Source organism: Paenibacillus sp. FSL F4-0236 (assembly GCF_038000135.1).
Lineage (GTDB): Bacteria > Bacillota > Bacilli > Paenibacillales > Paenibacillaceae > Paenibacillus_AQ.
This window is the reverse complement of sequence record NZ_JBBOBK010000001.1, coordinates 6,343,079-6,458,421: the sequence shown is the minus strand read 5'-3', so window position 1 is coordinate 6,458,421 and position 115,343 is coordinate 6,343,079. Positions and strand designations below refer to the sequence as shown.

At 45.1% G+C, this 115,343-nt stretch carries 104 protein-coding genes and 1 riboswitch (1 of these 105 cut by a window edge); of the genes, 29 read left to right on the top strand and 75 right to left on the bottom strand.

Features of this window, described 5'->3' with window-relative positions; genetic code table 11:
- Positions 1–1,230: the 3' portion of a PucR family transcriptional regulator gene (locus NSQ29_RS28840; RefSeq protein ID WP_042192658.1), read on the top strand. The gene continues 459 nt to the left of window position 1, outside the view; 1,230 of the gene's 1,689 nt are visible here — the last part of the coding sequence; the start codon falls outside the window, past its left edge; the stop codon is at positions 1,228–1,230.
- Here NSQ29_RS28840 and NSQ29_RS28835 read toward each other — a convergent pair.
- The 6 genes from NSQ29_RS28835 to NSQ29_RS28810 form a co-directional block, all read right to left on the bottom strand.
- Positions 1,205–2,563, bottom strand: a complete 1,359-nt coding sequence (locus NSQ29_RS28835) for an aspartate aminotransferase family protein (RefSeq protein ID WP_341126616.1) — start codon at positions 2,561–2,563, stop codon at positions 1,205–1,207. The genes NSQ29_RS28840 and NSQ29_RS28835 overlap by 26 nt on opposite strands.
- 31 nt (positions 2,564–2,594) lie before the next feature.
- Positions 2,595–4,058 (bottom strand): CoA-acylating methylmalonate-semialdehyde dehydrogenase, encoded by a 1,464-nt coding sequence (locus NSQ29_RS28830; RefSeq protein WP_341126615.1) that lies wholly within the window; start codon positions 4,056–4,058, stop codon positions 2,595–2,597.
- A gap of 104 nt (positions 4,059–4,162) precedes the next feature.
- Positions 4,163–5,263 (bottom strand): ABC transporter substrate-binding protein, encoded by a 1,101-nt coding sequence (locus tag NSQ29_RS28825; RefSeq protein ID WP_341126614.1) that lies wholly within the window; start codon positions 5,261–5,263, stop codon positions 4,163–4,165.
- Between the two features lie 242 nt (positions 5,264–5,505).
- Positions 5,506–6,423, bottom strand: a complete 918-nt coding sequence (locus NSQ29_RS28820) for an ABC transporter permease (RefSeq protein ID WP_081951232.1) — start codon at positions 6,421–6,423, stop codon at positions 5,506–5,508.
- Positions 6,423–7,235, bottom strand: coding sequence for an ABC transporter permease (locus NSQ29_RS28815; RefSeq protein ID WP_042192667.1), 813 nt, complete (start codon positions 7,233–7,235; stop codon positions 6,423–6,425). Before NSQ29_RS28815 ends, NSQ29_RS28820 begins: the two co-directional genes overlap by 1 nt.
- Positions 7,236–7,237: 2 nt before the next feature.
- A complete protein-coding gene (locus tag NSQ29_RS28810; RefSeq protein ID WP_042192669.1) occupies positions 7,238–8,020 on the bottom strand; it encodes an ABC transporter ATP-binding protein in 783 nt (260 codons plus the stop codon).
- 283 nt (positions 8,021–8,303) lie between these two features.
- Between NSQ29_RS28810 and NSQ29_RS28805 the strand changes: the two genes are divergently transcribed.
- Both NSQ29_RS28805 and NSQ29_RS28800 read left to right on the top strand, forming a co-directional pair.
- Positions 8,304–9,896 (top strand): histidine kinase N-terminal 7TM domain-containing diguanylate cyclase, encoded by a 1,593-nt coding sequence (locus NSQ29_RS28805; RefSeq protein WP_042192671.1) that lies wholly within the window; start codon positions 8,304–8,306, stop codon positions 9,894–9,896.
- Between the two features lie 138 nt (positions 9,897–10,034).
- Positions 10,035–11,507: an alpha-amylase gene (locus tag NSQ29_RS28800; protein ID WP_042194667.1), complete on the top strand. Its 1,473-nt coding sequence runs from the start codon at positions 10,035–10,037 to the stop codon at positions 11,505–11,507.
- A 549-nt stretch (positions 11,508–12,056) separates the two neighbouring features.
- Here NSQ29_RS28800 and mprF read toward each other — a convergent pair.
- From mprF to NSQ29_RS28765, 7 genes are all read right to left on the bottom strand, one after another.
- Positions 12,057–14,708, bottom strand: coding sequence for a bifunctional lysylphosphatidylglycerol flippase/synthetase MprF (mprF, locus tag NSQ29_RS28795; RefSeq protein WP_042192673.1), 2,652 nt, complete (start codon positions 14,706–14,708; stop codon positions 12,057–12,059).
- Positions 14,709–14,990: 282 nt separating this feature from the next.
- Entirely contained in the window at positions 14,991–15,341 is a 351-nt protein-coding gene (locus tag NSQ29_RS28790) for a FlxA-like family protein (protein WP_042192675.1), read from the bottom strand.
- 111 nt (positions 15,342–15,452) lie between these two features.
- Positions 15,453–16,685 carry a multidrug effflux MFS transporter gene (locus tag NSQ29_RS28785; protein ID WP_042192677.1) on the bottom strand — a complete coding sequence of 411 codons (1,233 nt, stop codon included), beginning with the start codon at positions 16,683–16,685 and terminating at the stop codon, positions 15,453–15,455.
- Between the two features lie 154 nt (positions 16,686–16,839).
- Positions 16,840–17,460 carry an alpha/beta hydrolase gene (locus tag NSQ29_RS28780; protein WP_042192679.1) on the bottom strand — a complete coding sequence of 207 codons (621 nt, stop codon included), beginning with the start codon at positions 17,458–17,460 and terminating at the stop codon, positions 16,840–16,842.
- Positions 17,457–18,407: a ring-cleaving dioxygenase gene (locus NSQ29_RS28775; RefSeq protein ID WP_042192681.1), complete on the bottom strand. Its 951-nt coding sequence runs from the start codon at positions 18,405–18,407 to the stop codon at positions 17,457–17,459. The genes NSQ29_RS28780 and NSQ29_RS28775 overlap by 4 nt, the downstream gene beginning before the upstream one ends.
- Positions 18,408–18,424: 17 nt before the next feature.
- Positions 18,425–18,826, bottom strand: a complete 402-nt coding sequence (locus NSQ29_RS28770) for a DoxX family protein (RefSeq protein WP_042192683.1) — start codon at positions 18,824–18,826, stop codon at positions 18,425–18,427.
- 141 nt (positions 18,827–18,967) lie between these two features.
- Complete coding sequence (locus tag NSQ29_RS28765; RefSeq protein WP_081393105.1) at positions 18,968–19,438, bottom strand: MarR family winged helix-turn-helix transcriptional regulator; 471 nt, start codon at positions 19,436–19,438, stop codon at positions 18,968–18,970.
- A 290-nt stretch (positions 19,439–19,728) separates the two neighbouring features.
- Between NSQ29_RS28765 and NSQ29_RS28760 the strand changes: the two genes are divergently transcribed.
- The 3 genes from NSQ29_RS28760 (at position 19,729) to NSQ29_RS28750 (ending at position 22,357) form a co-directional block, all read left to right on the top strand.
- Positions 19,729–20,391, top strand: coding sequence for a futalosine hydrolase (locus NSQ29_RS28760; RefSeq protein WP_341126613.1), 663 nt, complete (start codon positions 19,729–19,731; stop codon positions 20,389–20,391).
- Positions 20,391–21,242, top strand: a complete 852-nt coding sequence (locus NSQ29_RS28755; protein WP_042192692.1) for a 1,4-dihydroxy-6-naphthoate synthase — start codon at positions 20,391–20,393, stop codon at positions 21,240–21,242. Before NSQ29_RS28760 ends, NSQ29_RS28755 begins: the two co-directional genes overlap by 1 nt.
- Before the next feature lie 293 nt (positions 21,243–21,535).
- Positions 21,536–22,357, top strand: coding sequence for a class I SAM-dependent methyltransferase (locus NSQ29_RS28750; protein WP_341126612.1), 822 nt, complete (start codon positions 21,536–21,538; stop codon positions 22,355–22,357).
- Positions 22,358–22,426: 69 nt separating this feature from the next.
- Here the strand turns inward: NSQ29_RS28750 and NSQ29_RS28745 are convergent, their stop codons facing one another.
- From NSQ29_RS28745 to NSQ29_RS28715, 7 genes are all read right to left on the bottom strand, one after another.
- The gene (locus NSQ29_RS28745) at positions 22,427–23,407 is read right to left on the bottom strand and encodes an alpha/beta hydrolase (protein WP_042192697.1); all 981 of its coding nucleotides are present in this window, start codon (positions 23,405–23,407) and stop codon (positions 22,427–22,429) included.
- A gap of 223 nt (positions 23,408–23,630) precedes the next feature.
- Positions 23,631–24,998, bottom strand: a complete 1,368-nt coding sequence (locus NSQ29_RS28740) for a sensor histidine kinase (RefSeq protein ID WP_341126611.1) — start codon at positions 24,996–24,998, stop codon at positions 23,631–23,633.
- Positions 24,995–25,669 (bottom strand): response regulator transcription factor, encoded by a 675-nt coding sequence (locus NSQ29_RS28735; protein WP_340973343.1) that lies wholly within the window; start codon positions 25,667–25,669, stop codon positions 24,995–24,997. The genes NSQ29_RS28740 and NSQ29_RS28735 overlap by 4 nt, the downstream gene beginning before the upstream one ends.
- A gap of 209 nt (positions 25,670–25,878) precedes the next feature.
- On the bottom strand, positions 25,879–26,952 hold the full coding sequence (locus tag NSQ29_RS28730; protein WP_076284904.1) for an ABC transporter substrate-binding protein: 1,074 nt from the start codon (positions 26,950–26,952) through the stop codon (positions 25,879–25,881).
- The gene (locus NSQ29_RS28725; RefSeq protein WP_042131492.1) at positions 26,949–27,782 is read right to left on the bottom strand and encodes an ABC transporter permease; all 834 of its coding nucleotides are present in this window, start codon (positions 27,780–27,782) and stop codon (positions 26,949–26,951) included. Before NSQ29_RS28725 ends, NSQ29_RS28730 begins: the two co-directional genes overlap by 4 nt.
- Entirely contained in the window at positions 27,772–28,584 is an 813-nt protein-coding gene (locus tag NSQ29_RS28720; RefSeq protein WP_042192705.1) for an ABC transporter permease, read from the bottom strand. The genes NSQ29_RS28725 and NSQ29_RS28720 overlap by 11 nt, the downstream gene beginning before the upstream one ends.
- Complete coding sequence (locus NSQ29_RS28715; RefSeq protein WP_341126832.1) at positions 28,574–29,683, bottom strand: ABC transporter ATP-binding protein; 1,110 nt, start codon at positions 29,681–29,683, stop codon at positions 28,574–28,576. The genes NSQ29_RS28720 and NSQ29_RS28715 overlap by 11 nt, the downstream gene beginning before the upstream one ends.
- Before the next feature lie 307 nt (positions 29,684–29,990).
- On the opposite strand from NSQ29_RS28715, the gene NSQ29_RS28710 reads away from it, so the two are divergent.
- A complete protein-coding gene (locus tag NSQ29_RS28710) occupies positions 29,991–31,088 on the top strand; it encodes an FUSC family protein (protein ID WP_076297976.1) in 1,098 nt (365 codons plus the stop codon).
- A 114-nt stretch (positions 31,089–31,202) separates the two neighbouring features.
- On the opposite strand, the gene NSQ29_RS28705 is transcribed toward NSQ29_RS28710, so the two are convergent.
- On the bottom strand, positions 31,203–32,090 hold the full coding sequence (locus tag NSQ29_RS28705) for a DMT family transporter (protein ID WP_076284906.1): 888 nt from the start codon (positions 32,088–32,090) through the stop codon (positions 31,203–31,205).
- A gap of 96 nt (positions 32,091–32,186) precedes the next feature.
- Between NSQ29_RS28705 and NSQ29_RS28700 the strand changes: the two genes are divergently transcribed.
- Genes NSQ29_RS28700 through NSQ29_RS28690 form a run of 3 tightly spaced genes read left to right on the top strand, consistent with a single transcriptional unit; the run spans position 32,187 to position 35,484 of the window.
- Complete coding sequence (locus NSQ29_RS28700; RefSeq protein WP_341126610.1) at positions 32,187–33,083, top strand: LysR family transcriptional regulator; 897 nt, start codon at positions 32,187–32,189, stop codon at positions 33,081–33,083.
- Between the two features lie 2 nt (positions 33,084–33,085).
- Positions 33,086–34,060: an aldo/keto reductase gene (locus NSQ29_RS28695; protein ID WP_341126609.1), complete on the top strand. Its 975-nt coding sequence runs from the start codon at positions 33,086–33,088 to the stop codon at positions 34,058–34,060.
- Between the two features lie 32 nt (positions 34,061–34,092).
- A complete protein-coding gene (locus NSQ29_RS28690; RefSeq protein WP_341059226.1) occupies positions 34,093–35,484 on the top strand; it encodes an aldehyde dehydrogenase in 1,392 nt (463 codons plus the stop codon).
- Positions 35,485–35,554: 70 nt separating this feature from the next.
- On the opposite strand, the gene pgmB is transcribed toward NSQ29_RS28690, so the two are convergent.
- The 5 genes from pgmB to NSQ29_RS28665 all read right to left on the bottom strand — a co-directional run bounded on the left by pgmB (position 35,555) and on the right by NSQ29_RS28665 (position 43,723).
- On the bottom strand, positions 35,555–38,560 hold the full coding sequence (pgmB, locus tag NSQ29_RS28685; protein ID WP_341126608.1) for a beta-phosphoglucomutase: 3,006 nt from the start codon (positions 38,558–38,560) through the stop codon (positions 35,555–35,557).
- Between the two features lie 74 nt (positions 38,561–38,634).
- Complete coding sequence (locus NSQ29_RS28680) at positions 38,635–39,726, bottom strand: carbohydrate ABC transporter permease (protein ID WP_094868352.1); 1,092 nt, start codon at positions 39,724–39,726, stop codon at positions 38,635–38,637.
- Positions 39,726–40,814: a carbohydrate ABC transporter permease gene (locus NSQ29_RS28675; RefSeq protein WP_042194677.1), complete on the bottom strand. Its 1,089-nt coding sequence runs from the start codon at positions 40,812–40,814 to the stop codon at positions 39,726–39,728. The genes NSQ29_RS28680 and NSQ29_RS28675 overlap by 1 nt, the downstream gene beginning before the upstream one ends.
- A 148-nt stretch (positions 40,815–40,962) precedes the next feature.
- Complete coding sequence (locus NSQ29_RS28670; RefSeq protein ID WP_076285069.1) at positions 40,963–42,387, bottom strand: ABC transporter substrate-binding protein; 1,425 nt, start codon at positions 42,385–42,387, stop codon at positions 40,963–40,965.
- A gap of 331 nt (positions 42,388–42,718) precedes the next feature.
- Positions 42,719–43,723, bottom strand: coding sequence for a LacI family DNA-binding transcriptional regulator (locus NSQ29_RS28665; protein WP_076297981.1), 1,005 nt, complete (start codon positions 43,721–43,723; stop codon positions 42,719–42,721).
- Between the two features lie 255 nt (positions 43,724–43,978).
- Between NSQ29_RS28665 and NSQ29_RS28660 the strand changes: the two genes are divergently transcribed.
- From NSQ29_RS28660 to pepT, 4 genes are all read left to right on the top strand, one after another.
- Positions 43,979–44,992 (top strand): LLM class flavin-dependent oxidoreductase, encoded by a 1,014-nt coding sequence (locus NSQ29_RS28660; protein ID WP_339267762.1) that lies wholly within the window; start codon positions 43,979–43,981, stop codon positions 44,990–44,992.
- A gap of 475 nt (positions 44,993–45,467) precedes the next feature.
- Positions 45,468–46,439 (top strand): hypothetical protein, encoded by a 972-nt coding sequence (locus NSQ29_RS28655; RefSeq protein WP_341126607.1) that lies wholly within the window; start codon positions 45,468–45,470, stop codon positions 46,437–46,439.
- A 31-nt stretch (positions 46,440–46,470) separates the two neighbouring features.
- Positions 46,471–47,124, top strand: coding sequence for a sortase (locus tag NSQ29_RS28650; protein WP_341126606.1), 654 nt, complete (start codon positions 46,471–46,473; stop codon positions 47,122–47,124).
- 96 nt (positions 47,125–47,220) lie between these two features.
- On the top strand, positions 47,221–48,453 hold the full coding sequence (pepT, locus tag NSQ29_RS28645; protein WP_341126605.1) for a peptidase T: 1,233 nt from the start codon (positions 47,221–47,223) through the stop codon (positions 48,451–48,453).
- A gap of 95 nt (positions 48,454–48,548) precedes the next feature.
- Here the strand turns inward: pepT and NSQ29_RS28640 are convergent, their stop codons facing one another.
- From NSQ29_RS28640 to hxlA, 3 genes are all read right to left on the bottom strand, one after another.
- Positions 48,549–48,926, bottom strand: coding sequence for a winged helix-turn-helix transcriptional regulator (locus NSQ29_RS28640; protein ID WP_036682121.1), 378 nt, complete (start codon positions 48,924–48,926; stop codon positions 48,549–48,551).
- Positions 48,927–49,011: 85 nt separating this feature from the next.
- Positions 49,012–49,569, bottom strand: coding sequence for a 6-phospho-3-hexuloisomerase (gene hxlB, locus NSQ29_RS28635; protein ID WP_341126604.1), 558 nt, complete (start codon positions 49,567–49,569; stop codon positions 49,012–49,014).
- Between the two features lie 7 nt (positions 49,570–49,576).
- Positions 49,577–50,209, bottom strand: coding sequence for a 3-hexulose-6-phosphate synthase (gene hxlA, locus NSQ29_RS28630; protein WP_341126603.1), 633 nt, complete (start codon positions 50,207–50,209; stop codon positions 49,577–49,579).
- Between the two features lie 263 nt (positions 50,210–50,472).
- Between hxlA and NSQ29_RS28625 the strand changes: the two genes are divergently transcribed.
- The 3 genes from NSQ29_RS28625 to NSQ29_RS28615 all read left to right on the top strand — a co-directional run bounded on the left by NSQ29_RS28625 (position 50,473) and on the right by NSQ29_RS28615 (position 54,396).
- Positions 50,473–51,864, top strand: coding sequence for an MATE family efflux transporter (locus NSQ29_RS28625; RefSeq protein ID WP_341126602.1), 1,392 nt, complete (start codon positions 50,473–50,475; stop codon positions 51,862–51,864).
- Between the two features lie 146 nt (positions 51,865–52,010).
- The gene (locus NSQ29_RS28620; protein ID WP_341126601.1) at positions 52,011–53,687 is read left to right on the top strand and encodes a GAF domain-containing sensor histidine kinase; all 1,677 of its coding nucleotides are present in this window, start codon (positions 52,011–52,013) and stop codon (positions 53,685–53,687) included.
- Between the two features lie 16 nt (positions 53,688–53,703).
- The gene (locus NSQ29_RS28615; protein WP_340973362.1) at positions 53,704–54,396 is read left to right on the top strand and encodes a response regulator transcription factor; all 693 of its coding nucleotides are present in this window, start codon (positions 53,704–53,706) and stop codon (positions 54,394–54,396) included.
- A gap of 133 nt (positions 54,397–54,529) precedes the next feature.
- Here the strand turns inward: NSQ29_RS28615 and NSQ29_RS28610 are convergent, their stop codons facing one another.
- Positions 54,530–54,667 (bottom strand): hypothetical protein, encoded by a 138-nt coding sequence (locus NSQ29_RS28610; protein WP_341126839.1) that lies wholly within the window; start codon positions 54,665–54,667, stop codon positions 54,530–54,532.
- On the opposite strand from NSQ29_RS28610, the gene NSQ29_RS28605 reads away from it, so the two are divergent.
- The 3 genes from NSQ29_RS28605 to NSQ29_RS28595 are packed head-to-tail and all read left to right on the top strand — an operon-like array spanning position 54,602 to position 56,081.
- Positions 54,602–55,111, top strand: a complete 510-nt coding sequence (locus tag NSQ29_RS28605) for an NADPH-dependent FMN reductase (protein ID WP_341126831.1) — start codon at positions 54,602–54,604, stop codon at positions 55,109–55,111. The two genes, NSQ29_RS28610 and NSQ29_RS28605, sit on opposite strands and share 66 nt — an antisense overlap.
- Positions 55,108–55,575 carry a VOC family protein gene (locus tag NSQ29_RS28600; protein ID WP_340973365.1) on the top strand — a complete coding sequence of 156 codons (468 nt, stop codon included), beginning with the start codon at positions 55,108–55,110 and terminating at the stop codon, positions 55,573–55,575. The genes NSQ29_RS28605 and NSQ29_RS28600 overlap by 4 nt, the downstream gene beginning before the upstream one ends.
- A 44-nt stretch (positions 55,576–55,619) precedes the next feature.
- A complete protein-coding gene (locus tag NSQ29_RS28595; protein WP_340973367.1) occupies positions 55,620–56,081 on the top strand; it encodes a VOC family protein in 462 nt (153 codons plus the stop codon).
- Between the two features lie 104 nt (positions 56,082–56,185).
- Here NSQ29_RS28595 and NSQ29_RS28590 read toward each other — a convergent pair whose 3' ends face one another.
- The 3 genes from NSQ29_RS28590 to NSQ29_RS28580 form a co-directional block, all read right to left on the bottom strand.
- Positions 56,186–56,416 (bottom strand): cold-shock protein, encoded by a 231-nt coding sequence (locus NSQ29_RS28590; protein ID WP_042131520.1) that lies wholly within the window; start codon positions 56,414–56,416, stop codon positions 56,186–56,188.
- Positions 56,417–56,534: 118 nt separating this feature from the next.
- On the bottom strand, positions 56,535–56,735 hold the full coding sequence (locus NSQ29_RS28585) for a cold-shock protein (protein ID WP_019914790.1): 201 nt from the start codon (positions 56,733–56,735) through the stop codon (positions 56,535–56,537).
- A 257-nt stretch (positions 56,736–56,992) separates the two neighbouring features.
- Entirely contained in the window at positions 56,993–57,271 is a 279-nt protein-coding gene (locus NSQ29_RS28580; protein ID WP_042192741.1) for a hypothetical protein, read from the bottom strand.
- Between the two features lie 239 nt (positions 57,272–57,510).
- On the opposite strand from NSQ29_RS28580, the gene gdhA reads away from it, so the two are divergent.
- A complete protein-coding gene (gdhA, locus tag NSQ29_RS28575) occupies positions 57,511–58,896 on the top strand; it encodes an NADP-specific glutamate dehydrogenase (RefSeq protein WP_341126600.1) in 1,386 nt (461 codons plus the stop codon).
- Positions 58,897–58,982: 86 nt separating this feature from the next.
- Here gdhA and NSQ29_RS28570 read toward each other — a convergent pair whose 3' ends face one another.
- Complete coding sequence (locus tag NSQ29_RS28570) at positions 58,983–59,714, bottom strand: HAD family hydrolase (protein ID WP_341126599.1); 732 nt, start codon at positions 59,712–59,714, stop codon at positions 58,983–58,985.
- Between the two features lie 15 nt (positions 59,715–59,729).
- The gene (locus NSQ29_RS28565) at positions 59,730–62,297 is read right to left on the bottom strand and encodes a DUF2339 domain-containing protein (RefSeq protein WP_341126598.1); all 2,568 of its coding nucleotides are present in this window, start codon (positions 62,295–62,297) and stop codon (positions 59,730–59,732) included.
- Between the two features lie 159 nt (positions 62,298–62,456).
- On the opposite strand from NSQ29_RS28565, the gene NSQ29_RS28560 reads away from it, so the two are divergent.
- Positions 62,457–63,497 (top strand): copper amine oxidase N-terminal domain-containing protein, encoded by a 1,041-nt coding sequence (locus tag NSQ29_RS28560; protein ID WP_341126597.1) that lies wholly within the window; start codon positions 62,457–62,459, stop codon positions 63,495–63,497.
- Positions 63,498–63,605: 108 nt separating this feature from the next.
- On the opposite strand, the gene NSQ29_RS28555 is transcribed toward NSQ29_RS28560, so the two are convergent.
- From NSQ29_RS28555 to NSQ29_RS28435, 25 genes are all read right to left on the bottom strand, one after another.
- Positions 63,606–66,323, bottom strand: a complete 2,718-nt coding sequence (locus NSQ29_RS28555) for a CHASE3 domain-containing protein (RefSeq protein WP_341126596.1) — start codon at positions 66,321–66,323, stop codon at positions 63,606–63,608.
- Positions 66,324–66,575: 252 nt separating this feature from the next.
- Positions 66,576–67,283: a DNA alkylation repair protein gene (locus NSQ29_RS28550; RefSeq protein ID WP_341126830.1), complete on the bottom strand. Its 708-nt coding sequence runs from the start codon at positions 67,281–67,283 to the stop codon at positions 66,576–66,578.
- A gap of 17 nt (positions 67,284–67,300) precedes the next feature.
- Positions 67,301–68,875, bottom strand: coding sequence for a sensor domain-containing diguanylate cyclase (locus tag NSQ29_RS28545; RefSeq protein WP_341126595.1), 1,575 nt, complete (start codon positions 68,873–68,875; stop codon positions 67,301–67,303).
- A gap of 92 nt (positions 68,876–68,967) precedes the next feature.
- Positions 68,968–69,489, bottom strand: a complete 522-nt coding sequence (locus NSQ29_RS28540; protein WP_339267789.1) for a YcxB family protein — start codon at positions 69,487–69,489, stop codon at positions 68,968–68,970.
- A 132-nt stretch (positions 69,490–69,621) separates the two neighbouring features.
- Positions 69,622–69,870, bottom strand: a complete 249-nt coding sequence (locus NSQ29_RS28535) for a type B 50S ribosomal protein L31 (protein WP_042131530.1) — start codon at positions 69,868–69,870, stop codon at positions 69,622–69,624.
- Between the two features lie 207 nt (positions 69,871–70,077).
- Positions 70,078–70,932 carry a diguanylate cyclase domain-containing protein gene (locus NSQ29_RS28530; RefSeq protein ID WP_042192759.1) on the bottom strand — a complete coding sequence of 285 codons (855 nt, stop codon included), beginning with the start codon at positions 70,930–70,932 and terminating at the stop codon, positions 70,078–70,080.
- Positions 70,922–73,018, bottom strand: coding sequence for a cellulose biosynthesis cyclic di-GMP-binding regulatory protein BcsB (locus NSQ29_RS28525; RefSeq protein ID WP_341126594.1), 2,097 nt, complete (start codon positions 73,016–73,018; stop codon positions 70,922–70,924). The genes NSQ29_RS28530 and NSQ29_RS28525 overlap by 11 nt, the downstream gene beginning before the upstream one ends.
- 52 nt (positions 73,019–73,070) lie before the next feature.
- Positions 73,071–74,321, bottom strand: coding sequence for a glycosyltransferase family 2 protein (locus tag NSQ29_RS28520; RefSeq protein ID WP_042192761.1), 1,251 nt, complete (start codon positions 74,319–74,321; stop codon positions 73,071–73,073).
- Between the two features lie 28 nt (positions 74,322–74,349).
- Complete coding sequence (locus tag NSQ29_RS28515) at positions 74,350–75,906, bottom strand: hypothetical protein (protein ID WP_341126593.1); 1,557 nt, start codon at positions 75,904–75,906, stop codon at positions 74,350–74,352.
- Positions 75,903–77,453, bottom strand: coding sequence for a glycan biosynthesis hexose transferase WsfD (gene wsfD, locus NSQ29_RS28510; RefSeq protein WP_341126592.1), 1,551 nt, complete (start codon positions 77,451–77,453; stop codon positions 75,903–75,905). The genes NSQ29_RS28515 and wsfD overlap by 4 nt, the downstream gene beginning before the upstream one ends.
- Positions 77,454–77,484: 31 nt before the next feature.
- Positions 77,485–78,624 carry a glycosyl hydrolase family 8 gene (locus NSQ29_RS28505; RefSeq protein WP_340973390.1) on the bottom strand — a complete coding sequence of 380 codons (1,140 nt, stop codon included), beginning with the start codon at positions 78,622–78,624 and terminating at the stop codon, positions 77,485–77,487.
- Positions 78,625–78,797: 173 nt separating this feature from the next.
- Complete coding sequence (locus NSQ29_RS28500; protein WP_341126591.1) at positions 78,798–80,846, bottom strand: catalase; 2,049 nt, start codon at positions 80,844–80,846, stop codon at positions 78,798–78,800.
- A gap of 138 nt (positions 80,847–80,984) precedes the next feature.
- A complete protein-coding gene (locus NSQ29_RS28495; protein WP_339267802.1) occupies positions 80,985–81,998 on the bottom strand; it encodes an ion channel in 1,014 nt (337 codons plus the stop codon).
- Positions 81,999–82,121: 123 nt separating this feature from the next.
- Positions 82,122–82,514, bottom strand: a complete 393-nt coding sequence (locus tag NSQ29_RS28490) for a DUF350 domain-containing protein (RefSeq protein WP_042192771.1) — start codon at positions 82,512–82,514, stop codon at positions 82,122–82,124.
- Positions 82,511–83,104: a hypothetical protein gene (locus NSQ29_RS28485; RefSeq protein ID WP_179085796.1), complete on the bottom strand. Its 594-nt coding sequence runs from the start codon at positions 83,102–83,104 to the stop codon at positions 82,511–82,513. The genes NSQ29_RS28490 and NSQ29_RS28485 overlap by 4 nt, the downstream gene beginning before the upstream one ends.
- Before the next feature lie 39 nt (positions 83,105–83,143).
- Positions 83,144–84,346, bottom strand: a complete 1,203-nt coding sequence (locus NSQ29_RS28480; RefSeq protein WP_340973394.1) for a glutathionylspermidine synthase family protein — start codon at positions 84,344–84,346, stop codon at positions 83,144–83,146.
- On the bottom strand, positions 84,343–85,029 hold the full coding sequence (locus NSQ29_RS28475; RefSeq protein WP_042192777.1) for a hypothetical protein: 687 nt from the start codon (positions 85,027–85,029) through the stop codon (positions 84,343–84,345). Before NSQ29_RS28475 ends, NSQ29_RS28480 begins: the two co-directional genes overlap by 4 nt.
- Positions 85,030–85,056: 27 nt before the next feature.
- On the bottom strand, positions 85,057–85,260 hold the full coding sequence (locus tag NSQ29_RS28470) for a hypothetical protein (RefSeq protein ID WP_445253162.1): 204 nt from the start codon (positions 85,258–85,260) through the stop codon (positions 85,057–85,059).
- Between the two features lie 79 nt (positions 85,261–85,339).
- The gene (locus NSQ29_RS28465; RefSeq protein ID WP_256716183.1) at positions 85,340–86,695 is read right to left on the bottom strand and encodes an MFS transporter; all 1,356 of its coding nucleotides are present in this window, start codon (positions 86,693–86,695) and stop codon (positions 85,340–85,342) included.
- An 86-nt stretch (positions 86,696–86,781) separates the two neighbouring features.
- Complete coding sequence (locus tag NSQ29_RS28460) at positions 86,782–87,816, bottom strand: CdaR family transcriptional regulator (protein WP_340973397.1); 1,035 nt, start codon at positions 87,814–87,816, stop codon at positions 86,782–86,784.
- Positions 87,817–87,966: 150 nt separating this feature from the next.
- Positions 87,967–89,115 (bottom strand): glycerate kinase family protein, encoded by a 1,149-nt coding sequence (locus tag NSQ29_RS28455; protein WP_341126590.1) that lies wholly within the window; start codon positions 89,113–89,115, stop codon positions 87,967–87,969.
- Positions 89,116–89,148: 33 nt separating this feature from the next.
- Positions 89,149–90,447 carry a GntP family permease gene (locus NSQ29_RS28450; RefSeq protein WP_042192785.1) on the bottom strand — a complete coding sequence of 433 codons (1,299 nt, stop codon included), beginning with the start codon at positions 90,445–90,447 and terminating at the stop codon, positions 89,149–89,151.
- A gap of 213 nt (positions 90,448–90,660) precedes the next feature.
- Complete coding sequence (locus NSQ29_RS28445) at positions 90,661–91,980, bottom strand: nucleobase:cation symporter-2 family protein (protein ID WP_076121591.1); 1,320 nt, start codon at positions 91,978–91,980, stop codon at positions 90,661–90,663.
- Positions 91,974–92,588 (bottom strand): xanthine phosphoribosyltransferase, encoded by a 615-nt coding sequence (locus NSQ29_RS28440; protein WP_076284939.1) that lies wholly within the window; start codon positions 92,586–92,588, stop codon positions 91,974–91,976. The genes NSQ29_RS28445 and NSQ29_RS28440 overlap by 7 nt, the downstream gene beginning before the upstream one ends.
- A gap of 171 nt (positions 92,589–92,759) precedes the next feature.
- A riboswitch (purine riboswitch) is annotated at positions 92,760–92,863 on the bottom strand.
- 116 nt (positions 92,864–92,979) lie between these two features.
- Positions 92,980–93,927 carry a sugar-binding transcriptional regulator gene (locus NSQ29_RS28435; protein WP_341126589.1) on the bottom strand — a complete coding sequence of 316 codons (948 nt, stop codon included), beginning with the start codon at positions 93,925–93,927 and terminating at the stop codon, positions 92,980–92,982.
- Positions 93,928–94,069: 142 nt separating this feature from the next.
- Between NSQ29_RS28435 and rpiA the strand changes: the two genes are divergently transcribed.
- The 4 genes from rpiA to NSQ29_RS28415 all read left to right on the top strand — a co-directional run bounded on the left by rpiA (position 94,070) and on the right by NSQ29_RS28415 (position 98,084).
- Entirely contained in the window at positions 94,070–94,738 is a 669-nt protein-coding gene (rpiA, locus tag NSQ29_RS28430; RefSeq protein ID WP_341126829.1) for a ribose 5-phosphate isomerase A, read from the top strand.
- Between the two features lie 33 nt (positions 94,739–94,771).
- Positions 94,772–95,740 (top strand): Gfo/Idh/MocA family protein, encoded by a 969-nt coding sequence (locus tag NSQ29_RS28425; protein ID WP_339267815.1) that lies wholly within the window; start codon positions 94,772–94,774, stop codon positions 95,738–95,740.
- 235 nt (positions 95,741–95,975) lie between these two features.
- Positions 95,976–97,184, top strand: coding sequence for an MFS transporter (locus NSQ29_RS28420; protein WP_076284942.1), 1,209 nt, complete (start codon positions 95,976–95,978; stop codon positions 97,182–97,184).
- Between the two features lie 57 nt (positions 97,185–97,241).
- Positions 97,242–98,084, top strand: a complete 843-nt coding sequence (locus NSQ29_RS28415; RefSeq protein WP_339243952.1) for an aldo/keto reductase — start codon at positions 97,242–97,244, stop codon at positions 98,082–98,084.
- A 76-nt stretch (positions 98,085–98,160) separates the two neighbouring features.
- Here the strand turns inward: NSQ29_RS28415 and NSQ29_RS28410 are convergent, their stop codons facing one another.
- From NSQ29_RS28410 to rlmN, 4 genes are all read right to left on the bottom strand, one after another.
- Positions 98,161–99,090, bottom strand: a complete 930-nt coding sequence (locus NSQ29_RS28410) for an AEC family transporter (protein WP_042192800.1) — start codon at positions 99,088–99,090, stop codon at positions 98,161–98,163.
- A 151-nt stretch (positions 99,091–99,241) separates the two neighbouring features.
- Positions 99,242–99,721 (bottom strand): transcription elongation factor GreA, encoded by a 480-nt coding sequence (gene greA, locus NSQ29_RS28405; protein ID WP_042131553.1) that lies wholly within the window; start codon positions 99,719–99,721, stop codon positions 99,242–99,244.
- Between the two features lie 217 nt (positions 99,722–99,938).
- Entirely contained in the window at positions 99,939–100,226 is a 288-nt protein-coding gene (locus NSQ29_RS28400; RefSeq protein ID WP_042192802.1) for a DUF6509 family protein, read from the bottom strand.
- A 77-nt stretch (positions 100,227–100,303) separates the two neighbouring features.
- On the bottom strand, positions 100,304–101,374 hold the full coding sequence (gene rlmN / locus NSQ29_RS28395) for a 23S rRNA (adenine(2503)-C(2))-methyltransferase RlmN (protein WP_042192804.1): 1,071 nt from the start codon (positions 101,372–101,374) through the stop codon (positions 100,304–100,306).
- 156 nt (positions 101,375–101,530) lie between these two features.
- Between rlmN and NSQ29_RS28390 the strand changes: the two genes are divergently transcribed.
- The gene (locus NSQ29_RS28390; protein ID WP_341126588.1) at positions 101,531–102,592 is read left to right on the top strand and encodes an endonuclease/exonuclease/phosphatase family protein; all 1,062 of its coding nucleotides are present in this window, start codon (positions 101,531–101,533) and stop codon (positions 102,590–102,592) included.
- 23 nt (positions 102,593–102,615) lie between these two features.
- On the opposite strand, the gene NSQ29_RS28385 is transcribed toward NSQ29_RS28390, so the two are convergent.
- The 6 genes from NSQ29_RS28385 to NSQ29_RS28360 all read right to left on the bottom strand — a co-directional run bounded on the left by NSQ29_RS28385 (position 102,616) and on the right by NSQ29_RS28360 (position 107,678).
- Positions 102,616–103,905 carry a polysaccharide deacetylase family protein gene (locus NSQ29_RS28385; RefSeq protein ID WP_341126587.1) on the bottom strand — a complete coding sequence of 430 codons (1,290 nt, stop codon included), beginning with the start codon at positions 103,903–103,905 and terminating at the stop codon, positions 102,616–102,618.
- 11 nt (positions 103,906–103,916) lie between these two features.
- Positions 103,917–104,639 (bottom strand): hypothetical protein, encoded by a 723-nt coding sequence (locus NSQ29_RS28380; RefSeq protein ID WP_042192810.1) that lies wholly within the window; start codon positions 104,637–104,639, stop codon positions 103,917–103,919.
- Positions 104,640–104,816: 177 nt separating this feature from the next.
- On the bottom strand, positions 104,817–105,479 hold the full coding sequence (locus NSQ29_RS28375) for a glycosyltransferase (RefSeq protein WP_143759242.1): 663 nt from the start codon (positions 105,477–105,479) through the stop codon (positions 104,817–104,819).
- A gap of 129 nt (positions 105,480–105,608) precedes the next feature.
- A complete protein-coding gene (locus tag NSQ29_RS28370) occupies positions 105,609–105,965 on the bottom strand; it encodes a nucleotide excision repair endonuclease (protein ID WP_042192814.1) in 357 nt (118 codons plus the stop codon).
- Positions 105,966–106,050: 85 nt separating this feature from the next.
- The gene (locus NSQ29_RS28365) at positions 106,051–107,025 is read right to left on the bottom strand and encodes an NAD-dependent epimerase/dehydratase family protein (RefSeq protein WP_341126586.1); all 975 of its coding nucleotides are present in this window, start codon (positions 107,023–107,025) and stop codon (positions 106,051–106,053) included.
- A gap of 98 nt (positions 107,026–107,123) precedes the next feature.
- Positions 107,124–107,678, bottom strand: coding sequence for a TetR/AcrR family transcriptional regulator (locus NSQ29_RS28360; RefSeq protein WP_445253238.1), 555 nt, complete (start codon positions 107,676–107,678; stop codon positions 107,124–107,126).
- Positions 107,679–107,991: 313 nt separating this feature from the next.
- Between NSQ29_RS28360 and NSQ29_RS28355 the strand changes: the two genes are divergently transcribed.
- Positions 107,992–109,482, top strand: coding sequence for a peptide MFS transporter (locus NSQ29_RS28355; RefSeq protein ID WP_339267836.1), 1,491 nt, complete (start codon positions 107,992–107,994; stop codon positions 109,480–109,482).
- Between the two features lie 63 nt (positions 109,483–109,545).
- On the opposite strand, the gene NSQ29_RS28350 is transcribed toward NSQ29_RS28355, so the two are convergent.
- Positions 109,546–110,961: a hypothetical protein gene (locus NSQ29_RS28350; protein ID WP_076284948.1), complete on the bottom strand. Its 1,416-nt coding sequence runs from the start codon at positions 110,959–110,961 to the stop codon at positions 109,546–109,548.
- 508 nt (positions 110,962–111,469) lie between these two features.
- Positions 111,470–112,222, bottom strand: coding sequence for an SDR family NAD(P)-dependent oxidoreductase (locus NSQ29_RS28345; protein ID WP_076284950.1), 753 nt, complete (start codon positions 112,220–112,222; stop codon positions 111,470–111,472).
- Between the two features lie 188 nt (positions 112,223–112,410).
- On the opposite strand from NSQ29_RS28345, the gene NSQ29_RS28340 reads away from it, so the two are divergent.
- Positions 112,411–113,052, top strand: a complete 642-nt coding sequence (locus NSQ29_RS28340; RefSeq protein ID WP_081382675.1) for a TetR/AcrR family transcriptional regulator — start codon at positions 112,411–112,413, stop codon at positions 113,050–113,052.
- A gap of 58 nt (positions 113,053–113,110) precedes the next feature.
- On the opposite strand, the gene NSQ29_RS28335 is transcribed toward NSQ29_RS28340, so the two are convergent.
- The 3 genes from NSQ29_RS28335 to NSQ29_RS31650 form a co-directional block, all read right to left on the bottom strand.
- Complete coding sequence (locus tag NSQ29_RS28335; protein WP_076285075.1) at positions 113,111–114,223, bottom strand: nitric oxide synthase oxygenase; 1,113 nt, start codon at positions 114,221–114,223, stop codon at positions 113,111–113,113.
- 148 nt (positions 114,224–114,371) lie between these two features.
- Positions 114,372–114,650, bottom strand: a complete 279-nt coding sequence (locus tag NSQ29_RS28330; RefSeq protein WP_076284951.1) for a hypothetical protein — start codon at positions 114,648–114,650, stop codon at positions 114,372–114,374.
- A 78-nt stretch (positions 114,651–114,728) separates the two neighbouring features.
- Positions 114,729–115,172: a methyl-accepting chemotaxis protein gene (locus NSQ29_RS31650; protein WP_445739202.1), complete on the bottom strand. Its 444-nt coding sequence runs from the start codon at positions 115,170–115,172 to the stop codon at positions 114,729–114,731.
- Between the last annotated feature and the right edge of the window lie 171 nt (positions 115,173–115,343).

The following is a 115,343-nucleotide window of genomic DNA, read 5'->3' as shown; positions in this document are numbered from 1 at the left end:
ACCTCACAAGGAACAGTGAAGGTACTGCAATTATTATGTAAAAGCACCCGCACACAAATCGTCTATATGCAGCTGCAAGGCAAACCCTTATTCTTCCCGGCACTTCCGCCCGATGAGCAAACTCCCCTGCTGAATTTCTTCACCACCTTCGGTGACGAGATGGAAGGCATTCAACCAGACATCGCCCCTTACACCCGAGAATATGGACAGAAGACGATTGCAATCAAGCCTGTAGGTGCGCTGGATCAGACCTGGGCTTACATTTTGATGGTATGCAATCACAAACCACAGGAATTCGACTGTCTGCTGCTGGATTCCGCCTCGCTGTCCATTGCTCAAGAGCTACTGCGTACCCGATATATGGAGGAGCGTAAGCTTTTTTCAGAAAATCTATGGGTCGATGAGCTGATCAATGGTCGTATAGAGGATGACAATCGCTTAAAAGGCTTGATCGGTTCCAATTTCAACATGGTCAACGAACTCCCTTACCGTGTATGCCTTATCGAAATCAAGAACCCTAGAGACGTAAAATGGAACAGCTCAGAGAACGAATGGGAATCAATCACCTTCCACCTTTCGCTCATCCTGCGTTCCATTTTCGAGAAATATTCTTTACGTCCGCTGATCACACTCAAGAACAATCGCCTCACCGTCATCGCACTCGACATTCAATCGAAAATGCCTGGAAAAATGCGGCTTCAGCAAGCACTTGAGGCCCTGCAGAACATCCGCTCCGATGAGAAGCTCAAGGATTTGCAGCTCGTCATTGGAGTCAGCAAATCGCATAAGCGCCTAAAACAGGCCTATTCCGGTTATCAAGAAGCTTTGCAAGCTTTGTCTCTATACTCTTGTTATCAGAAGTCACTGCTCTTCTATGAAGAGCTGGGTGTATTCCAGTTGCTGTTGAGCTTAAATGACGGAAAAACGTTGCAGAACTTCATTCGCAGTTATCTCGGCCCGCTAATCGACCACGACCAAACCAAAGGCAGCGAGCTGCTGCTTACCCTTCGTGTTTATCTGGATCATGATGGTTCCAAACAAATTGCCGCTCAAAACTTATTCATTGTCAGACAGTCCCTTTATTATCGTCTGGACAAAATAACAGAGCTACTGGGTGAAGACTTCATGCAGCCAGAGAATCGGATCTCCATTCAAGTCGCCCTGCGCGCTTACCAATTTCTATATCCAGACAAAATCACTTTGCCTATTCCCCGTTCAGCACAGATTTAAAAGTATCGATAATAAATTCTATATCTTCATCCGTGGAGGATAACGGCGGGGCGAAGGTAAGCACATTGTTGAACCCAGCTACGGTATCGCCATTTTTGCCGATGATAAGCCCCTTGGACTTACATTCGGCAATAATCCCTTTCACAATACTCAGATCAACTGGCTTTTTGCTAACCTTATCTTCAACCAGCTCGATGCCTGTCACTAAACCAAAGCTGCGAACATCACCCACAAGCTTGTGATCAAGCAGCTCAGTAAATTCTGTATTTATTCTTTTACCTAAAAGATCCGCACGTTCCACCAGCTTCTCCTGCTCGATAATCTCCAGATTACGCAGCGCCAGCGCACAAGAAGCAGGATTGCCACCAAAAGTATTCACATGGCGGAAATAGCCATAATCATCGCTATTGTCCTTAAATACCTTATAGATATCCTTACGAACAGCAGTCGCGGATAAAGGAAGATAAGCGCTAGTCAGTCCCTTAGCCATCGTTACGATGTCAGGCTTCACATTAAAGTTGTGATGACCAAACTTACGTCCAGAACGTCCGAATCCACAAATCACCTCATCCATAATGAGCAACACACCGTGCTTACGGCAGATTTCCTGCACCCGATCCAAATAAACCTGATGCGGTACAATGACCCCACCACCCGTAATTACAGGCTCCATAATCACCGCAGCTACCGTCTCCACGCCTTCCCAGATGATCATATCCTCTATGGACTGTGCACACTGGAGGTTGAATTCTTCTACAGTCATCCCGGCCGGGCGGCGATAGCTGTCCGGGGGAGCCACATGCAGAAAACCACCCGCCAACGGTTCATATTTATATTTGCGTTGGGCCTGGCCCGTTGCAGATAATGCCCCAAGTGAACTGCCATGGTACCCACGATAACGGGCAATGAATTTATGGCGATAATGCTGGCCGATTTGCTGCTGGTACTGGCGGGCCATTTTGAAAGCAGCCTCATTGGCTTCCGATCCGCTATTGGAAAAGAAGATCACGTACTCGTCTCCGAGCCATTCATTCAGCTTCTCCGCCAGCGCAATCGCCGGGAGATGACTTTGTGTCAGAGGAAAATAAGGCAGGGTCAGCAACTGATTGTAAGCAGCTTCCGCCAGCTCCTTGCGCCCGTATCCCACATTTACACACCACAGGCCAGACATCCCATCCAAAAATCGATTGCCTTGTATATCCGTGATCCACGACCCACTTGCCGAGGCGGCAATCATAGGCGGATTTTTTTCACTATAAGGTGTAATGCTGTGCCATAAATATTTCCGATCCTTGCTCACCGCAAGCTCACTATCATTCCCCAGACTCTGCATAACATCTTCTCCTCTCAGCAGCTCATTTTCTCTAATAACGGGCAGTGATCATCTTTTTACGCGTATAGAATTCCACCCCATCACGGCCATTGGCATGCAGGTCTCCATAGAATGATTTCTTATAACCCGAGAAGGGGAAAAAGGCCATGGGCGCAGGCACACCCAGATTCACACCCAACATCCCTGCATCAATCTCTTCCCGGAACTCGCGGATCGCTTTAGCGCTATCTGTGTAAATGCACGCCCCATTCGCGAATGGAGACTGATTCGTTACCGCAATCGCTTCGCTTAAACTCTTCACACGGATCACAGACAACACCGGTGCAAAAATCTCATCCTTCCAGAGGGTCATTCCCGGCTGTACATGATCAAATATCGTCGGTCCGATAAAATAACCCACACCGCCCACAGCAGCATCTTTCCGCCCATCTCTCACTAACTCGGCTTGTTCAGCTTCACCAGTCTCAATGTAATAAAGAGTCCGATCCTTATTCGACTGGCGAATTACTGGACCCAAAAACACCCCGTCATCAGCACCATTACCAATCTTAAGCTCATCTGCAGCCGCAGCCAGACGACTCACTAGCTCGTCAGCAATATCCTCATGAACCACTACAACCGAGCAAGCCATACACCGCTCACCCGCTGAGCCAAACGCAGCGGCAATTATATTCTTCACCGCATTATCCAGCTCCGCATCAGGTAACACAATCGAGTGATTCTTAGCGCCTGCCAATGCCTGAACCCGCTTCCCCTGCGCCGTCCCCGCCTTATATACATATTCCGCAACCGGCTGCGAACCGACGAACGAAATCGCCTTCACTTCATCATGCTCCAGCAGCCCGTTCACCACCTCATGCGCTCCATGAACCACATTCAGCACACCTGGTGGAAAGCCCGCTTCAGCAAATAATTCAGCTAACCGATTGACCAGCAGAGGCGTACGCTCAGAAGGCTTCAGCACAAAAGTATTCCCGCAAGCAATGGCGAGTGGAAACATCCAGCAAGGAACCATCATCGGAAAATTAAACGGGGCAATCCCCCCGATAACCCCCAATGGATAGCGGTACATCCCGGATTCAATTCCGGTAGCAATATCCGGAAGCTGGCTGCCCATCATCAACGTGGGGATGCCTGCGGCAAATTCCACACACTCAATTCCACGCTGCACCTCACCTTGCGCCTCTTCCAGACTTTTGCCATTCTCCAGCGTAATCAGCAGGGCCAGCTCATGCCAATGCTTTACCAGCAGCTGTTGATATTGAAAAAAGTAGCGGGCGCGACGCGGCACAGCGACCCTTTTCCACGCTTGAAATGCCACAGCAGCCGCTTCTACCGCCGCACTCAGCTCTTCCTTACTGGAAATGGGCACATAAGCAATCACTTTACCCGTCGCCGGATTATATACCTCTTCATCTCGCCCGGACGACGATTCTACCCAAGCTCCATTCACATAATTCTTAACTCTTTCAGCCTGCGTTACTAGGAGAGACATAGCTCGCACCTCTTTCTCTGTTTCAGATGCACTGATGGACTGCTGATTATAATAGATGACCGCCAGATCAGGCGGCCATCCACTATAACATTAAGCTCAGTTGGTTATTTTGCTGCCATTTCTACGATTTCGTTCGTATAAGCCTCATCTACCTTAGCAGGCTCTTTAATAACACCGAACTTTTGCGAAATATCAGCCGTTTGCTGGAACGCCGCTGCATCGGTATATCCCATCTTCGCACTATCAAAGCCCTCAGGCAGAATCAGCTTGGCAACCTCGGTCATCATCGTCAATTGATGCTCCTTAGTAGTACTGCCGTCTTCTGCTTGCTTCATTACACTATCCACCGCAGCCGCAGGATCAGCAATTGCATCTTTCCAGCCCTTCAGGGAGGCACGTACAAACTTTGCCGCAGTCTCCTTGTTCTCCGCAAGCCATTCCTTATTAGCGAACAGATTATCCTCTAGCATCGCTACGCCTTCTGTATTCATATCGATGACATTCAGATCCTCAGCCTTAACACCTGACTCCAGCACTACTTGGTACTCGTTGTAAGTCATCGCTGAGGCCGCATCGATCTGATCGCCCAAGAACTGATCCATCGTGAACCCTTGCTTCGTAAAACTTAGATCCTTATTCGGATCGAACTTATATTTATCGAATAACGCTAATAGTTCAAACTCGTTGCCGCCCATCCAATTGCCGACTTTTTTACCCTTAAGATCAGCGGCTGAGTTGATGCCCGCCGATTTTTTGGAGACCAGGACCAATCCGCTCTTTTGATAGATTTGCGCGATCTGCACCAGCGGCATTCCCTCTTCAAGACTCGGCAGCAAGCTGGCTACCCAACCCACACCGATATCTGCGGAGCCACCTGCTACTTGCTGTTCCGGAACAATATCCGGACCTCCCGGCAAAATCTCTACATTCAATCCTTCTTCCTTGTAATATCCTTTATCCTGCGCCACAAAATATCCAGCAAATTGTGCCTGTGGCACCCATTTTAATTGCAGCTTCACTGTAACTGGATCAGCCGCTGGTTCAGCCGTAGCACTTGCCTCAGGAGCTGTAGAAGCTTCAGGGGCAGTCGTAGCTTCGGCTGCCGAGTTATTATTGTTGCCCCCGCAACCCGCCATTAAAGAAACACTTAACATCATCACGATCGCCAACAAACCACCACGAAATTTGCGTTTTTTCCCATTCATCAATCGAACTCCCCCTATCGTAATTTAAGTTTGTAACAAGCGTAAACGCCTTCGTCGTCCTTATAAGGATGATAAGCGTTTAAGCGAGAAATATAAGGATGATGTATAGTGTGAAACTTATAAATCCTTATATTTCAAGCAGCACAGTATGGACAATCATCGTGGTGCGTTGTATGCATACAGCCGTGGGCGGTTTCTCTTTTCCCTTCCCACTAGGACCGGATGTAATGATGTTATAGAGCTCATTTACGTTGCGAAGGATGCCACTTGATGAACACTTTCTCAAGCCGCTCAACCACTAGGTAGAAGAGCACGCCGGCAATTGCAGCCAGCACAATACAGGACCAGCCCAGTGGCATTTTGGCAACTTTAATGGAATTGGAGAGCAGGTACCCAAGCCCTTTTGAGGAGAAAAAGAATTCCCCAACAATGGCGCCAATCATACTCGCCGTCGCGTTGATCTTCAGTGCTGTAAATACATAGGGTAAGCTATTGCGAATCCGCAGATAACGAAACACTGCCGGTTTACCTGCCGCATAGGAATGCATCAGATCCAGCGCCAATGGATCGATCGCCGCCATGCCTTTATAGGCGTTGATCGCCATCGCAGCCATTGTAGTTGCCGTTACTATGGCAATCCGCGAGCCTATCCCATCCCCGAACCACAGATTCATAATGGGCGCGAGGGCGACGATGGGCACAGCATTTAGAGCAGCAACCAAAGTTAAACTTCCACTTCCCCAGCGCGGCCAAGCTGTAGCAGCTAAAGCGATCAGAAATCCGATAGCAGAACCAACCAACATTCCCAGCACAGCCTCAGTAAGGGTGTATCCGGTATAGGATAGCAACATGCTGAAATTATCCCTCATGGTCGTGGCAATTGCTGTGGGCAACGGCAGCTGATATTTCTTCAGATCAAAGATCTTATGAAAGAATTCGAACTCCCATAGCCCAAGAAACAACACCCCCGCCAATACAGGCAGCAGCACCCCTGCGCTAAATATCCTCTTCAGCATTCGTGAGCCGCCTCGACTCGCGGTAGCTTCCGCAGGTTTTGGAACGGCTACAGCATTCTTTTGTGTAGCCGTTAGCGCCGGCTGAGCCATTTCTTTACCACTAGAGCCCATAAATGAAGCCTCCCGAACGGAGTTGGTTTCCATTAGCGGCTACCTCCTTTCGGTCGAAATTCAGGCTGCCACGGCGCCACCAAACGTTCTATCAGACTGATCAACCAGTAACTTACAATCCCCAACAAAGCGCCGACAATCACCGTAGACCAGAACATGTAGGTATGAGAGCTGCCGTAGTAGAGATTACGCAGCATGATTACGCCAATCCCGTGCTGCGCACCCATGAGCTCTACCAGGATAGCACCAGTCACTGCGAGCGGAGCAGCAATCTTAAGCCCTCCGAACAAACCCGGCAGGGCCGCTGGAAATCTGAGTTTCCAATAGACTGCCCACGGCTTCGCTGCGTAAGAATGCATTAATTCCAGCGCGGAAGGATCCACACTTCGCAAGCCACGCAGCATATTGAGAGCCACTGGGAAGAATGTAATATAACCCGAAATAATAATCCGTGAAGTCTGCTCATCTCTCACAATCCCATAAATGATCGGCGCCAGCCCCAGGATCGGAATCATCTGCGAGGCGATAGCGTAAGGAAAAGTTAACCGTTCTATCGTCTTCGACAAGCTCATTAGCACCGCCAGCGAAGCACCAGCCACCGCACCAATCAGGAAGCCAACACCAGCATTGCCAAAGGTGGCAGCCCCCTCCTTCAGAAGCGTGCCACTATACTTCCACAGCGTGGATAGCACCTCATGAACGTAGGGCAACTTGGACTGAGCTAACGGTGTCTCCACTACATGGAGCAGCATCCAGGAGGTTCCTTCCCAAACTAGCAGCAAACCAAATATCCAGACAAACAACGGCAGCAGGCGACCCCGTACAAAGATACTGCCCCCTTTCATCCCTACACCCCTTCAAAACTGTCGCGAATACTTGCGATCAGTTCGAAAAACTCTGGGCTGTTTCTCATTTCCGCCGTTCGCGGACGTGGCAGAGGAATTTCAACCACAGCGGATAAGCGACCTGGATGCGGGGAAAGAACAAACACCCGGTCAGAGAGGAATATCGACTCAGGAATACTATGTGTTACGAAGACAATCGTGTTCTGCACCTTGCTCCAGACAGATAACAGTTCTTCGTTCAGACGCTCACGTGTAAACTCATCCAGTGCAGAGAACGGTTCATCCATCAGTAGAATTTCCGGCTCCATCGATAGCGCTCTGGCAATCGCTACTCTTTGCTGCATCCCCCCACTAAGCTGCCAAGAGTATTTATCCGCGAAGCTCTGCAAGCCCACTAGATCAAGAAGCTCCAGCGCCCTCTCTTCACGGATCGACTTTTTAACTCCCATCAGTTCCAGCGGCAATGTGATGTTATGCTTCACCTTCCGCCAGTCATACAGCACAGGACTTTGAAAAACAATGCCATATTTCTGCGCCAGCCTTGCCTCTTTAGCACTTTTTCCAGCGACTACAATGTTCCCGCCCGTTGGCGCGATGAGATCGGCCATCAGTCTCAAAAGCGTTGTTTTGCCACATCCTGAAGGTCCGAGCAGTGAGACGAACTCCCCCTTTGCAATATCAAGACTCACCTGATGCAGTGCAAGCACTTCCGCAGCTTCTGCCCTATAGCGCATTTCAACATTTTCCAGCTGAATTTCAGGAATATTTGTCGCGAGTAATGACATCCTCAGCCCCCCCTTATCAAAATAAGCTATGCAATTAATGTTAATTAATCTGACTCACTAGAGAGTGTGTCGAGTTAAAATCTTCTGTTGTGTAGTATTAACTAACATGTTACACGCTGCTCACTGGACTCTCATTAGACAATTAGTAAAATAGCTCCCGCTAAATCACGTCATTTTGTCTAGGGGGACATTTATTCAAGTTTCAAATGAAGTGATTTTTAAATATTTGTAGATTTGTGGTAATATTTATCCATATCTTTCCTCAGTAGGAGACAATAGACCCATGGGATCTGTAATTTCGAATTATATTGTTATTGTGGCTATATCTGGTGTCCTGAGCGTTTTACTAGCCCTTTTCGCCTACTATAAAAAAACGGATTTCTTAGGAATTAGAGCCTTTGTTATAAGCTCCTTCACTTCCGCGATTTATACCTTCGGCTTCGCACTAGAACTGTCGGGGAAAACACTGGAGGAAATGAGTTTTTGGATTAAAGTAGAGTACCTGGGGATGCCTTTTATAGCGCCCGCCAGCCTTATTATGGTGATGCATTTCGTAGGGCTGGAGAGTCTAATTAAAAAGGGCATGCGAGCAGCGCTATATATAATACCGTTCATCACAACACTGATGGTGTGGACCAATGATTACCACCACCTCTTCTATAAATCCATTTATTTGCGAGACAATACGCCCTCCCCACTCGTTGATGTAGTGATGGGACCTTGGTATATCGTTCACGGCAGCTTTACTTTTGGCTGTCTACTGGCAGCTATCTGCCTTATGTTATGGCAGTGGAACCGGATGAAACGGGTATACCGGAGACAAATCGTTACCATTCTAATTGGACTAAGCCTTCCAACGTTAGGCTCTTTTTTATATTTAATGGGCCTGACTCCCTACGGGATGGATCCCGTTCCCATCATTATGAGTATCACTTCCACCCTATATATCTGGGCTATCCTATCAAGAGGTATGCTAACAGCTGCGCCTATCGCCCGTGAGAATCTGTTCGAAAGCATGCGAGATGGGGTGCTTGTCACCGATCGTTCGGACATGCTCGTCGATTACAATCGCGCAGCCGCGGATATGATAGAAGGACTTAATTCCTCGGCGATTGGTAAACCGCTGGCTCAACTGTTTCTTAATGCCGGCAAAGATGCCTTGTCCTATGTTATGGATACAGAGCCACTGCAACGCGAAGAACGGGAAGTTGCTTGGATCAAAGGAGACGAGATTTGTTACTACCAAATTCGGTCCTCTCCCGTACAGAAACAAGGGGGATACTTAGCAGGACAAATGATCATGCTGATTGACGTAACTGAACGAATACTGCTTCAAGATAAGCTGCGTCAATTGGCTACGATGGATAGTCTGACGGGGATTTATAACCGTACCTATTTTTTGGAGCTGAGCCGAGGGCTTCTTGTTCAGGCCGCGAGCAATCGGAGTTCACTATCGATTATTTTGCTGGATGTAGACTTCTTCAAAAGCATTAATGATCGATTCGGACATCAATATGGAGATCAAGCCCTTCAGCACATTGTCGAGGTATGCAACAGACATATCCGGGAGGGTGACATCTTCGGACGTTATGGCGGTGAGGAATTTGTGATCTGTTTGCCAGATACGTCGCTGAAGCAAGCCGCACAACTCTGTGAAACTATCCGCGCAGATATTGAACAAAGTGTCTTATATACGCTCATCGGGTCCATTAACGTGACTGCCAGCTTCGGAGTAGTAGAAGCCCTAAGTCCTAAAGCCACTCTAGAAGAGCTACTGTCAGAGGCTGACCATGCTCTGTACAGTTCCAAACGAAACGGACGCAATGCTGTCCACCTCTCCCAGAGATCAGAAATTACACTTTTCAAGCCTATATAAATCGCATCTTTGTCCCTCCCAGCGCATTCATCAGCCTGCCTTATTTTTCATAGTCTGTTTTTACGTTTAATAAGAGTTATCTGAAAATCTAATCAGAGTGTAGAAAAAATTCGCTTTATGGATATGGAGGCGCAAGAAATAATGAGGAACCATACAATGATGCAATTTTTTGAATGGCATGTCGCTGCGGATGGGAAACACTGGGATCGCCTGAAAGAAACAGCTTCCGCACTAAAAGCCGTAGGCATTGATTCTGTTTGGGTACCTCCTGTGACAAAGGCCGTCTCCGCCGACGATACAGGCTATGGCGTGTATGATCTATACGATCTGGGCGAATATGACCAAAAAGGTACGGTACGCACCAAATATGGCACCAAACAAGCACTGATTGAAGCCATTTCGGAATGTCAAAAAAACGGCATTGCCGTGTACGTTGATTTGGTCATGAATCACAAAGCAGGAGCGGATGAAAAGGAAGTCTTCCAGGTGATCGAGGTCGACCCTAATGACCGGATGAAAGAAATCTCCAAGCCTTTCGAGATTGAGGGCTGGACGAAATTCACCTTCCCCGGCCGCGGTGATGAACACTCTTCCTTTAAATGGAATCACAATCATTTTAACGGCACTGACTTCGACGCCAAGTCGGGGCGAACAGGTGTATTCCGTATCGCAGGCGAGAATAAAACATGGAACCAGAATGTTGATGACGAGTTCGGCAACTACGATTATCTAATGTTCGCAAATATTGATTACAGTCATCCAGAAGTCAAAAAAGAAATGATCCAATGGGGAAAATGGCTGGTGGACACGCTCCACTGCAGCGGCTTTCGCTTAGATGCCATCAAGCATATCAACCATGAGTTTGTGAAACAATTCGCGGTAGAAATGTTTAATAAATGTGAGAAGGATTTCTATATCGTGGGTGAGTTCTGGAATTCGGATTTAGAATCCTGCCGACAATTTCTAAATACCGTCGACTATAAGATCGATCTCTTCGATGTCTCCCTTCACTACAAGCTGCATTCAGCTTCCTTGGGGGGTAGAAACTTTGATTTAACCAAAATCCTCGACGACACACTGGTGCAGACCCATCCTACCAATGCTGTAACGTTCGTTGACAATCATGATTCTCAACCCCATGAAGCTCTGGAATCTTGGGTAGATGATTGGTTTAAGCAAAGTGCTTATGCACTTATCCTACTGCGACGCGACGGATATCCTGTGGTCTTTTATGGAGATTATTATGGGATCGAGGGACCTACACCTGTCGCAGGCAAAAAAGAGGCGATTGACCCGCTGCTATATACCCGCTATCACAAAGCCTATGGTGAGCAGAAGGATTATTTCGATCATCCCAACACGATTGGCTGGACACGACTCGGCGTGAAAGACATCGAACGCTCCGGCTGTGCGGTTGTGATTAGTAACGGTGAGAACGGTCAGAAAAGAATGTTCGTAGGGGAACAACGCGCGGGTGAAGCATGGGTAGATTTCACTCATAATCACAAGGCGACTATAACGATTGAAAAAGATGGCTGGGCGACCTTCCCGGTCAACGGTGGCAGCGTATCTGTCTGGGCTCTGCCTGATGAAAAAGCCGACGAAAAATAAGGGTTATGTTACTCAAAATAGATGAGGCTGCTCTCGAAAGTAGTGAATGCTGCTTACGGGGCAGCTTCATCTATTTTATGGAATAGTCCAAGTAAAGATCTCACTTAACCATTAAACCTTTTCAGATTGGGTAATGATGGCAGACGATGATGAGGATATGCATGCGGGAATGTGCGGTAGACGTTTTTGCGGTGGGCAGAGTGGGTTTAACACTAATTAGGGAAAAGCTCCCTAAAAATATTCGATATTCGCTTATAATCAACGAAATTAGGGAAAAGCTCCCTGAAAATTAGGGTAATGCCTTGATTTCCCACCAAATCAGATGAATTTTAGGGATATTTTCCCTAATTATAAATCTAATGACCGATAATCTTAGAATTTCAGGGAGAAATTCCCTACTTGTTGTATTGGTGTTTCACTCAAACCATCATTTCAAACTTCAATTAACCTTCAACGCAAAAAAGGGTCGTACCCAAGTAGCTAAAACTACTTTGAGACGGTCCCCTTTTCTTTAGCTCCAATGTACGCAGACTTCACGCACGTCTCACTCTACTCCTCCGCCCTAGGATGGCGGGATACTAACCTCACCAGATCGAGTGTTAAGATCGGCAATGCTATAGAAGCCGGATAAGCCAAATAACGCGGTTCCCACTCCGGGCTGAATTTTTCTTTATAGCGGCGAAGTCCGACAAAGCCGTACCAATGCCCCCCTCTTTTAAATACGAGATGAGCCAGCTTCTCCTCTTTCAAGGCCCCAGCATTCTCACCCACACTGGACAGCGGGGCATTACCTAGATTGAATCGATGATATCCCTTAGATTTCGCCCATTCTAGCAAACGAACAAATAAATAATCCATCGTTCCGTTTGGCACATTCTTTCGATGGCGCATCAAATCAATCGATAAGGTCATACCCTGATCATACCCATTTGCAATAGAAGCAAATGCCAGTATCGTCCCTTGGGCATTCCTCAGGAGCACGATTGGAGCCAGCTGTAGATAGGCCTCGTTAAACCAACCCAGCGAATACCCTTTTTCGGTGCGCCCATTCAACCATTCGTTCGAAACGGATCGCAGCTCTCGTAGCAATTCTTCAGCGTGCGGTGCTTCTACAACTTCGAAGGCATAGCCTTCCCGTTCAAAACGGTTGCATACGCTTCGCAAATCACTGTTCTTTTTGCCACTGAGCGTAAAGGTATCGAGCGTTACTAATGCCTCTTCCCCCAGCTTAAAAAAGCGATATCCCTGTTCATGATAGATCGATAAGAAATCAGGTGTGGCCTGATAAAAAACTACGACCAGACCGTACTTATCTGCAGCTTGTCTAAATTCACTGATTGCCTCATTCATGAGACTTCTCTCTCCCAATGGATCACCAAGGACTACAAGCTTATCCCTAACCCTAGCGAAAGCGAGCAACACCTTGCCTTCTTGCGCCCAGAAGAAGCTTTTATCACCCAAAAACAGCATATGAGTTAGGGCATTGCCTTGAACTTCACCTAGGAAGTTTTTCAGCCTTGCCATATCAAAATTTCCGAATAACTCCTCCGGTTTACGATGGGGTCTAAGGGTGATCAGCAAAGTAAGAATGATCCAAGAGAAAGCTAGTCCCCCTACGGCTGTAAAAGCAACATGACTATGCCGCTGTAGCCACTCTGGCTCTACACCGGGCGGGAGATGCTTTAGAAATCCACGATGGACATGGCTGCCCAATAGATAATAGCTTAGGGCAATTACTGAAGTAAGCGCAAGCCACCAAATCGTACTCTGTCTGCTTACGGGAGCACTGATCCGGTAGAACCGAGATCTGGAGATCCACAGAATGAGTGCAACTAGGAGCAGAAACAGCGCCTCTTCATAATCAAAGCCTTTAGCCACCGCAAACACCGACCCGGAAAATAATAAAATGCTGGTCCAGATGTACGCGCTACGAACCCGTAATGTAATGCCTCTCGACAACAAAATGAGCATAAAGCCAATAAGTACAGATAAATGATGTGAGAGCTGCATGATCGAGAATGACAATATTTCCTCTGTAATCTTCAGTCTGTACAACAATCCGGGCGTAGCTGTTGATAGTAAGAGAATAAGCCCGCTAGCTAGTACAAGCTTGCCTAGAGCCCACACACCAAGATCGCTCAGAAAGGTATACTGACCCGGCCAACCCCAAATCCTCTGCCAAATGTTAAGAGCGGGTTCGAACCCTGGAGCTGAACGATCTTGACCCTTTTTTCCCTGCAGACCAAATTCCAGTGCCGCCAGCACCAATCCGATCAGCCATGGAATGAGATAATAGAACAATCTAAAAATAACAAGCACTGCCATGGCCTGATCACTTTTAAATCCAAGCTGCGTAAGACCCAACAATGCAATAAGGTCAAAAGCACCGATACCACCAGGCGCCATACTCAAGATGCCTGCGATGGCAGCAATCGTAAAGATGCCGAATATGACTGGAAAGTGTACCTCGTGCAAAAGATGACTACTGATTGTCCAAAACGTTACGCCAGCAAAACTCCATTCCAGAAAGGAGGCACCCACAGAGGCAACTACTGTAAGCCAGGGTGTTCTACCTTGTCCCCGGTTAATCCACTTTGCATAAAGAGCAGAGCGCTGTACAAACACAAAAAACGGCAAATAAAGCGCCATCCCCCATACCGCAAATACTAACCAATGATGCTCTTCCAGCAATGCCGTTGCCGGGAGTAAACCAAAAATATTTGCCCAAGAAAGTAAAGATAATCCGGTAATCATGAGTGGTGATAAAAATACGATTGCCGGCGTTAGGACGGAAGTTGACACTCCGCTTTTTTTGTACATCAACGTCCTTAAACCCACTCCAGCCAGACCTGCAAAACCAATTAAATTATTAAATGTATTAGCTATCCAAGCATAACGGAAGGTGTCCCACAGCCCTACTTTCAAACGAAAATGTGCTCGTATCAAATAATCATAAGCACTCATTACAGCTACTGCGAGAAGTGCAAATCCGATCATTTGCAAAACGGCAGATGTAGGCACTCTTCTTAGCTCACGCATAATAAGTCCTAAATGAACCTGCTTCAGCTCATGCTGCCCCTCCCAATACACCAGCGCTATGATAGCTACTGGAAAGAGAGCTCTCACCGCCCGAATCCGATAGATGGATAAGAACAGCCTTACAATTTTGAATCTTTCTAATGTTTGTTGTTTTGATTGCATTAGGCCACCTACCCTTACCGCCGACACACGTTGTGCTAGACAATTTTTACAACCATTTCATTATAACAATTATTGGAATAAAAAACCCATGATAATCAACACCTACTACATTAGACTGCCAGCACAGCCCTAATCCCTGCAATAGTTAAAGAATGTTAATGAAATTCTATTTAGCTAAAGAACATTGAGACTGTAGTTTACACATAAAATTGCACAACAAAAAGGACATCCCTCACGGCAAAGGATGTCCTCTCTGTTATGTAGCACGGGTTTAACTAGCGTTTATACTCGAATATCAAATCTGCCTTTACTATCCGTTGTTGCGGTAGCAATCTCTTGCGGACTTGCTGCAGCAAGCGTATTGTTCGCAGGTTTGGCAGGTGCCTCTACAACACTGCTTGCGGAGGAAGCACTGCTCTGAGACTTCTGCGAGATTTGTGCCTCGATAGTCTTAATCTGTTGCTCAATTTGCTTCGTTTTCGTTTCCTTGGTCTTGTCATCGTCTGAGCTGGCATTAATCTTGTCCAGTTCTGCTTCCAGTTTCGCTTTTTGTTTCTCAAGCGTACTGGTATCTGTAGTGCTAGATGTCGAGGTAGTATACGATGTGGAACCTGAGACTGCCGATATACTCATGGTTATCCCTCCCTTCCTTACCTCCAATATAATCCTTTTGCAAGTAAGGAACGTTAAGACCCGCTGAAAGTTTGCTGAAAGTACTACTTGCCAGGTTACAATGATAGACTGCTAGGAGCTTGCTTTTCCTCGTCTAACAAGCAGCACATAAGATAGAATCGAGAGAATTCCTGTACATGCCATCACAATCGCCATCGGAAGTGCAGACTCAACGCCCCCAAGACCCACAAGTGGCGCTACACAGCTACCCAGCAATAGGGGGATTAATCCGATTAATGCCGAGGCACTGCCTGCAGTTTCACCTTGATCTTGCATCGCCAGTGAGAAGCTGGTCGCTCCGACAATCCCTACACTGGAGACAACCGCAAATAGACAGATCAGAATAGGGATCAGTCCTCCTCCTACCAGAACCGTCAGCAGTAGCAAGATGCCCCCCATCGTACATAGCAATAGTCCACTAAGTAACAACTTAGTCTCACTTACCTTTCCAGCAAGTCTACCGGCTATTTGGCCAGTAATAATAATCCCGATCCCATTCACTGCAAAGATCAGACTATAAACCTGCGGGGTAACCGCAAAAATATTTTGCAATACAAAAGAAGAACCTGAGATATACGCGAACATTGATGCCGTAACGAAACCTTGAGACAAGGCATAACCCATAAACTTACGATTGCCCAGCAATACCCGGAAGGTAAGCAGTGTACCCTTCAGTCCACTCTTAGAGCGTCGCTCCTTCGGCAGCGTTTCCGGCAAGCGCAATAGAATAGTTAAACAAAAAATAATTCCGGCAGCAAATAATACGAGGAATATCCCTTGCCATGTAGTCACCCTTAACAGCTGGCCCCCAATAACTGGAGCTAATATCGGTCCGAGACCATTCACAATCATCAATAGTGAGAAGAACTTCGTGAGTTCAGAGCCACTATATAAATCACGAACAGCCGCTCTAGAGACAACCACCCCCACTGAACCAGCAAGACCTTGAATAAACCGCAAAACGATCAGCAGTCCAATCGAAGGACTAAAAGCACATAGCACTGAGGAAACGGCGTAGATGAACATACCTATAAGCAGCGGACCGCGGCGGCCATATACATCACTCAGAGGTCCAGCGACCAACTGACCTGAAGCAAGCCCCAGCAAAAAGAAGGTCAGACTAAGCTGCACTAAAGCAGCGGTCGTACCGAAATCCGCGACAAGCGTAGGCAGTGCCGGCAAATACATATCAATCGACAACGGGCCGATTGTTGTAATGGAGCCGAGAATCACAGCCAGCTGTAATCTCTGCTTCCGTGAGGGTCCATCTGCGGCAAGCTTATTACCATTTTGAATTCCAATCATAATCCTTACTTCAACCTTTCTAAAGCAACCCTTGGGCCTTTTTTTGTATTCTTCATACTAACGTAAAGGAAGTGGATTGATCAATCCTTTTATGGAGGGTTATAGGTGCCTGTATAACAAGAATAACCGCCATTCGGCGGTTATTCTGATTGTTTTATGCATTTGTAGATGTGCTGCGCATTTGCAACCAATCTCTAGCGGCTTCAGCCTCAGCAACACTCAGGCGATGACCTTGGTTGCCCCAGTGTGTTGTAACCTCTGCGCCTGCCTTCTGTAAAATAATGTCCAAATCCTCAGTCTCCGAAGAAGCGATAAGTGGATCATTTGTGCCTGCACCAATGAAGATAGATACTCCTTCCAGCGAAGGAAGCGTAATATTCCGAAGCGGTACCATCGGATGCAGTAGAATTGCAGCGCGGAAAACATCCTTATAATGGAACAGCAGGCTACCCGCAATGTTCGCACCATTAGAGTAACCCACGGCTACCAGATTGTTGGCATCGAAACCGTATTGTGCTGCGGCTTCATCCAGAAACTGCTTGATCTCGTGAGTACGGAAGATTAGATCTGCTTCATCGAATACCCCTTCGGCTAACCGTCGGAAGAACCGCGGCATACCATTCTCCAGTACATTCCCTCTGATGCCTAGCACCGATGAATCAGGAGATAACAACCCGGCAAGCGGCAGCAAGTCCTGCTCATTGCCTCCAGTACCGTGAAATAATACAAGCGTGGGTTTCGTTACATCTTTACCTTTATGGAATACATGAATCATCCCTGCTTCACCTCAATTTCTCTTATTTGAAAAGGACTTAAATTTTCTTCGATAGCCGCACGATGCGGTTCATACCAAGATGGCAGCATCAGCTTTTCACCCAGCGCATCCACCGCTTCATCACGAGCAAAGCCCGGAGGGTCCGTAGCAATCTCGAACAGGATTCCACCTCTTTCACGGAAATAAATCGCATTAAAGTATTGGCGGTCTTGAACCGGTGTCGGATGATGCCCATGATTCTGCACTTGAAGCCCCCATTCCTGCTGCTCAGCGTCATCTTGTGCACGCCAAGCGATATGGTGAACGGTGCCTGTACCTCCTGCTCCTTGCGGAACCGGTGTTGTCTTCAGATCAATAATATTACCCAAATCGCCAGTAGTTCTATATCGACTATACCCGTCTCCATCAGCGATATGCTTCATTCCCATTGTATGGACAAGCGTTTCTGCAGTTTGCGACGGATTGTTGCTGTAGAGCACAGCGCCGCCGAACCCTTTGATAGCATGCCCCGTGGGAACTCCCCCGAAAGACCACTTGCTAAGCGGTCCTTCCTCACGTTCCACGAGTTCAATGCGCAAACCGTCATAATCAGCAAAGGATAGATAAGATTCTGAGATTCTATGCTTAAGAGTAACCGGAATTTGATATGCCGCAAGACGCTGTTCCCAGAAGATCAGAGAGCCTACTGGTACTGCGTAAGTTGTTACGCCAACTTGCCCACTCCCAATTCTGCCTTTACGCCCGGTAGGTGAAGGAAAAAAGGTAATAATCGTTCCCGGAGCACCTACTTCATTCCCAAAATATAAATGATAAACTTCCGGAGCGTCAAAATTAATCGTCTTCTTCACAAGCCGTAGTCCTAAAATACCGGCGTAGAAGTCAACGTTACGCTGAGCATCTCCAACAAAAGCGGTAATATGATGGATTCCTGCAGTTTGAAGTGTCATAATGATAAACCCCCTTCTTAGTTAAAAATCAATGCATCCAGAGAAATCGAACCTGGCCCTGTAAGTGCTATACCTGCAGCGACTACCAGTACCGTAAGCGGAAACTCAATTCCGTTCGAAGTAGACCAGAAGCCATTTGGAGCGTGAACCTTAATGATAGCCCCCAGCATAGTGGCAACAATCAACACCGCTGCAACAGGCGTCAGAAGGCCTGCCGCGAACATGAATCCGCCTACCAGCTCCATTAGTCCTGCTAATACCGCCATAGTAACCCCCGGTTTAATACCGATGGATTCCATCCAGCCACCTGTACCCTTCGGGCCGTAACCACCAAACCATCCAAACAACTTTTGGGCACCATGCCCTATAAACGCAATCCCGATCACTAATCTCATCAATAATATTCCTACACTTATCATTGTTAATCCACTCCAATTTTCTTTGATTTAATTATCTTAACATTAAGATATATGATAAAATTTTTTGTCTTACAGCGGTAAGAAGCAGCGAGCTGCTTCCGACCTTACAGAAGCGCCCTACATAACGATCTTCCAGCGCTCCTACACACCTTTGCCTAGCTTCTTCAGTAATTCAATCGCCTGACCCTTCTCATCCTTATCCAGTCCACGCATCAAATCATGAATCGAAGCCACATGACGCGGGAAAATCTTATCGAACAGCTCACGCCCTGCATCCGTAATCTCCGCATAGGTCACGCGTCTGTCCTCACTACACGGCACACGTTTCAGCAGACCTTTCTTCTCCAGCTTGTCGATATTATAGGTGATGCTTCCACTCGTAACGAGAATCTTCTCCCCGATCTGTTGTAGTGGAATACGGGTCCGGTGATACAGCACCTCAAGCACCATGAACTCGGCAGATGCCAGCCCATAACTCTTCATATCCTTCACAGCTTGATCCATCAAGCTTCTGTAAGCCTTAGATAATACAACAAATAACTTTAAAGAAGACGCCTGATCCATCTCCGTAGTATTCTCTGTATTACGAACATTCTCTTCGGTATTACTCATCATGCCCACCTCCAGTTTGACAGCGATGTTGTTCAATATAAAGTAAATGTCTTTACATTAAATATCTTTAAGTTAAGATAACTATACTTCCTCACACTACCTTTGTCAACCTCGCCACTCCAAAAAGATAACATAAGGTGCTTAACGAGCTGCTAATGTTCTTTCTACGACTTTTTAGGAGCGTGATGAAAATCACTCTAAGTTTGACCTGACCCTTAAAACGGCGTATTCTTGTCTTTACGAATGACTATTTAGTAAGCGATTTCACATCTCTCAAAGGAGGCAACCTGATGGTGGAGGAACAAGCTGGTGCGCGGCGCGTGCTGATCGTAACAGCCGTAGCCGCAGAGCGGGACGCGGTCCTGCGCGGCCTAAAAGGCAGCGACAGGTTCCATGTGATTGCTGCCGGCGCAGGTACGGCAGCAGCGGCGGCGGGAACCGCCGCGGCACTCGCAGCCGGATCTTACGGCTGCGTAATCAGCGCCGGGATCGGCGGCGGATTCCCGGGGGTGGCACCTTTAGGCTCGCTGGTCGTTGCCAGCGAGATGATTGCCGCCGACCTCGGGGCCGAGACGCCGGAGGGCTTCCGCAGCGCTGCCGAGCTTGGCTTCGGCAGCGTGTCCGTGCCGGCTGACCGCGGCACGGTACAGGCAGTTTCGGCCGCGCTGGCAGCGGCCGGACTGACCGTAAGCACGGGGACCGTGCTTACGGTCTCGACGGCGACCGGCACCGCGGAGACGGCCGCCGCCCTCATCGCGCGGCATCCTGGTGCCGTCGCGGAAGCGATGGAAGGCCACGGAGTTGCCGTGGCCGCTGAGGCGCTGGGGCTCCCGGTACTGGAGCTCCGCGCCATTTCGAACCCGGTCGGTCCACGCGACCGGGCCGCCTGGAAGATCGGCGATGCAATGGAAGCATTAACGGCGGCAGCCGCTATACTATTGGAGGTGCTGTAATGACAACTGAGCTTAATATCGCTTTTTCCCCTTGCCCTAACGATACCTTTGTATTCCATGCCTGGGCACACGGGCTTGTCCCGAATGCACCACAACTTAATGTAACCTATGCCGACATTGATATTACCAACACGCTTGCTGCTAATGGAGAGGGACCTGAAGTCCTTAAAATCTCCTATGCCGCTCTACCTTGGGTTCTTGAGCGCTACAAATTGCTGCCATGCGGCGGCGCACTGGGTCGTGGCTGCGGGCCGTTGCTTCTTACAGCAAGTGGCCCAACCGCGATTAAACGTCCCGAGAAGCTAGCTGGACGCCGAATTGCCGTACCTAGCGAACGTTCTACCGCTTATCTGCTCTTCAGATTATGGGCAGCACAGCATATAACGGGAGGCATTGGCGAAATCGTCGTCATGCCTTTCGATGAGATCATGCCTGCCGTACGCGATGGACATATCGACGCTGGACTGGTAATTCACGAAGCCCGTTTTACTTACGCATCTTATGGTCTTAATATGCTGACTGACTTGGGCAGCTGGTGGGAAAGCGATACCGGACTGCCGATTCCACTCGGCGCGATCATTGCTCGCCGCGATCTGGATGCCGATGCCATCACTGGCTGGATTCGCAGCTCTCTACAATATGCGTGGGATCATCCTACCGATTCTAGAGACTATGTGCTTAGCCACGCTCAAGAGCTGGCTCCAGAAGTGGCTAAATCACACATTGATCTCTATGTGAACGACTTCTCGATGAATCTAGGCGATGACGGCTACGCTGCAATCACCTCCTTACTAAATCGTGCTGCAGCAGAAGGACTTGTACCTGCCATCGATCCTGCATTACTTCGGTAGCATTTGCTAGACGTTCTTAGCGCACTTTAAAACTAGACATAACCCACAATCCCCGGTACACCATAAGGTGTTCTCCGGGGATTTTTGTTTGAAATATAAGAAAGTATAAGTTTCACACCATACTTTATGTCTTATATTTCTCGCTTAAACACTTACCGTCCTTATAAGGACGCCGAAGGCATTTATGCTTGTTCTGAGTAACATTTCCCGCGATTGCTTCGATCCATTATTTGGCATGGCGAAGTGATGGCTATACAATAGACCTATAAATAGGTTCTATGAAGGAGGATCACATGATACCTGAAAACAATAGCAAACAAAACATCGATCGATTTCTCGGCTTTCAAGAGGACTATGACCGTTACCGTCCTGAAGCTCCTGGCATGATCATCAAGCTGCTGACCGACTACTTAGGCAGCACACCTTCAGTCGTCGCAGATATAGGCTGCGGCACGGGCTTGTCTACTTTTCTGTGGAAGGATGTCGCGGACAACGTAATTGGCATCGAACCGAATCCAGATATGCTGGGAAAAGCAATCGATAAATTAAGCCGGATAGAAGATCCTCAATCCATTACTTTTGTACAAGGTTATTCTAACCAGCTTCCACTTGCAGCGGACAGCGTAGACATAGTGACCTGCTCACAGTCATTCCACTGGATGGATCCTGAAAGCACACTTCGAGAAATCTCCCGGGTCTTGAGAACAGGTGGTGTCTTCGCTGCCTACGATTGCGACTGGCCTCTCCCCCTTCAACAGAAGGTAGAAGAGCGTTACAACCAACTGATCTCCAAATCCGAGGAACTGCTCGCCTCACTCTTACCTGATGCTGAGAGAGCACATAAATGGGACAAAGAAGGGCATTTGTCACGGATTCAGGCTAGTGGAGCTTTCTCTTTTGCAAGAGAGATCGTATTTCATAATCTTGAGTCCTGCGATGCACAGCGCTATGTTGGACTCGCTCTAAGCCAAGGGGGTATAAGAACCGTTCTGAAGCAAGACGCTACCCTACTCAATCAGGACATTGCAGATTTCAGCGCTGCAGTTGAAGACCATTTTCAAGGACGCACCTTAGAGGTACTGATCAGCTACCGAATGAGAATTGGCATCAAATAATTTCCGCCCTTAAGCGCAAAGAACGCCCCGATTTTCCTTATAGGAGGAAAGTCGGAGCGTTTTCTTATTTTATTTGACTTCTTCCATGAACAAATTTAGGTTCTCAACGATTTCCTTAGATCTGGAATGGTGTAAATAATGTCCGCCTTCGAATGTCATCACTTTTCCATGCACAGATTCCTTAACTTGCCCTTCATGCAGAGGAATCCAATCTTTCACGGTTGTATTATTCGCTTGTATAAAGAATATAATGGGAAGGTTCTTGTCGAATTTCAACCCTCTGGCTGCGACAAAGTTAGGATATATATGTTCCATTTCATTTAAGGTAGTGGAATTATTCATATTTTTGAGCGATATCAATTTCATTTGTTTTTTGGTCTCATCATCAAATGGCAGTCCATCATAAGGGTCACCGCTTAATTGTAATCCCAATCTAATGATACCTGAGTCTTTGAGCAGCTTTAATTTTTTTATCGGGAATTTAACATCCATACCGCCTTGCTCAGGAACACTACTATCAACCCCTACAAATGCACTCACTTCGTTTGGATATTTCTTCGCATATTCCAATCCGTAAATACCTCCAATGGAGTGACCCATTAGAATATATTGGTCAATGTTTAGATTCTGTACGGCTTCATGAACCTCACTTATGATATTCGCTGTAGTTCGTTCCTTATCGGTCTCATCACTTAATCCATACCCAAACGGCTCAACCGCGACCACTTTGTAAAATGGTGATAACTCATCAATCAACGGCTTAAAATCAAGTGCTGGCGCTCCAGTTCCAAAGCCCGGGATAAGTACAATAGTCTGCTTCCCTTGTCCTTGGATCAAAACATTCATACTTTTTCCGTCAACAGGAACTAACTGACCATATTGATGTATTTTTTTCTGATCAGATTTGTTGCTAATCACATTAACTGTATAAACAACAGCTAGAAAAAGCACGATCAAAATCACTATTGCTCCTAATATTTTAAGCAACAAGTTACGTACTTTATGCTTTTTCTTTTCATTCCCCGTTTTTATTACCTCTGTTTGTGTCACCCTCATCTTCTCCTGTCCTAATCTATTTATTATGTCGCCTTAACGTTTCGCTAATGAGATCTTAACCAACGATGATGTACTCCTCATGACCACAATATGAACTAAATATGAATAGGCAAAAAAAAATACTACGGCAGCGCAAGCAAGAAATCTTACCTGTGCTACCGTAGTATGAACAATGAGGCGCGCGTTCAACCCCTCGCAAAATATCCTTGAACGATAATTATTCTGTCGGCACTATAATTGGTAAGGTGACGATGAAGGTCGTTCCTTGGCTAGGTTCGCTTTCCACTCGGATATCCCCTTTATGAAGCGATACGATCTGTTTAACAATGGCTAGTCCCATCCCGCTACCGCCATACTTGCGACTGTGAGAACGATCAGCTTTAAAGAAGCGTTCAAATATACGTTCTTGGTCCTCGGGAGAAATACCAATGCCAGTGTCGGATATTCGGACGATTACATTGTCCAAATCATGTTTGATGCTGACGTTAATCACACTGTCATCCTTGGAGAACTTGATGCTATTTCCAAGGAGATTCGTCCACACCTGACTTAACAGATCATGGTCTGCCCATACGATTACTGATTTCAAATCAAGTTCAAAACTAATGTTGCGTGCCGACCATTGGGGCTGTATCGCCACGATTACACGTCTGATCTGTTCGTCAAGACTGAACGTGATAAGCCGCAGTTGTTGGGATTGCGATTCAAGCAAGCTCAGCTTTAACAAACTATCGCTCATCTTGGACATCCGCTCCGCTTCAGCAATAATAATGTCGAGATAACGATTCCGTTCATCCTCTGTGAGGGCTACTTTCTTGAGCGCAATAGCATAACCAGATATCGAGGTAAGCGGAGACTGAACCTCATGCGACACATTCGTTACGAACTCCCTACGCATTTGCTCAAGGTGCTGCAGATCGTGCATCATTTCCTCGAAGCTATTAGCCAAGGTACCTAGCTCACCCATCTGCTTAATATTCAATTCGACATTAAAATCCCCAGTTGCTATACGCCTAGTTGCCTTTGTAAGCCTTTTGATCGGTCTCACTAAGAACATAGAAGCGACCAGTATCAATACGCTTCCCGTTATTAACGAATACGCCAAAAAATTAAATAGCAGATTCCTCGTAGAAGACAAAGTAGGAGGCACAATCGGCTCCACAAACATCGCCTTCGTTCCCATTTCAGTTTTCAAAGGTAGTCCTAAGAGGTTGGAAGAACCTATACTCGGTTTAACTTGAACAGCTTCACCAGCCAATACTTTCTTCAGTTGCTCCCTAGTCACGGTAACAGGGCTCTCTCCATTAAGCACTCCGTAAGACTGGTACTGACCGTTCTCATCGTAAATTCGAATATGGTAGGAATCAAGCTGCTTCATTCCACTTATAAGAACATCCGCTTCACGTGATGGTAAGGTTTCGTATATCCGGGCGATGTCCTGACCAAAGCGAAGTAAGGGAATTCGCAGGTTTTCGTTTAATTTATCTTGAAATACCCAGGTTGTCACAAATAGAGAAATCAGTGTGCCTCCGATCACGGAGACTAGAAAGGTCAGAACAACACGTGTATATAACGATTTGATCATTCATATACCTCAAGCCGGTAGCCAAGTCCACGGACCGTCTCAATGCGAAAATCAGATGTAGACGCGAACCGTTCGCGCAGACGTTTGATATGCACATCTATCGTTCGATCGTCTCCAGCGTAATCAATCCCCCAAATCTGATCGATTAACTGCTCGCGCGTATAGACTTGTCCGGGTGTTCCAGCGAGCTTATACAGCAATTCGAACTCCTTGAGTGGCAACGTGAATGACTCTGTTCCTCTCATCACCTTATAGGTTTGCCGATCAAGGACGACGTTGCCGAACTGGATCGTCTGAGTGGAACCAATCTTGTATCGCTTCAATAAGGATCTAACACGAACCGTCAACTCCAGCGGATCGAATGGCTTCGTCAAATAATCGTCTGTCCCCAGTTCGAAGCCCTTCACCTTCTCCCAGGTTTCACCTCTCGCAGTTAGCATAAGTAAGGGAAGATCCGGATTGGCTTTTCGGAGCTCTTTACATAACGTCCACCCATCCATAATCGGCATCATGATATCGAGTACAACAAGATCAACCTGCTTTGAGGCGTAAACGGCTAACGCTTCTTTGCCGTCTGCAGCTTCGGCTGTATCAAATCCGTCGTTACGTAGAAATAAACAGACGAGTTCGCGAATGTTCGCGTCGTCGTCAGCAACTAGTATAGTAGGCATTCGTACCCTCTTTTCCTGTTATCCATCCTAGCCATTATACTACAATATACTTCCAGCCAAGAAGGAACGCCTTCGGCATCATTTAAAGGGTGATGATCGTTTCACGAAAGCGCAAAACTTATACTTTCTTATCTTTCAAAAAAGAGCGTCTAACACGGTAATCCGCATGTAGACGCTCTTGAAGTCGTTTGACTTTACCTCCAAACGACTTACTTTTTATTCATCTTAAACTTCAGGAAGAGCTCATTGTAATGAGCAAGCATCCGTTTGCCAAGATTATCATACACCTCAAGCCGATCCGTAATCTCAGCAGGCGGGTAGAAACGGGTATCCTCGGAAGTTTCCTTCGGAAGTAGCTCCAGCGCAGGGATGTTAGGTGTGGAATAACCTACGTATTCTGCATTCTTAGCCGCTACATCTGGGCGAAGCATGAAGTTAATGAACTTATGAGCTCCATCCACATTATCCGCAGTTCGTGGAATGACCATGTTATCAAACCACTTGTTCGAGCCTTCCTCAGGCACTACATAATCCAATTTATCATTCTCATCCATGATCTCAGAAGCATCACCGGACCACACAATCCCAACAGCAGCCTCTTCATTGGCAAGCAGCATCTTGATCTCATCTCCGACAATCGCCTTAACGTTAGGAGACAGCCTATTCAGCTTGGTCAGCGCTTCTTGCAGGTGAGCCTCATCCCGATCATTAACGGAATAGTGCAGGCTGTTCAAAGCCATACCCATCACTTCACGTGCTCCATCCACCAAGAAAATGTTGTTCTTCAGCCTGCTGTCCCAGAGGGAATCCCAGCTGGTGAAATCCATCCCTTTGGTCATCTCCGGATTGAAGATAATTCCGACGGTTCCCCAGAAGTAAGGCACGGAATACTTGTTGCCAGGATCGAAGGAAAGGTCCATAAACCGCGGATCAATATTCTTTAGATTCGGAACCTTGCTATGATCCAGCGGTATGAGCAAATTTTCTTCTTTCATCTTAGCAATGGCGTAATCCGAAGGAATTACGACATCAAAAGTAGTTCCACCCTGCTCCACTTTAGTTAGCATAGCTTCATTAGAGTCAAAAGTTTGGTAAATGACCGTTAATCCGGTCTCTTTTTCAAATTCCTTCAACAGATCAGGATCGACATAGTCGCCCCAGTTATAGATAGTCAGTGTATTCCCTCCGGAATAGCCCTCTCTCGAGTTCATCCAAGAGCCCAAGTACATTAGAGCGAATGCCGTGATCATGATCGCCAAAAAAGCATTTACCAGCTGTTTCATCTAGGCACCCCCGCTTCCGCCACTGGCTCCGCCACAGCTTCCGAGGTATTCTGACGGTTCTTCTTAAGGGTCAGGAAGTAATAACCGACAACGAGCAGTATCGTGAACAGGAAGATCAGTGTCGATAGCGCATTAATGGATAACGACACCCCTTGCCGAGCTCTGGAATAAATCTCAACCGATAGCGTCGAATAACCATTACCCGTTACGAAGAACGTAACTGCAAAGTCATCCAGTGAATACGTAAGTGCCATGAAGAATCCACTAAAGATCCCCGGTTTGATAATCGGCAGAATAACCTTAGTCAGAACATCCTTGCGGCTTGCGCCGAGGTCACGTGCGGCATCCGTCAGTGAAGGACTCATATCCTGTAAATGCGGCAGAATCATCAACACGGCAATCGGTACACTGAACGCGACATGCGAAAGCAGGACGGACACGAAGCCAAGCTTGATGCCTGCAATGGTGAACAGGATCAGGAACGATGCACCGATAATGACATCCGGACTAACGATCAACACGTTGTTCAGAGATAACAAGGTGTTTTTAGCACGGCGGTTCTGTACACTCTTAATGGCCAGTGCACCAATAATAGCGATAAGCGTGGCGATAGCCGAGGACAGAAGCGCGATTACAAGCGTGTTGATCATGATGATAATCAGACGGGTATCCTGAAGGACCTCACGGTAGTAATCCAGCGTAAAGCCCTCGAACTTGTGCATCGTCCCCCCGCTGTTGAACGAATAGTACATCAGATAGAAGATTGGCGCATACAGAACAGCGAACACTAGCACTAGGTACAGATTGGAGAACCCGTTTTTATTTCTCATTCCGCACCCCTTTCCGCGATCCGCCGGTAATAATCATGAACAGCGCCATAATAGCAATCAGAAACACTGCAACCGTGGAGCCCATGCCCCAGTCCTGTGTGACCAGAAAATGCTGCTCAATCGCAGTACCGAGTGTAATGACCCTGTTGCCTGCAATCAGACGAGTAATCATAAACAGGGACAGCGCTGGTATGAATACCGCCATACATCCGGAACGTACACCCGAAATGGTCAATGGAAAAATAACCCGCCGGAACGTCGTCCAGCCTGAAGCACCCAGATCACGTGCCGCATCCAGCAAGGATAAATTAAGATCCTCCAAAGCGCTGTAGATCGGCAAGATCATGAATGGGATGAAGATATACACAGATACAAATACAAAGCTGAAGCCCGTAAACAAAATTTGCTGTTCTCCGATTCCAAGCAGATCAAAGAAATTGTTGATTGGTCCGAACGTACCAAATATGCCGATAAAAGCGTAAGTTTTTAGCAGCAAATTAATCCATGTTGGTAAAATTATCAGCAATAACCATAGCTGCTTATGCTTCGTTCTCGTCAACAGATATGCCGCCGGATAGGCGACCAGCAAAGAGAATGCTGTAATCAAAAACGCATACCAGAATGAGGTCAGCGTCATTTTTAAGTACACAGGTGTAAAGAAGTTCACGTAGTTATCTAGCGTAAGATGCCCATCCAGATCAAATAGAGAATAATAGATGACAAGCAGCACTGGTGCGATTACAAACAAAGCGATCCACAGGTAATAAGGGATGAGATAATACGATCTGCCCTTATTCTTCATGACTCTCCACCTCGCCGTAAGCTTCCAGACGTTTGTCGAACTCTTCCTCCGTTTCACCAAAACGCATAACATGAATCGCTTCCGGATCAAAATAAAGGCCAATTTCACTACCTACCGTCGCCTTACGTGTAGAATGCACAAGCCATTCATGTCCGGATTCATCATAACAACTGATTTCATAGTGGACACCCCGGAACAACTGGGAATCCACTCGCACACGTAGCTTACCCTGTTCCAGCGTTGAAATTTCCAAATCCTCGGGGCGTATAACAATCTCCACAGATTCGTTTGGTTTAAGACCAGCATCAAAACATTCAAAGCGGCGCCCGTTAAACTCCACCAGATAGTCTTCAATCATAACACCCGGAACAATGTTGGACTCGCCAATAAAATCAGCCACGAAACGGTTAATTGGCTCATCATAGATATCGTTAGGTGTTCCGCTTTGTTCGATTTTTCCTTTGTTCATGACAAAAATCCAGTCGGACATCGCGAGTGCCTCTTCCTGGTCATGTGTAACAAAAATAAAGGTAATGCCAAGTCGTTGCTGCATTTCACGCAGTATGTACTGCATCTCTGTTCGCAGCTTCAGATCGAGCGCAGATAGCGGCTCGTCCAACAAAAGAACCTGCGGCTCATTCACAATCGCACGAGCAATGGCCACGCGCTGACGTTGACCACCAGACATTTCGTTAATGGCACGCTGATCGTAGCCCACAAGGTTAACGAAACTTAGCGCTTCCTGCACCTTCTTCGTGATGACGTCTTTCTTAAGCTTCTTAATGCGCAGTCCGAAAGCCACATTCTCGAATACGTTCAGGTGTGGAAACAATGCGTAATCCTGAAATACCGTATTGACCTGCCGCTCATTGGCTGGAATGTGGTTGATCACTTTACCGTTTAAATAGATAGAACCGCTTGTTGGCTCTGCGAACCCAGCGATCAATCGTAGAATAGTCGTTTTACCACAGCCTGATGGACCAAGTAGTGTATAGAACTTGCCGCGCTCTATCTCAAAGCTGACTCCTTTTAACACCGGATCTTCGTCGTCATATTGCTTGGTAACCTCTTCAAATGAAATAATGGTGCCTTCCTGAATAGCTATAGCTAACAACCTCCCTGCCTAAAGTATCACAATACTATTTTACCCGCATCTCGCGGAGAACAATCGAATGGGCATGCTCAGCGCTAATAAGCGACAATTCCTCCTCTCATTCGACACTCCAATAGATATAGCATATTAGATTGTACCATTATATGCGATAGCTTACATGGATAAGGAATGCGTAAACTTAACAACTTTGTAAAATATCCAGTCCTCCAGGCCTTTTTTAAGGTGTTATAATGAAAACGAACTGAAAGACCAGACAGTTTTTTCATTTTTTTCCGAAAGAAGATGAATGATAATGAACGAGGGGTTACAAGACCGCCTTGAAAAATATGGTTTCTCACTTTACATGATACGAATTACGCTGGCCGCTTCACTTTCATGGGTCGCCGTACACAGCATATATGGTAGCCAATATTTATACTTTGCACCCCTTGCGGCTATCCTCATCACCCAAGCCAGTGTTAAAGCATCGCTAGAAAAAGGAATCTACCGCCTGATCGGCATTATTCTTGGCGGGATCGTTAGCCTAATTGTTGGCCAGTTTTTTGATGTAGGCGGGCTTTCTATCCTGCTCATTCTACTCATCGGGATTGGCATCGCTACGGCCTGTAAGATGAACATTCAAGCTGTCTCACAGGTGGGTGTTACTTCCGTTCTAGCTCTTACCTTTTACCAGAATGACTACGTGCTTTGGAGAATAGGGGAAACATTTATTGGTGTGCTGATTGCCCTTGTCATCAATATGATTATCGTGCCGCCGAACAGGTTCGTCAAGGTAAAAGCATTGGCATTCGAAGGAAGTCTTCTACTTGCGGATGCATTAAAAGATCTCGTAGGCGTAAGACGTGATTCTCCGAAAGATAATTTGCTGGAGGAAGCAGGTAAACTCCTGTCGAATAGCAGCCGGGAACAGAAAGAAATGTTCTATACCCTCACACATTATCAGTGCCGGGGTGAACTGAAGGGACTCATACAGGCTACCTCACATCTAAAAAGCATTCATTCCTACGTCAAAGAAATCGCCGACGATATTCGTCTTCTGCCAGCGCATCACGCCTCTTCGGACTGGATGAAGGATGTGCTGGAATCAACCGCAGATTGCATTGCTCTTTATGGAACCAGAACGTTATCAGACGCGGAATGCCAACGTTCTCTTGCCGATTGTATAGAGCGTGCTCGAGACCTGCAACTGGCAAGTTTCTCTGAACTACAAGGGAATTGTTCGCTATCAAGCATTCGTGATCTTGGTGCGGTCTTCAGTCACTTAAACCGGGTGTTGGAGGAAGTAGAGCGGGCTAAATCTGCTACTTATGTTGTAGCCACTCGGCCCTCAACAGCTGAAGTCGCACGCGCTTTACGTTTTATTAAAAAGGGACTCTCCCAGAAGCTATAAGCTTCGGGAGTGTCCCTTTTGTTCAAATATAAGGATGCCGAAGGCGTTTATGCTTGCCTATTCATCAATATGCCCTCATACGTCCCTGATTACTACAATCACCACATAAATTAACTAAACCGACTGCTTTGCGGCACGCCCGATCCTCACGTTCACCAGAACGATGCTGCTAACAATAAGCAGTAGACCAATCACAAGATTCAAAGTAATCTGCTCATTTAAAAAGACTACACTAGTACCTATCGAGATCAGTGGAATCAAAAAAGTGAATGATCCGACCTTCCCTGCCTCTCCCTCGTTAATCAGCTTGAAATAGATCAGCCAGCCTAAAGCGATCACAAAGACTGCAATAAACAGCGTATCGGCTATAAACGTTCCACTCCAGGTGATATCCGACCACTTCTCTGTAGCAGATCCCGAAAGTAGCAAAATGATACCACCGATCGTTATTTGCATAGCGGTCATCCATAGCATATCCACGCGCACAGCATTTCTTTTCATATATACCGTTCCTAATGCCCAGCTCAAAGCACTGGCTAAAGCAAGCACAATTCCCCATATAGAGATGCTTCCGTTAAGTCCTCCAATACTGAGGGAGCCAACTCCGATGAACCCTAGCAACAGACCTGCCATTTTGAGCCCGTACATACTCTCTCCTAACCACAGCCATGAAAAAATGCCCAGCAATACCGGCTGCAGAAATACAATGGACGAGAATAATCCTGCGGGTACATACTGCAAGCCAATTGTCTGAAATCCATAATAAAACACGATACTTAATATAGCCGAGGTCAGATAGATCGGCCATAGCTGCTTGAAGCGAAGCTCCTTCATCTTAGGAAGTGCAATTAGAATCAGAATGAATCCGCCGATGACGGTTCGGATACCTGCAAATAATAAGGGTGGAGCGTAGTCTAAGGCGATTTTCGATATAGGCCAATTTATGCCCCATACAATCACCAAAAATATAAGAAGGATGATGCTTTTCTTCTGCTGATTCATGTATTCACTCCTTGGTGTAGATTCATCACAAATGATACAATAATTAAGAATATAAATGAAATGAATAATACTCATAAGGGGCATATCATATTTGTTATGAACAATACTCAGATTCGTTTGTTCGTCAAAATCGCGGAGAGCGGTAGTTTTACCAAGGCTGGTGTAGAACTGAATATGACTCAACCTGCTGTCAGTCGAGCAATTTCCTCTCTAGAAGCCGAACTGGATGTAAAGCTATTACTTCGAGATCGACGGAACGGTCTAATGCTTACTGACATCGGCAAGCGTATCCTTGTTATTTTTCGTGAAATTCTAATGGGCTTTGATAAGGTCAATCAGGAGATTTCCGCCGAGAGGGGACTTGAGAAGGGAAGCATTCGAATTGGGGCTTTTCCTGTGGCTTCTGCCTATTTTTTACCGAAGATTATTAGCTCTATCACTGAAAGATATCCGAATATCACGATTAGCCTGCAGGAGGGCTCTATCGCCGAAGTCAGAGAATGGCTGGAATCCAAAGAAATTGATGTTGGCTTATTACTCGCTCCTTGCGAGGCGTTCGAAACCATCCCACTATATAGAGAAAAGCTGTACGCCGTAATTAGAGATGACCATTCTTTGCGTAAACGGTCTGTCATAGGTGTGAGAGAGTTAGCGGGTGAGCCTATGCTGATCTGTAAAGCAGGTTATGAACCACCGGTGGTAGATTTATTCCGCAGAAGCAGCAGCTATCTGAATGTGAAATATGTGGTTAATAACTATGCAACAGCTCTTAATATGGTTCAAGAGGGGCTGGCTGTGGGTGTGATGTCTGAGTTATCTTTGTTATCTTTACCTCCAAATGTAGTAACCCGTGAACTGCAGCCTGACGCCTACAGAGATATACATATCGCAGTCAGCTCGCTTACCGACACTTCCATTGCTGTAAAGATGTTCATCGACACAGCTCTGGATCTTTTTACTAAGCCTAAAAAAATGGATGATGAGGAGTGCTGAGAATGAACTTTAAAAGACTTGGAAATAGCGGATTGCAAGTATCCGCATTGGGACTGGGAACGAACGCTTTTGGCAAAAGAGCAGATCAACAAACCTCCATTCAGATTATACATGCTGCGCTGGATCACGGAATTAACTTTATAGATACGGCTAATATTTACGCTGGCTCCGAATCCGAACGTATTATCGGCCTTGCCTTGGAGGGTAGAAGACATGAGACTGTTCTCGCCACTAAAGCAGGCTTAGTTAAGCATGACGGACCTAACGGAAGCGGCTCCTCGAGGCACCATTTGATGCAGGAATTAGAAGATAGTCTTCGCCGCCTTAAAACGGACTATGTCGATCTATACCAGATTCACACCTTTGATCCCTATACACCACTTGAAGAGACGTTACGGACCTTGGACGATATGGTATCTTCGGGAAAAGTGCGCTACATCGGGGCTTCCAACTATACAGCATGGCAATTAATGAAGGCGATTGGGATTAGTGAGGCACGGAGCTTCGCCAAATATATTTCAATTCAGTGTAGCTATTCCTTAGCAGATCGGACCCCGGAGAATGAGCTTCTCTCCCTTTGTCTTGATCAAGGTGTAGGGATTATTCCTTATTTTCCACTAGCGGGCGGAATTCTCACAGGCAAATATAATTCAAGCGGTTCCGCCCCTTCAGGTTCCAGAGCAGATACCGATCCTAATTTCAAAAGATTCCTTAATCATGAACGGATCGAACTTGGGATCAAGGTGGGGAAGATAGCTGAAGAACTGGGAACCTCTTCTACCGCACTTTCCTTAGCTTGGCTCATGAATCGTCCTGCCGTCTCGACAGTTATTGTTGGGGCTACACGCGTGGAGCAGCTGGAACAGAATTTGCATAGTACCTCCATTCAGCTTAACGAAGAAACAGTGAGCAAGCTGGATGAGGCAAGTGATGCCTTCCGCTTTGGCGAGCCTTTCGCCTTTTATCGGCTCCCATAGTCTGAACTACTATAATGAAGGAGGGGAGTATTATGACAACACATACAACGGCTAGTATTCAAGCGATGCTTGAAGAGCATAAGGACTTTTTTAATCGTGGCGCAACTAAAGAGGTTGCCTTTCGGCTTAGTCAGCTACAGAAACTTAAAGACAGTATTAAACGATACGAGAGTCGTATTATCACTGCCTTACAACAGGATTTAGGAAAAAGTGAGTTCGAGGCTTATGCCACAGAAATCGGCTTCACCTTGGACAGCCTAGGTTACATGATGAAACATCTCAGACGTTGGGCGAAGCCCGTAAAGGTTAGATCACCACTGCACTTATTTCCTGCGAAGAGTTATATCTTAAGTGAACCTTACGGTACCGCGCTCATTATAGGTCCTTTTAATTATCCATTTCAGTTGCTGATCGAACCGCTTATAGGCGCCATTGCCGCTGGAAACTGCGCTGTCCTCAAGCCATCGGAGAGCACACCAGCCATTACGGCTGTTATAGAGCAGCTCATTCAGGAGACCTTCGAACCCCAGTATATTCGCGTAGTTCAGGGGGAGAAAGAGACCACCAATCTGCTGATCCATGCCAAGTTTGATTATATTTTCTTCACGGGCAGTGTTCCGGTCGGCAAAATCGTGATGGAAGCCGCTGCGAAGAATCTAGTGCCTGTAACCTTGGAGCTTGGCGGGAAAAGTCCGGTCATTGTCGACACATCAGCCAATCTTGATGTTGCAGCGAAGCGAATCGTATGGGGAAAATTATTAAATGCCGGTCAAACCTGTATCGCCCCCGATTATTTGCTCGTTCATAAGGACATTGCTAATGAATTGATCACCAAAATCAAACATCAGATTACTGAATTCTACGGTCAAAATGCGCAGCCGAATACAGATTATGGCCGGATCGTAAATGAGCGCCAGCTGCAAAGACTCGCCAGTCTCATTGAACGGGATCGGGAAAAGGTGGTTATGGGCGGAACCGTCATTTCAGAAGAACGTTATATTGAACCTACACTAATCTATCCTGCGGCTTGGACTGACGCTTCTATGGAAGATGAGATCTTCGGTCCGATCCTACCCATATTGGAATATCATCAATTGGATGAAGCTATCCGGAGTATTAACGAGCACCCAAAACCACTTGCACTTTATCTATTCACAGAGGATAAAAATGTTGAACAAGAGGTGCTTTCCCGAGTCTCTTTCGGAGGAGGCTGCATCAATGATACGATCTCGCATGTGGCGAATGCTAGCTTGCCATTTGGTGGGGTAGGCAACTCTGGAATCGGCGGTTATCACGGGAAGCACAGCTTTGAAGTCTTTTCCCACCGCAAAAGCATCGTTAAGAGAGGCACACGAATCGACCTTGGGATTGTGTACCCACCCTATGGGAATAAGATCAAGCTAGTGCGTAAAGTATTGAAGTAGACAAAACAACAAGCCTCCCATGACCGGGAGGCTTGTTGCTTATTAAGCTTATCGGGAGAAATACTTTTCACTACTCAAACAGCTGTACCAATTTCTCTACATGCAACTCCGCGGTAGAAGGGAACCATAGCTCAGCACTCTCTTTCAAGGATGGACTTCCGGCTCCAACGGACCTCATACCAGCGGCTTTGATGGCAGCTATCCCCTCCGCTGTATCCTCGATAGCTACGCAGCAGTCAGGTGATATGCCCAGCATCTCGGTAACCTGTAAATAAATTTCCGGATCTGGCTTGCCCATACGGATGTTTTTAGGGTCAGCAATCGCCTGAAACAAGCGCCCGATCTTCAATCGTTCAAGAATCAGCATCGCATTCTCATTAACGGAAGCCAGCCCGACAGGGATTCGCCTTTTCTTCAAATCGGTCAGAAGACTATGGATACCCGGGTGCAAATCATCCGGTGTCATTTGTTGAATCAGCTGTTTATACTTTTCGTTCTTTTTGTTGCAGAGCATTCCTTTTACCGGTTGGGGTAAATTCAGACCGCTTCCCTCCAGTAGAATCTCTAAACATTCCATTCGACTATGGCCCTTCAGACGTACATGCTTCTCTCTATCAAAAGAAATCGCCAGCTCATCGGCTAAGGCTTTCCAGGCCAGATAATGATACTCACTAGAATCGGTAATAATCCCGTCCAGCTCGAAAATAACAGCTTCAAGCTGCTTCACATTTGAAAGGGTCACCGGCTTCTTTACAGTTAACTGCACAAGGCTCCCTTTATGTAGAATTTCAATCTCTTCACCTGTCAGTAGTGTATAAATCACTACCTTACTATCAACATAAATATCCAATAAGTGCCCACCACTTGTTATTTTAAACCGATAGCTGTCCCATTGTGCTGGCAAGGCAGGATTAAAGGACAGCATACCGCCACATAAGCGCATCCCACCAAACCCATTCACAATCGACAGCCAAGATCCTGCCATAGCAGCAGTATGCAGCCCGTCCTTCACATTGCGGTTAATATCATCTAAATCCATCCGTACCGTGCGGTCAAAATAGGCGTACGCCCCCGTTAAATCACCAATCTCAGCAGAAATAATACTGTGAATGCACGGTGACAAAGAAGAATCATGTGTCGTTAGCGGCTCATAGTAATTGTAATTGCGGATCTTGTCCGCCAAGCTGAACTGATCACCTAACAGAAACATGGCCATCACCAGATCTGCCTGTTTGAGCACCTGATGGCGGTAAATCACCAACGGATGGTAATGAAGCAGAAGTGGATATTTATCCGGTGGCGTATGTTCAAAGTCCCACTTCTTCTTAGTCAGAAACGTATCATCCTGAGCATAGATGCCAAGCTCCTCATCAAAAGGGACATACATTTTTTCTGCGGCGACCAGCCAATCACCAGGCTCTTCCTCAGTCAGACCAATCTTGCCCTTCAGACGTTCAAAATGCTCCGGATACTGCTTTCCTAACAGTCTGGCTATCTCATATGCATAATAGAGTTGATCCCGCACCATAAGATTAGTGTATGCATTATTGTTAACGATAGCTGTATACTCATCGGGACCCGTTACTGCGTCAATACAGAACGCACCCTCCCTAGCCGGATTAAAATGACCCAGATCCACCCAAAAGCGGGAGGTCTCGAATATCATTTCCGCCCCCTCCAGGACCAGAAACTCATAATCGCCAGTTGCCCGTACATACTGTTTAATGGCATAGGCAATGTCCGCGTTAATATGCATTTGTGCCGTTCCTGCCGGAAAATAGGAAGAGTTCTCAGCCCCATCTATGGTGCGCCAAGGATACAGTGCTCCCTTCTGAGACATGACTGCTGCCCGTTCCCGTGCCTTATCTAACGTAGCATAACGAAACTCGAGTAGCTTCCGGCTAATCTCCGGCTGTGTAAATGTAAAGAAGGGTATCATATACATCTCGGTATCCCAGAAATAGTGACCTTCGTACCCTTCACCTGTCAGGCCCTTGGCCCCGATGTTCGTAACCCCGTCACGTCCTACGGATTGCAGCAATTGAAAAGCATTAAACCGGATACCCTGTTGAAGCGCAAGATCGCCCTGAATCTCCACATCGGTATGTGCCCAGAATTGATCCAGAAAAGCCCGTTGTTCATGAACTAGCGCTTCAAACCCACAGTTCTCCGCCAAGTGTTGCACTTCTAAGCACCTGCCTAACAGCTCGTCTTCTGCATAATCCTTAGAAGTGTGATACGAAATGTACTTGGTCAGGGAGATCCTTTCCCCCATTATCACTGGAACAACCCATTGCATGGACAATCGCTGATCTTCTAGCTGCACGAGCCTTTCATATCCAGCGCTACATTTCAGACTGTGGCTTATCCCTGTTAAAAGAGAAAACCCGGTATGCCGCGTCCTCTGCTTCATCCACAAAAAGGACTGCTCGAGCTCATGCCCGGTTTCGACTAGCAGCAAATTGGGTTCCTTACTCCCTGATCCCAGCCGGGGGTCATCCGTGACCTCCGGCCTTTGGATCTCACCATCGATCGATGAAGTAAACGTTAGGGTTCCCTCAAAATTCAATGCCTTGACCTCATAATCTATGGCCGCTAAATGTTTATGCTGCATGGCCACCATCCGACGAATGTTCAGCTGTACCCTGTGTCCGGCAGGAGATTCCCATTCTACCTGCCGATGCAAGATCCCATTTCGCATATCCAGCTTCCGTTCATAACGGTGCACTTGCCCACTGTTCAACTGAAAGGTATGACCTTCAATGCTGAGTTCAATAATCTTGGCTTCCGTCACGTTCAGCATAGCTTGGTTGCGGGAAGGATACCCATAAGCTCCCTCTGGATACACAATAGGCTCGGAATCAAAAAATCCATTCAAGTAGTTCCCTATTACAGATGAGCCCGAGTGGCCATGGTAACCTTCCTCGAAATTACCGCGCATGCCAATGTATCCATTACCCAGAGCAAATACACTTTCGCTTCTTTGATTGTTCTCTTCATCATAAGTCTCCTCATCAAGACTCCACTCCCGGTAAGGATACACCGCAGCCGGATGTACGTATGGTTTCATCTTCATCTCTCTATGCTCCTCCTGACACAGTTTTGTTCAATTAGCTATACTTTATCCTTATAATTCCTGCAATGTTCAAGTCAACCTTTTATTGATCCACCCATAAGCCCTCTGACGAAATACTTTTGCAGCAGGAAAAAAATCGCGAGCGGCATCAGCATGGAGATAAATGCAGCCGAGGTGAGTAAATGCCAGTCGTTGCCTCGTGAGCCTACTAAGTCGGCGATCTTCATCGACATGACCTGCACTGACGGTTGATTGCCGATAAAAATCAGCGAGACTAAATAGTCATTCCACACCCATAGGAATTGAAAGATTCCGATAGAAGCCAGTGCAGGCACAGATAACGGTAGAATCAGCCTACTGAAAATAGTGAAATGGCTCGCCCCATCCATAAAAGCTGACTCAAACAAATCCTTAGGAAGCTGACTGATAAAGTTATACATAAAGTAGGTAACCAGCGGTAATCCAAAGGCCGTATGCGCCAGCCAAATGCCCAAGTAACTTCCGTTCAGTCCAAGAGCCGTATAATCTTTAAGCACTGGAATAAGTGCCACTTGTATTGGAATAACGAGCATAGCGATAATGATGACAAAAAGTGTGCGGCGTCCAGGAAAACGTAGCCAAGCAAAAGCATAGGCGGCAAAAGAAGCGATCAACACCGGAATGACCGTCGCCGGAACAGCAATCGTCAGTGTATTCCAGAAGGCTTGCGACAATCCGGTACCCTTTTGCACCGTTTCACTGCCATCGGCTTGCTTGAGCTTGTATTCCTTGCCCGAGAGCACGTTATTGTAGTTATCCAATGTGAGATCCGGTGTCATTTTCCAGCCTTGTTCCTGTTGATTTATGGTACGCGCTCTGCGGTTCTCCCACATCAAACGACTGCCATCGGCCTTAACGCCTGCCTTCAGCTGCTCATCGGTATAGGTTTTACCGTTTACCTCGATCGGCTCCCGCAGATCCACATCCTTCGATAGCTGAAGGGTCTCTCCAGCCTTCCACTCCTGATGGGGGAAAGCTTTCCACCATCCAGTCTGCAGAATATCGGCAGCCGGACGGAAGGAGGAAATGAACAGCCCAAGGGTCGGAAGCAACCAAATGAAACAAATCACACCCAGCACGATATTAACAATCGTCTTGCTGCCTTTTCTCTTCTTTTTCCCGGCCATTAGAATCCCCCTTGCTTACGGAACTGACGTAGATTGATTATGATCACAGGCAACACCGCGATCAGCAGAACAATAGCCAGCGTGGAGCCGTAACCGAAATTCCGGTACATAAAGAATTGGCGGTAAAACTGTGTAGCCACTACCTCTGTATCGTATTGACCTCCTGTCATCACCATGACGACGTCAAATATTTTCAATGTAAAGACGATAATGGTCGTTGTCACAGTCAGAATGGTTGCTGAAATGTAGGGGATCATGATTCCAAAGAAGATCTTCACCTCATTAGCACCATCCACTCGCGCAGCTTCCAATATGTCATCAGGAACTCCCTTAATAGCTGCCGAGAATATCACCATCGCAAATCCGGTCTGCATCCAGATCAGAATGATGATGAGGAAAAAGTTATTCCACGGCTGAAGCATACTCGTCCATGCCTGTGGTTCTCCCCCAAAATAAGTAACGATGGCGTTCAAAAGTCCAATTTGTTCATCGCCGGGTTGATAGTAATATACAAACTTCCAAATAACGCCTGCGGCTACAAAAGAAATAGCCATCGGCATAAAAATGATCGATTTAGCTAGCTTCTCATAGCTGCTTCTGTCGGCAAGAATTGCAATCAAGAGCCCAAAAGCTACACATGCCAGTGTACCAACGAATACCCAAAGTAAGTTGTTACGCAGTGCCGTCGCCATTAGATGGTCGCTAAAGATCGCTGCATAGTTGCTGAGACCCACAAATTTCTCTGAAGAAGCATTGAAAAAGCTTAAATACAGCGTCCGCAGCGCAGGCAGCACCAATAGCCACCCCAATATAATCACTGCCGGACCAATAAAAATATAAGGCAATACCTTTCGGCGTACGTAATCAGGATATTGCTCGACTGCCCAGGTAAGTGTGTAATAGATCAGATAAACACCCAGAACCCCCCATAGAACAGCCAGAACCGCCGTTAGTAGCGGGTTTAGCGTGGAATCCCGAAAGAATAAAAAGATCGAGCCATTAACAACAACATTGGCTATTAATACTAAAAGAGACAGCAATACCGCCCTAAGGCTTACCGTCTGCTTGGCTTTCAATTGTGGCTTCATTTGTGGTTGTGGTTGTGGTTGTAGTTGTGATTGTCCACCCATATTAGCTCCAGCTCCTCCTATACTCGCGCTTTGGAAAACAAAAAGAGGGGCAGAGAACCTTCAAATCTCGCTGCCCCTCTTTTAACTGTGTGCTTTCAATATTAGGTTAATTGTTCCAGCCAGACTGGATTTGTTCCAACGCCTGATCCAGCGTCGCAGTACCACTTACGTAGTCGGTCATGCCCTTCCAGAAGGTACCTGCGCCCACTTTGCCCGGCATCAGGTCAGAGCCATCAAAGCGCAGCGTGGAGGCATCCTGAACCAGCTTCGCCATCCGGCGATCGGATTCTGAGGTATACCAGTCCAGGGAAGCATCATTCATTGGAGCAATTACGCCGCCCGATTGCACCCAGCTCTTAATGGATTCTCCTGTAGTAAAGAATTCCATAACTGCACGAACTTCAGGACGATCGTTGAACATCGCGTAAATATCGCCAGCAACTAGTACTGGTTTACCATATTGAGGGTCAATAGGCGGCAGGTAGAACCAATCATAATCTACATCAACCTTTGCGGTTTCAGGGAAGAAGCTTGTAATAAAGTTGCCGAGCATATTAAACCATGCTTTAGGAGGATTATTGAACATTGGTGCTGGGGCATCCCCGAACGATGTCGTCACGATGGATTTTGCACCACCATAGACATAATCCTTGTTGAGCCAAATTTTGGACATGGTTTCAACTGCATTCTTCACTTCTGGAGAGGTAAATGGCAGCTCACCTTTTACCCATTTATCGTAGTTCTCAGGTGTAGTTGTGCGCAGCATTATATTTTCTACCCAGTCTGTTGCCGGCCAGCCTGTTGCAGCACCACTCTCGATTCCAATAGCCCAAGCAGGATCACCGTCTTTCGCAATTTGTTCCGTCAGAGCCATCATCTCATCCCATGTCTCAGGAACCTTGTAGCCTGCTTCATCAAATTGCTTTTTTGGATACCAGACCAAGCTCTTTACGTTACTGCGGTTCCAGATCCCCGCCATGATCTTGCCGTCTTTCCCGTCCATATTAGACATATCAAGCCAGCTCTTGTTGTAATTAGCCGTCAATTTGGCTTGATCCAGCACGTTAGTTAAATCGATAACCTTGCCAGTCTTAGCAATCGAGGCTAGCAGTCCCGGCTGCGGGAAATCAGCGATATCCGGAGCATTTCCACCGTCTACTCGAATGTTTATCGTAGCTTCGAACTCTTTTGAGCCCTCGTATTGAATATCAATTCCTGTCTTCTCTTCAAACTCTTTAATACTATTCTCAAATTTCACTTGGTCAGCATCTACGAAGGGGCCGAACATCGTTACTTTAGTTCCTTTATAGTCGCCCTTCATGGCTAGCTCTAGCGGAGATCCCGATGGCTCGGTGCTAGGAGCAGTTGTAGCTTTCTCAGTGTTATCTGCTGTTGGGCTGGTAGTCGCCGCAGGTGGATCTGTAGGCGCTGCATTGTTGTTATTGCCTCCGCCGCATGCGCTCAGCATCATAGTGAAGGATAAACACAGTACTAAAGCCAATGACTTTTTACGTCCTGAGGTTTTCTTCATCTTTTGTACATCCCCTTTAATGGTTTTAGAGATTGCTTCTGACTCAATCATCCGGTACCCTGGCATGTATAAGCAGCTTGTAGCAGATCACCTCCTTGCAAAGCTTTTCAGAATCTAAGGATCTATACTAAAAAAGAATCCAATCACAAATTCCAATTAATTGTAGCGCTTACATTTGTTATAGTATCACATAAAGTAAGCGTTTCCAATCTGTATTTGAAGTGTTTTGGTAAAATTTTTTTTATTGTCTAAGCAAATATTCAAATGTTGCTTAAGACGAGCGCTGAATTCTGAAAAGCTTTTCAAAGGGTGGTACAGAAGTGAACTACCCCTATTTTTCTCGTGTAGATTCCCGCACAATCAGCTTATGCTCCATCTTCTCATTCAATACCTGCACTTCACCTGTTGTAAGCAATTCATGCAGCTTCTCGGCCGCACGATACCCTAACTCGTAAATTGGCTGTGCAATCGTAGTTAGCTTCGGGATGAACATACCCGACATCCTTAGATTATCAAACCCAATCACGGATACCTGACCCGGAACAAGAATATTACGATCCTTTAGATAAGAAATCGTCCCCATCGCGAATTCATCAGCCACACAGAAAACAGCAGTTAGTTCAGGGTAATCTGTAAATAGTTCATGCGCAGCTTGATAAGCATGTTCAAACCGGTGACTGGCATATTTACTCTTCACAATATTCTGCTGTAACCCTGACTCTGTTAGTGCTCTTACAAACCCTTCATAGCGTGGTGGTCCTGATACCGAATTATCATGGTTAAAACCAATCATACCAATATCTTTATGACCTAAATCAATCAGGAACTTCACCGCATCATAGGCAGCCGCTTCATCATCCACCTCCACACTTGGAATGTCGAACTCATCGGAATGCGAGGACACTAACACAAATGGAATTCTACAACCGACCAATTTGTCATGATACTCAGGGTAAAGAAAATCACTGGCGAATACAATTCCATCCACCTGCTTCTCATGGAAGTTATCAATATAGGACAGTAGTCGTTCTTTGTCGCGGTCCGTATTGCAGATCATTAGACTATACCCAAGCTTGATACAAGCATCCTGCATCCCCCGAATCACCCCTGCGAAATACAGGTTCTCAATATCCGGAATAAGCAGGCCCAGTGTAAAGGACTTCTTGTAAATCAAACCACGTGCAAATGAATTAGGTTGATACCGCAATCGTTCTACAGCCTCCATCACTCGATTCCGTTTGCTCTCCACTACCGAATTCGGTGCATTCATAACACGTGACACTGTGCTAATCGACACCTCGGCCATTCTGGCAACATCTCTTATGGTTGGCTTCATAATGATAACTTCCTTTTTTAGGGAACTTTTCGATGTGATTATAGCAAGCCCGATTGGAAATAACAATAGAATTTTTGAAGCGCTTACATCATTTTATAAAATTCATCTTTCCTCCTCTTTCTTCACTCGGAAGATAAACAACTTACTTAAAGTGTGTATATAGTTTTATTACATGGTATACTATCCGAGTAGCGATATTCGTAGCTACAAATACTGCTCTATGAGCATAGAGCATTTATTATAGGAGGGATAACATTGAAACAACCTCGTGACATTCGATTCTCCGTACTGGACCTAGCTTCTATTGTGGAAGGAGGGACCGCGGCAGACTCTTTTCATAACTCTCTAGATTTAGCTCGGAACGCTGAGAAGTGGGGCTATCATCGGTATTGGTTCGCTGAACATCATAATATGATCGGAGTTGCCAGCTCTGCTACCTCACTCTTGATCGGACATATTGCTGGTGGCACCCAAAGTATACGTGTTGGCTCTGGTGGCATTATGCTATCCAACCACGCACCACTTGTTATTGCCGAACAGTTCGGGACTCTCGAATCTCTATATCCGGGACGGATCGATCTTGGACTGGGCAGAGCACCCGGATCTGATCAACCAGCTTCCCGTGCGCTGCGTCGCGGGCTCGGAAGCGATGGCAGTGAATTCCCTGAGCAGCTAAGTGAGCTAAGAGCTTACTTCGACCCTGCAGGAGCAGGATCGCGCCCAGCTGGAGTACGCGCGGTTCCTGGGGAAGGCTTAAATGTTCCCATCTGGCTCTTAGGCTCCAGCGGCTTTAGTGCTGAGCTAGCAGCCAAGCTAGGGTTGCCTTTTGCCTTTGCCAGCCATTTTGCACCTGAGTATTTACTTCAGGCGCTGCACATATACCACAGTAATTTCCGTCCATCAGAAGTACTAGACAAACCTTATGTTATGGTCGGACTAGGGGTTACAGCAGCCGATACTGTAGATGAGGCAAGAAAGCTAGCTACCTCGCAGCAGCAGCAGTTCCTCAATATCATCCGCGGGCGTACAGGCAAGTTACAACCACCCGTTGAGAGTATGGATGGGCTATGGACGGTACAAGAAAAAGCAATCATGCTCGATAAGCAGCGTTATTCTTTCTCTGGCGATAAAGCAGCGATTAAAGAACGACTTCAAGACATTCTGAAAGAGACACAAGCAGATGAATTGATTATCTCCGCAGGGATTTATGATCATGAAGCTCGTCTTCGTTCCTATGAAATTGTAGCTGAGGCTATGAAAGAACTGTAAGATTGCAGTCTTAACAAGGCAGGACGTTATCTGAGTATCGGGAATTCTCCCGTTTCAGATATGCGTCTTGCCTTTTTTGTTTTGTTTTCGAAACCGTTCTTAATAAAACACTACTAAGATAGTAAAAAACATAAAAATAAAGAGATATAGAGAGAAATCAACAGATAAACAGACCATATACTTATTATTTAATCAAATATGATCTAATTAGTTGTAATACATCATTTTTCTTTGGATATCATTTTGATTATACTTTATATATTCGCTATAACGAACGATTTGTATTTTGGCTATGCCCTCTTTCTCCGTTCATTCAGAAAGATTCCGCCCACAAATGAAAGAGTGGTACTTCACAATACCACTTATTTCGACAATGTAGAATGGAATAATCGTTTAAAACGGAGGATTTTGCCGGAAGCCCGCAGATTTTGTTTTTCAACAGCTACAATGGGCTCAGGAGAAAGGAGCAAAGAAAGTGAAGAAGAAATACCATTCGGTCTTCATAGCTGCTTACGTTCTGATTATTCTGGCAGGAGTAATATGGCACGCTGGAGGGGTAAGCGCTCAGGATACCATTAAGCTTACTGTGAATTCTCATACCACGAGCACAGCCACCATGAACAATATGAAGCCCGGTGACGAAATGAGCTCAGAGTACACGATTATTAATGATGGCACAGAAGGCTTTGATTACTTCGTGGACTTTAAATTCATCTCTGGAGACGTAGAGTTGTACAATATTCTCCAAATGACACTCGAAAAAGAGGGAGTAATCATCTATTCGGGAGTGATGAGTGAGGCTGCTGGCAGAGTAACCATCGGTTCACTTGCTGGAGGAGAGAAGAGTGTAATTCAAATGGATGTAACCTTCCCATGGGAAGCCGGCAACGAATATCAAGGGAAGGCCACGACCGTAGCTTTTGAATTCTCCGCTTCCGGAGAACCAGGTCCAACCACCGAGCCTACTTCAACGCCAACGCCAACAGCGACGGTTTCACCTACACCTGATCCATCACCTGCAGCAACGGCAACAGCAACAACTGAACCTACTACAACACCTACTGAAACACCAGCAGCTACACCTGAAGCTTCACCGTCACCTACGGTTGCACCAACAGCAACAGCAACACCATCGCCTACACCTACGGCTTCACCGCCTGCAGTCGATGAAATAAGCGTTACTGAAGAACCGATTCCAATGGGCGGAAGCAGTAATGAGCCTACACCTGCAGCGTCACCAGGTGCTGGTAGTCAAACCACCAGTGCAACACCTCAGCCAAGCGATGAGGTAGCCTTACCTGACGGCGACATTCCTTTGGGAGCACCAGAGGCAGGCAACGAGCTTCCAAATACCGCCGAGCCTTGGTATAACTTAATTCTGGCCAGCTTAGCTATTGCGGTACTCAGCGTGATCATCATGCGCAGATTGAAATCGAAGAAAGAATAACATTTAGTAATATAAGTCTGGAGGAGAGAGTATGAAGAAGCGTAATGGTGTCTTATTAACCGTGAAGCTAATCTTCATACTCTCTTTAGTTGTGCTGATTTATTCGATCGTCCAAGTCGTCAAAGCACCCATCGAGGCCAAGCAGGCCCTAAATGATTGGGCAAAAAAGAGGGAGGAAGCTATCGCCCGCCCCCTTCCAAATGAAGAGAACCCTCTCCCCAAGGGAATGGTCAGTTCTCCAAAAGAACAACCATCTTCTTCTCCCTCCTATAAAGAGGGTGAAGTGATTGGAGAAATCCGCTTCCCCACCTTAAATAAGAAGGTGGCTATTGTGGAGGGTACGGAAAGCCCTGAATTAAAAAAAGGAGCTGGACACTATATAGGTAGCGCAGCCATCGGCGCCATCGGTAATAGCGTGCTTGCTGGACACCGTGATACCGTATTCCGCAATCTAGGAGAACTTGTCGCAGGAGATCTGATCGAACTGGAAAGCATGGACGGTACGTTCACCTATGAAGTGACAGGCAGCACGATTGTAGATGGGAATGAACGCGGCGCAATAAAACCAAGCGATAAGGCTATTCTTACCTTGATCACCTGTTATCCTTTTTCATACGTGGGATCAGCACCAGACCGGTATTTACTTACAGCGAAGCTAGTGAAGCAAGAAATATCGCCTCATTAAAGCTAATCTTAACTCTTAATCTTCCTCCTCAGGGATGAGACCGGATATGGAAAGTGATACTATATAGATACAACAGTAATGAGGAGATGACCCACAGTGAAAAAAGAGGTTATAGAACGGTTTATTTCGTATGCCCAAATGGATACCCAATCGAACGAGGATAATGAAACTTGTCCGTCCACTCCGGGGCAGATGGTGCTGGCCCACAAGCTGGTCGAAGAGCTCAAGGAGATCGGCATGGATGAAGTGCAGGTGGACGAGCATGGGTATGTCATGGCTACACTCCCAGCCAATACGGAGAAGGATGTTCCGACCATTGGTTTTTTGGCGCATCTCGATACAGCAACTGATTTCACAGGAACAAATGTAAAGCCACAGATCGTGGAGAACTACGATGGCAAAGATATTCTTTTGAACAAAGAATTAAATGTTGTATTGTCTAAAGCGAGCTTCCCAGAGCTGGCAGAATATAAAGGCCATACATTAATTACAACCGATGGTACCACCCTGCTTGGCGCAGACAATAAAGCCGGTATTGCCGAGATTATGACAGCTATGAATCACCTTCTTCAGCATCCTGAAATCAAACATGGCAAGATTAGAGTTGCCTTTACACCGGACGAAGAAATTGGCCGCGGACCTCATAAATTTGACGTAGCTGCTTTTAATGCTTCCTATGCTTACACTGTGGACGGAGGCCCACTCGGTGAACTAGAGTATGAAAGCTTTAATGCTGCATCAGCCAAAATCTCGGTTTACGGCGTCAATGTACATCCTGGTACTGCCAAAGGAAAAATGATTCATTCCGCAAAAATCGCTATGGCGCTCCATCTTAGACTCCCTTCTGAGGAAGCTCCAGAATTCACAGACGGTTATGATGGCTTCTACCACCTTAGCTCCATAGAAGGCACACCGGAATTCAGCAAGCTTCAATATATCATTCGTGACTTCGACCGCGAGAAATTCGAGGCACGTAAAGCCTTTCTTTCTGCCATCGTAGATGAATTCAAGAGCATCCATGGTGAAGAGAACATCGTGCTTGAAATGAAAGACCAATATTACAACATGCGCGAAAAAATCGAACCGGTGCGTCATATTGTCGATATTGCCCATGAGGCGATGGAGAATCTGAACATCACACCGATCATCCGCCCGATTCGCGGGGGAACAGATGGCTCACAGCTTTCCTACATGGGTTTACCTACACCTAATATTTTCACGGGGGGCGAAAATTTCCACGGTAAATTCGAATACGCCTCTGCTGACAACATGGAAAAAGCGGTAAACGTAATCGTCGAGATCGCCAAGCTGTTCGAACAAAAAGCTTAAATCGTAATTCACGTCACTCCATATTGAATACAAAAAATCCCTGAAAAGGTCGATTCAGACCTCTCAGGGATTATTAATGTTCAAAGTCTATTCGATTAGCATCTTTCTTCCGGCGGCGTGTCTTTCCAGATCACATTTTCCCCGTAATTCTTACCCCAATCATACATCAATCGAAGGACGGGAAGCAGGCTCTGTCCATATGAAGTCAGAGAATACTCTACTTTTGGAGGAACCTCGGCATAAACTTTCCGAAGAACCAACTGATCTTCTTCAAGCTCTCGAAGCTGATTGGTCAACATTTTCTGCGTGATATGAGGAATTAGCTTCTTCAGCTCACTGAACCGCTTTGTCCCTTCAAGCCCAAGATGCCACAGGATTATCAGCTTCCATTTGCCTCCAATCACCGCAAGCGTCAGTTCCTTCTCGCAGTTAATTTCCTTCAAGTTGATGCGATCTTTAATCTCGGTTGCCATAACTAAAGCGCCCCCTCTCTCCTGTTGTCATACTAACACAAAAACGAATAACCTCCTTACTAGGAAGGCATTCGTTTCTGTACTCTCACTCTAAATTAGCATGCTTGCCGAACATCTGCTTAGTCGTCTGCCCCGTCTTCTCCATCATCCGCAGAATCACTGCATCGCAAAAGACTAACATCGTCTGTTCGAATAAAGAAGCCATTGGCTGAATCGTGCTGTAGCCTCCGCTGGTCTGATCTTTTGTAGATCCCGGCAGCTTCACTACATAGCTCGCTAAACGTCCGACGGTCGAGTCTGGCGCAATCGTAACGGCAATAACCTCTGCACCTACTCCTTTGGCCTTCTCTGCCATAGAGATCAGCCCCTTCGTCTCTCCTGAACCCGAACCGAGCACAAGCACATCACCAGGCTCAATACCCGGGGTTACCGTTTCTCCCACGACGTACGCTTCTTTACCGACATGCATGAGTCGCATTGCAAAAGCACGTCCCATCAATCCTGATCTACCAGCCCCGGCCACAAATATCTTATTCGACTGAAGAAGCAGTTCAGCCATTCGTTCAGCCTCTTGCTGATCAAGCTGAGAAATGGAGCGCTGAAGCTCCTCTATAATTTGCTGCGCATATTTCAATGTGTCCATTGTAATCTTAAGCCTGTTTAACTAGACGTTTCATCTCTGCCGCTGTGGCCTTTTGATCAGCCTCACCCGTAATGCCTCCGCCAACGATAACAAGATCAGGATTCGCTGCAATAACTTCCGGAAGCGTACTTAGCTTGATACCCCCAGCGATAGCGGTTTTAGCCTGTTTAACCACACTTTTAATTGCATTCAAATCTGCAAAAGAATTTTTTCCTTCCGCCTGATGGTCATATCCAGAGTGTACGCAGACATAGTCTACGCCAAGTGCGTCTACTTCAGCCGCTCTTGACTTAATATCTTTTACATTGATCAGGTCAACCAGAATCTGTCTATTCGTCTTCTTAGCTTCCTCCACCGCACCCCGAATGGTAGCATCATCAGATACACCAAGCACAGTAACGATATCAGCACCAGCTTCTGCCGCCTTCATCACTTCATATCCACCAGCATCCATGATTTTCAAATCAGCCAATACTGTCAAAGCAGGAAAAGCTTCCTTTATTGCTTTCACCGCATGCAAGCCTTCATTAATAACGATAGGTGTTCCAATTTCAACGATATCTATATATTCAGCAACCTCTGAGACAATCTCTTTCGCTCCCGCAATATCCACTAGATCCAATGCTAATTGCAATTTCATATTTATTTGCACTCCTTGTTAATATATTTTAGTAAGTCATGTACAAATTGTAGATCCTTACATCCTTTAAGGGAAGTAGGCACTTTATTGTGATGTAGTTACCTGGAGGATACTAATGTGCTGCTGCCAGCTTTATCTTTGCAGACATTAACAACCTTTTGTCATATTTTTGTAAAAGTACTGCATTTTCATGAAAGCTGTGCTAACATTACAGTTTGTTTATGGAATAACAGCAATTTAATCATGATGTAAGAAGGTGTACAATGAAGCACAATAATCACCAAGAATTTAACCTTGTAAAACTAACTTGGCCGATATTCCTGGAACTGTTCCTATTTATGCTCATGGGCAGTGTGGATACTTTTATGATCAGCTCCGTATCGGACGATGCCGTATCGGGTGTTGGCGCAGCGAATCAGATTATCGCGATGGCTATTTTAGTTCTCAGTGTAATTGGTAACGGCGCAGCGATTGTAGTCTCCCAATACCTCGGTTCCAAAAAACCTCTGGAAGCCGCTCAAGTGACCGGTAATGCCATTACTCTAAACCTGTTAGTAGGAATTATCCTAAGTACGTTTTTACTGATATTCGGAGGAACTTTACTAACTGCCCTGAATGTAAAAGGGGATATTCTCGTTTACGCTAAATCCTATATTCATATTGTCGGAGGCGGTATTTTTCTCCAAGCATTAATCAATGCTCTGGCGACCACAATCCGTACGCACGGTTTCACTAAACAGACGATGGTCGTATCCTTGCTGATGAACATCATTCACGTGGTGGGTAACTACTTACTCATCTATGGTCATTTTGGACTTCCAGCGTTAGGTGTCGAAGGTGCAGCTATCTCAACGGTTGTCAGTCGGTTTATCTGTCTTATTATTTTCTTCTTATTGCTCTACAGAGTGATGGAGGTACGGGTAAAGTTAACCTACTACATTCATCTTTCCAAAAAATATGTGCAGCAAATTCTCAAAATCGGCATCCCGTCCGCGTTTGAATCGATTATTTATCAATCTTGTCAGCTCGTATTCACGCTGTATATTACCTATCTGGGCGCCGAGGCTATGGCCACTCGTCAATACGCGCTCAACATTTCCAATTATATTTATTTATTCAGTGTAGCCGTCTCCATGGGAACCTCCATTATCGTAGGACATCTGGTGGGAGCTAGGCGCCCCAAGGAGGCCTATACGCGTGTATTCACCAGTGTGAAGTGGGCACTTCTGGTCACAGTAGTAATAGATGCTCTTGTGATCGTCTTCCGGGTACCGCTATTCGGCCTCTTCACAGACAACGAGAACATTATTCTGATGGGGGCTCAGGTTATACTGCTTAGTTTCTTCCTAGAGACCGGGCGCACAACTAATTTGGTCATCATTAACTCACTACGCGCCTCGGGCGATGCGAAGTTCCCAGTATATATGGGACTGATCTCCATGGTCTGCATGAGCTTACCCCTTGGCTATTTTCTGGTATTCCAGCTTAACCTAGGATTAGCCGGTGTGTGGATTGCCACTGCGGCTGATGAGTGGACAAGAGCTGTCATTATGTATTTCCGCTGGAAGAGTCGAGCTTGGGAGAAACATGGACTGATTCAGCACGATGATGTAGAACACAGCGCGCCTTCCACTACCCCTGCAGCTGTAAATTAACGAATTTATTTAGGTGGTTCTCTAAGGTCATACCAGATCTTAAGAGTCCACCTTTTTTGTCGCTTCATGATTACAAAATTTTAGAATGAATGAAGCATTCTACGTTACAATAGATAGAACGTAATTAATCTAAAGGGGAGAACCTCATGTCGGAAGAAACCGGGATCCACGAGTTATTGACGCTCAAGACGATTGCGGAGACCTTAAACAGTTCCAATGAGCTCAAACCGATGCTCGATACAGTTATGGGCAAGCTGTTAGATCTAACAGGAAATACGGCAGGCTGGATCTTCCTGAGCGAAGAGAATATGGAGTATGAATTCGCCGCAGATCGGGGTTTACCGCCAGCGCTGCAGCGGGACAATAAACAGCCGATGCAGTGTGGAAGCTGCTGGTGCTTAGACCGCCTATGGGACGGACGGCTAGAGCATGCTGTTAACATTCTAAACTGCAAGCGGCTGAGTAATGCCAGGCAAAATAACTGGGGTGATACATTAGGGATCACCCACCACGCCACTATCCCACTGCATTCAGGCGATCGCTACCTAGGACTTATGAATGTAGCTGCACCGGGCAAAGCACATTACCCCGACAGTGAGCTGGCTCTGCTACAATCCGTGGCCCTGCAAATTGGCAGTGCCATTGAACGCATGCAGTTATATAGCACCGAGCAGCGCCGTGCCAATCTGTACGCCAAATTAGGGGAGTTCAGCGCTGCTTTGAATATAACGGCTAGTGAATGCATCTCCCCAAGCATTCTTGTGGAGAAAACCACCGCCCTGATTGGCCAATATTTCGATTGGCCTTTTGCAGCGATTATTGGACAACACGCGGGCAAATTCGAAGTACATGCAGCCGCTCATGCAGCTAATATAACACCTGAATTAGCCCCTTTTGAGCTCTCTTATTCCTTTAAGAATCGTCTAAGGGATATTGCAAAAGGACAGCGCTTCGCAACATTAACCTCTGACGAAGAACAGGAAATTACGAACTCATGCTGTTCCGGACAGCCTGTTACAGAGCGAGTTGTAATGCTTGCCGTCCCCTTTCGGCAGATTACTGCACATGGTTCAGCCATTCTACTCATCACCTCGCCTAAAGCACTCGCCTCCGCAACCGCAGATGGAGAAGTACTCGAAGCGATTGCCGAGCATATTTCAGCTACACTGGAAAGTGTACAGCTCGGAGAGAAGCGCCGCGAAATCGCGCGTCTGGACGAGCGGAATCGACTGGCCCGTGACCTCCACGACTCGGTGAACCAGATTCTGTTCTCCCTCTCGATGACGGCCAAAGGTGTAGAAAGCATGCTGCAGCAAGAGCACATCTCCCATCCGGCTGCTGAGGCTGTCCGCGATATTCAAGAGCTCTCTCAATCTGCACTCAAAGAAATGCGTGCTTTAATCATGCAGCTTCGTCCTGCAGGACTGGAAGCCGGGTTATTGACCGCGCTGCAGGCTCATGGTCAGCAACTAGGGCTGTTGATACAGACAGAGCGCAGCGGTGTACTCGAACTTCCCCGCAATGTGGAAGAAGGACTGCTGCGCATTGGTCAAGAAGCACTTAATAATGTACGTAAGCACTCCGGAGCTTCTAAAGCTGAAGTATCTCTACATTTAAACGCTACCGAGGTGATACTGAGCATTGCCGATCAGGGCAAGGGCGGTGCCAAACGGCGCTGTAACATAGACACCAATGAATCTCTCGGCCTGCATATTATGAAGGAAAGAGCTGAGGCGCTCTACGGCCATATTCATATTTACAGTGAGGAGCACCAAGGCACAACGATTGAGGTAACCATCCCTTTGCCCCTCCAATCCACATGAAGTCGGGTGATCACAAATGACAATAGGTTTATTACTGGTTGACGATCATGCAATGGTTCGTCGAGGGCTACAAGTGTTTCTCTCGACACAACCGGACATCAAGGTTATCGGAGAAGCATCGAACGGCCGCGAGGCACTAGAGAGAACGGCTGAGCTCCATCCGGATATCATATTAATGGATTTGCACATGCCCGTTATGGATGGCATCGAGACGGCTAAACAGCTACGGATCTCCCATCCACAGGTCAAAATCATTGTGTTGACCTCCTTTTCAGATCAGGATCATGTACTCCCTGCTATCCGCGTAGGGATCAAAGGATATTTGCTAAAAGACATAGAACCAGAAGCGCTGGTAGTCGCCATCCGTAAGGTACAAAGTGGTCAAGTTGAGCTGCATTCCGCAGCTGCCAGCCAACTGATGGATCTAATGGCAGCTTCTACACCAGAACAACTGAATGTTAGCAACTCAGATCTGAATGGATCCAGTACTACATCGGTTACAATCACCGGATCTGAGCTTCTTACTCCGCGAGAGCAGGAAGTGTTAGACCTCATTGCACTAGGTATGAGCAACAAAGAGATTGCCAGTAAGCTGGTCATCACCGAGAAGACTGTTAAGACACATGTCAGTCATGTACTGGGAAAGCTGAACTTATCGGATCGGACTCAAGCTGCCATTTTTGCATTGAAAAGCGGCTACAACTCATAGCGCCACAGCTCATCTACAACTATAGTCTTAGACGCTCAGCACAATTGCTGAGCGTTTTTATTATGCAGGTTCATTCCATGTGCTGACGTCAACAAATGTCGATTCAGCTATCATTGGTTTATAGCAATCGACCTTATAGGAGTGGATACAGATGAAAGTCATGATCCTGACAGGCAGCAATCGAAAAGAAGCGACCAGCACAAAGTTGGCAGAGCATGCCGCACATTTTATTAATCAGCAAGGCGAACAAGTCACCCTGTTTAATCTCCATAAACGCCCACTGCCCTTTTATTCACCAGATGAGTCTTACGCGGAGCATGAGCATCTAAGCGCCCTCCATCAAGAGATGCTAACTGCGAACGCAATCATCCTGATTACCCCGGAATACCACGGTTCCATGAGCGGCGTGATGAAAAATGCTCTCGACCATCTAGGCCAGACGCACTTCAACGGCAAAGTGGTATTGTCTGCTAGCTCTGCAGGTGGAGCTGTAGGTGTAAGCTCATTGCTTCAATTGCAGGCGGTTGTACGCAATCTACATGGGATTAATACGCCAGACTGGATCTCCATCGGCGGGATGCAGCGCAAGCGGTTCGAGATTGAATACGACGGGTACGAGGGCGGTCAAGAAATTGAAGATCGCATTCGCCTAGTCTTAGAATCATTCCTAAATTTAGCCCGCAAAATCAATAGCCCGGCAGGTGCCGCCCTATGATCAAAGGACTGTTTGAAACCCATCTGAACGTGACTAACCTTGAACAATCTGCTCATTTCTATGAACATGTTCTGGGACTACCCTTAGCACATTCGGAGAATACTGAAGGCCGCAAGCGGCGATTTTACTGGATTGGAGAAGATCGTAATCAGGCCATGCTGGGGATTTGGGAGAAGGCACCTTCCGAGGTTGTGCGTCAGCACTTTGCTTTTCAAGTAACGCTTGAGGATTTGAAGCAGTCAGTATCCTGCCTAAAGGCCAAGGGGATTGAAGCCTCCAACTTCCTCGATGATGATAAGGGACAATTGTATGTATTTGGCTGGATGCCAGCCGTATCCGTGTATTTCAGTGATCCAGATGGTCATTCCTTAGAGTTCCTATCTGTACTGCCTGATCCGCCCAGGCCTGAGCTAGGAATGATACCTTGGAAAGAATGGGAACTAATACATGGAAGAACCTGGTAGTTATTGAAAGAATTCAGGCTAATCCTGCACGAGGAGACGAGAATATGATAAAAGGACTATACGAAGCACATTTACCTGTAAGTAATCTTGAGGTATCTATCGAATTTTATGAGAAATTGGGATTAAAAATGGCCTGGCGGGATGAGGAAACTGCATTCTTCTGGATGGAGGAAGGTCGGAGTTGGATCGGCATTTGGCAAGGAAAGGAAGTAGCAACGCCATACCACCCATCTTTACGGCATATTGCCTTCCGCGTAACTTATGAGGATCTGAAGCAATCACTGCAATGGCTGGAATCCATTGGGGTAGAGGCTGTTCCGTTCCGTAATCGAACTTCCGTTGAGCCTTTTATTCGAGCTTATCAAGGGAATGCTTCTGTGTACTTCAACGACCCGGACGGCAACAGCCTGGAATTGATGTGCCATGTAGAGGTTCCTGAACATTTGAAGCATCTCTCAGAGAATATCATCTTAACCGAGTGGGAGAAATTGCTCGACCATAAATAAAAATACTCAATCAAAAAACAGCTGCCCACCATCAAGGGTCCAGCTGTTTGAGTATGTTAGCTGCTTCTATTTAACCATCTCTAGCATGGTTTTAGTAAAGGCTGTTACTTAATCGTGATGCCTTTCTTCATAGCCTTCATATCTGAATTCGTGTTCACAAGCATTGGTAGTATCTTCATACTTCTCGTCATGGGAGAGTTACATTGCCAGCAGGTAGGTACGTACTGAAATGCAAAGTTATCGCGCATCCAACCGGTGCAACCTTCCTTGGTACAAGACCAAATGGCTGTGTCTTCCTGCGGAAGATCCTCCAGTGCTTTTTTACGAAAATACATAAGTACCCCTCCTTGGATCGAATCGAGACGATTTCGCCACCCTATTAGGGGCAGATTCATAAGATGAAAAATAAAAAAGCTGCCCTCAACTTGTGTTAAGGGCAGCCTAATTTTCGAATTACAGTTTTACAACGTTTTCGGCTTGTGGTCCACGAGCGCCTTGAGTTACGTTGAACTCAACGCGTTGGCCTTCGTCCAAAGATTTAAATCCGTCGCCTGTGATTGCGGAGAAGTGTACGAATACGTCGCTTCCACCTTCAACCTCGATAAAACCAAATCCTTTGTCTGCATTAAACCATTTAACTGTACCTGTTTGCATGATATTACCTCCAATATTTTATTTAACACATGTCCTTTTATTCCTACGTAGTGTACGAACAAATAAAAATTCACACATTGGAAAAGGACTCATACGCACAAATGATAACCTTTTACAATATGTGAATTAAGGGTTAAATTTATGATTAACTTCATTGTACCACACTAAATCATTGAATGCAATGTAAATGCCTACTTTTTTCATTCCGGCTCAATATCCTCTATATTAAAGGCTTTAGAGCCGGAAATGTGCACGGGTTAATCGATGTATCCTGCCAACCCTTTATCCATTAAGTAATCCATCTCCGCATCAAGAATCGTCTCCACTGTGATTTCATCCAGCTTCACATCACGCTGGCCAACAACATAATCAACCAGATCATCATTGTCGATGTCTACCTCGCCTTTGGCATTAGCCTTGGCGTTATTGATAAAGGTCTGTTCATGCTTCAATACTAAACGAATTAATTTAGGATCTACTTTGGTTTTGGCAGATAATACGGTTACTAATTCCTGCTCGTTTAATTTGTCACTCATTTTTCAAATTTCATCTCCCTACAATTATTACATCTCCATTGTAGCATATTTCACGCTTTAACGCGTCATTACGCGAAGTATACCGCGGTTTGTTCACACTTTTCTTGCTATCACAGGCTCTGCAACATTCCACTTCAGGTAAGTTATTTAATAAAAACAGTTGTGAGGAACATTGACTTGTGCCAAAATATAAAAAAAGTGTTGGACCAAATTGAATACTAGAAAAGGCGGTTGAATTCATGAGCTCTGTATCTTCCCAGCAATTAGACACAAACAGCAACAAGGCACATCGTTATATCGAAGACGTATACGCACAGGTTGTTGCGCGTAATCCTTTCGAGCCCGAATTCCATCAGGCTGTAAAGGAAATCCTTGAATCTTTGCTTCCAATCCTGGCTGCTGAACCTAAGTATCAGGAAAATGCCATTCTGGAAAGATTGGTTGAGCCAGAACGTTTGATTATGTTCCGTGTTCCTTGGACAGATGATCAAGGCAAGGTCAGAGTTAACCGTGGATATCGTGTACAGTTCAGCAGTGCCATTGGACCTTACAAAGGTGGACTTCGCTTTCACCCTTCCGTTAATGCTAGTATTATCAAATTCCTCGGCTTCGAGCAAATCTTCAAAAACGCTCTTACCGGCCAACACATCGGCGGAGGTAAAGGCGGATCCGACTTTGATCCTAAAGGAAAATCCGAAGGCGAAATCATGCGTTTTGCACAAAGCTTCATGACTGAATTGCAAAATTACATCGGTCCTGACCAAGACGTTCCTGCAGGAGATATCGGTGTAGGTGGTCGTGAGATTGGTTACATGTACGGACAATACAAGCGGATCCGCGGAGGATATCCGGCTGGCGTATTGACTGGTAAAGGTATTGGTTACGGTGGAAGTCAGGCTCGGACAGAAGCTACTGGTTACGGTACAGTTTATTTCGTAAACGAGATGCTGAAAGCAAAAGGCCTTTCCTTTGAAGGAAGTCGCGTTGTTGTTTCCGGTTCTGGTAACGTAGCGATCTATGCGATTGAAAAAGCTGTACAGCTAGGTGCAACAGTCGTAGCTTGTAGTGACTCCGCTGGATATATCTATGACGAAAACGGCATTAACCTCGAAACTGTCCGCCGCCTGAAAGAAGTCGAAAGAAAACGGATTAGTGAATATGTGAATGAACACCCTAACACTGTGTATACCGAAGATTCCACGCAAATTTGGACTATTCCTTGTGATATCGCCCTTCCGAGTGCTACTCAGAATGAGATTGATGAAGCTATGGCTTTGAAACTGATTGAGAATGGTGTTAAAGCAGTAGGCGAAGGCGCCAACATGCCATCCACCCTTGAAGCTATTCACCAGTTCCAACAAGCTGGCGTGCTATTCGCGCCTGCCAAAGCTGCTAATGCTGGCGGCGTAGCTGTATCTGCGCTTGAAATGGCCCAAAACAGCATGCGTATGTCCTGGAGCTTTGAAGAAGTTGATACGAAGCTGCATGAGATCATGGTTTCCATCTATCAACAGTCTGTAGATGCATCCGAGCAGTATGGACAGTCCGGCAACCTCGTTGCAGGAGCGAACATCGCTGGATTCAAGAAAGTAGCCGATGCTATGTTGGCTGAAGGCGTAATCTAATCAAGCATAAACAAACGGCGTTGTGATCATACGAAGTCCCCGTAACCGGTGAGTAAGAAGCCGGGGACGGGGACTTTTTAATTCAACTATGAGTTCCAACCTGGGATTTGCCGCAAACCACCATCCCATATAGAATACGTACTCTTCACAACCATATCGGACGGTGAAGAAGCCGTGTGAATGTAACAGGAATCAATCCCTGCCTTCAGAGCCCCCTCAATATCCGTACGAGGATCATTTCCAATCATAATGGCTGAGCTCAAATCCGCTCCATACCTTTCAACTAAATAGCGATAAAATAGCGGATCAGGCTTGCTCACCCCTGCTTCCGAAGAGATCGCAATGCCATCAAATAGATGTATGATTCCGAGCATAGTTAACTCTGCCTCAATAAATGTCTTCTGCCCGTTGGAGAGCAAGAATACTTTTCTGCCACGTTCTCTTAACGTTTGTAGAATTTCAGTCACACCCTCATATAGAGAGATATGGACCATCGATAACGTCCGTAGCCACCTCACGGTTTCATATAACCACGCTTGATCCGGTTCTCCACCTAATTGACGGGCCACAGACCGAAACACTTCCTCCATTACGAAATCCGGATACTCGCAGCTCCGTGCGGCTTCACCAAGTTGAAGATCCCGCTCCCGCAAAAACCGTTCTTGCAGTTCACCACCTGATAGAGAGAGTCCCTGATATCCGAAATGGAGAGCTAACCTTTCCCATACCTCAGATTGCTCCTCATCTGTCTCAATATCAATCAGTGTACCGTACAGATCGAAAATATAAGTCTGATACATCCCCGTCTTCCTTCCCATGATTCACATTGTAAGTTACCCCTTAGTCACATTCTCCGTCGCTGCCTGCCCCTCCTCCATTTTGTTTGACACCTTTTGATAGAGATAGGAGATCCCGAGCAGGCAAATCCCAAAGCTGGCATAAGCGATAATTTTACTTCCGGTATTCAGTAGTCCCAGATCGTATAGCAGCAGCTTACCTGTCGCCAGAAGCGTTAATCCAAGGCCGAAGCGCCGGATATACACATATCTTTTGCGGAAGCCGTACATGATGAACAGAACTGCTATCAACAGATACACAAGACTAAATATTAATCCCGCATCGCTTAATTGCAGCTGTACCCCTAGAAAAGCGGTGATGATTCCGAGTAGATACACTCCCATGAAAACAGGATAGATCTCCATACTTTTATACTCACGTTTGAGCAAGGTAATCAGCAGATCACGTCCACTAAACCACACGAAAATATTGAAGATAATAAGTACACCCAGTGCGATATAATCAGCCCCGGTATTACGTGCAAGCTCATTCTGCAGGCTTGGCAAGCCTACTGTAATCACCAAACAAATAGCGTAGCCGATCCCAAAGAGAAGTCTCACAAAATACTTAACAATCGTGTCATAAAGCACCTTCACCTTTGGCAATACATAGGCCAGAACAATAGTTAACAGAGCGGACAGCAGCAAATTATAGAAGGTTCTATGCGAGAAATCCTCCGGTACAGCCAGACGATACAGTCTTCTCGATTCATACAAACCATAGATCCAGAAATTCAATAATGCCGCGTATTTAAACCACAGGGCTAAGGTAATTTCGTAAGGCTCACTGCGCTGTAGGACATCCTTTCGATTATGCTGAACGGCGTACCATACGGCAATGATCAGCATGCCTGCAGTAATGAAGACATATTTTAGCGGAAAATAGACGTCTGCGGAATTCAACCATTCATTGGCTATACTGAGCTGCAATGGTACATTTAATCCGAAGAACACCGCAAGGCAAAGCGTTAAAATCCCCCAGCCTGCCCTTTCCATCCCTTTAAACCGATTCAGATTACCAAACAAGGTAAGCACAACGCCTTCAACCAACCAGCCAATGGACCACCAAGCCGCTCCAAATTGGAACGGAATCATCAGAATACCAAAGGTCAGCGAAGTAGCGTAGAACAGCAGCATGCTTTCTTTTTCTTGTGGCATCAGTTTTTCAAGCCCTCGTCCAAGCCCTAGATACAGCAGACAGAAGAGCAGCGCCAGCGCACCATTGTAATCCTTGAGCCCTGCATCCAGAAATAGAAGATACAAGGTAAGACAGCTAATAAATGTGTTGCATCCCAGTAGAGAGAAATCCCACCAAGACAACTTGGAGCGATACTTGAACGGGTACCATAACGTAATGCCCAAATACATCGCAAAAGTCAGCACCGCATAAATCATATTCATTCCGTTGCTATCCGATAACGCTATTAATATCAGCATGGAGGGTGTATTAAATAAGTAGCTGATGTAATTGACCACGTTCCAGCGTTTGCGGAAGGAAATTAGTAGAATGAATAAATTCAGAAGAAATAAGTAGCCCATTGCCACATAAACTGCGTTGCCTGAAAGCCCGAAAGCCCCAAGATAAGAATATAGTGGCAGGTACCCTCCGATTAAGCCCAAAGCACAAATACTTCGTGATTCATACCTTAAAGACAGGAGCACCGCAGTCAAAGTGACGAGCACGGATAAGGACAGCCCTACATAAATACTGATAATATCCAGTAAAAAATAGCTATAGAAAATAGAGCCGTACAGCACTGAAATCCCGCCGCCAAGTAGCCCTAAAGCGAACGTCCCTTTTCCTTTCCGGTATAGCCACTCCCCGCCCCCTAACATCAGTAAACCCAGTAGGAAAAAGGCGCCTCCCTTCATATAACCGGTGAACCAATTGGAATAGGAGTATCTGAATGCTGCTCCCACGGCCAAGATCAGCAACAAGATCCCAAGCTTGTTAATCCAGCCTAGTCCAATTTTCATTTCGATCTGATTTTGTTTTCTTCGACGCTCCAATACTTCTTCACTGATCTCTTCTGAGGCAAAATCATGTAATCCGTTATCCATTCTGGAGTTCAGAGCAATTTCGGATTCCCTCAGTCTTTGTCGCTGCGCTAGTACACGCTCATTTAACTCCGCCGACAACGCTCCAAGTCGACTGGATAACTCCGCTTTATCCTCACCGAGCTGCCTCGCGGCTGTTTGGTACAGCTGCTGAATATGACGCTTTGTGTCCATCTCAAAAGCCGTCAGCCGGTCCGTATGGGCAAGGCTTTTAGAGGCAAAATAAGTCTGCAGCTTCTGTCTGGACAGACTAAGAATGCCAAGCTTCTCATCTAAAATCTGTTCCGTTAGCGTAACTTTTAGCTCTGTATTCTCTTCTTGAAGCTTCCCTACCTGAGTCTTTAACTCCACTAAAGCAAGCTTATGTTTCTCATATTGCTTCTTTAAGTGTTCATTCTCGTTGACCAGATCGTGACTTTCATATTCCGCAATCAGAGCTTCATATTCCTTAATAAGCCCGTCCTGCTGGACCTTCATGAATCTAAGTCGATCTTTGAATGACTCCATAGCGCCTCCTAATGTGAGCGATTGTTAATATTTCCATTTTACTACAAACGGAAGGATCTCTTACTCTTTTTTTATGCAAAAAACTGCAACATATTTGAGGGATGTCCCGTCTAGATAATAACAACACTAACAAATGAACTTAAAAAGGAGCTCACAACTATGAACAACATTTTAAAAACAAGTACAGTTCTTTTAACTTTGTCCCTAGCACTTTCAACAGGAGCAGCCTATGCCGCACCAACAACAACTTCTGCCAAAAATGATGCTGCTCAAACTACCGTTAGCGCTAACCAAAAAACATTTGCGATTGAAATCAACGGTTCCGCTCTGAAAGAAACAGGCTTCCAAACTGCAAATGGCAAAGAGCCTATGGTGCCACTTCGTTCGGTTACTGAAGCACTCGGCTTTGAATTAACTTGGAATGGACAAACTAAATCCGTTGATCTTATCAATGGTGCTGTGTTCACTACAGTGAAAGCCGGAGAAGATCGCTATAGCATTAACAAAATGAATACTACGCTTGGAACTGCACCACAATTGGTTGACTCCATTTTGTACGTTCCAGCTTCCTTTGTAAGTGAAATCATCCACCACAACATGACAGTGAAGGGAGATTCCATCGTGATCACTGCTGCTAATCAGGAAGAGCATATGACCAAGACTGGCGTGATTACAGCTGTCAATAATGAGGGCAAATACCAATCCGTTCAGATTCAGGGTGTAGGCACAGATGGCATCGTACTGAATGTAGGTGAAGATACGACTATCGAAATGGCAGACGGTACTAAGCTTGCTCTAAAAGATCTTCATATCGGTATGACCGTAAAAGCAGAGCATTCCATGATCATGACCATGAGCCTGCCGCCGCAAACTCCAACTTACAAGATCACTGTTCTAGATGAGCAGAAACAAAATGATCTTTTGGGTACTGCAGGTACCATTGAAGAAGTTCAAAAAGACGATGAAGGAAACATCAGCATCACCGTTAAAGGCAGTGGCCTGAACGAACAATCACAACAAGAAGTAGTACTTCGCATTAGCAAAGATACCGTGCTAATTAATACCGATGGCAAAGCTGTAAACAGCAGCGAACTTGTAAAAGGCGCAAAAGTTATAGGATTCTACAGCCCTATGCTGACTAAGAGCCTGCCGCCAATCGGCACAGCTGCTAAAGTCGTAGTAGATTCCGTTCAACAATAACATTATCAACAACCCTAGAGCTGTCCAATCGACAGCTCGTACAAACTAAACAGCGCGCGCCAGTACTCCATTGGCGCGCGCTGTTTGATTTTTCTAGAATCTATCACCTTATGAATCACTATTTAAGATTAATTGCATCAATGCTAATAAACGTTCTAAGTTAATTGGCTTACTAAGATAATCTGTTGCACCCGCTTGTAAGATTTTCGCCTTATCTTCCTTCATCGCCTTCGCGGTCAGCGCTATAATTGGAATTTTCTTCCCTGCCGGCATTTCTCTGATTCGAGCGATAGCTTCAAATCCGTTCATTACCGGCATCATAATATCCATAAGAACGATGTCTATGGATGCAGATTGCTCCAGCGCATGTATGCCTCTCTCTCCATCCGCAGCTGTAGTTACTTGCAGTCCACGCTTCCTTAGCGTGTTAGATAACGCGAACAGATTCCGCTCATCATCATCCACAATTAGAACATGCTTATGATTTAAAGAGGTGAAGTCGCTGCTTATGTTCTCACTGGTTGCTGCGGGAAGAGCAACCGAAATTTCTTCCTCATGATTAAGATCTGCTATCCCAGCGGTTTCTTCAAGGCTAGGGTCCTGAAGCTTCATTGGCAAATACACCGTAAAGACACTACCTATTCCTTCTTGACTCTCCACTGTAATCCTACCGCCGAGCAGTGTTGCCAGTTCTCTGGATATGGATAACCCAAGCCCAGTTCCACCGTATTGACGTTCTGTATTTCCATTCGCCTGTTGAAAAGCTTCGAAAATAATAGCCTGCTTCTCAAAAGGAATCCCAATTCCAGTATCTTTGATGGCGAAAGCAATAAATAACCCTGGTTCCAAATGTGCCAAACTCCGTAGTTCGTCTGTAGTCGCCAAACGTATTTCAAGAGTTACTGAACCATTAGCTGTAAACTTAAACGCATTGGACAGCAGATTTATAATAATTTGCCGTACCCTTTGAGCATCCGAATAAAATAGCGGAGGTAAGTCCTCCCCCAGTTGTATATGCAAAGGAATCTCTTTTTTTCGAGACAGGTGACTGAAGCTCTGAAGCATTGCCTCCGGGATCTCCGTTAGATTTATCGCTTCAACTTCAATATTCAGCTTCCCTGCCTCAACCTTGGACAAATCTAAAATATCGTTAATCAGCGCCAGCAGATCTTGCCCAGAAGAATGAATGGCTTGGGAGAATTCAATATCCTCCTCACTTAAGGACCCCGACTGATTCTCCATGAGAAATTCGGAGAGTAACAATATGCCGTTAAGCGGAGTTCGGAGTTCATGAGACATATTCGCCAAGAACTCCGATTTATACTGCGAGCTTTGCCGCAATAATTCTGCAGATTGAGCAAGCTCTATTCGAGCTTTTTCAGCCTCAATTGACTTTTGTTCAGCTAAGAGATTCTTATCTTCCAGCTTTCTATTCGTCGCATGTAGCGACTCTGTCTGGATTTGCAGCTCCTCAGACTGGGTTTGTAGTTCTTCAGTATACACTTGAAGTTCTTCGTTTAAGCGTTGGGATTGCTCCAAAAGTTGATCAATTCTCATACTGCTGATGGTACTGTTAATTGCAGCACCAAATGCATTTGAAATAGACTCCAAGAATTTAATCTGCGGCTCAGTAAGTGGAGAAAAGGAGGCAATTTCCACCACAGCAACTACCTCACCCGAAAAACAAACTGGAAGTAATATAAGGAATTTCGGTGCGGAAACGCCCAGCCCGGACTGAATGTTGATATACTCATCTGGAAGATCCTGTATGTGAATCAAACGTGCCTCTTTAGCACATTGACCAACCAAACCTTCTCCAATTTGGAATGTCCCATGATCTGTTATGTCGCTGTTTCCAGCAAAAGTAGAAGTTCTATTTAACATGTCTCGATCATGATCTTGCATCCGTATATATAAGGCACCATATGGATAATCAATAACTTCTGCAGTTTTACCTAAAAAGATATCCCCCAGTTGTGAGACTCGTGTGATGCCCTGATACCTTGACAGCAAATCATTAGCATGATCCTGAATCCATATTCGCTCTTGTTGCGTGTCTATCAGATGATTCGTAGCGACACTGAGATCCCTGATTTCATCATTCGTGGTAATCTCCACTCTTCTCTTCGTATCATCAGCGGAATCTAATCCAGTAATCGTATGAGTAACCTTACGAATCGTACTAACGATGGCATGTGAAATGATCCACGAGGCGATCACTGAGGTAACAGCAATAATCGCCCAAACAATATAAAGGAGCTCCAGCAGCAATTTATTCTGATCTGCCTGTCCAGCTATCAAATCATTAGTATTCTCATTCATCGTCTCGCGGTAAGTACTGATCTGGCTACGAATTCGGTCCATTTGATCTTTGCCATCATCCGAATGGAAATATCGTAAGATTTCAGCTTCCTGTCCCTCTTTTTTCAACTCTATCACATAATCCCCGGACTGCTTGATCCACTGCTGGATATTATTTTCAATGCCCATCAGACGCTGAAGTTGCATGGAATCATTAGCAGTAAGCACGGAGAGCTCATCATAATTCGCCTTCCATTGAGTTTTCCCCAAATTATAGGGCTCCAGATACTTATCATCGCCGGTGATAATATAACCTCGTTGTCCCGTTTCCATATCTAGAATGTTCTTCTCGATCTGATTAGCCAAACTAGTTATCTCTCGGTCCTGATGGGAAATAAAGCTACTTTCCCGCTGCAGCGCATTGATTCTATCATGCATAACCATCACGAATCCTAATAGACAGATCACGATAAAAATTGTTATAGATAGTATTTTATACTGCAAAGTAAATCGATGTTTTTTCACAAAGTGCCTCCGTCCTGTCTTCTAAGCCTAACTCCTTACCTAATTCCTTAGAATAATGGCTCTTTGCTCCTTCTTCACTGCTCCACTAAGTTTTCTATGTGAATTTTTACTGCTGGTAACTTAAACATTTTTGAGCACCGTTGAAACACCTGTGTATTTGACCATAAAAAAACTCCAAGTTTACTCACTCCTCAATAGAATATGAGGGGGAAATAGAGTGACTAACTTGAAGGCGATGTTATACTGTCTCCATTAACAAATACAGGTCTTCTTCTTCACACCAAGCTTTCCTGCCTGCTCAACCTTGGCAATATAATCTACTGCCAGCGGTACTTTACATGCGGTTTGTCCCATTTGTACCTGAACCTTTCCAATGCTTGCAGCAATCTGCGTTGCCTCATCATGCAGTTCGGTTACGCTGCTGGCGGCGATAATTACAAACATATTCATCGTGTAACGAACTCGATTCCGTTCCTGATGAATGGTAGATTGTATTTGCTGTAGTAGCTTTCTGATCTCAGCGATGTCTAGCAGATCATCCGGCGTAACTGAAATGTAATTCCCATAAGTACTCCAGCCACAGGTGGCCACCATTTCATCTGAGGAACGAATCCACTCTCTGGCAAGCTCCAACGCGTGTGGGCTCTCTGCAGCGATAGACGCTACCGTATATTCCGCTATTCCAGAGCAGTAAGCTGTCACTACCCAGCTTTGAAGCTCTTCCTTCGTAAGCGTCTTGGGGTCAACTGTAAGCCCTGCCAAATACATCGCATCATAATTCCCCGTCTGATACAAAGCGCGAGCTAGACCTTGGTCTTTCTTGATATCCTTTACCAGCTTCTTCATGTCCCCTATCCTTACTCCAAATAAAGGCTCCTTAGCACCATGTCGTATGAAGGTACGCTTCGTCTGCTCTGTACCCATTTCCTCAAGCTTACTCATCACTTCATTAATTGTCAGATTCATTAGAACACCTCTTATCCCTTCATCGCTTCTCTTAAAATGGGTTCACGACCTAGTGTTACTCTATTCTTGCCCGAATTCTTGGAACGATATAACGCTTCATCCGCTTCCCGATACAAATCTTCGAAAGTCACCTCTCTGCGCTCTGTAAAAGAAATTCCGATGCTTGCGGTAAGCTGAATGCTATCGTGTTCATTCAAAATTATTTTATAATCACTCATCGTAGTGCGAAAATCCTCTGCTTCCATCAAGGCTGCACGTTTATCCTCAGCAAAAAAGCATACAGCAAACTCCTCGCCCCCGACTCTTCCGGCAATGCCTTTGTTTTGGTACACCTGAAGTATTTTATTCGAGAAATCAACTAATGCCTGATCTCCTGCTAAATGACCATAGGTATCATTAATTAACTTGAAATCATCGATATCAAATAACAACAGCGCCAGTCCTAGTCCGTCCGGAATCGTTTGATTTTGTACCATTTGCATAAAGTGCCTGCGATTATAAAGTCCCGTCAAATCATCTATCGTTGCTTGATAGACCAATTCACGTTCATACCGCTTCTTTTCACTATGGTCACTAAAAACAATTAGCATTCCCTTGTTCTCTGTTGCCTGATGTTCAGTCGCTATCAAGGAAACCCCATAACAAACCTCTCTTATTCCAGTACATACAATCTCAAACTGTCCTTCGGTCCTTTGACCATAATGAGCGCCAATGTCCTTGTGATGCCTCATAAAAAGATCAATATTTTTCCCCATCCAGGTCTCATTCGATATCCCGGTAATCTCAAACAAAATGGAGGTTGCAGCCTCATTTATACCAATGATACTATCATTCCGGTCTGTCAAAACTACGCCGTCTTTCATATGCTCCAGGATTTTAATTTTAGTTAAAGGATAGATCGTAGATTTGGAGTCAATGAATAAACACAAATAAGCCGCTATAATTGCGGGTAGATAAGTGAAGGCCGTAAAGCCTGTAAGCGTGATCTTCAATAACGGAAGTAAAAAAACAGAAACGACCGGAACCAGTAACCCGGCAAATAGTAAGAACGCACGTCGCAAAAAAGCTCTCGGTCTATTCATTAAGGAAACAGCTAGCAAGCAGACCGCATATAGACCAAATAGCTGATCATAAGCAATAAAAGCCATGCTAAGAAGCGTAGGCTTTACAGTAATTCCACTAACACCCGCAACAGTGGCCATGCCCACTTCACTACGCATTAGATGATGATAGGTATCCGTAAAAATAAGCAGTACGTCCAAAGCAATTGGAATCGAGAAGATAGCAAGTTTTACAGGTAGGCGTTCCGCGGAAGGAGACACATATTCTTTAACGACAGCATAAGTAAATAACGCACTTAAAAAAAGCGGAGCCTGCTGCATATTCTTCCACCACAGCTTAACCTGAAAAGAGGATGACATGATCTCTCCCGCCGTTGCAATAAATATGAGGCTGACCAGCAGCATTAAGATCCATAAATAGCGTCTTCCTGCCGACTTTCGATGTCGATAGGAGCTGATGCCCATGTAAAAGCTTAGAACACTGCCCATTAATAAGTAATACGGATATCCTTCAATCCACGGCATGCCATATTTCTCCTATTTTTCAAGTCGCTCCTATCATTATATCCTAATCAATCCTACAAATGAATCAACAAATACCAGCACATCTGTACATCTTACGATTTGAACTTTACTCGATGGGAGAACATATACTTTCTGGCCAAGTCCTTAAATGCATCTTTATCTTGTACCGACTGAAAGTACCGTTTAGGAATAATCAGCGCTCGATTAGAAGACACAAAAAACACGAACAGGTTCATCGTTTCACCTATTTTATGTATCTCTTCCCATTTCACTTGCCCGGAACCTGCCTCAGATACGTACTTTATACCCTCATCTGATACGGAATAGCTCTGAGGTTGCTGGGCTAAACTGTCTGTTGCGAAGGCTTTTTTAGATTTTTTGGTCAAACTTGATTTGGTCATATACCATAAAACAGCGGCAAGAATCACAGCAGTCACAGCAAGGATTGAAATATTTTTAGTACTGTAATCCTTAGTAATTAACAGCAAAATCACAAAATAAGCAACCACACTGAAAGAGCTAAGTATAATTCGGCTGTTCAAGCTGAACCATAGGTTAAACTCCTGAACGTCCTCACTCTTAAGGACGGTATCTACTTTTATTTCATTTCCCACTACTAATCGCTCCCCTGCCACTATCGAAATTTGTCAATTCCATTTCATTCTAACATGTCTGAACACAAAAAAGGGACATCCCTGAAGCGATCGCTTCTAAATGGGTTGTCCCTTTTTAAACCGTATGAATGCTTATTTCTTTTGTGCAAGACGTTGTTTGAACTTGTCAACACGGCCGCCTTGTTCTGTATCTCTTTGTTTACCAGTGTAAAATGGGTGGGATGCGGAACTTGCGTCCACGCGGATAACAGGATAAGTGTTACCATCTTCCCATTCCATTGTTTCATTGGATGATTTTGTAGATGCACTCAAGAATTTGAAGCCTACGCTTGCATCCATGAAAATAACCTTGTTGTACTTTGGATGTATGCCTTCTCTCATTCTGATCGTCCTCCTTCTGAACAAATTAGTGGAGCCTTTATGGTAAATTAACCAAATGATCTGTAGGTTTATCTATAAGTATAACCTAATAAACGTAGGAAAATTCGTAAATCTTACGATTTAGACCACCACTCCATCATACGTGAAATCGACATGTAAAGTCAACTACTATCCGATATTCCTTATATTCCCTTACGTTCAACTGACTTATACATCATACTCCAGTTGTTTTTTAGCCTGAACAATAAAATCTAACGGGTTCTCAATAGTGCTGGATTGATATTCTACAGCACCTATTTTGAGACCGAGGCTAACTTTATACTTTTTGACAAATTCAGTGTCATTAAGCTCTTGAAGCTTCAATTTAATCCGCTCGATCACGATTTTTGCTCCATCGTTGTCGGTGAACAGCAGAAGGCCCCATGTTGCGTCATCTTTGTCCAGTAAATACAATGCATCATTGGTACGAATGCTGGCCTGACTGAGCTGAGATACGTCGTGAATGGCCTCAGCCAGCTTATCTTCGGGAATAATACGTCTAATCTCATTCCAGTATTTCACTTTCACTACAAGCAGTGTGAGTGGAATCTGATATCGAGTCGAAATGCCTGTAAATAAGGCAGCATCCTTCTGAAAAGAAATACTGTTACGCAGATCTGTGTTCTCGTCGATGATGGCCATATTGGCAGTCTTATTCTCCAAACGCTGATTCTCAGCCTGCAGCTCACGATTGCTTAGTGTAAATATCCACAGTACCACTGTTAACAATGGGGTCATAATTAGCCAGAAGTAAGTATTCAGTCCAATTGTCTCTCCCAAAGATATCGTCTGATACATCGTATAGAAGCCGTAAGCAAATATAAACACCAGGTTCAAGACCAACCCTGCAGTCACCGTTGTAAAATACGTAACAATCGCCAGAATAAAAGCCACATTTAAAATGATAATATTCTGGATATAATCATCGGGTGCCCCTGAAATGAAGACAATACAAATAAAAAGAAGCACCAGGAACGATAAGAGAGCGATATCTGAAACTAAACCGCTGCGATTACGTCTCACGCTTATCACCACGTTTCTTCATATGTTTACGAAGCAGCAGGATCAGCGATAGAATCACCAGTGTCAGCACCAGCACAATTACGATAATGAAACTCAGCACGTCCGTTCGTTCCGCTATTTTTTTAACCACGGAACCCTCTGCTGCTCCAGTAATGATCTTGAAACGGTGCGCATTGACATTACCGTCCTTATCAACGATTACCCCATCGCCAAACACCTTCCATTTGTCCCGCTCTGTTGCGATCAACTTCGACGCCAAATAGTACTCTTCAGAGTGGGCTCCCGTAACAGCAAGCAATCCCCGTCCCGCCTCAAATGGTGATTCAATCAGCTGCAGTGTTCCAATTTGAGATCCGTAATGATCTTCAATACTCATCTTCTCATTGGAGCGAATCGCTGTTCCGTTCCCGTTATATTGAAAATAGAGCTTATCATTATGATCTCGGATGATCTTATTATTCTTATACGTGCCTATGGCGATGACATTATTATTCTTCAAATGATCAGCGCTAATGTTATCCGTGTAGAACTGAATGTTGCCTATATTTCCGCTAGCGTATTTTCCCAGTAGATTAAATACATTAGCTAAACTCAAATATGAATAATCATCCATTTCTTGTGGTAGCACAACTGCTACTTGATTGTAAAGCCCGTCACGTATAAACGGATACGGATAGTTATTAAACAAAAGATCCGTACGATCCTTAGTATTAAGACGCATTACAGAATCTTTGCTGATATACGCCCAAGGCATTTGTTGCTTATCTAAAGTACATTCGGCTCCCTTCAGCTCCAAATCAAAGGCTACAGTTACCGTGAAATTACCAGAGATATTCAGGCTTTGGGGAACTGGAAGGTCCAGCTTATCGCCATTCGCCAGCTCTTTGGTCAGCTTCTTGCTGCCAATGGGTGTGTTGTTGATGCTGACAGTCACTAATGAACGGTCGAAATCTAAATTCTGTGCATAACGGAAATCCAATCTGATTCTGCCTGAATCTGCAATCGAGCGGTTAGAGGGCAGTGCAACAAAGTATGTCTGCTCCTGATGACGTGCGCCAGTGAGTTTATCACCCGTTTCTGTAAGCGTAATATTGGAGCTAATCGAAAGTGGGGGTGCAGATACTTCTGTAGCATCATCGACCACCTTTAAATCACTGCTGATTTGACCTAATAACTCTTCATTCGCAACAAAACGGCCTGCTTTAATCAGTAAGTTCTCATCCTTCGAGGTTACGACAAGTGTCGGCTGAGTATCCTTATTCACTAACTGCAGCAGTGCATGTGTACTTAAATCTTCAGAGGTGCTTAGCTGAGCCTTTAGCCCACTTGGTACTCGGTCATACATAGCTACCAGTACAACCGCAGCTTTATTCTTCACTGCATCTGACCGGTAGGGAAGCATTGGAATCGTTCTATTGTCCAATGTATTCCCCTTCACAAGCCCAGAGAGCGCATAAGTAGCCGACTCCAATTCTGCCCCTGTGCTTTTATCCGGTACGGTCAGCACACTATGATTCTTCGTTAAGGTATCAACGCCAGAGAAGCGCTCGCTAAAGTCACTAATCCCTCCAGTCAAGGGCTTCGGCGTATACATCACGCTAATACTGGATGTATTAAACAGATGCAGCCAATTATCAAAATCATAATCGACAGAACAAGATTGTTCATCTGTATAGTTCGACTGCAAATAGCCCTGAATTCCAAGCGTATTGGTTCCTTTTTTTAGAAACCCTTTAGGTGCCTGAAGAACCAGCTGTTGTTCGCCATTATCTTTTAGAGAGGGTCTAAATGTATAGAATGGGCTGCCATTTAGCGTTAAGGTAACGCTAGAAATCTGCTCCTTGGTAATTTGCGAAATTTGAAAGTGCAGGTTAATTCTGATCTCATCCACATTCCAATAATCCATGACCTCAAAATATTGCTGCTGGGCACTCGAACCCTTTAACGCAGTATCTGTTCCTGTGAAAGACGTTGTGTAGGTTAATCTAGTATCCTGAGGCGGAGCCTCGGCGGCTGCAACATTCAATTGAATTAGAAAAAGAGAGAGGCAGGTTAACAGTATAACCATTTGTTTTTTCATCATCATGTTCTGTTTCTCCTGTGATCACATATTTCTCACATTACTTCTTTGTTCTTTATTAATAGCGTTCAGTCTTATACCACTTTGCTTCTCTTTTGAAGATGAGGTCTTTGACATAAAGATATAGTCCGTAGGCGGCGACAACCATCCACAGCTGACAATAAGAGACGTACATCAACATTACGATCCATAAATTGGAGAAGCTCATCTCGCCCTTCTCTGTCGTCAACGTTATGAAAGTACCTACAACGAACAGAATGATGGCGAGCAGCCAGAGGAAATTGCTAAGCCCAGCAATGGTAGTATGTACGTAGCCCAAAGCATGCAGGATGAGCAGCACATCCGAGGTGATTAACGACATCAGCAATAAGAAGTAAATGGCTAGAAAATAAAGAATATCGAATCGGACTTTTGCGGCGGACTTATCGAACAGCAGAGGGATATTTTTGACAATGACATAAATGTTGCCCTTAGCCCAGCGCGTTCGCTGCTTGAACCAGACTTTTAAGGTCTGTGGCTCTTGCTCCCATGTGACCGATTTCGGCTGGAACTTGATCCGATAACCCATCATATATATTCTGAAGCTGATTTCTGTATCTTCGGCTATCGCTTTAACATCCCAGCCACCGATACTTTCTACGATAGACCTGCGCATAATAAAATTAGTGCCGGGAATGGTGCATAACTTGAACAGTTTCCAGCGTCCCGCTTGCGCCATCCATTGAAAGGACAACGTCTCAATATTAATAAACCGGGTAAGTAGGCTTGCGTTACGGTTACGGGTTCTAAACTTACCGATTACTGCGCCTAGGCTAGAGTCATTCATGATCTCAGCGACCAGATAACGTAAAGCCGTTTTTTCAGGAGTGTTGTCTGCATCATAAATCGCAATTAACTGCCCTTTGCAATGGGTGAAGCCTATATTCAGCGCATTCGATTTCCCCTTGCCACCCGTAATCGCATCCGTATTAATGACGATCAGCTGCCGCCCCGGATTTCGGTTTTGGATACCGGCCAGCAGTTCAGCACTGTTATCAGAGGAATTATCATTAATCACAATAATCTCATATCGATCTTCCGGATAATCAAGCGCTAGCAGAGACTCTACCGTCTTACAGATTACTACCCCCTCATTGTGAGCAGGAACCATAATTGAAACCAAAGGATATTCGCCCTCTATCTCTGGTATGTCCTCATTTTCAGATTTAATGTAATATAAATAGCCTGCGATAATGAGGGTCACATTCACCAGCAATAGAGACCAGATACAGATCACTGCAATTACCATCAGTATGTCTGAAATCGTCATAGGATCCTCCAAATCACGATTAGTTGTTTCATTTCAAATACTTTTTCCTATACAATCGGTATCCGATGATCATTAATCCGCCAAATAGCAACAGAGAAATCATTATCGCAACTATAAAGAACTGATTCTGTATATTAAAAAGCGTCGTAAAGCTCTTCTTCTGCTCTTCTGTATACCGATAATCGCTATTCACTGTTTCTGGCGTATAATTCAGACTCAGGGGTTGTCCATTAATAGAAATCACTCCTTCTGATGAAGTGATCGTATTGACGTCTGTAACAACCTCATGCCTTTCTTGTTTATAATCTGCAAAAGAAACCCAGTATTGTTCCAGCATCTTCATCATTCCCTCAAGTTCTTCCTTATCCTTAGGCATATCCACAGTGATTACCGTGTCCATCGGCAGTTCTGGCATCACATTATTGGATGTTTGCAGATCCTGCAAAAAATCAATCGGCACACTATATAAAGAGGATGGAAAGGACTTGGAGGTGTCGCTCTGCTCCATATAATCAACGTTTTCATCCGGATACAGTATCACAGAATCGAAAAACCCCATCCCCGCCTCCGAGTATTCCTTGTCATACGCCCAGTGCATTTGTGCTCCGATTCCAAGCGGCCCAATCTTGTTGTGCACCAGCAGATTAATGAACGCATTCATCTTCACCTGAAGTGAATGATCCATATTACTAGTACTCGTTGAATGCATCGCAATAGGGGCATTGACCAGAATGCTGCCATTATTCGATTGCACTCTTTTGATGGCTACCAAATAACGCTGCATTGCCGGATAATCGGTATTGCTGAACACTGGCCGCACACTTGCAAGAAAAGGTATCCCCACTTGATACAGCCGCTCCGCAGTCTCTGTCAGCAGTCCCAGATCAGAGAAGGGATAGATCTCTTTGATCGCAAGATACACTTTAGGCGTTGCGTTGATATGAAGCCAATCCTTCAGAACATACCCCATTGCCAGTGCACTGACATTCCCTTGTTCAAAATACGGAACATAAGCAGCATCCTCTTTACTCACAGCATAAGGTGCTTGCAGGCTATCATCCTGGAAGATCAGCTTTCCAAGGGACTGGGTTCCCTGACTTCTGGCTATATAGAGCATATCCTGTACCTGAAGTGAAATTCCCGAGAACTGTCCGATCTGGAGATCTGGATTCGCGTCATACATGACATCTGTGGTTAACTGAAGTTTCTTTGTCAGCGAGGCTGGAGGACTGTACCCGATGTGCAAATACTGTCCCTGATAATGCTCCCAATCCTCTACATAAAATTTATTAGTGATCAAAATATCCGCTGCATTACGGACCATAATCACTTTAGAGTAATGATTCAGCATCCCTTGTTCATATTGATCCAGACTTCTAAGTGTGACCTTCATGGAATAGGCCGCCAGCAGTCGCTGGAGTTCAGTCACGTTGCCTTCCTTCGTTGTCCCCTTAGCGAGGCTGTCGTAGAGTAGTAGGACCTGCTGTGGCGAAGCAGCAGATTGGACAGGTGTGACGGGAATCAGAAGGGCTGTTAGAGTCAACGTCAGCAGCAATATTCCGTTTAAAACTCCTCTGATGCTCACACACTCACATCCTTTTGAGGCTTTGTATACGGGCTAGAAGGGGTGCTCTTGCTAACCTGCTTAACCCGATTGCTGTTTTTAGAAACTCTACGCCCAATCACACTGGATAGGGTCAGAAAAGTGACTAAATCAAAGGATAATGTAAATAAGAACTCATGCTTGGAAATATCGGCATCGCCTGCCCCGATAATCGATACAAAAATACCTGAAAGCCCAATGCCAATCGAAGCGACAATCAATACCATTCGCTGCATACCTCTGAAGTCACGGGACTTGATCGCTTTTACAAAGGAAGGCATATAGAGACCGATGACAAGCACCATCCAGAGGAAGATGAACCCGAATGTTCGCGGGGCCAGCGTTTGTTTCAGTTGGCTGTATCCGGTGAAAAAGTGACTCTGTGCTCGAAACTCCTTACCAACGGAATGCTCGAAATTCCCCATAGCCGCAGGCTTAATCGAGAATGCACTTTGAGCAGCTACATTAAGAATCGAATTAAGCTGGTCAGGGTTCGTTAAATAATATTTAAGGATGGATACAAATCCATAACGACTGTAGAAATTCTCCTCGAGAAGTGGTGAATTCACGTCTATGGTCACGTACTTCTCATAGTGAATGCTGTTCTTCAGAATGGCGAATTGCTCGTCCATCCCTAACGCTTTTAAAGCGGCTTCTGGATCAGGTGATTCCTTCAGCACCCCTCGGGTCATGGCATGGAACTGGTTAATGTTTACGAACTCATTTGAGATATTCAAATACGTGAACACACCTGCGAACAGCATCAGAGCAAGAGACGCCATTGTCAGTATCCGAAATATCTTGTCTCTACGAATCCAAAGCAGTGAACATGCCAGAACAGCAATGATCATACCCACTGGCGCATTCTGCTGCTTAGAAGTAGTCAGGATCAGCGTGCTAATTACGAATAAGGCCAGCATCGCGTAGTCATTGAATCTTTTTCGATATAACATCAGCCATGAAGCGAACATGAAGATCATCGTGATCATCACAACGCTTTCGCCGTAAAAGGAGTTAAAATAAGCCGTATAACCGGTATCTCCGAATATAAAAATAGCAATACCTGCAATGATGAATCCCTGTTTTCGGGACATCTTCCATGTAATAGCCTCTATTAATAAGTAAATTGCGATTACATATAGAATCGTATAAATCGCCGCTTGAAAGCGGATGTCGAATACCTCACTACTGAAGAACAACTTGTTAAGTCCTATAGCCAGCTTGATAAATAAGGACTGAGAGGAAAATAACATTGCACCATTCTCATTAAAATATTGAAAGATCCCATATTGCTTCACAAAATAACCAAAGTACTGACTATCATAATCCGGCAGATTGAAATAGAGTCCATTACTATAAATGCTACGGAAAAAGTCACCGTTATCCGCCACTCCGACATACGGAGCTGTGAACAGCGCGATGATGGTAATAAGCAGCACTCCAAATGCAGCAAGAAATGCAGGAGAAACCGATAAATTAGCAAGTGATATCCCCTGCCTTAGAGGCGTTTTCACCGTGTTGTCCATCATGCAGGTTCACCTTCAATACAATAAGTTTAAGTTAATAGACATAGGCCAGTAATGCCATCAGGTTGTCAAAAGAATAAGCTTGGCCGCTAGCGACATCACCGAATCCTCCGTACAGTGGGCTATCCACATCTGTTACTCTGAACTCGTTCATTTTTTCAATGCTTTTATGGTGGAGAGATTCATCGCCGATTTCTGCGCCGATCATAGCCGTAATGGCATAAATGGCTGTGGAGCGGATATCGTTCAGCGGCTTACCTTCTCTCGAATATTGCCCATATAACGTTCCAGCTTCGACCTGTTGCTTGATAAAATCAATGCTGGTGGCTTTCTGCTGGCCCACTTCAGCTAAGGCTAGAATGGATAAAAGCGACTCTACTGTATTGATGTTTTCCGAACTATATTTTCCGGTCTCATAATTAAACCGTGTCTCATAAAAGGGGAATTCATCCGATAAATATCCGTTTTCCAATATTACGTTCAAATCATTCGTCAGTTTCTTACTAAATTGGCTAGGAAACGACATTTTTCGCAAAGTGCCCAAATTAATATAACACAAAGTGACGAATGTGTTTGTTGAAGAATATTCCATATCGTAGAAATCATAAAGTTTTCCGTCTTTTACATTATAATCATAAAATCTTTCGCCATATTTATCCGCTTCAGCTGTATAACGTTTATCGCCGAACTTCTCCCCTGCCTCATAAAGAGCTTGAATCATACGCAAATCATCAACGGCAGCATTCAAGGGGTATAGCTTCTGCTGTTTAGGACTGTAACGGTAGCTGAAACCGCTGTTGATATCAAAGGTTTGCTTAGCTAGTTGCCATTGCTCTGTAAATCTCTCTTGTTGGCCGCTACGCACAGCTGCCAGCATCCGGAGAGATGCCGATTCACTCAGAACTTCGTGTCCACTCGCCGCTTCCGCCGACTGATCTGTTTCAATAAAATTAGTATATACACCGTACTCGCCTGTGAGTTTCGAGGTAATAAACTGCTCTAAGTTAGTTACTTCCTGCGTCTGGATTACCTTAGTATCATTTTCCGAATCTACTGGAGCTGGAGAATTAGTATGAACACTATTGGACGGATTCGGTACTGCCGTTTTTTCGCATGCCGTTAACCCTATAATGCCTGCAAATATCGCTAGTGCAGCAATAATTATTTTCCTCAAGTGATCACCTCCTTTTAATATTCTCCTATTCTGCTTACTGCCTAGTATTATCTATAACGGTAATATACAACAAAATGTTAAATCAAACTGTGAGCGTTATGTATCTATCCTTAGACAAAAAAGAGATATCCTTACGCCTTTGGCGAGCGGGATATCCCCTCTGTATCAGTTATTTATTCATTCATACGTTCCCAAAAACGATGGGCAGTAATTGCCGCGACAAGGCTGGCAGCGAACACCTCTCCGCCATCTCCAATTATTACACCCGGACTGCTTCTATGCTCGGCCGTTTCAAGTAGTTTAGCATTTTCAGTAGTCACCGCGATGGGCTTAAAGTGAGAATAGGCTTGGTTCAGGAATTGCGCTGTATCTTTATGGAATTTCTTATGTTCCGAATTTCCACCAGCTGCATAAATTGCATCAAAGAGCACCGAATCTGTCGTGGATAAGGTATGAATGACTTCAAGCTCTGTCCCCTTCGAGCCTTTAATAAATCCAAGCTTATCACTGATTATTTCCGGCTGGATCCCGGCTCTCATAAGCGTATCCAGAACAGGCATCACCAAGTCTTCATCAAATCTGTCGCCTATAATCACACCTATTTTACGTGTGTTTGGGTGCTTCTTCGTATTTGCCTGACTTAGTGCCGGGGAGATTTGAGCCACCTCGGAACCGCCCGTTTTCGGTGGCGTCGCCCCAATAGCTTCTGCTACAGGCACAGCAAGCTCTAACGTAACGTTCGCGAGCATATCTACAACCTGCTGCCGGACAGACTTACTCTTTACCTTCCCGAGCTCGAATGAATAGGCTTCAATAATATGCGTTTTTTCTGGAGCACTCATGCTGTTCCAGAACAGCTTGGCTTGTGAAAAATGGTCTTCAAAGCTTTTGCTCCGGCTACGCACCTTACGGCCCTCAACCTTCTCCTGATAATGTACATAACCACCTTCAGCCTCTGTTGCAGGTGCAGGCGTATTTTTAGCAAGCGAATTATTGTGATAGCTCACTGAACCCTGATTAATCGTCTGCCGTCCATGCCCGTCACGCTGATTGTTGTGGAAAGGACATACCGGTCTATTGATCGGCAACTCATGGAAGTTAGGACCGCCAAGCCGAATTAGCTGAGTATCCGTATAAGAGAACAATCTGCCCTGAAGCAGTGGATCATTGGTGAAATCGATGCCTGGAACCACATGTCCAGGGTGGAAAGCTACCTGCTCCGTTTCGGCGAAGACATTATCCACGTTGCGATTCAAGGTCATTTTCCCAACAATCTGTACAGGTACATCTTCCTCTGGCCAGAGCTTTGTAGGATCCAGTACGTCAAAATCAAACTTAAATTCATCTTCTTCACTTAGAAGCTGAATGCCCAACTCGTATTCCGGAAAGTTGCCGGCTTCAATCGATTCCCATAAATCACGGCGATGAAAGTCAGGGTCGGCACCTGATATTTTCTGAGCTTCGTCCCACACCAAAGAGTGTACACCGAGCACCGGTTTCCAGTGGAATTTAACAAAACGGGCTTTTCCTTGCTCATTAATCAACCTGAAAGTATGCACCCCAAACCCTTCCATCATTCTGAAGCTACGTGGAATAGCACGGTCCGACATCAGCCACATTGCCATATGGGCCGATTCTTGGTTATTGGCTATGAAATCCCAAAAGGTATCGTGAGCCGATGCGGCTTGAGGCATTTCATTGTGCGGCTCAGGCTTAAGCGCATGTACTAAATCCGGGAACTTGATCGCATCCTGGATAAAGAAGACGGGCATATTATTTCCGACTAAATCGTAATTGCCTTCCTCTGTATAGAATTTGGTAGAGAATCCGCGGGCATCCCGCACCGTCTCGGCTGATCCCCGTGATCCGGCTACCGTCGAGAATCGGACAAACACCGGTGTCTTCACGGAGGGATCTTGAAGGAATTTCGCCTTTGTATATTCTTTCAGTGATTTATATACTTCAAACTCACCATGAGCAGCAAATCCACGTGCATGCACGATTCGCTCAGGGATTCGCTCATGATCGAAATGCGTCATTTTTTCCCGGAAATGAAAGTCTTCCAGTAAGGTTGGGCCCCGATCACCCGCTTTTAAGGAGAACTCGTCCTCTGATACTTTTAAACCCTGGTTCGTTGTTAAGGTGTGACCTTCATCCTTACTGCGAAACTGTTCCAGTTGCTCATTCTTGCTGTTTCCGTTCACTTTTTGATGTTCACTCATTAACAATGGCTCCTTCCAAAGGTAAAGTAAATATTATCATGTATCTCTTACCCTTTAGGAAAGTTTGGCAAACAAAAAAAGGCGGATTCACGCGAAGCCTCAGCTCCCGAAAACCCGCCTGATCCAGCTAATTCTGATCTAATCTTTAATCTTACGATACGTCTCTTCATCGGAAACAACATACAATCTAGCATCCTTAGGAATAGCCTGATCCAGCTTTCGATTGATACTTAGATCGCTACGATCCGCCAATAAGGTTGCACCTTGCAGAAGCAGGCTCTGAAACGCGTCCCCATAAGTCTTCCACGTAGTATTCACTGGAATCTCATAAATATCATCACCATATTTACGGCTCAGCAGCTGCGTTATCACCTCAGAGTTGCCCTCTTGCAGTGCAGAACGAACAGCCAGTCTGGAGATGGCATCATGCGAAAGAACGAACTCGTTTACTTGGACATGCCTGAAATTCTGAATATTCTTCTCTTGCATTATTTCTACAGTCGTATGTACTTGTGGTGCAATGCGCTCAATGCTAGAGGCAATTAACAAAGATTTGCCGTCGATCAGCGATGCTTCATCAATCCTTGTGTCCCCGAACACAATGGCTGCTCTTGCTTCATGGATGTTAGCCTTAAGAAGAATCTCATCACTGGAGGCATCGCCACTTATAAAGTGAACTTGATCCATATGCTCCAGAGGATGACTTCCTGTCTCATCAATGATGACAATGTGGCATTTTGGCGAATAGCATAGAACCTCGTCTACGGCAGCTTGTGCTTTCTTACTCCAATTAATTAGAATCACATGGTCCTTTCCCCGAAAGCTCAACGTTCCCGCTCCTCTCCTTCTCTGCACCTCCGCAATGGAGTCAATGACCTTACCAATAACCAAGCTGAGGAGGCCGATACCAAAGATATATAGAAACATGGTAAACAGCTTTCCAACTACGGTCTCTGCAAAATAATCCCCATACCCCACTGTCGCCATCGTTGTCATAACCCAATAGAATGCATTAAACCAACTGTGAAACGTACCCGGCTCGATCAGGTAAGCAATCGACGCACTAAGAACTATAAAGATCAGAATGATTAGCCCTATCGTCCGTTTACGTAACCGCATCATCTTGGTGGAAATTCTCAGAAACAGATGCATCTGCCCACCCCTTCTTCACATCAAGCTAAAAGTAAAACTTATACTTTCTTAGATTTTCAATAAGGCTGCCGCTCGATGGATGGATCGGGGCAACCTTTGTCTCAACCCTATTTCATACTCGAACTAAACAATCAAACTGCTAATCGCAAATGCTGTCCCAATAAACACCAAGCAAAGCATAGTGCCTACAGCCACATTTCCCTTCTCCAGATGCTCTGAAATCTTAAAGGTTGGGGTTGCTAATTCAAAGATCCAATAAGCCGCAATCAAGCACACATAACCTACCGCAAACCAAATGATCATGTGCAGAATGGAGGTATTCGTATATGCCGCTACGCCAATAATAATAGCCGTTGCCAGAAACTTGCCGCCTAAAGCCAAGGCTACAGCCACATTGCCTTTCTTCAGCTCCTCCATATCTTTAAACGGAGTCATCAAACCAAAGATCACCATGCCTAACACTTGCAAAAGAATAATCACAAACACACTCACTACCAAATTAACCACCATCGTCACTTCGCCCACCCCCGAAATTTCGCATAAGCCGAATCATAGTCGGCAAAATCATGTACTTCCTCAAGGACTACGGAAGCGGTTTTCTTTTTCTCTAATGCGGTATAGCGTTCATCATCAATCGGCTGCTTAATCCGATTACCTGAAGGGAGCTCAAGCACCGCAAAGTTTCTTGTCTTATCCTTATACTTAGTCTTGTATACTCCTACAAGATCAACATCAGTGGTTACCGATACTTTAAGATTGGTAAGATCCTCTGCTGCCGTTTTTTCATCTGCATAAGACTTAATCGTGCTCCATGAAGACAGGCGAACTTCATTCTTCTGATCAGCATCCGTGATTAACTCGGCGTCCATGAACTGAAGTGTCCAAATTTTATCGCCAGTAGCATAATTCCCATCATTCGGGAGCAGTTCATTATCCGGTAAAACCGTCATGTCACTCCCAATTAAATCCCCTACGGTACTCTCTACCACCCGGTAGTCCCACGGTACCCGTGCTACACTATCTGAAGTTTGAGCTGTTCCTGAATCAAATACACTGCCCTGATTACTGGAACATGCGCTTAGCAACAGTACCGTCAAAAGCATCATACATAAGACTCCGATTCGGGCTTTCTTGCTCTTATCCAATTATCTCACTCCCAACGCAATAAAATGACTGGCATTGCCTGTAATCAATCCGCCCGCTCGGCCGAGCATACCACAAGGCTTCCCGTTAATCACGAACATGCCTGTCAGCAGATGAAATTCACCCTCTGATGTCGTTATCCGTGCTAAATCGGCTCTTTTTTGATACACAGTGGGGAAGAGCTGACTACTGTCATAACCGTCTTCATCTTCAAGCTCTAGCGCACCGCTATCATCAAACATGCGCACCGAACCCCCTTCACGACCAAAAACAGATTTGGACACAAAGTTCCCTGAGAATACAGGCTTATTATAAGTAGGCAAAATATAGCGCGAGATCGTCTCTCGCTCTTCCTTGTCGAATAGCAGGCCCAGCTCATACATTCCCCACACCGCTGCAACCAGCCCCTTGGATTGGAGCAATATACTGTGAGGACCATTAAAGAGCTGAAGATTCCCTTGCTCTACCGTATAGGCGAGGGCATCACCGCCTTCATCCACAGCCATCCACTCTTTAGGATATAGAGCGAACATCCGCTCGATCACACGGTCCTCCCCATCCTTGAGAATTCCGTTGTCGACCCACAGATCAAGACAATCCACACACTGGATATCGAGACCACTGTGCTTCACTAATGCTTCTATCGTACCTGAATCTTCAAGATGAGATCCATAAGCCACACAAGCTGCGGTATCCGGACGTTCTACCTGCCAAGCTGCCGCAACTTGTGCCTTCATCCCTTGATTTGGACTCTGCATTCCAGCTTGCTCACAGATCCATGGTGTAGCTATCGAGGCTTCCACATAACCTGTTGGGGTATCCGCATTCAGTTCGAGCAGCTTAATCGTCCCATCATGGGCTATGGCAAAGTCAAATCTGGCATACCGACTAATGAATCCTTCTTCTGGCATAGGACACCCGTCAAGCATCTCCCAAAGTACAGGGGGAATCCCAAGCAGTTCATACAAATCGCGCTTTAGATGAACATAGCGAACCGCTTTATCGAGAATGGCCCAGAGTTTTGATGAGGCTTCTTCAAGCTCCTTATAAGTGTCCCTGTGCATTAGAGCAATTGCATCCAACCAGTACTCTTCATCCTCAAGATCAGCCCAAGTGAACCCGAGTTCATATAACGCTTTGACCCGTGGACCTCTTTCAAGCTCAGACTGATCTAGAATTTCAAATACACTCTGCTGCTCACTCATCCGCCAAAACCACTCTTACTTGAGCCTGATCTCGAAGAGGACTTCGAGCCTGAGCTAGATTTAGAGTTCTTCGAAGAATTTAATCCGCTGGAAGTGCCACCGATTCCATTTTTTGAGGAAGAACCTCTTCTCGTAATAGAGCCTGTGGAGGAAGTCGATGTTTTGGGCTTTACAACAGAACCGGGAACCTTCTTATTCTGGAATTTCTCACTGCTATAGGTAGGCGGCTTATAAGTTGTTCTCGTGCCTCCATAATAAGTTGGACGGTCCTTAGACCATCCTCTGGAAGAGTAATTGCCACCACTGTTAAACAGCATGTGATATAGCAGCAAGTCATCCCAACCAAAACCTGAATGATATCCACCATAGTTATTCACTACCGTCGTTCCATTATTGGTTACAACACCTTGGCCTTCCTGTTCTACCTCTTGTGTACCTTCCGGATATGGAATATTCCAATCCACATTTTTGTCAAAATAGGCTTTAACCTCTTCGGTAGACCAGGACACTAGCTGGGGTTCATCTCCAGAAGTATTTGCACTAGCCCCTGCGCCGCCAGGAATAAACATAGCATTCGCTAACAAAGCTATGCCTAGCGAAGTAGATAATACTCGAATGGGCTTACCATCAGAAGTGAATAATTTGGATACCGCTAATTCCTTATCCTTTTCATCTTTAGACATCGTAAGGTTCTCCTTCCCTTATCTCAATCATTCGTTGTGCATCGGAACAAGTAAAAGCTCCAGCTTGCCTTCATCTACATTCAGCCGTCCTTCAACCGTTTCATATTCAACACTGCCAACCACAATATAATTGACATGCTCTAACGCTGCGATCATATTCATGCTCCACGTGCGTTCCTCAATGACTCGCAGCCCGCCTTCCGGCATTTTTTCAAATAAGATTACATTCATCCCATTGTCCATTATTACCATTCCTTCCTTAGTTCTGCTATAGCATCTGATACGTCTTTATTACCTTTTCGTTTCAGTTCTAGGTGTGCATAGACTGCCCAACCTTACTCTTGGCGTTAGAACGTCTATATAAAAGAAGAATTCCTAACGAGCACAAGCAAACGAGGAGCAACACGCCGTATACATGCTGATATGCTTTTGCAGGGGAGATATCACGCTGAGCATGCAGTAAAAGCCCGCAGACTGCAACAGATACAGAGCCTCCGAAGAATTGAACCAGTTGTAAAAGCCCCATACCAGAACCAATCCAAGTCCTTGGAAGAACTATAGAAGTTTCATTGTTTAAGGATGCCATCGTAGCTGAGAAAGCGGGAGAGAAGCATAGATAACCTAGCAGCAGTACTACAGGTGATACAGAAAGATTCAGGGCAAACACAGCCATAACGGCTGCAAGTATACAATGTCCAATCACTAAGAAGCGTATATTACCGTACCGATCAATAAAACGTCCCACATAACGGGTCAGAAATGCAGATAATAGCGCTCCCGGTGCGATATACAAACCAATCATCAGCGCTGATTTATCGAACAGATTAGCGAGCGCAAGCGGCATCAGGAACAAGTTCCCTAAGTTCAGCACCAGAATACAAAAGCCTACGGCAACCAGTTTCAAGTAACCCGGCATGGTAAGCAGCTGCGGATTAATGAATGATTCCTTGGCCTTCTTCAGATGTACGGCATGCACGATAATAGACACTACACCCACCGCTAGCCATACAAGCGACTGGGTAGTTACAGCTACCAGCAGACTTGCTGCATTTACCACGGTCAGCGCCGCCCCCAGGATGTCAAAGCTTGCAGGCTGTGGCTGTTCCTTAGGCAATAACCGCAGCAATACCGGCAGCACGATAAGCACAAGGCAAGTTATGCCGAACAATCCATTCCAGCCAAAGTACTGGCTGATGACACCTCCGACAATAGGACCCAAACCAAAGGCCATTGCACTACCCGCCGAGATCATCGCAATAGCAGCACCGCGTCTTTCAATCGGAACATAGCGACTGGCGAGTACAAGCCCTAATCCAGCCATAGATCCGGCGCCCGCAGATTGTAGGATTCTTGTAATCAATAGCATATTAAAGTCATGTGCGAACAATCCAAACACTGATGCTGTCCCAAGCGTAATTAAGCCAATGGTCAAGAGCTTGCGAATCGGCACCAAGTCGGATAACCGGCTATAAATAACCGTCGACAACGCATATCCAATCGAATAGCTGGAAATGACCCATGAGCCTAGGTCAGCAGAAATTTGGAGATCCTGAATAATGGTTGGAAGCGATACATTAAACATCGTTGTGTTCATCACTACAATAAAGAGGCACATCGTCCATAATGGCATGACAATTTTATCATTCATTCCTACTTTCTCATTCATTCATACTCCATCCCTGTCCTAATTTATCTATACATGCTCAACTAATTTTATGCCTATAAAAAGAGGTTGGCAATTAGAAGAGGGAATTACTTGCGCCACATCAATCCACATACCAGTTCGAACAGCTCTATATAGTTGCGTGGATTTTTACCCGTCAATGTATGAATGCGGTTAAGTCGGTAATTCAGTGTATTTCGGTGAATATTCAACTTCTGTACCGTTCGATTATGATCTCCATTCTCCGCAATAAATACTTGCAGTGTTTCAATCAGACCCGTCTTGTCTCCCGACTGATCCAGAAGAGCATAAATCGTCCCTGGCCGCTCATCCCCGTCATAGGATAAGTGTATTAGAAACCTCAATTCTGCATAGGTATATAGTTTTTTGAGTGGATCGACTCTACTGCCAATATGAATGGCCGCCTGTGCCTGTTCCAACGAATAAGCGGCTAACTCCTCTGCCTCGCCAGAGCCGATCCGTCTCACATCACCGCAAGCACTAAGCTTTCCTATCAGCTCTTTATAGAGAAATCCGTCTGTGATGAAAAAAACAGCCTTGTCGTTCTCCAAATTCCAGTAATGCGGATAGGATCTAAAAACGCTTCTGAACTCCTTCCCATTCACGTCTCCATCTACCAGGATGGCCCAGCATTTCTTCTTCAGATCAAGCCCATAACTACTCGCCCGTTCTAGAAATTCAAGATCATACGCCTCTTTACGATAAGACAATTCATGATAAAATTTCACACGCTTTACTCTGTCATCCTGCTCCTGCTTATTCCTTGCTTCCTGCTCTATAAGTAATATGGTAGTAACTCTGACCAGCTTGCTAAACGGTCTAACCTCATCCGGATGTCCCGTAATGCCTACCACACCCAAAACTTTATGGTCTATAATAATGGGTTCATTCACCCCTGGCTTCATTCCTATGCCGTCCTCGTATACCTCAAAGACATGCCCACTTTGAATGGCTATTCTCGCTCCCTCATGTAAGGTCCCGACCCGTTTTAGATCTCCACTCCCTACAATAAAGCCGTTCTCATCCATAACATTAATGTTATAAGGAACTACACTCATCATTTCCTGTGCGATTTGTCCTGCGAGTGATTTCGATATCTTCATGTCTGCCCCTCCTGTTCCTGTATATTCTACTCAGAAAGCTTCTACCTTAAAAATAAACAAGAAGAAACGGTTGTCGTCCTTAAAAGACGATAACCGTTTCTCGTAGGAATAATAAGGATGATGTAATCTCTCCGTCGCTTTTTATAATGATCAACCTTGGTTCAGTGCGACTAACCGGGCCACGTTCTCAGCGGATCTTTCCAGATTCTCCTGCCCTTTCTTCAGGGCATCCTCCAATGAAGCCGCACCTGGCATAATGCCAAAAATAGCATCGATTCCTTTATCATACAGCACTTCTGTCTGGTCGCCGATCCGTCCCGCGAAGGCTAGCACGGGTTTATTATATTTCTTAGCGACCTGGGCAACGCCTAACGGTGTCTTGCCATATTGAGTCTGGAAGTCGATGCTCCCTTCCCCGGTCCACACCATATCAGCCTGTTGCACCTTTTCTTCAAGTCCGGTGTAGTCAATGACAAGCTCAATGCCCTTTTTTAACACTCCGTTTAAAAACACTACCAGTCCTCCCCCAAGTCCACCGGCTGCACCAGCTCCAGGCATATCTATAATATCGATTCCAAGCTGTTCCTTGATGACACTCGCATAATGCTGAAGATTACTGTCGAGCTGTTTAATCATCTCTGAAGTAGCACCCTTTTGCGGACCAAATACATTGGAAGCTCCGGTCGGACCACATAATGGATTCGTAACATCACAGGCCACTTCAACCTGCACATCCTTCAGACGAGGGTCAAATTCACTCAATTCGATACTTGCTAATCTGCCAAGCTCACCGCCGCCAAATATCAGTTCATCCCCTTCTTCGTCCAGAAGTCTGCCGCCTAGCGCTTGAACCAACCCGGCACCTCCATCATTGGTGGCACTACCTCCGATACCAATTAGCAGTTTGCTGACACCACGGTCCAGACAGGCTTTGATTAATTGTCCTGTTCCGTAAGTTGTTGTAATCAAAGGGTTACGTTTCTCAGGGGATACCAGCTGAATGCCGCTCGCGCTGGCCATTTCCAGTACGCCTGTCAATCCATCACCTGTAATTCCGTAGGATGCGCTAACTTCATTGCCAAGAGGGCCTTTAACTTTAGTAGTATATACGGTGCCCTCGGTTGCATCGACCAAGGACTGCATCGTTCCTTCGCCACCGTCCGCCATAGGTACATGAATACAATTTATATTAGAATTCACTTTATAAATGCCTCTTTCCATGGCTTCACAAGCTTCTTTAGCTGTCATACTTTCTTTGAAAGAATCCGGTGCCAGAACGATAACCAGGTCTTTTTTCATAGAATATCGGTCCCTTCTAGTTAGAGATAATTATTATAGGATGAAGCCGTAAAGTATAGTAGCAACGATAGCCATTGTCAGACCCACGAGACTTTCGTAAGGAATCAGTGACATCCGGTCCTTGATATTCATCTTAACGGAATCTGCAGTTACGTGGAAGAAGTTACCATGTGGCAGATGATCAATCACTGTAGCCCCGGTATGCACCATAATCGCCGCATTAAGTGGCGCTGTCCCCATAGATAGAATAGCGGGCCCGAACGATCCAGCTGCCACAATAGAAGCCGTAGATGTGGACGCTGTAGCGGCCGCCATCAAGATACCTGCAATCGGAGCAAGGAAGGTTCCGGAGATCCCCATAGCTGTAATTGCATCAACAACCGTAGCACTTAAGTCAGATTTTGAGATAATGCCAGCGATGGCACCGGCACCAATCAGGATAATGGCTGTACCCGTCATTTTGTTCAATCCAGATGTCGTAAAAGAAATGATGTTCTTCGTCTGTTTCATTGCAATCAGTCCAATAATACCGGCAAGAGGCAAGATGATCATAGAGTCAACTTTAAAGGATTTCAGCAATTCGATATTCAGAATATTTCCGACCGGATTAATGGCCAGAAGCAAAATAGCGACAACTGGAGCGACGATAGCACGGCCGAAGCTTGGTTTAACCTTAGAAGTATCTTCCTCTTTCGTTACAACATCACCGTCTGCGATTTTTACACCTTTGTTGACTAGGAGATTAGCAATAATAACAGTGACAATCAGACCCGCAACGGCTGGGATGAACCCATGGATCATCACCTGAGCCAAATCTACATCAAAGCCCTTCGCTACGGCAATGGTATTTGGGTTTGGAGAAATAATATTACCTGCTTTACCGCCACCTACCAGAGCAAGCAGTAAGGCTGTTTTGGAAATGCCGATTTTTTTACCCACAGACAAAGCAATCGGAGCGACGATAATGATGGCTACCGTGATGAATACACCAACTGCTGTAATAATCATAGTAGCTAGTGCTATAGACAATAAGGCTTTCTTTTCACCAAGCTTGTCTACGATGGTCTCAGCCATCCGTTCGGCTGCACCTGATTCAATCAGTACCCCCGCCAGCACACCTGCCGCGAGTACACGTACAACTGCCCCCATTACACTATTCGTTCCATCGATAATATACTGTACCGTTTCCGCAATAGAAGCGCCGCCCAATATCCCTCCGGCAATTGCGCCTAAAAAGAGTGCGTAGACCGGATTAACCTTTTTAAAAATCAATACGACGGCTAATATCAATCCTGCAACAGCGCCCATCCAGTTAATTACTGTGCCTTCCATCTCTAGTTGCCCCCTTAATATAAAAGTATGATACTTTAAAGTGTGTGTTTTGATAACGCTTTCTAAACTGAGTATACTGCGCTTACAAACCCAATTATATTGACGGGACAACCTATTTTTTTGTGCAAATGCACAAGCCCCGAACACAAAAGAAGACCAAGCTTAGGTTTATACTTCACCCAGGCTTGGTCTTTTATCATGAATCAAATAAGTTTAGGAGACTTGAGATTCCTTAGCAAGAACAGGTACGGTGTTATCCGCTACCTGCACATCATCCTTTGTCTTGGAGAGGACAATGTTCAATACAATCGCTGTAAGCGAACCGGATACGATACCGTTCTGTAGCAGCATCCGCGCAAATTCAGGCAGCTCTGCGAACATTGCAGGAAGTGTCGCTGAACCTAAGCCAACAGCAATACTGCAAGCAGCAATCAGTAGATTACCATCCTTACGGAGATCCACATCGGATAGAATGGATATCCCGGAAACGGCAACCGATCCGAACATGACAATCATGGCTCCACCAAGTACGGCATTCGGTACAATCGTCGTCAAGGCAGCCAGCTTAGGCAGGAGTCCTAGTACAATCATGATCCCGCCAGCGGCAAAAATAACATTACGAGTCTTAATGCGAGACAGCGAAATCAAACCCACATTTTGAGAAAAAGCAGTGTATGGGAAGGCATTAAAAATTCCGCCCAGCATAATTGCTACTCCCTCGGAACGCAGTCCGTTTACGATCTGCTTCTGTTCAACTTTCTGATCAATTACTTTACCTACTGCAAAATAAACCCCAGTAGACTCCACCATACTAACAATGTTAACGATGATCATAGTGAAGATTGCAGTAAGACTGAATTCAGGCCATCCGAAGTAAAACGGTTGTGCGATGCTTACCCAAGAAGCGTCACCTACCGTAGAAAAATTAACGATACCCATTCCATAAGCAATCGCTGTACCCACCACAAGACCTACCAGAACTGAGATCGAGCGCAGGAATCCAGTGGCGAAACGGTTAACTGCTAAAATGACAAGTAGTGTAATCAGTGCAAGCAGCAAATTACGGGGTTGTCCAAAATCAGCGCTGCCTTCTCCGCCAGCAACGTTATTCATAGCTACTGGAATAAGAGATAACCCGATAATGGTCACGACAGAACCCGTTACAATGGTCGGGAAGAACTTCAGCAGCTTCCCATAAAGCGGGGCCGCAAGAACAACGAACAAACCGGAAATAATGATCGCACCGTACGCAGTCGCCAGATTATGTGTCGAGGCAATCGCAATAATCGGGCCAACGGCTGTAAAGGTACATCCAAGAATAACTGGGAGCCTGCTACCAAAATACTTAGTGCCCATTATTTGCAGCAGTGTGGCCAATCCGCAAGTGAACAAATCGGCTGCGATGAGGTAAGCCATTTGAGTCCCATTTAGCTTCAATGCACCCCCAACAATCAGCGGTACAATTACTGCTCCTGCATACATGGCTAGGACATGCTGAAGACCTAACGTAAATACCTTTTGCTTGCTTAACATCCCGCACTCTCCTTGATTTTCTCTAATGAGCTTTCATTATCAATGAAGTGAATTTCACCTGGTGACATAGATGCAATACGGGCCAAGGCATGGACTTCTATGCCTCTGTTCTCCAGAAGGCTCCGGCCTTCCTGGAAGCTCTTTTCAATGACACAACCGACGCCAAGGAGCTCTGCTCCTGCCTCTTTTACGATATCAACCAGTCCCACAAGTGCAGCACCAGTAGCGAGGAAATCATCCACAATAAGCACTTTGTCATCCGGTCCAAGATATTTTTGGGAGACGCTGACCAGATAATCCTCTTGGCGAGTAAAGGAATGTACAGGCGCTGAGTAGACAGCCTCTGAGAGCGTTACTGCTTTCTTTTTCTTCGCATAAACAAACGGTACACCTAATGCAATCGCAGTAGCCATGGCGAACTGAATCCCACTAGCTTCAATCGTAATCACCTTAGTGATCGGTTGATGACCGAACAACTTTTTGAACTCTTGACCGATTTGCAGCGCTAGCTCCGTATCGACCTGATGATTCAGAAATGAATCTACCTTCAGTACCGTATCTGATAAAATAAGACCCTCTTGTCTAATGCGCTCTTGAAGTACTTTCATCGTGAACTAATCTCTCCTCTTCATTAAAAAAACAAAAAAAGGACAAATCCCTTGAGTCGTTTCTCTCAAGTGAATCTGTCCTTCTGGGCTTTTGTCCCTTAGTGGTGTAACACTACATAGTGTCCGCATCGCTCGGTCCAGACCTTTCCTCCAAAGAAGAAAGCGGAACCCTAGATGCGCTATTTCACTCATAGTCGGATAATTACGATGGTTATCCGGTAGAAACTTATGGGCCATATCCCCAAGATTATATGAGTTTTATTAATGTTCGATATGAATACCTTGTATATCTTACACGCTCTGTCTGGTGCTTACAAGCAAAATTTTTAGTGTTTTGCATACCATTTTCAGGTTATTTTCACGAAATTCAATTGTTTACATTTAGTAGTGGTTACTCCAAGATCTTCTGCGCCGTTTCTTCGGTCGTTACGAGCACATTCATATACCCGCCATTTAGAGCGCCCAAGATCCCCGAAACCTTCTCCAGCGATTCCGCTACACCAATAGCGTACCTCGCTCGTCTGATCTGCTCCAGCTCAATGGTCAACGTTCGGTCCGATATTGCTGTGCGTACAGGCAATCCATTGCCATCATAAAAACGCGAGCAAATATCACCAGCTACTTTCCCGTCCTCCAGCTCATCAATCACAGCATCGCCATAAAATCCGCGCCATGCCTCTTCACCTTTAATTTCCGGTGATCCAATGCCGAATATAGCGATATCCAGCCGATCCCATGCCTTCGCAATGGTCTGATAATACTGCGAACGCATCAGTTGATCTCTGGTTTCCTTTTGCTCCGTGATCGCTGGCACGTCAATCATTAATGAGCGCGCACCCCACTTTAAGGCAGCTTGGTAGCAGATATTATTGACATGGTATCCGCTCTCCATCTTTCCAGATGGACCACCCACCGTAGGAACACAGGTTACAAAAGGCCTCTGTCCGAGGTTCAGATTGTCTACAACGGCAGCTAAGCTGCTTCCCCAAGAGAACCCAATAGTATCTTTCGGCTGAACCACTTGCTCCAGCCATCTTGCACAAGCCTGTCCAATGGCTTTACGTTTGTTCACTCCTGACTGGGCTGGATCTACCTCTACAACAATGGCTTCCTTCAGCCCGAACCGTTCTTTCAATTCCTGCTCCAGTGTACAATGATCTCCAATATCGTAATTGATGGTGATTGTAACGATGCCCTCTTCACGGACTCTCTTCAGCATCCTACTTATGGTGGTGCGATATATGCCAAGTTCATTAGAAATTTCACTTTGCGTTAAATTCTGCTCATAGTACATTTGTGCAATCTTAATGAGCAGCTTCTTGTCTTCTTTTCGATCCATGATAGAACTCCTCGCTTTTTTCAAGGATTTGACGAATCCATAACCCCTAGTTATACTGTAGACGATTATTTTGCACATTTTTTATTATATTGCACAAATGTGCAAATTATCAATTTTTTAATGGAGATGATCGGCTTTGAATATGGACTTTAGAAAGAAAAGTTGCGCCGTAGAAGCTCTAAAGTATATTGAGAACGACACAACCATTGGTTTAGGTGGGGGTAGTACGATTTCCTATTTAATCGGGAATATTAAAGAAGCAGATCTTCGGTTAAAGGTAGTGACCCCCTCCTTCACTACAGCTTCACTCTGTGTCCGAAATGGATTGCAGGTTGTACCCACTTGGTCCGTTGACCGAATAGCTGTTGCTTTTGACGGCTGTGATGAGGTGGATGAGCAACTGCATGCGCTTAAGAGTGGTGGCGGCATTCATACGAAAGAAAAACTGATTGCTAGTATGGCGGATCATTATATATTGCTGGTAGATGAAACTAAACTTGTGAACAAGCTAACCTTCAAGCATCCCGTAGCATTGGAAATTCTTATGGATGCTCTTAGTTATGTTCAACATTCCGTGAAATCGCTGGGCGGCAAGCCTGAGATTCGAACAAGCGCAAGTAAAGATGGGTATACGGTCAGTGATCACGGCAATGTGCTGCTGGATGTCTTTTTTGACAAGGTAGAGGATAGCACTGCTCTCCAAACTGAACTCAAAGCTATTAACGGGGTCATTGAGACCTCCCTATTCACGAAAGAAGTTACCTCAGCACTTGTGGCTGGTTCAAATGGAATCAAGGTAATCTCTAAGTAAGCTCAAACAATCAAAACAGGCGAGGTGCTAACCATGAACAATCTGAAGTGGGCAATCATCGGCCCGGGAAGTATCGCTACTGAATTTGCGGCTGCTCTAAATGACATCGGCGGAACTTTATATGCGGTAGGATCACGAACCTTAGAGAAAGCCCAGGCGTTCGCGAGCCAATATGGAGCGGAGAAGGCTTATGGCAATTACAGCGAAATGCTGCAAGATCCAGAAATTGATGTCGTCTACATCTCAACACCACATAGTAACCACTACGAATACATCATAGAAAGCTTGCAGAATAACAAACATGTCCTCTGTGAAAAGGCGATCACCGTAAATAGCAAACAACTGCAGGAAATCGCCGAGCTTGCTAAACAAAAAAGCTTAGTCGTCGCAGAGGCTATGACCATCTACCATATGCCACTGTACAAAAAGCTACGGAAAATCGTGGATGAAGGTAAGATCGGACGCCTCAAAATGGTGCAAGTCTCCTTTGGCAGCCATAAAGAATATGATGTGAACAACCGTTTCTTCAGCAAAGATTTGGCTGGAGGGGCGCTGCTGGATATTGGGACGTATGCCTTGTCCTTCACAAGATTCTTCCTGTCCAAACAGCCACAGGAAATTCTAACGACAGTGAAACGTTTTGAGACAGGCGTCGATGAACAATCCGGAATCATTCTGAACAACGATGCGGATGAAATGGCGATCATCTCCCTTACTATGCGCTCCAAAATGCCTAAACGCGGCGTCGTTGCTGGAGAACTTGGCTTTATTACTGTAGACAATTTCCCACGGGCCTCTACAGCTACAATTCAATATTTAGATGGCACCCTAGAAACGATCGAAGCCGGTGATACTTCCAAAGCGCTACAATACGAAATCGAGGATATGCAGCGCTATATCGCGGCAAAAGGCAACCAGGAAACCCTCAAGCTCTCCTTAGATGTCATGGACATTATGAGTAATGTTAGAGAACAATGGGGAATCAAATACAGCTTCGAATAACATACTGAACACAATAGATCAATCATCAAAGCGTTGGTATTCCCTTCAACTGAAGGAAGCCCAACGCTTTTTTGCGGATAATTTTCTAGGAATGGATGACAATATCCTTAGGTGATTTCTTATAGGTACTTTTTAGTACCTATAGCACTTTAAAGTACGTACTATACTTAAATGACTCATGCCTTCATAATTGCACTTACCGGCCGGTGATTATCAGAGTGTAGGAGTGAGAGACATGTTGTTAAACCAAAAAAGAAGTACCCTGGCACTCCTGGCTTTAGCCATTAGCGCCTTTGCGATCGGAACCACCGAGTTTATCAGTGTAGGGTTGCTGCCTTTAATCGCTGATGACCTGAATATACCGCTGACCACAGCTGGATTAACTGTTACTTTGTACGCTTTAGGGGTAACCTTTGGCGCCCCAATCTTAACGTCGCTGACCACGGCGATATCGCGCAAAACATTATTGCTTATCATTATGATTGTATTTATTATCGGCAATAGCCTTGCCGCGGCTGCGGACAGTATTACAATTCTGCTAATAGCTAGAGTAATATCTGCCCTTTCGCATGGTCTGTTCATGTCGATTGCTTCGACCATTGCCGCCGACCTTGTGCCTGAGAATCGTAAAGCCAGCGCTATTGCGATCATGTTCACAGGGCTAACCGTAGCTACTGTTACCGGTGTGCCACTGGGTACCTTTCTAGGGCAACAGTTAGGCTGGAGAGCTGCATTCATCGCCATTATTGCCATCGGGCTTATAGCGCTCATCGGTAATCTGATCTTGGTCCCTGCCACAGGGCTGCGCAAAGGAACCCGAACACCGCTTCGCGAGCAAGTCAAACTCGTGAAGAACGGACGGTTACTGCTTGCCTTCGCAATCACTGCTTTAGGGTATGGAGGTACCTTTGTAGTCTTTACTTATTTATCTCCACTTCTTCATGAAATCAGCGGTTTCAAAGAGAGTACCGTTGCCATCATCCTTCTTGTTTATGGCATAGCGATCGCCATCGGCAACGTCATTGGAGGCAAATTAGCCAACCGTAACCCTATGAATGCCCTATTCTACATGTTTGCTATACAAGCTGTTGTACTGTTCGTCTTAACCTTTACCGCACCCTTTAAAGTGGCTGCACTACTTACGATCTTCTTTATGGGATTGTTAGCCTTCATGAACGTACCTGGTCTACAAGTACACGTAGTTACACTTGCAGATCGATATGCTCCGAGTGCGCGAGATGTGGCATCTGCGCTGAATATTGCTGCTTTTAACGCTGGTATTGCCATCGGGGCTTATCTTGGCGGTATCGTCACGGATCATATGGGACTGATTCATACCACTTGGGTGGGTGCTATAATGGTTCTATCCGCTGTATTCCTAACCGCTTGGAGTCGTGCGCTGGAGAAGAAAGATGAGACTCTTCTCCAGTCTGAGGCTGCTTAATCAGCCTTGCCTTAACATACCAATAAACTTTTAAATATCTCAGGAGGTAATTTTATTATGGCTCAACATCTACAGGATACAACTGCATTACACAACGGGGTAAACATGCCTTGGCTTGGACTTGGTGTATTTCAAGTCGAAGAAGGCTCTGAGCTGATCCAAGCGGTTAAATCTGCTATTGCACATGGCTACCGCAGCATCGATACAGCAGCGATCTATCAGAATGAGACTGGCGTAGGTCAAGCGATCAAAGAAGCTTTGCAGGACAACAACCTGTCCAGAGAAGAGCTCTTCGTAACTTCAAAGGTCTGGACTGCAGATATGGGCTACGAAGAAACCATTGCCGCCTACGAAGCTAGCCTAGCTAAGCTTGGACTTGAATACCTTGATCTATATCTTATCCACTGGCCTGTAAAAGGAAAATATAAAGAGACTTGGAGAGCACTTGAAACCTTGTATAAAGAGGGACGCGTAAAAGCGATTGGGGTCAGCAATTTCCAGATCCATCATCTTGAAGATGTGATGAAGGATGCGGAAATTAAGCCGATGGTAAACCAAGTGGAGCTCCATCCTTATTTGAGTCAGCAAGCGCTGCTTAGCTTCTGCCAGGAACAAGGAATTCAACTGGAAGCTTGGTCTCCATTAATGCAAGGGCAATTGTTGGATCAGCCTGTACTGAAACAAATTGCAGCTAAACACAGTAAATCCGTAGCTCAAGTGATTATCCGTTGGGACCTGCAGCGTGGAATTATTACCATTCCAAAGTCTACTAAAGAGCACCGGATCATCGAAAACGTAGATGTGTTTGATTTTCTGTTAACAGAAGAGGATATGAATCTAATCAACGCTCTGAACCAAGATCAACGGGTAGGTCCTGACCCTGATAATTTCGACTTCTAAGAGATTAACCACTAGGTTAAGTAACAGTAAAAAAAGACCCTATCTTTCAGAAATGAAAGAGGGGTCCTTTTTGTCTTTACGCCCCTTGCACTAGCACAATAAGGATCGGCAACACAAGAAAGGAAGCAAGCGTCGTCCATAAAATACATTTGGATACCAGCTCTGGAGAGGCGTCAAATCGTTCCGCTAATACCACCGCGTTGACGGCAACTGGCATGGAGGCCAGAATCAGCAGCACAGAGAATAAAATACCATCAATATGCAGAATAGATAATCCGAGGTAGGCCACTAGTGGAGCTAAGATTAATCGAATGATCATCCCTGCCCAAAAAGTAGACTGACCCTTACGTTCAGATGACATGGTTCGTACTTTGACCATCTGTGCACCCAGAATCGCCAGTACGACTGGTGAATAACCTCCGGCAACCATGGAGACCCCTGTAGCAAGCTCAGAAGGTAAATGCAGGTCAAATATTCTAAGAAAAAGTGCTAGCATAGCTGCATAGATGGCTGGGAGAGAGAACACGGACTTTACCGCATTTTTCACCGAGAACTGCGATCTAGCCGCAAAATAAACGCCCACAGTATTCACGATAATCATCTGCCCAATCACATAAACAGAAGCCTTATCGAGCCCAAGCTGTCCGAAAGCCAGCAACACCAAGGGAAGTCCATAATTCACACTATTCGTAAATGTCGAGACCAGAGTCAATCCCGATATTTCAGAGGGGCCGAGCTTCAATAACTTTCCGATGATATTTGCAATCGCCCATAAAAAGCACAGATTTAGCAGCGAAAAAGCGAGCGTCTTGTAAATATCATCCATAGAAATCTCGGCCGTAGCCAGTGTATTAAGAATAATAGCCGGCGTTAAAAAGTATAAATAGAGCGTCAATAACGGCTTGGTATCCAAATTCTTAAACCGTCCAAGCAGTGCACCGACGATCACCGGAATGGATAATGGCACGATGACTTGATACAACGTTGATAACACGCTCTGGATCATGAACAGTACTCCTCTGCTCTAAGTTACTCTAAACTATAAGCGCAACAGAGCAAGACGTCTAAGATATGAAATCAATATACACAATAGCCATTACCTATAATTAAAAAAGGTCTCAACCCCTATAACGGGGTTGAGACCTTTTTATCATGTGTTACATCATTTTGATTTCAAGCAATTCATATTTGATGATACCCATTGGTGCGTTTACACTAACGATATCCCCAACTTTTTTACCCAGCAATTCCTTGCCCAGCGGACTTTCATAGGAAATCTTGTTGTTTAGGACATCTGCTTCAGCAGCCCCTACAATTCTATATTCAATCTTCTCGGAGTATTCGATATCGTTCAGGGTAACGATACAACCCATACTAACCTTTGACAGATCCATCTGACTCTCATCTACGATCTTGGCTTTGGTCAGCATTTTCTCCAAAATCATAATACGAGTCTCCATGAACGATTGGTCGTCCTTGGCCGAATGGTACTCGCTATTTTCCTTCAAGTCTCCATAGCTGATCGCCAATTTGAGCCGTGCTGCCAATTCCTTGCGCCCTGGGCCCTTCAATTCCTTCAGTTCTTCCTCTAATTGAGCCAATCCTTCTTTGGTCAAGAACACTTCTTCATTAGACATGTATACAACTCCTATTTTGGATGCTTTTTAATATTTTAACCTATATTTCACATTCATGCGACAAGCATAAACGTCTTCGGCGTCCTTGTAAGGACGGTAAGCGTTTAAGAGAGAAATATAAAAATTAAAGTATAGGTGCAAAACCTATACTTTCTTATATTTAAATAAAAATCCCTGCCACAATTGAACATTGGGCAAGGATGTCAATGCTGCATCATTATTCTGGCAAATGCTCTTTACAGAAAAGGAGTAATGCTGCTTCCTCGTCCTCTTCCATATCAAAGTCAAGCAACTGACCTGTTGTTGTCTCCTGTAGATCATAACTCACGATGCTAACTTGATCTTCATCCACTTTAATAATCGCTCTAGCGGATACTCCGTTCTCTACATAGAGCTCATCATCTTCTGGAACATCCAGTTGAACCACGAATTCATACCGTTTACCGGTTAGTATACCAAAAGGATCTTTAACATTCTCCACGTTGTAGCTTGTAAATGTCAACATTGCTCAATCAACCTCTTTTCCTAATACCTGCCACGTCATTGTATCACAAAAAGCTGCATGAAGGGGTCGCCCGTCCCTCAAGCCATAGCTTTCGACTTCTTGATCTGCTTGCTTCGCAATTGTCCGCAAGCAGCATCAATATCTACACCATGCTCCAGACGAGTGCTTACGCTGACGCCCTGCTTCTTCAAGGTATCAAAAAAGGCTCGTACGGTCTCCCGCTCGCTTCTTTGATATTGACTGTGCTCATCGACTGGATTATAAGGAATCAAGTTCACATTGACGAGCTGGCGCCGGTCGCCGATTAGCTCGGTCAGCTCAAGCGCATGCTCCTTGCCGTCATTTACATCCTTCATCAGAATGTATTCTAACGTAATTCTGCGATTTGTTTTTTCCAAATAATAATCTATGGACTCCATTAGCTTCTCAATTGGAATGGCCTTGTTAATCTTCATAATCTTCGTCCGCAGCTCATTATTAGGCGCGTGAAGCGATACTGCCAAGTTCACCTGTGTATTCGCATCGGCAAATTCTACGATTTTGTTAGCAAGCCCACTCGTCGATACAGTAATACCTCTTCCTGCGATGGCTAATCCCTTGTGGTCCTTAATAATCGATAAGAAATTGAGCAGGTTCTTAAAGTTGTCGAACGGTTCGCCAATTCCCATGACTACAACGTGACTAACCTTTTGTTCGAGGTTTGCTGCATCCAAATGCTGCTGAACCTTCATAATCTGCTCTACAATTTCACCGCTGGAAAGATCACGACTCTTCGCTAACAGTCCACTAGCGCAAAAGCTGCAGCCGATATTACATCCAACCTGAGTAGTGACACATACGGACAAACCGTATTTCTGTCTCATGAGCACCGTCTCGATCAGGTTGCCATCCTTCAAACGGAACAGGAACTTGATCGTCCCATCCGCAGACTCCTGCTTCACATGTTCTTCCAGCGTATGGATCACATAGTGCTGCTCCAATAATTCTACACAATCTTTATTTACATCGAGCATTTCTGAGAATTCTGTAATCCGCTTCCGATAAAGCCAATCCCAGACCTGCGTAGCTCGAAATTTTTTATGTCCACGTTCTAACAGCCATGCCGCCAGTTGATCAAAAGTTAATCCATAAATGGATTCCATATTCATTCGTTATCCTCTTTTCAAAACATTAAAGTTCAGTCCATCACTACTCATTGTCTCAAATTTTTTTTATTTAAACAAGGGGAGTTGTAGCGAAGCGTCGAAGTTTACACCATTAGAAGTCCGTTCTATGAAATTACATCTGAGGAGAGATCGAATCAAATGAGCTCAACCACAATAAAAATCATCGGTTTTGCCCTTCTAGCTGCCGTTCTAATCTTTGGTGGCTTTTTACTGTATATTACCATTACCGATTATAAGCCGAAGGAGACTACTCCACTAACGGTAAACCATAATCAGGAACTAATGATGAAGCAGGGAGAACCTTTTGCAATAACAACCTTTAATATTGGCTATGCTGGGCTGGATAAGGATCAGGATTTCTTTATGGATGGCGGGACCAAATCACGTTCAAGCAGCGAGGAACAAACGAAGACAAATCTTGAGGCAATAGCCTCTCTAATGACTACTTCAGGCTCAGATTTATTTATGTTGCAGGAGGTAGATCTCGATTCTTCTCGTAGCAACCATATAGATGAGGTCTCCTTGTTATCGAATACCTTCTCTGATTACAGCAACGTATTCGCAACGAACTACAAGGTGCCTTGGGTACCGATTCCCGTTCTTGATCCGATGGGCTCAGTAAATAGCGGTTTATTAACCTTATCTAAATTCGGTAGCACAAGTAACGTTAGATATGATCTTCCGGGAAAAGAAAGCTGGCCTCGTCAACTGTTTGAACTTGACCGCGCCTTTATGGAGAGCAGATTCCCCGTCGATAACGGGAAAGAACTGATCCTGATCAACCTTCATTTATCAGCCTTTGACCAAGGGGGAACGATTCGCAAGCAGCAATTAGAATATCTTTCTACTTATATTCAGAGAGAGAATGATAAAGGCAATTACCTCATCTTAGGCGGAGACTGGAATCATTCTTTACCGGGCACAACCCCTGAGGCCTTTGAGACTACACAAGCTTGGCCAGAATGGCTGCAGCAGTTCCCTGAAGATTTCAAACCGGAGGGCTTTCAATGGGCTGTCGATGCTAAAGTGCCGTCCGTCCGGACACTTGATGTAGCTTATTCAGAAGGTGTAAATTTCCGGGCTGTAATTGATGGCTTCCTAGTTTCACCCAATATCACAATAAGTGGCGTACAGGGCCATGACCTATCTTTTGAACACAGCGATCATAACCCTGTAACAGCTACTCTTATTCTAAGATAAGACCCAATCATGGACCATTGATGTTATTTAAAAATGACGAATTTCATGTTTTTCCCTTTTAGATACTGAATGATGGCAGGCAATGCCTCTACGGTAATTTTCTTTTCGTGAAAAAGATATACAGCACCGGACGGATCAGTATGATGAACAAATTGAATGACGTCTTCTGAGGTCTTGCGTCTCCAATCCTCGGAATCACGATTCCATAACAATACTTTCATCTGCTGTTCTGTCACTTTGGCTGCTAACTTATCATTAATCGCACCATATGGCGGCCGAAAAACAGTAATCGGCGATTGAATGATTTGCTCCAATGCCCGGTTAGCCTTCGCCAAATTATTTTGATTCTCGTTAGCCCCATTGTCGGTCATCTTGCTATGATCCCACGAATGACTTCCGATCGACATCTGATGTTCATTCGCATACTTAACCGCTTCCACATTATGAGCGACCTTATTCCCAACAAATAAAAAGGTGGCTGCCACCTCATGTTCTACTAGAATATCTACGATTTCTTTCGTATACTTCGACGGACCATCATCAAATGACAAGGCCACGTAACCCTTCGGCAGGCTATAGGTGTATTTATTCCCGGTTAATTTAATCTCCTCATACCGCTGTGTTTGTTCTTGAGGAGGCTCTGTAGGTTCTGGTGTAGGTTTAGAAGGTTCTGGCGTAGGCTCAGACTCCTCTTGCTGGCTAGGGCTCGCTTCTATCTTACCAATAGGAGGAATGAATGGTAGAGAGACTATTTTCTCGATCCCCTCAGCGCTGGCGCCTAGTGAGGGACCTTCCAATCCTTCTGCACGGTCCATATCTTGACCACCCATTCGAAGAGACAACAATATAACGACTAAACAAGCGAACATGATACTCTGCAGTCTAAGTCTTCCAACCCGTTTTTTGCTCTTCTTTCTTAGCCTGCGTGCTGGAGGTATAGAGGGTGGCGTAGTTTCAACAGTAATCTCTTCCTGTACATGGGGATCGTTCACTTGCTTTAATTGAAGAAGCTGAGACACATAATATTCAGAGCAGGCAAAATACATGGTTTCGCTGAAGGTTTGGTTCATAATAATCAGTGTGCTGTAATAACTGTTGCGAAATGGATCCCACTTCGGATACAATGACAATCTCATTCTTTCCCCGAAAAAGGGAGCCAGCGCGTTTAGTTGTTCATATGTAAATTCGTCTATGTTTAGCATGCGTCTGGCATACCCAATATCACGGGTTAAACCTACTTCAATCTGGTAACCGGCCTGTTCATGCTCAAGCGACAGCAACTCAATCATTAGAACAGTGCTCGGTTCATTCATTGCCATGAATCTTATGTATCTCCGTTTTCGTCATTTCGTCCCGCCAGTGTGCTTCCATTCCCAAAAGGAACGGTCATACGATTGGTAAAATCGCTGATCATACCGGAGAGATATGCTTTTTCTTGGCGGATCGTATCGTATTTCTGTCTTAAATGCGCGTTCTCAGTTTCAATCCGTCCAAGCTTCTCTTCCAGATCATTCATCTTCTTGAGCTTCTCTGCATGAGCTTCGTTATGCTTTTGGATCAGATTTACATACTTTTGATGCTCCAGATCAATCGTACTCTTTAATTCTTCAATCTCTGCAGTGAGGGTAGTCTGAAGCTCCCGATAATCTTCCAGCACTTGATCGACTTTCAGATTCTTCTCAATCAATTTATGCTCAAGCTCTCGAACGTTCTTCTCTCTTTCCTCAATCACTTTATTGAGATTCTTCATGTCCCGGTTCAAACGTTCAACATGGCTGCTGGAATGAGTCAACCGATCCTGAAGTTCATTAATATTCGTCTCAGCATGCTGTCTGGCCTGAATGATCTGCTCCACGGAGAAGATCAAATCGAGTGATTTTTTATCAAGCGGCGCTTTCCCTGTAGTAACCACTCCTGCTAAAGTCTCGCCAGCAATCTGTTCCTCTACTTCCTCGCCCTGCTCTTCTGATAATTGCACCTTTTGAACCATACCCGGTTTGGACTGCTTATCCACTGAATCTTTCTTTTTAAAAAAGGGAGAAATCATTGATCTTATCACCTCAATTATAAAAAAATGTCAAAAAATGTCGAGTGCCCACGAGTCTATTATAGTTTACTTGTCTTGTCTGTAAGTGAGCCTTTATATCTAACTTTTTGAATTGGATCAAAAGACCTAAATTCTTGCCAATAACAAGAAAAAAGCACCCTTGCGGGTGCTCTGGTTTTAATTAAATTTATCGGGGAATTGTTTAACAATACCTTCGGTTAGTATATCTCCAAACATAATCATATGCTCGAGCCCTTTATCGAAAGCGACGATCTCGGCATCCCAATCCTTTTTAGCTCTAGCTGTCACATCATCCGTTATTAGCTCCAAATGTTCATGAAGCATCTCTTTCAATTGTTCATACGAATATTTGGGATTCTGTGCGCTAAGGAACTTAGCAATGTCGTCAGCGTTGTCGTACCACTCTTTATTGTATTTTTCCAAATCCGCCTGATTACCTGCTAGTGCAGCAGCAACTACCTTTCCGGCAATAAGGATATGCTCCCGCAATAATTGAGCTAGCTTATCACCTACTGCCTCACCGTAATACGGCTTATAAACATTCCCTATCTCCTGCTGATTCTGTAGCAACCTTGCCAGTACCTTCTCTTTGTCCTCGGAATTCGCAAAGGCGCTAACTATGTAGTTTTTCGTCCATATCACATGGTCGCTCCATAGTTTCCTGAGATTATCCTTAAGCTCTATTACAGAGGGCGTAAAGCATTGCTTGTGTGAACTCTTTTTCTCTTTGGCTGCAGCATCGGCAGTTACAGGCATTACACTAACAACAAGGAACATACACACAAAAACTAACTTCGCAATCAAAAACTTAGGCTTCAATATGACCTATCTCCTTTTAAGCATCTATTAACAATCCTGTATAGTGTGTACCGATGCTCTTATTTCATTCCTATCTTCTTGTACATAAAAAAAAAAGCACCGTCATTAGACGGCGCCTCTCCCTTAAACTTATCTGAACATCACTTTATCTACATTGTATTTAGACTTCAATTCATTAATGATATACGTTTCGTAGATCTCTCTATGAACGGGGCTCTCGATTAAACTTACATCAATTCTGGTGACCTCGTCCCGATGCAGCTTAATATCAGATACGGTGTCTTCGAAATGTTTTTTGATTCTAGGTCTTAGCTTTCTCGCTTTACCTACAAACAACAACTCATCTTGGTCATTGTAGAACATAAAGATACCGCCGTAATCTCTTGGAATTAGGTGGAAATCAGTGAATCCGTAGATATTGCTTAGCTGCGGGTTGATTTGTTTAGTAATACTAACATCCACATTGGGCATAGTTATGTTGATCATTTTAGCTCACGTCCTCTTTCTATATAGGAGTAAATAGTATCATAAGTTAGCCTTTTATTCTATCTTTCACAATGAGCCTGGCTCTTTATTCTGCCTTGGACTGACGACTCATTAGAACTTGAACAGTCTCTGTTATCCCTTGCTCAAAAGGAGTAGCGGGAATTGGACCCACAACACGCTCGTATTTACCACCGCTTAGGACCACAGGCTCTTTGGTTAAATACAGCATCTCAACAATCTCTTTCATGACTGGAACGAATATACCGAGCAGCGATAGTCCAGTCTTTCCTAATGAGATAACAGGCTTCTTGGAGCCGCTTGCTGCTTGCGCTATTCTAACGATATCTTGTCCTGAGATTGTGCCTGCCCCGGGAATGTTCCAATTCTGACCATAAGCTTCATCTCTACTAGCGAGCTCAATAATCATGATAGCGGCATCCGGCAAATACACATACTCACGGGCAACGGTCATATTTCCGATGAACACTGCAGGCTTACCTGCAGCGATGGACTCCAGAGTCGATCCTAAATAGGAAGCCTCATTGGCAGTAGGTCCATAATAATCCGGTAAACGGACAATGAGCCGCTGTGCTTTACTCCAACGCTGGCTAAAAAACATTTGTTCAAACTCAAGTTTCACTTTACCTTTTTTTGTATGCGGATTCTTCGGATATTCCTCGTTGATCGGCTTGTCATTCTGTCTTCTTCCATAAGGATAAATGCCATCCACTGCGACAACCTTTATCCCCAGCTTATTAGCCGCCTCCATGACCGCCTCTCCCATAGGTAACAGTCGTGTGCTCATTTCATTATACGGAACAGATGCACTATGAAAAATAACATCCACATCCTGTGCAGCTGATAATACGTCCTTCGCATTAAATACGTCCCCTGCTATTAGCTTAAGAGCGGCGGGATTACCCAGCTTCGTTGCAAGCTTCTCCAACTTTGGAATCGATCGCCCAAAGGCCACCGTTTCTATCCCTCTCTTTAATAATTCAGCGATAATTACCGTCCCTGTTCCCCCGGTTGCACCAAGCACAAGCGCTTTTGTTAACATAAATGATCCCTCCTATTATTGTTATTGATTAATCACTAACTAACGATCATAAATCTAAGAGCCTGAGCTCTTAGATTTTAGAATGAATTTCATCTCTACTACTCTTTCCGGTGTTTCGGCTTCAACTCTGGCATTCCAAGAGCCATAGAAATATTACAGAGCATACCATTGGCCATAAAGGTACTTACCTCTACTTCAGGCTGCTCGATCCCAGCGGCGACAAACTTCTCGTGCACAAGGTTGGTGATCTCAAGCATTCCTTTTTGCATCGTTTCACGGATGACTTCATCGCGAATCCCTAACCCCTGAACTTGCAAAATAATCTCATTCGGATGTGTCTCCATCAACAACTCGTATACTTTAATGCTTTCCTTTAACACTTGATCTGCTGTGGCCTCTACTCCTTGAAACGAACGAATAATCCGTTCAAAAGCCCGCTCTAAGGAAGCAACAAACAATTCTTCTTTATTCTTGAACACCTTAAACACATAGGGCTGAGAAATACCTACCTTTTCCGCAACCTGTGCTGTCGTAGCTCGGTAGTAGCCATTCTCGGCGAATACAACAACCGCTGCCTCCAAGATTTGTTCTCGGCGGTTTACGGAAACCGATTCATCCGCTTTCTTGCGACCGGAACTAGATTCTGTTGTCATCATAATCTCCTTACGCAACCTAATCCATTAGGTTATTGATCAATCACTTTCTTGATTAGAGTATATGCTCATCTCCTAAATAATGCAACTTAAAATCAACTATAATTTTTAACAACTTTCATCCGTACAGAAAATACAGTAAAAGTTATTTCCCTATTTCCACTGGAAATATTACTAAAAAATATGACGTTATTCAGAACCTTCTCGCCAAAGGGTTGTGATTTTCCTCATGAGGGTATTATAAATATTAAGGTAGTGTAGAGTTGTGTTAACTTCATGAAAAGAGCAATTAGCTTCTAGGAGGATTTGATTCATGTCAGCAACAAACAGGCAAAAAATTGTAGATAGTGTCCCGCAAACCGGATTTTTCGGACATCCTAAGGGACTATTCACACTCTTCTTTACTGAATTTTGGGAACGTTTTTCCTATTATGGCATGAGAGCGATCCTTGTTTACTACATGTATTATGAAGTAAGCAAAGGCGGGCTCGGATTTCCAGAGGATATGGCCCTTTCGATTATGTCTATCTATGGATCACTCGTATATATGTCTGGAATTATAGGTGGATGGCTTGCGGATCGGATTTTCGGGACTTCGAAGGCTGTCTTTTACGGCGGCGTTCTAATTATGTTTGGGCATATTTTACTGGCGATACCGGGAAATGCCACGCTATTCTTTTCTTCGATGATTATGATCGTGCTTGGAACCGGACTTCTTAAGCCCAATGTATCAAGTATTGTAGGCGAAATCTACAGCGAACAAGATAACCGCCGCGACGCTGCTTTCAGCATTTTTTATATGGGTATTAATCTCGGCGGATTCATCTCTCCACTGATTGTAGGCGCTGTAGGTATGAATAATTTCCATCTCGGTTTCTCGATTGCCGCGGTGGGCATGTTTATTGGATTAGTTGTTTACGTAGTGACTCGCACCAAAAATCTAGGTCTGGCAGGTACGATTGTACGCAACCCGATTCCAGCCGAACAAAAGAAAAAATTATTTACTTGGATTGGCATTGGACTAGTTGTGCTTGCTGTATTAGTTACGGTCGGCATTCTTACTGGAGTACTCACCTTTGAGACATTCATTAAAATCGTAGGGGTGTTAGGGCTACTTATTCCTACAATGTACTTCATTGTAATGTACCGCAGTCCCAAAACAACAGCTGTAGAGCGATCACGGATTCTCGCGTACATCCCTTTATTTATTGCTTCGATTATGTTCTGGGCGATTCAGGAACAAACTTCAACAGTTCTAGCAAGCTTTGCTGATAAGCGTACCCAGTTGGACTTTGCAGGCATACACATTTCTCCAGCTTGGTTCCAATCGCTTAACCCGCTATTTATTATCGCCCTTGCACCTGCATTTGCATGGCTTTGGTTAAAGCTCGGTAACCGCCAACCAACGATTCCACAAAAGTTCTCACTTGGTTTATTGTTTGCCGGTCTGTCCTTCCTAGTGATTCTGGTACCGGCTTACTTCGGTGGAGCCAATTCACTGGTGAATCCATTATGGCTGGTTCTCAGCTACTTTATCGTCGTCATTGGGGAACTATGCTTGTCGCCTGTTGGCTTATCAGCAACAACCAAACTGGCGCCAGCTGCTTTTACTGCTCAGATGATGAGTATGTGGTTCTTGTCCAATGCTGCTGCACAAGCTATTAATGCTCAAATTGTGAAATTCTATACCCCGGATACCGAAATGCTGTACTTCGGAGTCATAGGCGGAGTCGCCATTGTGCTCGCGTTAATTCTCTTCCTGTTCTCTTCTAAGATTCAAAATTTCATGAAGGGTATTCGATAAACATATAAGGCTGTCGAGATTAGTCTCGGCAGCCTTTTTTTGAGTCAATATTCTAAGCTAGTTCTACACCAGAAACATAGCAACAATTGTTGTAACTATCAGCCCAATCAGCACCGGTTTAACATTGCGTCTAGCGAGCTCAAATGGACTTACGCCGCAGATGGCGGCGGCTGGAATCAATGCCCATGGGATTAGCGTCCCCCCGCCAACCCAAATGGCAGATACCTGACCGAGTGCAGTTAAAGTAGCTGCGTCGGAATGTGTGGCAACAGCGAACAATTTTCCGATGGACCCCGCAAGTGAGATTCCCGAGAACCCTGAACCATCAAGGCCCGTAATGGCCCCTGTTATGGTAGCGGTCACAGCACCTACAGCACCATTTAGAGGTACATTATGCGCCAGAGCAACCCCTAGATCATTAACAATTCCCTGAGATGCAGCAGGTAAGACTTTGCCAAACAATTCAGCAAAGGCCGAATCTCCCAGATAGAAGAATGCCGCAATTGGAATCACTGGACCGAATACTTTAAAGCCAAATGTAAGTCCATCGATTAGATATGAGGTGACTTGCTCCAGTCCCTTATTACGATGTGCGAACAATGTTACTACAACCAAGATAAATACAGCAGTCCCGCCAACTAAGGCCGTTGCGTCTCCGCCCTGTAAATCCAGCAGAAACATGCCTGCTACATCAGCTAGAAACAGGAGTGGGATAACAATCGCCAGCCATTTTTTCAGTGTGGGAGGTATTACCGCTTGACCCTCGACCGCGTCACTATCTGCAGCTAGCGCATTCGCGGCATTTTTCCCGGAAATAAGTCCGTCTCGCCAAGTACCATTCTTCTGATCTCGTCGCATCATCCAATAAGCTGTTACCGTAGTGACTACACCCATCACTATAACAAGCGGAATGCTCGCTTCCATGACACTGCTTACCGGAAGTCCTGCCGCATCTGCCGTCAATTTAGGTGCACCTTGAATAATATAATCACTCGACAGCGCAATCCCATGACCGAATAGATTCATCGCAATCGCTGCTCCAAGTGCAGGCAATCCTACGCGAATAGCAACGGGCAGCAGCACAACCCCTATCAGGGCCACTGCTGGCGAAGGCCAGAAGAACCATGATGTCACCATCATAATCAAGCCAATGCCCCAAAATGCCATAAACGGCGTACGTAAAAAACGTGTAAGCGGGGCAACCATCGTCTCGTTTATTCCGGTACGTGTTAAAACTCTACTCATGGCTACAATGATCGAAATAATCATAATCGTACCCATTAACTCCTTTGTTGCATATACAAAAGAGTTGAATACGCCTGTGACTGAACCACTAATCGTTTCTGTCGCGAGCCAGCCTAATACAAAGATGCCTGAAATACAGATCATCGTTGTATCCCGCCGCTTAATCAGAAGTGCCATAATGAACACGATGAATGCCAAATATACATAATGGAGCGCTGTTAATTGGATGCCCATCACTGAACCACACCCTTCTCCTGCTTACAAGTGCTATATGTTATGCAGGGGTGTAGGCTAATGTTCGGTAGAAATGGGCGCTTAAATATTTATGATTTAAATAGAAAGAGACGCTTTTGCTAATCCATCCATCACCTCGTCACTAATAAATGGTGCGATAGACATATCAAGTGCCGCTTGTTTACTCATATTCATCCATACCTTTCGTTGAACTAGAGAAAGCCTGCAAAAATACAGCTTTTTGTAGGGATATCCGCTTCACTATGTGAGAAAGCTGCAAATATACAGCTTTATCCATACTTATGGCTCAAAGGCTTCATCTGGAGCAAGAAAAACTGCAGTTTTGCAGGAATTAATGTTTTTTGCCATCCTCTTATCATTAAAAAATGTATTTTTGCAGTTTTATTCCCTTGATCAATCCTTACATTTACGTAAAAAAATCCGCCCCACGCATAGATAACATCTACGCATGAGACGGCTTTCTTAGTGTTGCCTATTTAGAAATTTATTATTTAGCCACGACTCCGCCATCAACTGGCAGCTCAACACCTGTAATGTAAGAAGCTTCATCGGAAGCCAAGAACAATACAGCTTCAGCTACTTCAGAAGCACGTCCAACGCGTGGCAATGCAGTCTGGGACATAAAGAAGCTATGCATTCTTTCATCATTTACAAATTCAGCACTCATTGGAGTTTCGATAAATCCTGGGTGAACAGAGTTCACGCGAATGTTATCTTTACCAAAGTCTACAGCTGCTGCTTTACTCAGCATACGAACGGCACCTTTAGAAGCTGTATAAGCGCCAGCACCGCTGCTGCCAGTCAAACCTGCGATGGAGGAGATATTGACGATGGAACCACCTTTATTGTTCTTCATTTGAGGAACAACATGTTTCATCCCAAGGAATACGCTGCTTACATTAATGTTCATTACTTTGTTCCATTGATCAACAGTGGATTCAAGCAATTGAACTGGGAACGAGATCCCTGCGTTATTTACCAGGATGTCGATTTTTCCAAATTTGCTAATCACATCTTCTACAACTTTGATCCAGTCTTCTTCGGAAGCTACATTATGTGCATAAGCTGCTGCTTGTCCACCATTGGCTTCGATTTCTTTTACAACTGCTTGTACAGCAGCTTCGTTAATATCAGTTGCTACAACTGTAGCACCTTCTTTGGACAATAAAAGGGCTTCTTCACGACCCATGCCACTGCCTGCACCTGTAATAATTGCTACTTTATTAGTTAGACGATTCATAATTAAGTCTCCTCTATAATCGTATTGTGATATAATAATTCGAGTGATGATAGCCACACTATCACTGTGATATTCATCATATCATTTTTACGAAATAACTACAACCTCTCCTTGCTTAATCCAATAAACGGTGGATATAATACTAATAAATAAAGAACCTAATTAAAAAATGGAAGGGTCTATCCCTCATGAATCCTAAAGCACGCTATGAAAAAGAACGATCCGACGGTAAACAGCAGCGATTATATACGATTCTCGAATCCGCAGAACGAATATTTTCGCAAAAAGGAATTGAAAAGTCGACGATGCAGGATGTCGCAAGCGAAGCAAATATAGGGATTGCGACGCTGTTTCGATATTTTCCTAGAAAAGAAAAGCTCATCGTGGCGGTGGCCACCCGGATGCTAGAGCCAATGCTCGATTACTTTAAGCATGTAGCTGACTTGCCACTTACCTGTCTCGAAAAGATCGAGATGTTATTTGACTTCTTTATTCAGGATCAAAATCATTTAAGCATTATTTTTATGGTCAATTTTGAAAGCTACGCCTCTCACTTAAATGAGCCTGTTGAGGACGTTCTGGATTTCAATGCATTAAACCGCAAGATTTGGCATGAGTACTCCAGGATCATTCAAAATGGGGTAGAAGACGGTTCTATTCGCGCCGATCTCCCTGTGAAAGAGACCTTAATCACGCTGATGAACAGCTTTGCTCTCTTTTCCAGAAAGTTAACGATGAAAGAGAACATCCTCCTGCTAGAATCGGATTTAGACTCCGACAAGCAGCTTGAGCTTCTTAAACAAATCTTTCTAGAGCATTTAAAAGCCTAAAAAGCGCCAGTTTCCTTATGATGGGAACTTGGCGCTTTTTTGATCATAAATTCGATTGCTAGTGAAAAGGACAGGTGGCCACAGGTGATCGCTGATAAAGGAAACGAGGGCTGTAATCATATTCTTTCAGCTTACTGTCATGCCAAATCGGTGTAGACGACGGAGACATAGGGGGGATCAGCCATGACCAGCGTCCTGAAACCTGACGTCCATGTCCCTGCTCCTGCTCTTGAAATCTCACAAATTGATCAGCTGCTGTATGGTGATCAACGATACTGACCCCAGCTTGCTTAAAGGAATGCAGTACTGCACGATTCAACTCAAGAAGCGCCCGATCCTTCCAAAGCGTTGTGTTACTGGAGCGGTCAAGTCCCATCAGATCAGCTACAGCCGGCAAAGTGTTATATCTTCCAGTATCCCCTAAGTTACGTGAGCCAATTTCGGTCTCCATGTACCATCCGTTAAAAGGAGCCGCGGGGTATAGAATCCCGCCAATCTCCAACTGCATGTCCGAAATGATCGGCACAGAATACCAGCGAAGCTGAAGCTCTGCAAAACGTTCAATTTCAGGATGAGTTAACGGTACCTCTTGAATGAGGTGTTGAGGAATAGGAAATACATGGGGGTGCCCATTACCTATGCTGATCACTAGCGGCAATACATCATAATTGCCCCTTGTTCCCTGCCAGCCTAGTTGTTGGCACACTTTCGTAAATTCATCCGATGCCGGATCACCAGCGCGTTCATGTTCAGCATCACCAGGATATCCCGCGTAACGAATCAATTGATGGTTCCAAATCCGGATTCTCCGATCAGGAGCTTCCCCGCTGCGGAAGACCGTGATAAGTGGACGAATACGTCCTCCATTATTCGCCTTTTCCAGATGTCGCAGCAAAGCTTCAGCAATATCCTCCTCGGTCTCTGCCAGACGTTCATCCATCAGCTCAATGGATTGCCAAAAGAGGCGGCCAATGCAGCGGCTATTATTTCGCCAAGCCATTCTCGCCCCATGAGCCAGCTCTTCCGTTGTATGTGTGTAACTCCCGGATTGATTAATTTCTTCTCGTACGGCTTGGATGCGTTGATCCATCTCAGCTTCAGTCTTATCAAGTTCAGCGTAACATTGTCGAATGAAAGCCTCCGCCTGCCGGGTTAACTCTTCGATGTGCATGCCATTCATATCCTTTATCCTCCATCTAAGCCATGCTAGAACTCTCGTTCCAGTATACCACCCACACTCTTAAGCTACATCCTTAGGGGAATAGCACATGAGAACAACCCGTGAAGCTTATTCGCTTCACGGGTTGTAGCAGGAACATCTAGCGTTCTGAACGTTTCCCTTGCGTCTTCAATGCAGCAAGCCTGCTCTTATCCTCGGCCAGCAGTTCTTCAGCCAACTCCACACCTTGGGGACCTAACGAGGCACGAGCTTGCTCTACCGCCTGTTCGGTATGCGCCAAACGGTTCTCAGCCTGTGCCAAAGTCTGTTCTGTTGGATGACTAAGCGCCTGAGAGACAGAGAAATGAAGCTTGCCTAAAGCATTTTTGGCTTGAGTTACATTGTCGTTCGCTTGCAGACTGGAATCGGGTTGTTTCATAAATGAAATTCGCTCCCTTCTGAAATGCGCCTGTTCTCTTCTAGCATGGTTTAGGATAAGTAACTTTATGCATACACCCTACTGGATGATGGATTGCATGAAAGTAGTCATTTCTTTGCTGGCCTTATTCAAGCGCTCAATTACCCCGCTGAATTCAGTGACCAATTCTGCTTGTGCGTGTGAAGAAGCAGAGATCGCTTCAATTTCTCGCTCCATTTGCTTAATGGACTTTTGAACATCACTCAGTGATTTTTCAATATTATGGGTTGCTTCTTTAGTGTTAACGGACAGTTTGCGCACTTCAGTAGCAACCACCCCAAAACCTGCCCCTTGCTCTCCTACACGCGCGGCTTCGATTGCCGCATTCAGCCCAAGCAGGTTCGTCTGCTCAGAAATCTCACGAATGAAGCCGGCAACCTTATTCACTTCTTGTGATTCCGTTACGGCTCTACGCGTATTATCTAATATTTGCTGCGAAGTAGCTGATAATTCCTGAGATTGGGCAGCTACGCTCTGCACCATCTCCATTAGATGACTGCTTATCTCATTAATCTCATCTGTGAATCCTTCAAGCTTATTCTCGTTCTCTAGTGTATAGGCAATGGCAAAAACCCCGATTACATCATCATCCGTTCCGTAGATAGGTACACATGTTGAGATTACAGGAGCTCCATAAATTTCTGCTGGGATTCG

Excerpts from the sequence above, each read along its gene's own strand:
- NSQ29_RS28835 (WP_341126616.1), bottom strand. The coding sequence starts at position 2,563 with ATGCAGAGTCTGGGGAATGATAGTGAGCTTGCGGTGAGCAAGGATCGG.
- NSQ29_RS28830 (WP_341126615.1), bottom strand. The coding sequence starts at position 4,058 with ATGTCTCTCCTAGTAACGCAGGCTGAAAGAGTTAAGAATTATGTGAAT.
- NSQ29_RS28825 (WP_341126614.1), bottom strand. The coding sequence starts at position 5,263 with ATGAATGGGAAAAAACGCAAATTTCGTGGTGGTTTGTTGGCGATCGTG.
- NSQ29_RS28820 (WP_081951232.1), bottom strand. The coding sequence starts at position 6,423 with ATGGAAACCAACTCCGTTCGGGAGGCTTCATTTATGGGCTCTAGTGGT.
- NSQ29_RS28815 (WP_042192667.1), bottom strand. The coding sequence starts at position 7,235 with ATGAAAGGGGGCAGTATCTTTGTACGGGGTCGCCTGCTGCCGTTGTTT.
- NSQ29_RS28810 (WP_042192669.1), bottom strand. The coding sequence starts at position 8,020 with ATGTCATTACTCGCGACAAATATTCCTGAAATTCAGCTGGAAAATGTT.
- NSQ29_RS28805 (WP_042192671.1), top strand. The coding sequence starts at position 8,304 with ATGGGATCTGTAATTTCGAATTATATTGTTATTGTGGCTATATCTGGT.
- mprF (WP_042192673.1), bottom strand. The coding sequence starts at position 14,708 with ATGCAATCAAAACAACAAACATTAGAAAGATTCAAAATTGTAAGGCTG.
- NSQ29_RS28790 (WP_042192675.1), bottom strand. The coding sequence starts at position 15,341 with ATGAGTATATCGGCAGTCTCAGGTTCCACATCGTATACTACCTCGACA.
- NSQ29_RS28785 (WP_042192677.1), bottom strand. The coding sequence starts at position 16,685 with ATGATTGGAATTCAAAATGGTAATAAGCTTGCCGCAGATGGACCCTCA.
- NSQ29_RS28780 (WP_042192679.1), bottom strand. The coding sequence starts at position 17,460 with ATGATTCATGTATTCCATAAAGGTAAAGATGTAACGAAACCCACGCTT.
- NSQ29_RS28775 (WP_042192681.1), bottom strand. The coding sequence starts at position 18,407 with ATGACACTTCAAACTGCAGGAATCCATCATATTACCGCTTTTGTTGGA.
- NSQ29_RS28770 (WP_042192683.1), bottom strand. The coding sequence starts at position 18,826 with ATGATAAGTGTAGGAATATTATTGATGAGATTAGTGATCGGGATTGCG.
- NSQ29_RS28765 (WP_081393105.1), bottom strand. The coding sequence starts at position 19,438 with ATGAGTAATACCGAAGAGAATGTTCGTAATACAGAGAATACTACGGAG.
- NSQ29_RS28760 (WP_341126613.1), top strand. The coding sequence starts at position 19,729 with ATGGTGGAGGAACAAGCTGGTGCGCGGCGCGTGCTGATCGTAACAGCC.
- NSQ29_RS28755 (WP_042192692.1), top strand. The coding sequence starts at position 20,391 with ATGACAACTGAGCTTAATATCGCTTTTTCCCCTTGCCCTAACGATACC.
- NSQ29_RS28750 (WP_341126612.1), top strand. The coding sequence starts at position 21,536 with ATGATACCTGAAAACAATAGCAAACAAAACATCGATCGATTTCTCGGC.
- NSQ29_RS28740 (WP_341126611.1), bottom strand. The coding sequence starts at position 24,998 with ATGATCAAATCGTTATATACACGTGTTGTTCTGACCTTTCTAGTCTCC.
- NSQ29_RS28735 (WP_340973343.1), bottom strand. The coding sequence starts at position 25,669 with ATGCCTACTATACTAGTTGCTGACGACGACGCGAACATTCGCGAACTC.
- NSQ29_RS28730 (WP_076284904.1), bottom strand. The coding sequence starts at position 26,952 with ATGAAACAGCTGGTAAATGCTTTTTTGGCGATCATGATCACGGCATTC.
- NSQ29_RS28725 (WP_042131492.1), bottom strand. The coding sequence starts at position 27,782 with ATGAGAAATAAAAACGGGTTCTCCAATCTGTACCTAGTGCTAGTGTTC.
- NSQ29_RS28720 (WP_042192705.1), bottom strand. The coding sequence starts at position 28,584 with ATGAAGAATAAGGGCAGATCGTATTATCTCATCCCTTATTACCTGTGG.
- NSQ29_RS28710 (WP_076297976.1), top strand. The coding sequence starts at position 29,991 with ATGAACGAGGGGTTACAAGACCGCCTTGAAAAATATGGTTTCTCACTT.
- NSQ29_RS28705 (WP_076284906.1), bottom strand. The coding sequence starts at position 32,090 with ATGAATCAGCAGAAGAAAAGCATCATCCTTCTTATATTTTTGGTGATT.
- NSQ29_RS28700 (WP_341126610.1), top strand. The coding sequence starts at position 32,187 with ATGAACAATACTCAGATTCGTTTGTTCGTCAAAATCGCGGAGAGCGGT.
- NSQ29_RS28695 (WP_341126609.1), top strand. The coding sequence starts at position 33,086 with ATGAACTTTAAAAGACTTGGAAATAGCGGATTGCAAGTATCCGCATTG.
- NSQ29_RS28690 (WP_341059226.1), top strand. The coding sequence starts at position 34,093 with ATGACAACACATACAACGGCTAGTATTCAAGCGATGCTTGAAGAGCAT.
- pgmB (WP_341126608.1), bottom strand. The coding sequence starts at position 38,560 with ATGAAGATGAAACCATACGTACATCCGGCTGCGGTGTATCCTTACCGG.
- NSQ29_RS28680 (WP_094868352.1), bottom strand. The coding sequence starts at position 39,726 with ATGGCCGGGAAAAAGAAGAGAAAAGGCAGCAAGACGATTGTTAATATC.
- NSQ29_RS28675 (WP_042194677.1), bottom strand. The coding sequence starts at position 40,814 with ATGAAGCCACAATTGAAAGCCAAGCAGACGGTAAGCCTTAGGGCGGTA.
- NSQ29_RS28670 (WP_076285069.1), bottom strand. The coding sequence starts at position 42,387 with ATGAAGAAAACCTCAGGACGTAAAAAGTCATTGGCTTTAGTACTGTGT.
- NSQ29_RS28665 (WP_076297981.1), bottom strand. The coding sequence starts at position 43,723 with ATGAAGCCAACCATAAGAGATGTTGCCAGAATGGCCGAGGTGTCGATT.
- NSQ29_RS28650 (WP_341126606.1), top strand. The coding sequence starts at position 46,471 with ATGAAGAAGCGTAATGGTGTCTTATTAACCGTGAAGCTAATCTTCATA.
- NSQ29_RS28640 (WP_036682121.1), bottom strand. The coding sequence starts at position 48,926 with ATGGCAACCGAGATTAAAGATCGCATCAACTTGAAGGAAATTAACTGC.
- hxlB (WP_341126604.1), bottom strand. The coding sequence starts at position 49,569 with ATGGACACATTGAAATATGCGCAGCAAATTATAGAGGAGCTTCAGCGC.
- hxlA (WP_341126603.1), bottom strand. The coding sequence starts at position 50,209 with ATGAAATTGCAATTAGCATTGGATCTAGTGGATATTGCGGGAGCGAAA.
- NSQ29_RS28625 (WP_341126602.1), top strand. The coding sequence starts at position 50,473 with ATGAAGCACAATAATCACCAAGAATTTAACCTTGTAAAACTAACTTGG.
- NSQ29_RS28620 (WP_341126601.1), top strand. The coding sequence starts at position 52,011 with ATGTCGGAAGAAACCGGGATCCACGAGTTATTGACGCTCAAGACGATT.
- NSQ29_RS28615 (WP_340973362.1), top strand. The coding sequence starts at position 53,704 with ATGACAATAGGTTTATTACTGGTTGACGATCATGCAATGGTTCGTCGA.
- NSQ29_RS28610 (WP_341126839.1), bottom strand. The coding sequence starts at position 54,667 with ATGGAGATTAAACAGGGTGACTTGTTCGCCTTGCTGATTAATAAAATG.
- NSQ29_RS28600 (WP_340973365.1), top strand. The coding sequence starts at position 55,108 with ATGATCAAAGGACTGTTTGAAACCCATCTGAACGTGACTAACCTTGAA.
- NSQ29_RS28595 (WP_340973367.1), top strand. The coding sequence starts at position 55,620 with ATGATAAAAGGACTATACGAAGCACATTTACCTGTAAGTAATCTTGAG.
- NSQ29_RS28590 (WP_042131520.1), bottom strand. The coding sequence starts at position 56,416 with ATGTATTTTCGTAAAAAAGCACTGGAGGATCTTCCGCAGGAAGACACA.
- NSQ29_RS28585 (WP_019914790.1), bottom strand. The coding sequence starts at position 56,735 with ATGCAAACAGGTACAGTTAAATGGTTTAATGCAGACAAAGGATTTGGT.
- NSQ29_RS28580 (WP_042192741.1), bottom strand. The coding sequence starts at position 57,271 with ATGAGTGACAAATTAAACGAGCAGGAATTAGTAACCGTATTATCTGCC.
- gdhA (WP_341126600.1), top strand. The coding sequence starts at position 57,511 with ATGAGCTCTGTATCTTCCCAGCAATTAGACACAAACAGCAACAAGGCA.
- NSQ29_RS28570 (WP_341126599.1), bottom strand. The coding sequence starts at position 59,714 with ATGGGAAGGAAGACGGGGATGTATCAGACTTATATTTTCGATCTGTAC.
- NSQ29_RS28565 (WP_341126598.1), bottom strand. The coding sequence starts at position 62,297 with ATGGAGTCATTCAAAGATCGACTTAGATTCATGAAGGTCCAGCAGGAC.
- NSQ29_RS28560 (WP_341126597.1), top strand. The coding sequence starts at position 62,457 with ATGAACAACATTTTAAAAACAAGTACAGTTCTTTTAACTTTGTCCCTA.
- NSQ29_RS28545 (WP_341126595.1), bottom strand. The coding sequence starts at position 68,875 with ATGCCGTGGATTGAAGGATATCCGTATTACTTATTAATGGGCAGTGTT.
- NSQ29_RS28535 (WP_042131530.1), bottom strand. The coding sequence starts at position 69,870 with ATGAGAGAAGGCATACATCCAAAGTACAACAAGGTTATTTTCATGGAT.
- NSQ29_RS28525 (WP_341126594.1), bottom strand. The coding sequence starts at position 73,018 with ATGATGATGAAAAAACAAATGGTTATACTGTTAACCTGCCTCTCTCTT.
- NSQ29_RS28520 (WP_042192761.1), bottom strand. The coding sequence starts at position 74,321 with ATGACGATTTCAGACATACTGATGGTAATTGCAGTGATCTGTATCTGG.
- wsfD (WP_341126592.1), bottom strand. The coding sequence starts at position 77,453 with ATGATGGACAACACGGTGAAAACGCCTCTAAGGCAGGGGATATCACTT.
- NSQ29_RS28500 (WP_341126591.1), bottom strand. The coding sequence starts at position 80,846 with ATGAGTGAACATCAAAAAGTGAACGGAAACAGCAAGAATGAGCAACTG.
- NSQ29_RS28495 (WP_339267802.1), bottom strand. The coding sequence starts at position 81,998 with ATGCATCTGTTTCTGAGAATTTCCACCAAGATGATGCGGTTACGTAAA.
- NSQ29_RS28485 (WP_179085796.1), bottom strand. The coding sequence starts at position 83,104 with ATGATGCTTTTGACGGTACTGTTGCTAAGCGCATGTTCCAGTAATCAG.
- NSQ29_RS28480 (WP_340973394.1), bottom strand. The coding sequence starts at position 84,346 with ATGAGTGAGCAGCAGAGTGTATTTGAAATTCTAGATCAGTCTGAGCTT.
- NSQ29_RS28475 (WP_042192777.1), bottom strand. The coding sequence starts at position 85,029 with ATGTCTAAAGATGAAAAGGATAAGGAATTAGCGGTATCCAAATTATTC.
- NSQ29_RS28470 (WP_445253162.1), bottom strand. The coding sequence starts at position 85,260 with ATGAATGTAATCTTATTTGAAAAAATGCCGGAAGGCGGGCTGCGAGTC.
- NSQ29_RS28465 (WP_256716183.1), bottom strand. The coding sequence starts at position 86,695 with ATGAATGAGAAAGTAGGAATGAATGATAAAATTGTCATGCCATTATGG.
- NSQ29_RS28460 (WP_340973397.1), bottom strand. The coding sequence starts at position 87,816 with ATGAAGATATCGAAATCACTCGCAGGACAAATCGCACAGGAAATGATG.
- NSQ29_RS28455 (WP_341126590.1), bottom strand. The coding sequence starts at position 89,115 with ATGAAAAAAGACCTGGTTATCGTTCTGGCACCGGATTCTTTCAAAGAA.
- NSQ29_RS28450 (WP_042192785.1), bottom strand. The coding sequence starts at position 90,447 with ATGGAAGGCACAGTAATTAACTGGATGGGCGCTGTTGCAGGATTGATA.
- NSQ29_RS28445 (WP_076121591.1), bottom strand. The coding sequence starts at position 91,980 with ATGTTAAGCAAGCAAAAGGTATTTACGTTAGGTCTTCAGCATGTCCTA.
- NSQ29_RS28440 (WP_076284939.1), bottom strand. The coding sequence starts at position 92,588 with ATGAAAGTACTTCAAGAGCGCATTAGACAAGAGGGTCTTATTTTATCA.
- NSQ29_RS28435 (WP_341126589.1), bottom strand. The coding sequence starts at position 93,927 with ATGGATCGAAAAGAAGACAAGAAGCTGCTCATTAAGATTGCACAAATG.
- rpiA (WP_341126829.1), top strand. The coding sequence starts at position 94,070 with ATGGACTTTAGAAAGAAAAGTTGCGCCGTAGAAGCTCTAAAGTATATT.
- NSQ29_RS28425 (WP_339267815.1), top strand. The coding sequence starts at position 94,772 with ATGAACAATCTGAAGTGGGCAATCATCGGCCCGGGAAGTATCGCTACT.
- NSQ29_RS28420 (WP_076284942.1), top strand. The coding sequence starts at position 95,976 with ATGTTGTTAAACCAAAAAAGAAGTACCCTGGCACTCCTGGCTTTAGCC.
- NSQ29_RS28415 (WP_339243952.1), top strand. The coding sequence starts at position 97,242 with ATGGCTCAACATCTACAGGATACAACTGCATTACACAACGGGGTAAAC.
- NSQ29_RS28410 (WP_042192800.1), bottom strand. The coding sequence starts at position 99,090 with ATGATCCAGAGCGTGTTATCAACGTTGTATCAAGTCATCGTGCCATTA.
- greA (WP_042131553.1), bottom strand. The coding sequence starts at position 99,721 with ATGTCTAATGAAGAAGTGTTCTTGACCAAAGAAGGATTGGCTCAATTA.
- NSQ29_RS28400 (WP_042192802.1), bottom strand. The coding sequence starts at position 100,226 with ATGTTGACATTTACAAGCTACAACGTGGAGAATGTTAAAGATCCTTTT.
- rlmN (WP_042192804.1), bottom strand. The coding sequence starts at position 101,374 with ATGAATATGGAATCCATTTATGGATTAACTTTTGATCAACTGGCGGCA.
- NSQ29_RS28390 (WP_341126588.1), top strand. The coding sequence starts at position 101,531 with ATGAGCTCAACCACAATAAAAATCATCGGTTTTGCCCTTCTAGCTGCC.
- NSQ29_RS28385 (WP_341126587.1), bottom strand. The coding sequence starts at position 103,905 with ATGAATGAACCGAGCACTGTTCTAATGATTGAGTTGCTGTCGCTTGAG.
- NSQ29_RS28380 (WP_042192810.1), bottom strand. The coding sequence starts at position 104,639 with ATGATTTCTCCCTTTTTTAAAAAGAAAGATTCAGTGGATAAGCAGTCC.
- NSQ29_RS28370 (WP_042192814.1), bottom strand. The coding sequence starts at position 105,965 with ATGATCAACATAACTATGCCCAATGTGGATGTTAGTATTACTAAACAA.
- NSQ29_RS28365 (WP_341126586.1), bottom strand. The coding sequence starts at position 107,025 with ATGTTAACAAAAGCGCTTGTGCTTGGTGCAACCGGGGGAACAGGGACG.
- NSQ29_RS28360 (WP_445253238.1), bottom strand. The coding sequence starts at position 107,678 with ATGACAACAGAATCTAGTTCCGGTCGCAAGAAAGCGGATGAATCGGTT.
- NSQ29_RS28355 (WP_339267836.1), top strand. The coding sequence starts at position 107,992 with ATGTCAGCAACAAACAGGCAAAAAATTGTAGATAGTGTCCCGCAAACC.
- NSQ29_RS28350 (WP_076284948.1), bottom strand. The coding sequence starts at position 110,961 with ATGGGCATCCAATTAACAGCGCTCCATTATGTATATTTGGCATTCATC.
- NSQ29_RS28345 (WP_076284950.1), bottom strand. The coding sequence starts at position 112,222 with ATGAATCGTCTAACTAATAAAGTAGCAATTATTACAGGTGCAGGCAGT.
- NSQ29_RS28340 (WP_081382675.1), top strand. The coding sequence starts at position 112,411 with ATGAATCCTAAAGCACGCTATGAAAAAGAACGATCCGACGGTAAACAG.
- NSQ29_RS28335 (WP_076285075.1), bottom strand. The coding sequence starts at position 114,223 with ATGCACATCGAAGAGTTAACCCGGCAGGCGGAGGCTTTCATTCGACAA.
- NSQ29_RS28330 (WP_076284951.1), bottom strand. The coding sequence starts at position 114,650 with ATGAAACAACCCGATTCCAGTCTGCAAGCGAACGACAATGTAACTCAA.
- NSQ29_RS31650 (WP_445739202.1), bottom strand. The coding sequence starts at position 115,172 with ATGGTGCAGAGCGTAGCTGCCCAATCTCAGGAATTATCAGCTACTTCG.